Here is a 115,343-nt window from a genome sequence, read left to right on the forward strand (position 1 = left end):
TTATTTATCAGCCTGCTGGCAGCTGCACCGGTTATATACTCAGGATGCAAAGGCCCGCGACAACCGGCACAGGAGACGCCTGGCGATAGTACCACTGTTGCACTTCCTGTAGATTCCGTATTCAACATTGTCCAGGAACATACCTTCCAGTATTTCAGGGATGGCGCTGAACCTAACAGTGGCATGGCAAGGGAACGTTATCATGTGGATGGCGATTACCCGGAAAATGACATGAATGTTGTGACAACCGGCGGAAGCGGTTTTGGCGTGATGGCTATCCTTGCAGGTATTGAACGCGGTTATATTACCCGCAGGCAGGGATTTGAACAGTTGCAGCGCATTGTACAGTTCCTGGAAAAGGCAGACCGCTTCCATGGCGCATGGCCTCACTGGATCTATGGCGACAATGGAAAGGTGAAACCCTTTGGCCAGAAAGACAATGGGGGGGACCTTGTGGAAACAGCATTCATGGTCCAGGGCCTGCTTTGCGTAAGACAGTATTTTGCCAATGGGAATGAAGAAGAAAAACAACTGGCCGCACAGATCAACAAACTATGGAAAGAAGTAGACTGGAGCTGGTACAGGAATGGCAAGAATGTGTTGTACTGGCATTGGTCCCCCGAATATGAATGGGAAATGAACTTCGCTGTAACGGGTTACAACGAATGCCTCATCATGTATATACTGGCTGCCTCCTCTCCTACACACGGCATACCGGCTGAAGTATATCATGAAGGATGGGCGCGTAACGGGCAGATAAAAGGTAATATCACAGCGTACGGCTACACCCTGACATTGTCCCACAACTTTGCACAACAGTACGGCGGGCCATTATTCTGGTCTCATTATTCATTCCTGGGGCTTGATCCTCATGAATTGAAAGACCGCTATGCTGATTACTGGACGCATAATACCAATCATACCCTGATCAACAGGGCCTGGTGTGTGGAAAATCCTAAAGGGTATAAAGGTTATGGCGCCAACAGCTGGGGATTGACGGCCAGCTATTCTGTGAACGGGTATGCTGCGCATGCTCCGGGAGAACAGACTGATCTGGGAGTGATCTCTCCTACTGCTGCTATCTCCTCCATGCCTTATACGCCTGAATATTCAAAACAGGCAATGATACACTGGTACAATGATATGGGCAGTAAGGTATTTGGTAAATACGGTTTTTATGATGCTTTCAGTGAGAGCAACAACTGGTATCCGCAGCGCTACCTGGCAATAGATCAGGGCCCGGCTGTGGTAATGATGGAAAACTACCGCAGCGGGTTGTTATGGAAATTGTTTATGAGTTGTCCTGAAGTGCAGGCAGGATTGAAAAAACTGGGATTTACAAGTCCGTATATTAAGAATTAGGCTTTTCACTGTAATAATAAAAGCGCCGTCTGCAGTTGCAGACGGCGCTTTTATTTACACGGCATATAATTTGATTTTATATTGTCAGACTCAAAACTTATGACATGAAACCGCTCAGATTTATACCTGTGGTGCTGGGAATGTTGTTGCTTGGAGCAAGTTGCGTCCCTCCCCGTCATGGACCTCCACGGCCGCCTAAACCACCGCGTCCGCCTCATGGCGCAATACAGTTCAGAGTACCTGAAAGCTCATTCCATCAACAGGTGATAGCGTTCAACCGCTGACAGGTAAATTGTATCAGGACTTTTTATATTTACGCTTCTGTAGCTTTTTCAGTATTGCATCCAGCTTAGCAGGATCATTCATATATGGCTCCAGGTTAAACAGTTCTACTCTTCTGAAATCTACGGGGTGACTTTCACTCTGCAGGGAGATACTGCCTTCTTTTAACGGGCGTCCCTCCTGCAGCAATGTATTGTCAGCATTTGTGACATTGCCTCCTCCTACCTGTGGTTTGTTGTATACCAGTACAGTATCCTTAAACACGATGTGTTTGATCACAGAATCACCCAGTACCAACGCAGCAGCTCTTACCCATTGTTCTCCATGATATGTTTTGGAGGTAGAGGTAATACAATGCTCTGTAATGAGTTTATTATTCATTACCACGTTGGTGCCTGGAGTACAAAGGTTAGCCGTTGACCGCGGGTCTGTGCCATTTCCTCCCAGCAGCTGTTCTTCCAGGGAAATGGGGAAATCCTGGTCTTTTCCCATGCTGGCGGCAGATTGCCCATGAAGCATCACTCCGCTGTTACGCAGCGCCCATCCTGGTCCGCCGGCTACCTGGCTGCCCGTAAAGCGGTATTCCACTACAATGAGATAGGCGGAAAAGTTCTGTTTATAGAAGATATGACCGTACTGTTCATCGAAGTTGGTGTACTGATCATAGCGTACTTTCAGCAGGCCGTCTTCTACCCTGAAAGTATTGCCATAGTTATTATTCAGATCATGTCCTTTTATCTTAATATCCCATCCGGTAAGGTCTTTACCATTAAAGAGCCGGATCCAGCCTTTTCCCGGTTTCATTTGCGCAAAGCCGGCCAGAGAAAGCAGTAACAATGTGCCGGTAAACAGTTTTTTCATACGTTGTCATTTTGAAGAGCTTAAGATAGGCAGTATATGGAATTATTTTTCAGGAAATTTTTCTGCAACAGATGTGAATTTTTATACGCAATTCCACAATATAAAAATAAACAATTTCATGATTTTCAATGTTTTATAATTCAAGCAGGATTTTAGCTTTATTATTTTTCTTAAAAAAATGCTGTCATGAACACATATCAAAGTTTAAACGGACATGGAGAACCCCGTGCAACGCCTCTTTATGAAAGCTCCAATGTCCTGAATGTCAGTAAACAGGGTCGTATTGCCTCTATTGTGAGCGGGGCCCTGCTCACCACATCCGGTATTAATAATGTTACCAGACATCCTATCCGTAGCTTATTCCGGCTTGTAGCCGGTGGTTATCTTCTATACCGGGGCATTTCGGGCAATTGCCCTCTATCTGCCTATGCCGGCAGGAAACTGGCGGAGCGGCATACGCGCACTATCAATATCAGGCAGCAACTGATCATAGATAAGCCCAGGACGGAAGTTTATAATTTCTGGCGACTGTTAAGCAATCTGCCTTTGTTTATGCGTCATCTGGCGGCTGTTACTGAAATAGACAGCTATCATTCCCATTGGGTAGCTAAGGGGCCTGCTGGTGTAGGAACAATAGAATGGGAGGCGGAGATCATCAAAGATGAGCCTGGTTCTCTTATAGGCTGGCGGTCTGCCCCCGGTTCAGATATAGTGACTGCCGGTAAGGTAACATTTGAAGATACTGTGAACGGCGGAACACAGATGAACGTAATTATAGCATACCGTCCGCCGGCAGGTTATGTAGGTACAGGACTGGCCTGGCTGCTGAACAGTACGTTTGAGAGAATGGTGGAAAAGGATATACAGCGCTTCAGACATTTTGTGGAAATAGGAGAAATGACAGCGTAACTGGCCCAATATTTGAAAATCAGGATATTAGTATTTGTTACACCTTAAAAAATAATTCATTATGAGCACTGTAAAAATTCTATGCGGAGCGTTGGTGGGCGTTGCTGCGGGATTAGCGATCGGTATTCTGACCGCTCCCGAAAGCGGGGAAGATACAAGAAAAAGGATCAGACTTGGCGCACATCAGTTACAAAACCGGTTCAGGCGCTTATTGGGGAAAGGTGCGGATGGATTAAGTGAGTTAAAATATATTTTTGAGAATGAGGCTACCGGGTTGAAAAGCGATGTAAAAGAAAGGATAATGAAACTGATTGACGAAAGCGCGGAAACATACGACAGGTTTAAGAGAGAAGCCTTATAATCTGTTTACAACGGATGACCAGCAATAAATGGAAATGGCGGTGCAGCTGTAGCTGCTCACCGCCATTTTTATTATGATATCTTAGTTTATATTATTCTGATTCAGCCAACAGGTCATCTATCAGTTTATTGAAATCCTGTTTGAATGTTTCATAATGCTCACCTGTGCCAGGGCCGGAAAACCCGGTATGTACTTCACGTACATTCCCTTTTTTATCTACAAAGATGGTAGTGGGAAAGCCTTTTATCTTCGTTAACTGCGGTAAGGTTTTTTCTGTGCGTTGTGCGTCTCCTGATGTTACACCTGTGATCAATACAGGATATTGCACATCAAATCTTCTCAGGAAACCTTCCAGGCTCTTTTTGGATTTATCGAAATCGGTGGTACGTTCATATGCCAGTCCTATCACTTCTACTCCACGTGTTTTATTGCTCTTATACCAGTCTGACAGGAATCCTGTTTCATCCATACAGTTAGGGCACCAGGAGCCCATGATGGTGATCACTACAACTTTGTTCTGGAAACGTTTATCCGCAATGCCTATTTTTTTGTTATTGATGTCGGGGAAAGAAAAATCCAGCTTGCTGTTAGCTTCTTTTACAGTGGTAAGAGTTTTCTCATCCTGCAGTGCAGCTTTATCGTCCCTTTTGGCGGTCCATATCTCTTTACCGCTGCCTATACCGGCGTAGAACACACCATTTTCCAGTGTTGTTCCATTAACCCGGGCAGTAAAGTAATAAGCATGAGAACCATCAAAAGTAGAGAGTTTCAATGTATCTCCATCCAGGATACCATCCAGGAAACGATAATCTCCTGTAGAGGTCAGAAAAGTACCATAGACAGTATTTCCCTGCTGTTTAAACTCTCCTATTGCATAAGAAGAGTCTTTGCCTTCCGGAGAAGTGAACCAGGTGGCCCAGCGGCCGGTTACGTTCCCTTTTGCCGGTGTATGCTGTTCAAAACGTTGTTTTACATTGTGTACTGCGGTAAAGGGAATACTAACATCTCTGTCTGCCAGATGGCGTACCCAGATACCGGATAATTGTCCGCTTTTGTTAAAAGCAGCTTTGAATTCGGAGTCGAAAAAAGGCATTTTAATAAAAACCGAATCGCCCTGAAGCTTCACATCGTCTACCAGCAGCCGGTCCTGTGCATTTAGCACATAAATGATCTTCTTGCGGGCACTGTCTTTCACTTCAAAGTTGAAAACTATATCAGCACCGTCCTGTCTGTGCAGGCGGGCCTGCCATGTGCCTTGCTGCAGGTCCCATTTTTCCAGTTGTGTACCGTAAATAAAAGCCGGCAAACATAATAAAAGCCAAAGTCTATGCATAAGTCTTTTTAAGTCTATAAACCTAGTAGAGTATGTAAAGATAAAAAATTTTGCCAGGTTTCAATGTCTTGTTATTATCTGAACAGAATTTTAACTGTTTGTTGGGGTGATATTCCGGGTGTTTAAATGCTCGTATTTTTCTTGGAGGGAATAATCCGTATTGCTGCTCTGCAGCAGATATTCGTCCAGGCGAACTTCATCCTCTGCCTGACGCCGCAGGGACAACTGTTTCAGTGTGCTGAAAACATGATTCCGTGTAATAGTGAACAGATAGGCAGTAAAGTGTTCGAGCTCAGAAAGACGTTCTCTCTTCAGCCATACTTTCAGGAAAACGTCCAGCAGTATCTCTTCCGATAGCGGCGCTGATTCCGTCAGTTTATATGCAATGGTGTAGATCCGGTTGCGGTAATGATTGAATAACAGGCTGAATGCCTCCTCATCTCCAGCTGCAATACGTGTCAATACATCCTTTTCATCATATATGTGTCTGATATCCAATACACCAGTCTGTTTGGTGTAAAAATAGCAAATGATGTTAAAAAATTATAGCCCCCTTTCTGGCGAAAGGAGGCTATAATTATCTATTGTCACCGTTTTCTACACCGCATCTCCCACCATAGGGCCATTGGGCGAGAGTTCGCTTCCCTCCTTCCTGGATTTAAAGACGGGCCACAGGAACTGGGCATACCATTCTTCCTGCTTATAATGTTTAATACCATATCCGCTGGGATACTGACGTGTAATGATACCAGTTCCAAAAATAATATCCCAGATGAAGAACATATTTCCAAAATTACCTTTATAGTAACCTACTCCATCATCTGTAGTATCTGCATGGTGCGCATGATGCGTGGCCGGTGTGGATATAACTCTTTCCATTATCCAGCCAACAGGCTTCAGCCACCTGATGGTATAGAAAGGCTTATCCCATTTAATGCTGGAATGTGCGGCAGTAGTGATCAATGACTTGATGCCTGATACAAAAAGTGCAGGATACCCCAGCCCCAGGTATACCAGTGTAGTAGTCAGGTATATCTGCGAAAAGAAAATGGTATAGATAATATTCTGCCTGCTGGCCATTGCCATTCCCATATACGATGCGGAATGGTGTGTGCGGTGAAAACGCCACAACCAGGGCAGCTGGTGATGCAGACGGTGATACCAGTATTGTGTAAGATCATCTGCTACCGCTATAATAGCAAAACCCCACCAGAAAGGGACCCATGAAAAGATGCCTTTTGAGCCAGGCAGAAGAAATGGCAGCAACAACAGACCTGTATATGCTATCAGCGGTCTTACCACTATTTTCGGCACTATAAAACAAACGATATCCAGGATACGCTCGTTTTTTGTCCACCGGCTTTCATAGAGGCCATAGGCAAATTCAACAATGCCGACAATCACCATAATAACCGGCAATCCCCAGCTGCTGAGGTTTTTAAAAAGCAATTCAAGATATTGTATCATAAGAAATAGTTTTAAGTGATTACCTGGACCTGTTTATTGTTGTATTATTCGCATTCTTCCAGGGCCGTTGTCCTGTCAGCCGGAATGAGAGCAGCATAAGAATAACCGGCAATGTATACAGCAGGACGCTGATCAGTATATCCCGGAAAATCTTTTGCAGAGTGATCTTATCTGTTTTCATGACACCGTTTTTATGTTAACAATATGTTCTGCACCAGCCACAATGCGCCGGCTATCAGAATAAGTGGCACAAGGAAAATGATAATACCTAAAATGATCTTCCTGGCCAGGAGAATGAAGTCCTGAAGTATCATATTATTTTTGTTTGGGTACCGGAATAGTTGACTTCTGAGAATTTCTGAGCCTTCTCTGGAAAACATCCTCCCAGTCTATGAACGGATAGATATTGTATTTCTTAGCGTCTTCTTCGAACAGATGTTTCAGCTCTGCCAGCTTTTGCGGATACTTATCTGCCAGGTTGATGCGTTCGTTAAAGTCTTCATTCAGATTATACAGTTCCCATACCTCTTTATCAAAGTCCCTTACTACAGCAGGACGGGAAGGATCAGCATAGTCATTCAGGTCAAGGTAATTGGGGCGATGGGACACGCCGGCCTTCCAGCCATCTTTATAGATAGCTCTTGTACCGAAAATATAATAGTACTGTTGTGTATGACGTGAGGGAGCAGCAGCATTATCAAATGAGTATACCAGTGAAGTTCCCTGCAGGCTATCCTGTTTGATCCCTTTAATGGAGTCAGGGAAAGGAATGCCGGTAAATTCAAGTGTAGTAGGCAGCAGATCTATAACATGTCCATACTGTGTACGGATGCCTCCTTTATCTTTTATGCCTTTCGGATAGAAAACGATAAGCGGGTTCCTGGTACCACCTTCTGTATTGGCATCCTGTTTCCAGTACCTGAAAGGTGTGTTGGCAGCCTGCGCCCATCCCAGGGGATAGTTGGCGTCAGCCTGAGGAGTGCCTATCTCATCGAGATGCGCTTCATTGAATTTTGCCGCATCCTCACGTGTAATGTTCCTGTTCCTTCTTGGAGAGTTGCTGTATTCTACTATACCTTCCTGTGTTCCTTCTTTACTGGCCCCATTATCACCTATCACTACAAAGATCAGGGTATTATCCAGCTGGTTGATCTCCCTGAGATAATTGATAACACGGCTTACCTGGTAATCAGTGTAAGTAAGATAACCGGCATATACTTCAAAGAAGCGGGCATATAATTTCTTCTGTCCGGGAGTAAGGGTATTCCATGCTTTTATGATAGCGTTGCGTTCCGGCAGTTTTGCATCGGCTGGTATAATGCCCAGCTTTTTCTGGTTGGCAAATACCTTTTCCCTGTAAACATCCCATCCTTCATCAAACTTTCCTTTGTACTTATCACTCCACTCTTTTGCTACCTGGTGAGGCGCATGTGTAGCACCGGGAGCATAGTACAGGAAGAAAGGCTTGTCCGGCGCAGCCTTTTTCTGACGGGCAATATAGCTGATAGCCTTGTCTGTGATCTGTTCACTCAGATGCCTGCCATCAGGTTTGATATTGACATTATCTTCTACCAGCGCAGGTCTGTACTGATCTGTTTCAGAGCCCAGGAAACCGAAGAAGTGCTCAAAACCTTTACCGGAAGGCCAGCGGTCAAATGGCCCCGCATCAGAAGTATCTTCATCGGGAGTAATGCCATATTTGCCTACGGCAAAGGTGTTATAACCACTCTCCTTCAGTATCTCAGCAACGGTGCCTTTGGAGGATGGTATCCTGCCGTCATAACCGGGGAATCCTGCAGATGAGAAATAATGCGCAAAGCCGCCCATGTGCACGGAATGATGGTTACGTCCTGTCAGCAGTGCAGCACGGGTTGGCGCACAGATAGCTGCTGTGTGGAAGTTAGTATAGCGCAGACCGTTATTGGCCAGGCTGTCAAAGGTAGGCGTGCTGATAAGGCCCCCAAAAGTGCTTGAAGCGCCAAACCCTACATCGTCCAGCAATATCCAGACAATATTGGGTGCGCCTTTCGGCGCCTTCACCGGTTCCGGCCACCATTCCTTAGATTCTGCCAATGTTCTGCCTACTACGCCCTGATATGGCTGCTGCGCCATGGATACCAGGCTGCCTGCAAGTAAAAAGCTAATAAGGATCGTCTTTTTCATTGTGATGTTTGGCTATCACCAGCCAGGATTATTAGTGAGTAAATTATTGATGTCTATTTCTGATTGCGGAATCGGGTATAACGTGTCTTTCAATGCCGCGCCTGTTTTGGCAGGCAGCTTTTTCAACGCATCATACAGGTAACTGCCTCCTCTCCGTGAAAGGTCAAACCAGCGCATACCTTCCTGTATAAATTCCTTCCTTCTCTCCAGGAATACAGAATCGCGGAAATCATCCTGGTTGAGTCCCGGCGTCAGGTCTGCTATCTTTGCACGGCTCCTCACGCGGTTGATAGCTGCATAGGCCTCTGCAGTAGGGCCATTCCGCTCATTCAACACCTCTGCCTGCAACAACAGGATATCTGCATAACGGATCACAGGGAAGTTAATGCCGCTCTGTGCCTGGTTGGTAAGAGGAGAAATGGAATAGTCAATGAATTTGGCAAACCTGGCAGGCGTGAATGTTACATATTGCCCTGTGGCAGCATTGTAAAGGCGGGTAAAAAAAGTAACGTCCCTGCGGGTGTCATTGGCTGAAAATAACTGGTAGAGAGTAGAATCTGCCGGCTGATCTCCCGGGTATACAGCAGTGTTGAATGAAGAGAAGTTACCACTGCTCAGGGATTGGGTACTGTTCTTTGCACCCAGGTTTGTTCCGAACTGAACGGAGAAGATATGCTCCTTTCCGTTCTTGGTAGCCTGCTGAAAAGCGTCCAGGAAGTTTGCAAAAAGATCATATCCATAACCGCCGTTAATAACAGTATTAAGCTCCACCTGCGCATTAGGCCAATCCCTCCTCGTCACATATACCTTTGCCAGCAGCGCATGTGCAGCCCCGCTGGTGGCCCGGCCAATGTCAGACCCGGTATATGTTTTCGGTAAATTAGCAGCGTCCGTCAGATCAGCTATTATCTGCAGATAGATACTGTCTTTCGATGTTCTTTTCACTTTCTGTGCATTAACATCAATACTGACAGGATCATGCAGAATAAGCGGCGCATCACCCCATAAACGGACTACATTGAAGTACAACAATGCCCTGATGAATTTCGCTTCGCGGATAAGGCGGGCACGCAGCGTAGTATCAAAGTCGATAGATGGAATATTATCTATCGCCACATTAGCACGACTGATACCAAAATAGATCTGCTGCCAGTTCTTCTTGATCCTGTCATTAGCCGGCACATAAGTAGCTGTGCCTAATGCCCTCACATCTGTATTCGTGTTGGAAGGACTAAAGATCTGGTCATCACTGCCGTTGCCGGTCAGCAGGTTCAGATTCCTTCCATACAACGGAAAATCTCCCGCCGCGTCTGTGTTCAGTGTGCTGTAAATGGCTGCTACGCTGGAAATAGCGTCTGCTCTCGTTTTATAGAACTCGGATGCTGTAACAATAGAATCAGGATTTTCATCCAGTTTATTGCAGGACAGGAACAAACCTGTTGCCAGCAGAAAAAGTATAATTGAATATTTCATTGCGCTCGTAATTAGAATGTAACATTTAAACCTGCCAGGAAAGCCTTGGTACTGGGATAAGCCCCGTAATCTATACCTTGCTTGGTATTGTCATTATCATAGAAATTCACTTCGGGGTCCAGACCAGTATAGCTGGTCCATGTCAGGATATTCTGGGCTGTTACATAGAACCGTAATTGCTTTGCATGCAGCCGTTCCACAATACCCTTTGAAAAACTATAGCCAAGAGAAAGGTTCTTCAGTTTTACATAAGAGCCGCTTTCTACATACCTGTCTGTTACCTGTGCTACAGGAGCGTTGGTAGCACGGGCCACTTTCCCGTTGGGATTACTGTCACTATACCTGTCCAGTAATGTCGCTGAAGCGTTGAGCGACAATGTAGGGATCTCCATTTTCTGTTGCAGGAAGTTGAAGATCTTATTACCATATGAACCCTGGAAAAGGAAAGAAAGATCAAAACCTTTATAACTGAGTGTATTGGAAAGTCCAAAGGTGAATTTAGGTTGTGCTGTGCCAAGGTAGTGCTTGTCTGTAGTAGTAATGCTTCCATCCCCGTTGGTATCCACATACTTTGTATCTCCCACCTGTTGCGGAGCGCCGGCCAGCAAGGGTACTCCCTTGGAGAGGTCTTCTGCCGTCAGCAGGCCATTGGTATTATATCCCCAGAAGCTGCCTACCGGCAATCCTACTTTTACGATTACCGGAGAAACATATCCTGTTGGCGCCAGCGGGAAGTAATAACCTACTCCTGAGCCCAGGCTCAATATCTTATTCCTGTTGGCAGCCACTACCAGTGTGGTTTTCCAGGTCAGCTCCTTTCCCTTTATGTTGTCTGAAGTAATGCTGAGTTCCAGTCCTTTGTTCTCCACACTGCCTACGTTCTGCAATACGCTTGCATAACCTGTGTACAGGGGAAAGGGTACATTGAGCAGCAGGTCTGTCGTTTTCTTGTAATAGGCGTCAAAGGTTATATTCAGCCTGTTGTTGATCAGCCCTACATCTATGCCCGCGTTATATTGTGTAGTGGTCTCCCATTTAAGATCAGGGTTAGCCACCTGTGTGGGAGCGATACCTGTTACCAGGGTGTTATTGAAATAATAGTTGGATGGAGAAAGCGCTGCCAGTGAACTGTATGGAGGTACTTCAGAGTTGCCTGTCCTTCCGGCTGACAAACGTACCTTCAGGTCATTCACAACAGGCTCCCATCTCCTGGCAAATTCTTCATTACCTGCATTCCAGGAAACGCCTACAGAAGGGAAATACCCCCAGCGGTTGTTAGCTCCCAGTTTTGAAGAACCATCAGCTCTGAGTGAAAGGGTCACATTATACTTATGCCGGTAGGAGTAATTAGCTCTTGCCAGGTAAGAGTTGAGTGACGACTCATGCGCGTCAGACAGGGAAAGTACTGCTGTACCGGCATAGTTCAGGTTATTGAAAGAGGTAAGGTCATTCGGGAACTTCTGTGCGCTGGCTACTGCAGATTCATCTTTCTGATGCTGCATAGTATATCCTGCCAGTACATTCAGAAAATGTTTGTTGCTGAAAGCATGATCATACGTAAGCGTATTCTCATTGATCCAGGTAGTAGCGGTAAGATTACCTACAGAAGCATATCCCTGTGAGCCGTAACCTGTGGAGCTTCCACCCGGAGAACCTGCATAGCTGGGAGAATAGTAATTCTGTTTTGTATTTATAAAGTCTGCTCCTCCTGTGATCTTGAGGGTAAGGTCGCGGGTAAGTTTATAATCTGCCGAGGCATTGCCCAGTACACGTCTCAGGTAAGTACGGTTGATAGTTGCTACTATATCCTGTATAGGATTTGTAGGATTGGCGGAGTAAGGGCTTGTTGTATTATAGCTCCCGTCATCATTACGGATCTTTGCCACCGGCGATACCTGTAACAGGTTGGCAAAGGCAGTGCTCTGGAAGTTAAGGCTGTTATATGCGTTACCGTAAAGCTTATCTTCTATAGACTGACTGCCAAATATATTGGTGGCTATTTTCAGCTTTTCTGAAACATTCCTTTCATAATTAGCGCGGGCTGAATATCTTTTAAAGCCGGTGTTGAGAATAATGCCCTGCTGATCAAAATAATTTCCGGAAACCAGGTATCTTGATTTCTCGTCCCCTCCGGAAAAAGACAGCTCATGATTCTGGAGGCTTCCTTTCCTGAGCGCTGCATTCTGCCAGTCAGAGCCTTTTCCCAATGCGGCAAGGTCTGATTCTGTATATGTAAGCGGACTATTAGTGCTCTTGTTTATATCATTGACCAGGGCACCCCATTGTGAAGCATCCAGGAGGGGCAGCGTTTTGCGTACTTCCTGCTGTCCTGCATAAACATGATAATTGACCTCATCCCGTCCTCTCTTACCCCGTTTGGTAGTTATAATGATCACGCCGTTGGCCCCGCGGGAACCATAGATAGCAGTGGCAGAGGCATCTTTCAGGACTTCTATGGATTCAATATCACTAGGATTGATGGTGGATAGTGCATTTACACTGCTACCGTTGGAAGCACCGGTATTAGCATAGTCATTATTATTATAGATGATAAATCCGTCTATCACATATAATGGTGCATTACCAAAGCTGATGGAGTTACCGCCGCGCACGCGGATGGTAGCTGTGCTTCCTGGCTGACCGGAGCTTTGGGTAACAGCAATGCCTGGTGCGGCTCCCTGCAGCAGGTTATCGAACGAGGCGGCCGGCTGGGAAAGCACAGCTTTTGAAATACTGGTTACAGAGCCTGTGAGATCGCTTTTACGTTGTGTACCATAACCCACTACTACTACCTCGTTCAGCTGGCTTTCTGTTTCCTGCAGCACGATCTGTAAGGGAGAGCTTTGCGCCTCTATTTCCTGTTTCTTATAGCCTATAAAGGCAGCTTCTACTATAAATGGTAATTTCTGGCCTGTCCTGAAGTTGAATTTTCCTTTTGCGTCCGTGAGTACCTGGTTGGTAGTGCCTTTGATTCTGACCAGGGCCCCGATAATAGGGCTTAATGTTTTACTGTCAACAACTGTTCCGGAAAGAGTAGCATTAATTACAGGATCAGTGGCGGATTGCGCCCAAAGTGTTACAGGTGCTATTCCTGAAAGCCAGGATACTAGCAAGAGAACTTTTTTCATTAATTTTGTAGTTATCGATTAGACAATAAGATACCCTCCAGCGATTCTGTCGCTGAATTGTATTTCCAAAGCTTTGTTTAGTCCGGCCGGAAACTGTTGCCGCAGTTCCGGCCATTCTTTTTAATGTACCTCCACGCTACACGGGATGTTACGGTCGTTTTTCTTTTTTAATGACATAAATATGATTTTGAATTGGCAGAGAAAGGTGGGCTGTGCAGCCAGGGAAAAGAATTAGTATATCAACAACAACAACTGTCTGCCATATTGCTATAGCAGCATTGTTTAAGAATTATGGTTGATCCCTTTTTAGTCATATTGAATCCAAAAATAGAAAGTATTTATTAGTCTACCAAACTAATAGGTTATTAAATGTTAAAAAAGTTTTCCCTGCGCTGGATGCTACTTTTATTAGTACCCCGGAAATTTTTTTTAAAACCCTGTCACGTTTTTTAATTCTCTACTGTCATTCTGGTATAACAAACATTTACTGACAAATTTAAACTTATAGCAATGACACCAAGAATTAATATCCAGGACATACCTAAAGGAATGATGGATTGCCTGATGAAAACCGGCGCTTATATCAGAAGCACTAACCTTGACAAGAAGCTGACCACACTTATTGAATACCGTGTGTCACAAATCAACAGCTGCGCCTTTTGCCTGGACATGCATCATAAAGAAGCTATTCATATGGGAGAAAGTGAGTCACGCCTGCACGGGCTGGCTGCATGGAGGGAGTTTGATTACTATACTGATAAAGAAAGAGCAGCGCTTGCATTTGCAGAAGTACTGACCAATGCCAATCACCAGGATGTGGATGATCAGACATATGCTGCATTGGAAGCTGTGTTTACGAAAGAAGAGATCATTCATCTTACATTGGAAATAACGATGATCAATACCTGGAACAGGCTGAATAAAACATTTAAGACCAAACCGGGATATTATAAAGTAGGACAGTACTAAATATTATAAATACCGGGGGCGGCGCCCCCGGTATTTATAATATTCCTTTTAATATCCTGACTGCCTGCTCCAGCTCTTTTTCGTTCAATGATGCAAAACCTAATCTTGCCGCATTGTATTGAACAGCCGGAGAATTATGTTTAGTCCCATCACTCATAATCAGGCCTTTCTTTGCAGCTTTCACTGCCACCTCCGGTAAATTGGCTGTCATGAACTTTGTCCATACTGACATACCACCATCCGGCACCCTGAAAGAAATATGTTCTCCCAGTTCATTATGTAACAAACTGCAGAAATGATCTCTCCGTTCTTTATATATTTTGACAGAGCGTTTGATATAGCGGGAGATTGTGCCATCACTGTAAAGCTGTGCAATGGCATTTTCCATCAGGCTATCGCCCTGAGTATCTATATGCTTACGGAGATAGGTGGCAGTCCTGATAAAATTTTCAGGAGCTACTATAAACCCTATCCTGATAGCCGGAGCAAGTGTTTTGGTCAGTGTGCCGATGTACACTACACTTCCGTTGCCGTCAAGACTGGCCATAGGCATCATGGGCTTGCTGCTGTAATGGAAGTCATAATCATAATCATCTTCAATAATGGCAAACTTATATTTAGCTGCCAGCTGCAGCAGGCGTAATCTCCTTTCCGGAGTAAGCATTACTGTAGTGGGGTTATGATGATGAGGTATAACGTAGACCAGTCTTATCTTCTTCTTTTTGCAGAGCTTTTCCACCGCCTCTATATTCATTCCTTCCTCATCTACCGGTACGGCATTTATCCTGGCTCCTACCTGCTGAAAAGTAAGATTACCGCTGAAATATCCCGGAGTACCAACAATGATATCTTCACCGGGACTGACTATAATGGAAGCTGCCAGATAGATACCCATTTGCGCTCCCCGGGTAATGAGAATATTGTTTTTAGTAACCGGCAGGCCACGTGTATCTGCCAGAAACGCCGCCAGCTTTTCTCTCAATGCTTCCGTTCCCTGTGCCCCGCCATACATCAGGTATTTCCTGTTGGCCGGTAAACGGGACAGGCTTCTCATAGTTCTCATCAGCTCATCAATTGGCATCAACCGGGGATCCGGAAAACCATCATTCAGAACCAGCGCTCCCGATGGCAGAAAATCATGTAGTGGCGCCGGCACTATTCTCTTTTCATCATATGAAAAGGCGGTTCCGGAAGGCAACGTGGCAATCCGGCTTTCTCCGGATATTTTTGCAGGCGTTAACAGGGGCAGATCAGACCGCACAAAAGTTCCTTTCCGGGGAAGCATTTCAATCCACCCCTGGGCATCCAGCTCCTGGTAGGCTGCTACCATCGTCATCCTGTTAATACCCAGCAGTTCTGCCGCCTCCCGCGAACCGGGAAGTTTCAGTCCTTTCCTTAAACGGCCTTTGCGTATATTCTGTATGAAAGCATTCGTGATCTGCAGATATACCGGTGTATCTGAATGATGATCCACTGTTACCAGCTCTTTTATCAACTGCATACCTGGATTAGTTTAAAACTAAAAACTGGATGATATACATCATCCAGCAAAGATATAATTTTGTGCCATAAACAGCAGGAATCAGAACCTGGAAGAGAATGTAAAAGAAATACTTCAGCAATCTATGGCCCGTTATGGGGTCTGAAAAATTTTCCGGAAAAAGTTGTCACGTTTTCCACCTTCCGTTTGTCATTCTGTTATAGAAACAAAAAAATACTATGCAGTCTGACTTTGGGATTAGCCGCCAGCTAAAATCTGATCACAAAAATTGCTTTCGCCTCAGGGCGAAGCAATTTTTTGCATTATTCTACTTTCCGAAATTATCTACTATGAAAAAATGGATCTTTATGAGTACTATAGCAGCTTTGACAGCCACCAACAGTAATGCGCAACAGATCAGCAATCCACCGGGGCTTTTTGACCCAACTCCTTATGGGTTCTCTCATGTGGCAACGGTACCCGCCGGTAGTAAACTGATATTTGTAGCCGGGCAGGGTGGAGAAGAAAATACGGAAGGAAAGTTAAGCAAAGACTTTGCTATGCAGGTAGAGCATGCGCTGAATAATATAAAAACAGCCTTAACTTCGCAGGGCGTGGAAATGAAAGCTGTGGTGAAAGTAACCACCCTGGTAGTAGACCATGACCAGGAAAAGCTGAAAGCGATCATTGCTGCATTCGAAAAGGTATGGCCGGACAAAAAATTCCCTGTCAATACATTGATCCCCGTACCAAGGCTGGCATTGGATAATATGCTGGTTGAAATTGATGCAGTAGCTGTAACCCGTTAAACTATATTCAATGAAAGACTATCAACAGGTATTATTCCCTTACGCATATAACATTCTCGGATCGGCAGAAGATGCCAGAGACGCGGTGCAGGATGTGCTATCCAATTATTTTTCGGCAGACCGGCAAGGTATCGAGAATGAAACAGGCTATCTCGTAAAAAGCGTTATCCATCAGTCTATCAATATCAAGAATAAAAAGAAAGCCGTTCCATACGATCCTGTATGGTTACCGGAACCTATAGCTACTGAAGAGGCTGATCAGGACATGCACCTGCGGGACATAGGTTCTTATTCAATGCTGATATTGCTGGAACAACTCAATCCGAAAGAAAGGGCGGTATTTATCCTGAAAGAAGGTTTTGGGTATTCTCATGAAGAAATAGCAAGTGTTATTTCCGGTACAGTGGAAATGTCCAGGAAGTTGTTAAGCAGGGCTAAAGCCAAGCTGGAACAATCCCGTCAGCCCATGAAGCTACTGAACAGTAAAAATGCAGCTGCCAGGCTGCTGGACCAATACCTGAACGCTATCAGGGGAGGTGATGTAAAAACGTTGGAAGGGCTCTTGTCTAAAGACATAAAATTTGTTGCAGATGGTGGTCCTCACCTGAATGTTGTGAAGAAGCTCTGTACCGGTACACAGGAAGTGGCAGATCTGCTGGTTTTTGTATACAACAAATATCAATCTAAGTCTACTGTTGTTGAAGCCACTATCAATCATCAGCCGGCGTTACTGTATTACAATGCCGGTGTGTTATACGCCTGCCAGGTGTTCACAATAGCGGAAGATAACAGCATTCTCCAGATAAGTACTGTACTGGACCCGGAAAAACTGAAACATATACATCTGAATTAATACGATAGGAGATGCCTGTTCTAGTAGCAGGTATCTCCTTCCAGTTTCATCTGCTTCTCTCCCCAGACACGGAGGTGATTAATAAAAGGCAGCAGCTCCTTCCCGGTTTCTGTCAGCGAATATTCTACCCTGGGCGGTACCTCATGATGTACCGTACGCAATACCAGCCCGTCTTCCTCCAGCTCACGCAGGGTCTGCGTCAGCATCTTGGGTGTAATACCCTGCACTATTCTTCTTAATTCCCCGTAGCGAAGAATATTATTATCATTCAGATACCATATAATGCGCCCTTTATATTTACCGCCAATGCGCTGAAAAGCGTAGTCTACTGCACAACTGGCCGGGTTAAGTTTTTTGTTCATGATGAAAATTTTTTCTCCCTGATTATCAACATTAGTATACAATTGGTGACCTGGATACTAAAAAGTGCATACTTGCTGTAAAGATAAGATGCAGGTATTTTCGTCACAAATACTAAATCAATGAACAGAAGAGATGTGATACGTACCGCTGCACTGGCAGGACTGGCTGCGGCGCTGCCGGGTATTGCCCTTTCAAAGGCAAAGACAGGAGTTATAAAAAAGAATGCAGGATACTACAGGTTCAACCTTGGAGAACTTGAACTGGTATCTGTAACGGATGGGCATATACCGGTAAAACCATTACAACCGGTTATTGCACCGGGAATACCGGCAGAACTTGTTAACAAAGAACTGGAGACTGATTTTCTACCTGCAGGAGAATCTGACTTTGCCATCAATGTACTGGTAATAAAACAAAACAACAGGGTAATACTGATAGACGCAGGCAGTGGATCAGTGATGGGCGATATTGCCGGCCGCTTCGTGGAGAACCTTACTGCCGCCGGTATAAAGACCACAGATGTAACAGATATAGTGATCACGCATATGCATGGAGACCATATCGGCGGGCTGCTAAGTGCAGATGGCAGCCATGTTTTTCCCCGGGCCGCATATTACCTGCCTGCAAAAGAACATGCCTTCTGGAGTACGGCTCATCCGGATTTTTCCAGGCGTAAAAGCCCTCATCCTGATTGGGATAAAGGAGGCCTGGCCACAGCGCAGAAAACGCTGGAAGCCTTAAAAGAGAAAGTGTACCTGTACCAGGATGGGGATATATTGCTGGATTGCCTTGAACCCCGTACTGTGCCCGGGCATACGCCGGGACATAGTATCATCACTATCCGGTCCGGGGGAGAAACACTGGTGCATATTGCAGATACGGTCCATTCTCCGTTGTTACTGGCACATCCTGAATGGGGAACAGAATGGGATACTGATTTTGAACAGGGCATTACATCCCGTAAAAGTGTTTTAAAGGAGCTGGCAGAGAAAAGACTGACCATATACGGTTATCATCTCCCCTGGCCTGGAATAGGACATATACGCAGCAGAAATGACGGATTTGAATGGGTACCCCGGCCAGTGTTCACCCCCTGATCAATACCTGGCGCCAAAGAGCATACTGCCTATACGCACCATAGTACTGCCTTCTTCGAGAGCAATGGGATAGTCGCCGCTCATGCCTGTTGAAAGTTCTTTAAAATCGTCTGTGCCGGGGAAGAAGCATGCTTTCAGGCTTTTACGCAGTTCATTCAGATGGCGGAACTCATTCCTTACCTGCTGCAGATCATCTGTATTGCTGGCCATGCCCATCAGCCCTGCAATACGGATATTGGACAGGCTGCCCGCCTGTTCCTTATACTGGTCCAGCAGTTGTTCCAGCTCTTTTTCACTAAGGCCGAATTTTGTTTCTTCGACAGCAATATGCACCTGCAGCAGGCAACTGATAACACGTTGGTGCTTTGCTGCCTGTTTATTGATCTCCTGTAGCAGCTTGAAGCTGTCTACGGCATGGATCATAGATACAAAAGGCGCTATATATTTTACTTTGTTGGATTGCAGGTGACCTATGAAGTGCCATTCTATATCAGCAGGCAGTACTGCTTGTTTTTCCTGGAGCTCCTGTACATAGTTCTCTCCGAAAATGCGCTGTCCGGCATTGTATAATGCCTGGATATCAGCTGGCGGCTTTATTTTGGAAACGGCTACCAGTTTTGCATGATAAGGTTTCAGCTGGTCTGTGATCTGTTGAAAAGCAGGTAAATTGACTGACATGCCACAAAAATATAAAAAATTGCTTTCGCCTCCGGTGAAAGCAATTTTCCCTAAGAATATACCTGATTAACGCCTCCTTTCAAGTATGGTTCAAGTATCTTTCAAGCATGTCTTAAGCATGTTTAAAGCATGTTTAATGTATGTATTGCGGTACCACTTTTGCACCACAGTACTTTCTCTATGCAGCTTATCCCAATATGGCACGCCCTATTACAATACGTTGTACTTCACTGGTACCTTCATAGATCTGTGTGATCTTGGCATCTCTCATCAGGCGTTCTACATGGTACTCTTTCACATAACCATACCCGCCATGTACCTGTACAGCTTCCGTAGTAACCCACATAGCAGTTTCTGACGCAAATACCTTCGCCATAGAACCGCTGAGGGTATAATCCAGGTGCTGGTCTTTTTCCCTTGCTGCTTTCAGGCATAAAAGGCGGGAAGCCTCTATGCGGGTAGCCATATCTGCCAGTTTAAACTGTATAGCCTGATGCTGACTGATCTCCTTACCAAATGCCTTACGCTGTTTGGCGTATTTTACTGCCAGTTCATAAGCTCCGCTGGCAATACCCAGCGCCTGGGAAGCGATACCAATCCTTCCGCCGGCCAGTGTTTTCATGGCAAATTTAAACCCAAAGCCATCCTCTCCTATCCTGTTCTTCTTAGGAACTTTTACATCCTGGAACATGATGCTGTGCGTATCACTTCCACGGATACCCAGTTTATTCTCTTTAGCTCCCACAACAATGCCGGGGCTGTTCTTTTCTACGATAAGCGCATTGATACCTTTGCTGCCTTTGTCTGCATGGGTCTGGGCAATAAGCAGGTATACACTGGCTGTATTGCCGTTGGTGATCCAGTTCTTGGTACCGTTCACCAGGTAATAATCTCCTTTATCTTCTGCGGTAGTACGCTGGGAAGTGGCATCGGACCCGGCTTCCGGCTCGCTGAGCAGGAAAGCGCCTGTGATCTCACCTTTTGCCAGCGGTACCAGGTATTGTTGTTTCTGTTCTTCTGTGCCGAAAGTTTCCAGTCCCCAGCAAACCAGGGAATTGTTCACACTCATGCAAACAGAGGTAGAAGCATCTATTTTGGAGATCTCTTCCATTGCAAGTACATAAGATACTGTATCCAGTCCTGCGCCCCCGTATTTAGGGTCTACCATCATACCGAGGAAGCCCAGTTCTCCCAGTTTTTTGATCTGTTCTGCGGGGTACTGTTGTTTTTCATCTCTTTCAATAACACCGGGTAAAAGTTCGCTGACAGCAAAATCTCTGGCTGCCTTTTGTATCATGAGGTGTTCTTCCGTTAATTGAAAATCCATGGAATTTGGTTTATTCTGTTCCAAATCTATTTTTTAATGCCCATGTAAAAAAATACAAGGTTCAAAATTGATCTTTATCCATCATTCCACAGAAAATATTAAAGATTATTTGAAGATACAGCGTCCTTATTGCAATAGTTTTATCGTTTACCGCAAGTGAATATACGCCTCAACAATAGGGTGCGCCGGCAATTCTGTTAAAATCCTGTAGCTTGCTGATGGACAACTACCTTTTATGAAAAATATAAAGATCATTGAGGTTAAATCGGAAATAGGGGCAGGCACCCGTGGCGCCAGCCTGGGTGTGGAAGCAATCAAGATCGCTGCATTGGATTTCATGAGCAACTTTTTTGTACATTTCCCTACAGAAGCGATAGAAACAGAGAATAAACTGCTGTTCGAACCTATAGAATCCCCATACGCCAAACGTATTAAAGGAACCCTGACCCTCTATGACAGGATCAGCAAAAGCGTATGTGAGACTGTAAAAGCCAATTGGTTCCCTGTAGTATTATCCGGCGATCACAGTACTGCCGGCGCCACGATTGCGGGGCTGAAAATGGCCCGTCCCAATGCAAAGCTGGGGGCTATCTGGATAGATGCGCATGCAGACCTGCATACGCCATATACTACTCCTTCCGGCAATATGCACGGTATGCCGGTAGCCATTTCCATTGCTGAAGATAATATTGACTGTAAGGTGCATGAAGTGGACGATAATACTATAAAAAGCTGGGAGGCGCTGAAGAACGTAGGGAATATCGCACCTAAAATATTACCTGAGGATATTGTTTTCATCTCCCTGCGGGACTATGAAAAAGAAGAAGAGCACCTGATCAAGAGCTATGGGATGAAAGTGATCACTACTAATGAAGTGAGAAGAAAAGGGCCGGAACAGATTGCCAGGTCCGTATTCCGCTATCTGAGTGATTGCGAGTATATCTATGTATCATTTGATGTGGACAGCCTGGACGCCTCTATATCCAAAGGTACCGGTACTCCGGTCACCAATGGATTAAGAGAACGTGAAGCAGAAGATCTTATCGCCAAATTTATGCAGCACCGTAAGATCTGCTGCTTCGAGATAACAGAGGTAAATCCCACGCTGGATAAAGAAAACCTGATGGCTGAAATAGCCTTCAATATCCTTCAGCGAAGTGTGAACGTACTGTTGCTTAATTAACAATATTCCCTGCCAGCTGTCTTATCCAGGTAGCATTGCAATTAAAGGGCTGGTTGATCTTCTTCATCATAATATCATGGATTATTCTTCATCTTGATCAGGTTGGCAATAAGACCGGTCCATCCTGTCTGGTGAGAAGCTCCCAGCCCTTTACCATTATCACCATGAAAATATTCATGGAATAGGACCAGGTCTTTAAAATGAGGATCTGTCTGCATCTTTTCATTGAAACCGGCTACAGGTCTTCTGCCGTTTTCATCTTTCAGGAAGATCTTCAGTAACCTGCCGGCCAGCGCGGTTCCCACTTCTTTCAATGAAAGGTAATTGCCACTGCCTGTAGGATATTCTATCCTGAAATCATCAGAATAGAAATAGTGGAATTTGCGCAGGCTTTCTATCATAACAAAGTTCATCTGCACCCATACAGGGCCCCGCCAGTTGGAGTTGCCGCCGTATGTATAGGTATTGCTTTCTCCGGGTGTGTAACCTACTGTTAACTCCACGCCTCCTTCCTTCACACAGTAGGGATTATCCTGATATTCTTTGGATAATGATCTTACGCCATAGTCACTGAGAAATTCCTTTTCATTCAGCATACGTTTCAGCAGGCGTTTCATACGGTGACCACGCAGCAAACTAAGCAGGTGTTTATTTTCCTTTCCTTCCTCATACCAGCGTGACACCAGTCTGGCCAGATCCGGCCGATGGCGCAGGAACCAGGACATGTGTTTTTCAAATTCGGGGTTATTGTCCAGTGTATCCTTGTTGATGACCTCTACGGCAAAAAGGGGGATCAGTCCCACCATACTGTTTATCTTCAGTTTGATGATACGGTTATCTACAGTGCGGATCTGGTCATAATAAAACTCTTCCTCTTCATCCCACAGTCCACCCTGTCCTTCTCCCATGCTGGCCATAGCACCGGCAATGTAAAGGAAGTGCTCGAAGAATTTAGTGGCCATGCTGGTGTATACCTTATTGAAAGTGGCCAGTTCCAGGGAGATGTGCAGCATATTCAGCGCGTACATAGCCATCCAGCTGGTAGCATCTGCCTGTTCTTCCCTTGCTCCGCCGGGTAATGGTTTACCCCGGTCATATGCACCTATATTATCCAGGCCCAGGAAACCGCCTTCAAAGATGTTGCTGCCGTTGCTGTCCTTGCGGTTCACCCACCATGTAAAGTTGATCAGCAGCTTATGGAAGATCATTTCCAGGAAAGCATAATCCTTTTTGCCTTTCAGGGCCGCATCCTGCTTAAATACACGATAGGCTGCACCGGCATGCACCGGAGGGTTGACATCACCTAACGCCCATTCATATGCGGGGAATTCACCTGAAGGATTCATATACCATTCTTCTGTCAGCATCATGAGCTGTTGCTTGGCAAAGTCCGGGTCTATCATGGCAATGGTCACACAGTGAAAGGCGAGGTCCCATGCCGCATACCAGGGGAACTCCCATTTATCCGGTACGGAGATGATATCTTCATTATACAACTGTTTCCAGTTCTTATTGCGGCCGTTCCAGCGTTCTCCCGGTGGTGGCGGACCGGCAGGATCGCCATCCAGCCATTGCTGTACTTTATAGGAATAGAACTGTTTACACCATAGCATGCCGGCAAATGCCTGCCGTTGTACAAGTCTTTCGTCCTCGTTACTGATATCTTTCTGAATGTCTCTGTAAAATTCATTTGCACAATCCACCTGTGCATTAAAGAGCTGGTCAAAGCCTTCCAGCGGGTTTTCAAGTTGCCGGTCAGACAGGCGCAGCTGTAACGTGCAGGATCCCTGCGCTGGTACTGTCAGGTTATAATGTACAGCAGCTTTGGTGCCTTTCTTTTCCGGGTTGACAGTAGGAGCGCCATGAATGATATGATCGTTGATGCCATCCTTTGCATAAGGAGTAACGCCGGGATAATTATATAACCGTTGGTTGTTGCTTTCATTCTCACAGAACATTGTCTCTCCTTTCCCGTCATGATAGAGATATTGTACGGCCATTTTGTTATGGTCCAGCCGGATGGCGCCGGCGCCGGCATCCCACAGGGATGGTTTATAGTCCCAGCGCCCCCAGGCCCAGGTATTCCTGAACCATACGGTAGGCAGTACATGCAGGGGGGCATCCTGTTTGCCGCGGTTATGTATGGTGATCTTTACGAGGATATCTTCGGGAGATGCTTTTGCGTATTCTACAAATACATCGAAGTATTCATCATTATTGAATATACCTGTGTCTATGATCTCAAATTCTTCCTGTTCTTTAGACCTGCGGCCATTCTCACCTACCAGCCACTGGTAGGGGTATTCCTGCTGCGGGTACTTATAGAGCATTTTCATATAGGAATGCGTGGGTGTGGCATCCAGGTAATAATACAGTTCCTTTACGTCTTCACCATGATTCCCCTGATCGTTTGAAAGGCCGAAAAAGCGTTCTTTCAGGATAGGATCTTTCCTGTTCCAGAGGGCGAGTGAGAAGCAGAGCAGCTGTTTTTCATCACAAATACCGGCAATACCTTCTTCTCCCCAGCGCCATGCCTTACTGCGCGCCATGTCATGAGTGGTAAAATTCCAGGCATCACCGTTTGTGCTGTAGTCTTCGCGGACAGTGCCCCATTGCCTGTCGCTCACATAAGATCCCCATTTCTTCCATCCTGGCTGTTGTAATCTTTCTTGTTCTTTGTTCATTATTATCTGATCTTGAAGTAAGCAATAAGCCATCCTACTACTTCGCTGTAGCTACGGATGCCCATTTCCTGTTTATTTGCCTTGAGATACTGGTCATAGATCATAGCGGTATAGTTATCTACCGGACCGCGGTATTGTTCATAAAATTCCCTGAGCTGGCGCACATCGGCTTTAATTCCCGGAACTGCCCTACGCCAGAGCTGTCCTGCCAGGGTAGTATCCTGCCTGCGCAGCTGACGCACGCTGTACATGAACATTTCAAAGTTAGCTGCATAGCGGAAGCGGGGACTGGTGTCATTCACCGCTACCAGGTACCCTACAAAGTTGGCTTCTTCTTCCGGTGCGTAACCTAACTGATGAGCCATTTCATGACAAATGGTGAAAGGATGCAGGAAACCGGGGGTGGTGACATTCACCTGGGCTTCGCCGGTAAAGGGGTTAAGATACCCCCCTACTCCCATATAATTGAGCCAGTGGCTATATAACGATGGTTTGATACAGGGATTACGATATTGAAGCGAGGGCCATTCCTGTCCGGCTTTTTCATATGCAAGTATGGCCTGTTGGAACATCCGGGCACTATCGGCGCCGGGATGGATGGCGTTCATTGTATCTCCCAGGGCGTACCTGTCTGCATTTACCTGTTGCAGCAAAGTATCGGTAAGCCGGTAAAGTTGTTCTTTACCATAGGAGGTTACTTCCAGCTGCAGGTCCTTTTCCAGGGAGCTACGATCATAATTGAATCCCCAGAGCAACAGGAAGGCCAGGTAAATGGTAAGAAGGGACTGAATACCACGGAGCAACTGTAATCCCAGCAAATTCCATTTCCTTTTTACAATCTTATAACATAATTTTAACAAATAAATGCCTGCTGTTATAATCCAGGCGCCATAAATTACGTCGCCGATGCTGAAAGGTACTTTCCCCAGTACCTGACGAAGGAATGAACTTATCGAATTGAATAACCTATGAAAATAAAATTCAGCGAACCTATGGCTGAAAGCAAGCAAAATGTTGAACGTCAATATACACAATACGGTTATCAGTATACGTACTCCTGTGTGCCTTATCTTTATTTTAGTATCCATATAACCTGTGCAAAAGATGACCGATGATATTTTATTGGGTGAACTGACCACTGCTCTTTCCTGCCAGTCAGGAATGAAAATACACATTAATTATGCAGAAAAGATGCCCGGTGGAGATATAAATGAAACTTTCAAGCTGACAACGGAAAGCGGGTTATTATTCCTGAAGATGAATGATGCGAAGCAATATCCCGGCATTTTTGAAAGGGAGGCCAGCGGGCTGGAATTGCTGCGTGATACTCATACCTTAACGGTACCCCGTCCGCTTGCTACGGGCAAGACTGGTAATAAGGCATTTCTTATTACGGAGTTCATGGAAAAAGGCGGCGCCAATCCTGATTTCTGGGAGAATTTTGCTGCCGGGCTTTCAAGGATGCACCGGCATACGCAGCCTTTGTTCGGGTTACCTGAAACAAACTACATAGGGACTATCAAACAATATAATACCCCTTACAGCAGCTGGTCTGTATTCTATGCTTTTAACCGGTTACAGCCGCTGACGCGGGAGGCGTATAACCGTCATATCCTGGACAAGCAGATGGTGGAGAAGATGGAGCATTTGTGGAAGAAGCTGCCGCAGATCTTCCCGGAAGAACCGCCTGCATTACTGCATGGCGACCTGTGGTCCGGCAATTTTATGGTAGGCGCTGACGGGCGGGCATGTGTGTATGACCCGGCAGCGTATTATGGCCACCGGGAAATGGACCTGGCCATGGCCAGGTTGTTCGGAGGCTTTGATACACGTTTCTTTTTTACATACCAGTCTATGTACCCGCTGGCCAATGAATGGCAGCAGCGTATAGGCATATGCCAGTTATACCCGTTGATGGTACATCTGCTGTTGTTTGGCGGTAGTTACTATAATAGTGTTAAGGAAGTCCTGGACACATTCTGAGCATGGTTTACTGAAGATCCTTCATCCGGTCATATTCGCCGGCAATAATAGGATAGAATTTATCGAGATCGTGAGAGATAGCGGTAAATACAGCTTTTATTTCTTCTACAGGCGGCAGGGTATCGCTGTTGAGTGCATTTTCCAGCTGCTGCATGCTGCTGGTGATCCAGGTAAGTCCTACCATTGCGAAGTTGGGCTTTAATTTATGTACCTGGAACCTGAGCTGTTCCCAGTCTGACTCATCTACAAGCCTCCGGATCCTGACCATTTCATCCCTGATGGTTTTCAGGAAGATCTCGAACAGGTCTGCGGCATAGGAAATATTGTTCTCGTACAAAGCGTTCAGGTACTTTACATCAAGTTCCTTATGGAACTCAAATCCGGATAAATTGGTTGCTTCTTCCATTATAAATTCTGTTTCTTCATCGTTCAGGTATTTATTCAATACCTGCAATAACTGATCGGGCGTATAAGGTTTGGTCAGTATATCTGTGATCCCGGCCTGCCGTGCCTGGGTAAAGGTACTTTCCATAGCCAGGGCGGTGGTAGCTACCAGTGGGGTAGCCACATTAGGTTTATCTTCATCCTGCCTGATATCTGCAGCCAGTTCCAGTCCGTTCAGCCCGGGGATGCGTATATCAAGAAGAATGAGGTCATATTGTCTTGAATTAAGAAAATAAAGTGCATCCGGGCCATTGGTGGCCAGCTGATGCTGAACATTGTATTTTTCCAGCAGGCTGATGATGTACCTGAGATTCATCGGATTATCCTCTATCACCAGCACTTTTGCACCTGCAAAGTTAGGTTGCCTGCTTTTATTTCCGGTCATTGCGTTGGTTATTGCCGGTTTACGGGTATCAATGAAGGGCAGGTTAAAGGAGAAGCAGGTACTGAAACCAGGCATATGTTCTACATGGATGCTGCCTCCCTGGAGCTCCACCAGTTGTTTGGATATGGCCAGGCCAAGGCCGGTGCCACCATATTTATCCCGGATCTCCTGTTCCGCCTGTTTATAGTTCTGAAAGATAAGCTCTAATTTATCATTCTGGATCCCGATACCGGTATCGCATACCTGAAAGCGTACCCATCTTTTGTCTTCCTGCCAGGATTCCAGCGTTACCCTGATTGAAATTTCACCTTCACTGGTAAACTTCTCTGCATTACCTAACAAGTTCATAAGTATTTGGTTCAGCAGCATATCATCACCTACCAGCCGGTTTTGCAGCTGAGGGTCAATAAAGGCGGAGATCCTGACCGGGCGGTGGCCCATTTTAAGCTCAAAGGTATGACGGAGGGAATGTACCAGCTCTACCAGGTTAAATTCCCGTTGGTTTACCTGTAATTCGCCTGCTTCTATCCTGGAAATATCGAGAATATCGGAGATAAGTCCAAGGAGAATACCGGAAGAATGCTTCAATATCTTAATATAATCCTGCTGCGTGGCGTCCAGGGCGGTTTCTTCAAGGAGGTGTGTCATGCCGATGATGACGTTGAGCGGGGTCCTGATCTCATGGCTCATACTGGCCAGGAACTCTTTCTGGGCCTTTCTGGCCTGTTCTGCCTGCTCACGGGCCTGTTCCATGTCAGAACGTTTCATTTTATGCCGGGAAACGTCCAGTATCTGCCAGACACTGCCTGTAAAAACCCCATTGTCTATCAAAGGGATGTAACTGATCTCATAAAGATGCCCGTCGTTCAACGCGAGTTCCCAGCCGAAATAAGGTTTTATATTACGGCGCAGGTCTTCCATTTTCTCGATAAAAGCTTCCGGACCTGCCAGTAAGCCACTGAAATGGTTTATAACGTCCCGGAAAGGCATTCCCACAATGTGGTCGGCTACGGACCCCGCATTATCGGCAAATACGTGGTTTATCCAGATAACCCTGTGTTGTTCATCTGTGAGCAGCACGCCTGCATTGCTGTTTTTCAGCAAAATACTGAGAGGAAGTGAGAATATGGCATGGGGAGCCTCAGATAAACTGCGGTCCGTGGGATGTTTTCTCTTATCTTTGATCCGGGCTTTAGCCATTTGTTAAAAAAATAGAGATGGGGCACTGGCCACTCTTTGACAAATTAAGTTGGCCATTCCAGAAATACAACATACAAAATATAAATATAATATTGGCAATCAACAAAAATAGGAAATTTTTGCTTTTGCAAATATTTGGTTACCTTTGCATCCCTCTAAAAGTGAGGATTTTAATATGAAAGCACTCCGTCAATTTGATATTGCCTTTGTGGGACTGAAGCCCGGGGTGCATACATTTCAGTACCAAATTACGGATAGTTTCTTTGAAAACTACGGCCCACAGGACTTCAGTAACTGTAATGCAACAGTAAAATTACTGCTCGACAAGAAAAGTAATTTCTTCCTGCTGAAATTTGAAATCGGGGGTACCGTTACCGTAAATTGTGACCGTTGCGGACAACCATTTGAGCTACAGCTCTGGGACGATTTTGACCAGGTAGTGAAAATGGTGGATAACCCGGACGAGTTAAACGATGATGAGGACCCGGATGTATCTTACATCTCCAAAACGGAATCTCATCTGAATGTAGCTGAATGGATCTATGAGTTCATCAATCTCAGCATTCCCATGCAGCGCATTCACCCGGAAAAGGACGGGAAAAGCGGTTGTGATCCGAAAGTACTGGAAATGTTGGACAAGATGAACCAGCAATCAGGCGAAAAAGACAATCCGATCTGGAAAGACCTGGATAAATTCCGCCAGAACTAGGGTTCAGCACAAGTGAAGGCGAGATCATAAATTACTTATTAAACATTAAACACGGACAATTAAAACTTAAATAAAATGCCAAATCCGAAACGCAGACATTCTCAGCAAAGATCAGCTAAGAGAAGGACGCATTACAAGGCCTTTGCGGATACTTTAAGCACAGATAGCGCAACTGGTGAAGTGCACCTGAGACATCGTGCTCACTGGGTAGAGAACAAACTGTACTACAGAGGAAAAGTAGTATTGGAAAAACAAAGCAGCACTAAATAATTTATTACTATTTTTACCCCCGACCAAACAGACAAACCTAAACGTTCATGAGAATCGGGCTAGATATGATGGGCGGCGATTTTGCCCCCATTGAAGCAGTAAAAGGAGTAAAATTATTTTTAGACACTGTTGCTACGGATGCGCACCTGGTGCTGATTGGTGATGAGGCGGCTCTTGCCCCCCTGTTGTCAGATGCGCAGTTAGACCAATCAAAATATTCAGTTGTTCATTCATCCCAGGTAATAGGGATGAATGAACATCCTACCAAAGCACTGAAGGAAAAACCGCAGTCTTCTATTGGTATCGGCTTTCACCTTCTGCAGAATGGCAAAGTGGACGCCTTTATCAGTGCCGGTAACACCGGAGCCATGATGGTTGGTACATTCTACTCTATCAAGGCTATAGAAGGCATACAGCGGCCCACTATCTCCACTCCCGTCCCCCGGGAAGACGGCTCATTCGGGCTGTTACTGGACGTTGGTATCAATGCGGACTGTAAAGCAGAAAACCTGGTACAGTTTGCCGTCCTCGGTTCCCTTTATTCAAAACATATCCTGCAGAACAGCAATCCTACCGTAGGCCTGCTGAATATAGGTGAAGAAGAAGGTAAAGGAAATCTGCTGGCGCAGGCTACATACCCGCTGCTGAAAGAGCATCCGCAACTGAACTTCATTGGTAACGTTGAAGGACGGGATATTTTCACTAACAAAGCAGACGTGATCGTGTGTGAAGGCTTTACCGGTAACGTAGTTCTGAAAATGGCGGAATCTATCCATGATATTGCAGTAAGACGCAACATTAACGATGATTACATGCATAAATTCGACTTCGAGACCTATGGTGGTACACCTGTACTGGGTGTTTCACAGCCGGTGATCATTGGTCATGGTATCTCTAAAGGCATCGCCTTTAAGAACATGCTCACCCTGGCACAACAGATGATCGAATCAAAACTCCTGGATAAGATCCGTGAGAGTTTTGTGAAATAATTTACATCCTATCGAAAATGAAAGGTATTGATACCGGTCTGTAAACAGACCGGTATTTTTTATTTTAAAAAGACGGCGGTGGTTCAATTGGTAGTCTCACATAAAAAGTAGTACCCACTGTCAATTGTGTTTCAAACCATATCTCTCCTCTTGCCTGTTCCACAATATTCTTACACATTGCCAATCCTAAGCCTGTACCTGAATTTTTGGTAGTAAAATTAGGCACGAATATCTTTGACTGGATCTCAGGCGGAATACCATCTCCATTATCAGCAATACTCACCACTACCCATCCATCTTCTACTTCGTCCATGCTGATACTTACTTCCCCTGCCCTGCCTTCAGGAATAGCCTGTACAGCATTCTGCAAAAGATTGGTAAACAACCTGTTCATCTGCGTCTTATCTGCAAACACATAATATGCCTTACCGGGAGGATTGAAATGTATATAACAATGCTCATGGCTCTGGTAAAGGTCCTTCAGGGAATAGAGTACTTCATTCAGCAGCAGCACCTCGCTGTTAGCTTCATCTATACGGGAAAAAGCAGAGAAGTCAGAAGCAATATTGGCCAGGTGCTCTATCTGTTCTACCAACGTACGCGCTACATTATGGGATAGCTGCTTTACGTTAGGTGCATCATTATCAATAGCACGCTGCAGGTATTGTATGCTCAGCTTCATAGGCGTAAGCGGGTTCTTGATCTCATGCGCCACCTGCCGTGCCATTTCACGCCAGGCGCCTTCCCTCTCGCTCTTGGCCAGTCTTGCGGCACTGACCTCCAGCTTACGCACCATCTTGTTGTATTCCTTTACCAGTGCACCTATCTCGTCTTCTTTCTCCCATTCTATCTCATCATTCTGCTGCCCCAGGTTCACGTGACGCAGTTTCTCCGTAACAAGAGAGAAGGACTTGGTAATGGAGTTGGTGATCAGCAATGCCAGTAAACCGGCTATCAGGAAGATGAATGCATTGAAATTGATCAGCGCTACAAGGAAATTGGATATCTGCTGATTCAGCTCCGTCTGTGTGGCAAAATAAGGCACATTCAGATAGGCAAATATCTCTCCGTTGCTGCGCAATGGGGTATAACCGGAAAGGAATTTCATGGAACCTATCTTCTCTTTCTGTATCCATTGGATCTTCGGATCACGGTATAACTGCAGGAAAGCATCCGGGTTGATCTTCCTGGATAACAGTCCCTTTTCAGTAATAAGCGGTTGTGTAGTGACCTGCAGATTGCCATCCCTGTCATATATGTTGATATCCAGCGCACGGTCGTCCGCGATCTCTCCTATAGAAGCCGAAAGGCTGGCCTGGAAGATAGGATCGTAAAGATCATCCAGGTCGTCAAACATCCGCTGGTTGGCAAATACTTTCTCTACATCATGAGATACCTCATTGATAGTACGGCTGAGCTTTTCCTTATTCTGTCTTTCAGAGCGGCCTATGAAGAAAAGGATGGTGGTCAGACCGAGTATAACGAATGCAAATACAACGATGAAAATGATTGTGCCATGTACCTTTTTCCGGATGTTGATGTTGATCAGCGATTTCATATTACTGATACGCATACGTGCTTTTACCAGCAGGTCCAGCATCCTGTAGATCACAATGATAAGCAGGAACAGGCAGAACATGTAGGCAAAGAGGGTGATAAACTCAACAAAGTTCCTGCTGTCTTTCACTACTATCACTACTTTATCCTTCGAGGCCCTGTAGGTAAGAGAAGAATATCCTTTGTCGGATGTAACGGTGATCTCTTCTTTAGGCGTTTCCGCCAGTCTTACGGGGAATGCAAAATCGTTGTTGTGGATCACCAGCTGCCCTTTGTCGTAAATGGCATAGGAATAGGCAACAGAAGACTCTTTTTCCGGATCGTACAGGTCCCCATCTACCAGGAGCTCAGGGTAAAGCCGTTGAGTGTTGAGTACTGCGGGAGTTAACTCATACACCAGGTATCCTGAAGGCACCCCGTTACGGAAGAAATCTTTCCGGCCTATGTAACTGTAATCGTTAAAACTGCGCTCGTTATAATACAGCTCATTACCTATCAGTTCCGACTCGACGAGCATACGCCTGCTCAGCACTGAGAAACTGGAAGTATCCCCCCCATATATGGATTCACCGTATTCATTGAAAGGATAGAAGGTTACATTGAAGCGGCTCAGATACCCTTTGAAGTACTTCTGTTTCAGTTCGTTTTCCAACACTGAACGGGGCATATTATTGCCATTGCTCTGCAGGAAGAAAAGTTGTAACAGTTCATCTTCCTCCATCTTGCGGGTAACGTCTGTGAGCAGCATTTCCAGGTAAGGGTCCTTTTGTTTGGAAAGCTCTACCGCCATGCGTTCCCGCAGACTGATCTCCTTCTGATCATTGTAGTAAACGATAACCGCAGAAGTGGTGATAGTAAGGATGAACAACCAGAACAGGAAAGGTACGGTAGCCAGGCTGTTCTCAAAACGCATAGCCAGTACATCCAGCAGCACCACGTAGATGATCAGCCAGATAACCAGTGCTAAAGAATAGTATATTTCCGGGTTCTGTAAACGGAACATCAGCCATACGACCCCGACCACGGCCAGGAATATGTATTTGGAACGGTGCCTGAAGTTTGTCAGTTCATTCAGCAGGTAGTTGATGATCTGTGAAAAGAAGAGGAAACTGAAAGCTATAAATCCCAGTATGATAAATCCTATAATGCTGTAAGTGATGCTGTCACTGTTAAGGCTTACGAAGTTGGTAACGTCAAAAGATATCCTGGAATCTATTACAAGGCTCTGGATCAGTTCGGAGAGGAACTGTCCTACCACATACATGATAAAGCTGCTGAGAATGATCACTATCCTTTGCTGCCAGCTTTTTTTCACCAGCGGCGCCCGGATGGTCTTTACGTGTTCCCGGAAGAACAACAGCAGCCAGAATCCCAGTAATACGTTCAGGAGCAGGTCTCCCAGGGAGCGGAAAACCTCGTCCTTTGCATAAATAAGGGGGGTAAAGATATAAAGCGATCGCAGGTTGAATGGGAAAGGATAAAGGTAGCTGAGGGTACGGAACAGGATGATAACGCTGAACAGGAAGAGGAAGCCGTACAGGGGATTCTTCTGTCTTGCCAGCATAGCGGCAAAGAGGTTGATAAAGATCAGTACGCAGATACATCCCAGCACCCGCAATATAACGCTGAGCATGTTAGGTGGGCTGGTATCCATGGCCCTGTCGTAGTGCAGGTAGAAGAGGATAAGGTCCTGTCCATTCAGCACAGGAATGCCGGGGGGCTTGAGATGGATCGTATATTCTTTTCCGAGAGCCGGTTTATCGTAAAAGTGATCTACCAGGTAGGTGTTGCTGATGTTGTATTGCATCATCACAGGAATGGCAGCTACAAGAAAGCGGTCATGCTCTTTCTCTGTGCTTTCCACCTTTTTACAGATCACCTCATAATAGCCGTTCCTGAGTTTGAGGAAACGCATACCGGGTACAAGGGGCACCTGCCACTCTTCCGGTAGTACCAGGTTGGTGCTCCAGTACACCAGCCAGCGGCCGGCAGCACTGCTGTCATATGCAAAAAGATAGAAGTCCTGGTTACTGAGCCATTTCTCCTGGCGTTCGTTATAGTCACGTACAAACAGGCGGGACAACAATGCAGTATCCTGTGAGAGCTCTTCAAATGCTTTTTCTCTCTGACGGATGCTTTTCTCCAGGCTACGTTTCACTCCCTGGGGAGAAGAATAATATGACCAGTAATTGCTGAAGAGGAAAGAAAATGTGAACAACCAGGCAGCAATGATCAACAGGTATCCGTGGCGGATAAAAAACAGTCTTATTTCTTTGATATCCAGCAAGTCGTTTATTTTTCAGATTTTTTCACTTCGTTCCAGATGCCATCCATTTCTGTAAGCGACATTTCGTCGAGCGTCTTACCCTGTGCTGCAGCTATCTTTTCCATCTGCTGAAAACGGCGTATGAATTTCTTATTGGTACGTTCAAGGGCATTCTCTGCGTCTACTTTCAGGAAACGGGAATAGTTGACAAGGGAGAAGAGCACATCTCCGAATTCATCTTCTATATCTTCCTGTACGCCGCTTTGCACTACTTCATGCAGCTCGTCCATTTCTTCTTTTACCTTATCCCATACCTGGTCTGCATTATCCCATTCAAAACCAACCTGTTTTGCTTTGGATTGCAGGCGCATTGCCTTTACCAGCGCCGGAAGTGCTACGGGCACGCCACTGAGTACGGAGGTCTTTCCTTCCTTCAGTTTAAGCTTTTCCCAGTTCTGTTTTACCTGTTCTTCATTTTCCACTTTCACATCGCCATAGATGTGCGGATGGCGGGATATCAGTTTTTCACAGATACCGTTGATCACTTCTTCCATGGTGAACTGTTGCTGCTCGCGGGCTATCCTGGCATAAAAAACGATATGCAGCAGCAGGTCTCCCAGCTCTTCCTTCATGGATTTCCAGTCCTGGTCAGTGATAGCATCTGCCAGTTCATACAATTCCTCAATAGTTTGCTGACGGAGTGACTGAATGGTTTGTTTTTTGTCCCAGGGGCATTTCTCCCTCAAATCATCCATGATACCGAGCAACCGGTTAAAAGCTGCGTTATTTTCCATTTGTCAAATATAAAAAATTCCTGCAGGGGGTAAAGCACTGTAAGGGGAGCTGTTATGTTAATTTCTTTTTGTTGCCGGGAAAGCCAATTTATTTACATTTGCCGCTGGTTTTGGTTAACCATAAAACGGACTAATTTTTAATTCATGAATAGCAAACACATTGCGCTAATTTCAGCGGAGCTGGGGATCGCAGCGCGACAAGCGGAGAACACCATGAATTTGCTGGCGGAAGGATCTACAGTACCCTTTATCAGTCGCTACAGAAAGGAAGTGACCGGTAGCCTGGACGAGGTTCAGATAGGCAGGATCGAGGACCTGCAGAAACGCTACAAGGAAGTGGATGAACGCCGCGCTTTCATCATCAAAACCATTACTGACCAGGAGAAAATGACGCCGGAGCTACAGGAGAAACTGGAAAACACCTGGGCGCTTACTGAACTTGAAGATATCTATCTGCCTTATAAACCGAAGCGTAAGACCAGGGCTACCGTGGCTATTGAAAAAGGCCTGGAACCGCTGGCAAAACTGTTGTTTGAGCAGCAGGAAACCGCGCCGCAAACTGTTGCAGAGCAGTACCTTAATGAACAGGTAGCATCTACGGATGAAGCACTGAAGGGCGCCCGTGACATTATGGCGGAATGGATCAACGAAAACGCTGAGCTGCGTGACAAACTGCGTAAGCTTTTCACCCATACTTCCGTGCTGACTTCCAAAGTGATAGAGGGCAAGGAAGAAGAAGGCAACAAATACAAGGATTATTTTGATTTCAGCGAGGAGCTGAATGCCATTCCTTCCCATCGGGTACTGGCTATTCTGCGTGGTGAAGCTGAAGGCTTCCTGTACGGGACCATTACTCCTGTGGAAGAAGAGGCTATTGAGATCATACAGAAACAGTTCGTTACCGGCAATAATGCCAGCAGCGAACAAGTGAACAAGGCCATCGCTGATTCCTATAAACGTCTTCTGCGCCCATCCCTGGAAAATGAGTTCAGGGCGGTAGCTAAGGAAAGGGCTGATGCTGAAGCCATTGAAGTATTTGCAGAAAACCTCCGTCAGTTGCTGCTGGCTGCTCCCCTGGGACCAAAGGCTGTTATAGCAATTGACCCGGGTTACAGAACAGGCTGTAAAATAGTAGCGCTTGACAACCAGGGCAATATGCTGGACCATGACGTGATCTTCCCCCTGGAAAAGAACTATAAAAGAGATGATGCGGAGGCCCTGCTGAAAAGATGGGCCCAACAATATGATTCCTCTGCTATTGCTGTAGGTAATGGTACCGCCGGCCGTGAAACGGAAGAGTTCGTAAAGAAGATAGATTTCGGCAAAAAGATCAATGTGTTCATGGTAAATGAAAGCGGTGCTTCCGTTTACTCTGCATCTGAAGTAGCAAGGGAGGAGTTCCCTGACTACGATGTAACTGTACGTGGCGCAGTATCTATAGGCCGCAGGCTGATAGACCCGCTGGCTGAACTGGTGAAAATAGATCCAAAAGCAATAGGCGTAGGTCAGTATCAGCATGACGTGAACCAGTCCAGCCTGAAACAGAGCCTTGACAGGGTGGTTGTAAGCTGTGTGAACAATGTTGGCGTAAACCTGAACACGGCCTCCAAGCATCTGCTGGCATATGTATCCGGCCTGGGCCCTTCACTGGCAGATAACATTGTGAAATACCGCAAAGAGAACGGTGCTTTCAGCAACCGTTTACAGTTGAAAAAAGTAACCCGCCTGGGAGATAAAGCATTTGAACAATGCGCAGGTTTCCTTCGTATTGAGAACGGAGATAACCCGCTGGATAATTCTGCGGTACACCCTGAGCGTTACAAGCTGATACAAGAAATGGCCAGCAAGCAGCAGTGCTCTGTACAGGACCTGATGAGCAAGGAAGAACTGCGTAAAAAGATCAATCCCAAAGAATATGTAAGCGAAGAAGTGGGGCTGCTTACCCTGGAAGATATCCTGAAAGAACTGGATAAACCCAGCCGTGACCCGCGCGATGAGATCGCTATCTTCGAATATGCAGAAGGCATCAAAACCATGGAAGATCTGAAAGTAGGTATGACACTGCCGGGTGTGGTGACCAACATTACCAACTTCGGTGCTTTTGTGGATGTAGGTGTTAAACAGGATGGTCTGGTGCATATTTCCCATCTGAGCAACAAATTTATCAGCAACCCGAATGAGGCAGTGAAACTGAATCAGAAAGTAATGGTTACTGTGCTGGAAGTAGATCCTTCCCGTAAAAGGATCTCCTTATCCATGAAGGATAACGAAGCTCCTGCAGCGAGTGGCGGACAACGAAGGGAAAGGAAGGAAGGCAAACCGGGAGGTAAGCCGTCTGCAGCTCCCCTGAATGATTTCCAGGCAAAGCTGATGGAACTGAAGAAAAAGTTCAATTAACAAATAAAAAAGCCATCTGCGAGGATGGCTTTTTTATTGGAATATCTAATTCAGCGAGGGAAATTTCAATTTCCACCGTAGCAGCTTTTCGGGATAAGAATGATCGTTCTTCTCACTATAAAGCTTTACCCTTCCGTTCACTGCAATACCTACATAAACGATATCACGGCGCATATCTACTGCTATAGCCGCCTCGTCCACTCCGCAATAATGACGGCGGCAGCCCTGGTTATAGAGAATATCACTGTCTACTTCTACGGGAGGTGTTACGTCGAACCGCTTGATAAATGTCTCATTCTCCTGCCGCAAAAGATGGCTTATGCGTGCTTTAAGCGGTTCTGCTTCCAGCATTCCTGTTTCAAGAGCATATTTACCATCAAATTGCTCAAACGATCGCCATGAAGCTACCTGCTGAGGTTCTATCGTATCTGAAATGGTCATCATTGTGTCTGTTTCCGGGGGAACAGCTCCCCCTTTCTTTTCGCCTTTTGCGTCCGGCGCCGGTTCCTTACAGCCTAAAATGCAGGCAGCCATTACATACATTGCTGCCAGGTGTTTGTTCATTGTCATGGTTTCTATTACGGGTTGGTGTTATTGTACATGACCGGGCAGGGTCTTTACCCTGTCACGCACAATTCATTTTCCTTTAAATACGGGTGTCCTCTTTTCTATAAAAGCCTGCATGCCTTCTTTCTGATCTTCAGAGGCAAAAAGCAGGTAAAAATTCTTTCTTTCGAAGTGCAGTCCTTCCTCCAGTGAACTGTCAAACGCTTTCAGCACGGCCTCTTTTGCCATTTTTACTGCCAGTGGGCTTTGTGCCGCAATTTCCTCTGCCAGTTTAATAGCTTCCTGCAAAAAAAGTTCTACAGGTACTATCCGGTTAATAAGTCCTGCCTGAAGTGCTTCTACGGCGGTAATGAAACGGCCTGTCAGCACCATTTCCATTGCCATGGCCTTCCCTACGGCCCTTGTGAGTCGCTGGGTACCTCCAGCACCTGGCATTACTCCCAGTTTGATCTCAGGTTGCCCAAACCGGGCTGTTTCACTGGCAACTATCATGTCACAAAGCATGGCCAGTTCGCAGCCGCCGCCAAGGGCAAAGCCGCTCACTGCTGCAATCAACGGCTTCTTTGTTTTCTTTATTGTATCCCAGGTGCTGAACTGGTCGATAGTATACATATCCATGGCCGTTCTTCCTGCCATTTGTTTAATGTCCGCCCCTGCCGCAAAGGCCTTTTCATTGCCACTTATAATGATCACGCGTACGCTCTCGTCTGCATCAAGGACTTTCAGAGCTTCCTTTATTTCTGTCATCAGCCCAAGGTTGAGAGCGTTCAGTTCTTTGGGGCGGTTTAACTGGATATGAGCCACATAGGGGGCTACCTGCTGGTGTATGATTATATATTCCGGTTGCATAACCTAATATACGTAATTAAATGCTTATCAGGACGTATACTCCCAGATAGGTAATACCTAATGCTATCAGGTGTAAGAGAACCAGCAGTAAGCCTTTTACCACTGACTTACGGGTAGATTGCCCGTAGATGCGTTTCAATGCCATTACCAGGTATACGAGCAGTCCCACATTACCTATTACTGTAAACCAGTCTACATGGAAAAGGGCATCCAGTGCTGTACAGAACAGATATAAGATAAAAAAGAACGTATGAAGATGCACCGAAAAAATGGCATGGTCTGCATAGTACCATTTCTTTTTATCGTACATCCATCTCAGGAAAAGTGCAAAAAGCGGTAACAGCACAAACATCATTTTCGGGATATTATGATGTAACCGTTCTATCCTGGCTTCCTGTTTATGATCATCTTTCTGCAGGGAATTGAAATAAAAGCTTACAGCCTGGCGCTGCATACGGCCATCCCTATATTCTTTAGGAAGGGTATGCTGCATGGAATCATACTGATGCCTGTCATGGAAGAACGTCAGTCTTTCCCACCATTGTGCGGTGGTCAGCGTATTGGCCCTCAGGGAGTCCGGCAGCACAACCGTTGCTTCTGTATGTTGCGGATGATCGTCATCAATATCCAATACATTCATCTTAGCATGGTCCGCTGTAAGGGCGAAATACAAAAGGAAGAATACAAAGGAGGTAAAAATGTACAACTTGATAGGGTTCACATAACTAGCCCTTTTGCCGGCAATGTATTCCTGGGTAAGGAAGCCGGGTCTGAAAAGGAGGTACTTTACAGTGAGCAGTGTTTTGGAATCATAGTGCACCACATCGGCAATAAAATGTTTTACGAGGTGACCAAATGTTTCGTGAGGAACGGTGTTTTCCTGTCCGCAGTTAGTGCAATACCTGCCAGGCACTTCTGTTCCGCAGTTGAGACAGTTTGTTTCTTTACGTAGAGGCTGTGTTTTCAATGACGTTATAGGTTATAGAAGGTAAATATAAAAATTTAAGTATCGAGCTAATAATTTCTAATTATCATTCTTTAAATTTAATGCAAGAACACTCTGAAATGGCCCTTACTAAACTCATTCCTAAAATATTCTATGCAGATATTGCTGTTGGACTCAAGTTCTTTACCGAAGGACTTGGCTTTGAGCAGACTTACAATGATGAAAGTCTTTATATCGTAGAACGAGACGAGATACTGCTTCTTTTGGTAATTGATGAAGAACTGGGTAAAGCAGACCGCCCGGAAATCAGGATTGAAACAGATGATATCCAGGCTATCTACCAGGAAATTAAGACCAACCACCCGGAATTACTGCATCCCAATCTGAATTACATCAAAAATCAACCCTGGGGATTGAGAGAATTTGCAGTGCTGGACCCTACAACGGTTTGTGTCATTTTTCAGCAGACAATAGATTAACTGACAGTATGGCCTGGTGGCTGATACTGAAATATTCCCTATTTACCGAGCCCGGCAGGACAAATATAATTGATAATTGCAACAATAATCCTCTACGAAATACGTTGCAATTCAAACTGTTACATTTTTTTGCAAATTTAAGGGTAACTTTTCTCCGGGATACTCTTGAATCATTATTTTTGCATATATGTACACGAGAAAAACAACCACCACAATTCTGCTGACAGCAATGCTGTTATTAAGCAGGAATGCCATTGCTCAGTTCTACTACCAGGATATTATCAGTACACAACGTACAGAGCAGAATATGGCACTTTTAAAGGAGAATAAGATCACGGTACAGGTTGTGCAAAGTTTTGATGCCAACCAGGATACTGACAATGACTTTAAATGTCAGCGTGAGGTACAGAACGAATATCGTCAACTGCGTTCTATGACCAATTCACGGTCTACAGGCTTTTCTGTGATGACCTCTTACTTTTCTGCTTCAGGTAAGCTGACCAAAACGGTAGACAGTACCCGCAGCATTATTACTACTGTCATCTACATGCGTAACAATAATGATCCAAGCGGAAAGCTCCAGGAGGTGTATCTTACGAGCCAGGAACCTAAAAATAAGTATAAGTATACTGAAACCCGCCGTTACACGTATGACGCTGCCGGCAAGCCTACCAGGATGATCCATTTCCATGGAGATGTGATAGGAGATTCTACTGTAGTGCTCTTTAAACTGGATTCAGTAGGCCAGGTGGCTGAAGAAACACATGTAGGCAGAGGTGCAAAAAGCCAGCATATTTACTATAAGTATAATGACCAGGGACTGCTGACCGATATTTACCGTTACTCTCCTTCCCGCCAGAAGATGCTGCCTGATTATATCTTCGATTATGATTCCAAGAACAGGATCGGCGCTATGACAACCGTAAATGGTGAAACTTCAGATTATACTATCTGGCGTTATACCTATGATGATAACGGGCTGCCATTACAGGAGGAATGTTACGGCAAGAGAAGAGAGCTGCTGGGTACTGTACGTTACCGTTACAAAAAATGAGGTTAGTTACTGTAACAGTATGTACAGTATCTGCTAACCCCGGAATATTGTAACAACAGGGACAAATCTTTCTAGCGGGAGCTATATTCCCTTATCATAATACAAGTTGTTCGTGTAAGCGCACCAGTGCTTTCTGTGGATCTGCACAAAATCCCGGATGCACCCTGGATGTCTGTACTACAGTACTACGGGTAGCTGTAAGCCAGCGGAAACGGGAAGCAAGGTCCAGCTTTGCGATGGGTCCGCCATCCTTTGCCCCAAGGCTGATCTGTTCAAAAGCATGCAGGTATTGCTTCAGTTCTTCTATATCCAGCTGGGAACAAAAGGTACGGATACGTTCTTCATTCACCGTATAAAGTACCTGCAGGAATTTCTGTTGACGGCAATAGAGAACCACCCCTACATTGAGGAACTCTTCACGTTCAACCTTCGGTACAACGCGAATTACAGCGTACTCAAATAAGTGATTTTCTTGCATCTTGCGCTTCTTTTACAAAAATTCTGGATACTGCGATCCGGGATACTAAAAATTGTGTGTATACCTGTCTGATCTCTTCCGGAGTGCCATGTTGTGCTATTATTGTCAGCCAGTCGTCCGGCACAACGGATACAATAGCCCTGATCCGTTCAGGGGTAAAAAGCGTCCGGAATTCAGCATCTACGCTTTCGAGCTCAGATGCCTGTGGCAGCAGTACGTGATCTTTTACCTGTATAAATGGACGTTTGGCCTGCTCTTCCCAGTTCTGCCAGGAATGATGGAAATACAGGGAGGCCCCATGGTCTATCAGCCACAGTTCTCTGTGCCACATCAGCATATTGGTATTACGTGCGGTACGGTCTACATTGGTGAGCAGGCAGTCCAGCCATACTATTTTAGAAGCCAGCAAAGGATCTATTACCTTAACAGTTGGATCGTAGGTAATGGCCCCTGAAAGGTAGTGTACACCAAGGTTCAGCCCTACACTAGCCTTCAGCAGGTCCTGTATTTCCTCGTCCGGCTCTGTACGGCCAAAGGCGGTATCCAGGTTGGCAAACACGATCTCAGGCATTCTAAGGCCAGCTGCGCGGGCTATCTCTCCTCCTATCAGTTCTGCTATCAGTGCTTTGATACCCTGGCCTGCGCCACGGAATTTAAGTACATACAGGAAGCCATCGTCTGCTTCCGCGATAGCCGGCAGAGAGCCGCCTTCGCGTAAGGGTGTGACGTAGCGGGTCACATTGACTGTCCTTAGTTCAGGTGTAATATGGTTCATAAGTTGGCGTGAAATTAAAGTAAAAAAAGCATGCCCGGAAGAATGATTGACATTCCTCCGGGCATTCTGCTTATATGGATGTAATTACAATGTAATACCTGCTACTATAGAAATCCTGTTGAATTTATACTCGTATGAAGTATATCCCAGTAAAACCGGCTGGGGCCATATGGCTACACTTTCATACTTCAGCTTCATGGCAGCGCGGGAATATCCTACCGCTATATGAAAGTCATTTTTACCAGTTCTGATCTTATACCCGATACCTGCATGGCCATAAAAACCAGGAACTGTTTTATCCGGATGCTTACCGTAATATCCCGGGAACTGGTTGCTGGTGATCCAGGGGAAAGATATGCCCGCCCCGCCATAAGCAAAAAAAGTATTCTTTGTACCATTGAGATCATACCTGGCATCTCCGAAAAGAGGAACAGAACGGAGGGTATAATCATCCAGCCCTACGCCCACACCGGCCTGTAAATGACTGTTAAAGCGATAACCTCCTATTGCTCTCAGCACGAGCCCTTTCTTATCAGAGAATTGTATACCTACTTCGTCGATATTATAAAAGCCGCCTGTCTTCTTTTTCTGTTGTGCAATAACAACTCCTGTAAACAATATTACGGGCAACAGGCACCAGAAACGTTTCAGTATCTGCATGTCTTCATTGTTTAACAGTAATACTTATTTTACTGAGCCGCTTTGGTGATTCCATATCTGTGATATCATACTGATAAAGGCCATCTTTAGCTGTTACCAGTAGTAATTTGTCACTTTCGGGGATCACATCGTATGCTTTAACATCTGAGAATACCTGTAATGTTTTAGCTGCTACAGGGTTCCGGGCGTCTACAAAACGGAGGCCGTTATCACCTTCGCCTACAAACACGTACCCATTAATAACACCCAGACCATAAGGGCTCTTCATATCATAGCTCCTGAGCGGCTCCGGCTGGGCGGGGTTTCTTACATCCAGTACAGTCAGCTGATTAACAGCTCCTGCATTGCATGCAGTGCCTCCACGTACGGTTACATAGGCCCGGTCATTTTCAACCACTACAGGATCGCAGGAGCGGATATGTGAGTAAATTCCTTTTTGCGCAGGCGTTTCAGGCGTTACAACATTATAGATGAACATACCTGTTGTTGTACCCAGGAAGAGATACTCTTTGTAGGGGAAGATCGTTTCCACCGTAGCGGGTACCATGACCGTATTTTTCTTAACGGGTTGCGTAAGCTGGTCTATATTAAAAGAAGTGATAGAATAGTTATTTACTGTATACAGGTAATTGTTCAGCAAGCCAAACCGTGCAGTAGAGCCGGCCTTACCTACAGAAGGCACGCTGCTTTTAGAAGTGTTTGAAAAAATGGCGACATTCGAGACAGCATCGTAATAATACTCTCCGTTCCAACCTGGATTATTGCAGACCTGGGTCAGTACTGTATCTTTCCTGATATAATCAACGATGACTCCTAACCTAGCCGTGTCGGTACTATAACCATAGGCATATATTAAACCCGGGTAGGCAGATTTCACTCTGCTCACTTCTTTTACATGATAAGGGTCTGTAATATCAAGCGCTACGAGGTCAAGGTAACTGTCTGCATACATAATATTTCCTTTTACGGCCATGTCAACATTTCCGGGAATATTAACGAATGCGATCTTTTTCGGAGAAGAGGGATTATTGTTGTCAATAACATGGATTCCCTTTCCGGGTTCATTCAGGAAAATGTATTTCCCATACAGGTAGATCTTTCCTGTTTCCTCAATATTTTTCGGAGCCTCGCTTTTAACGGAGCTCCTCAGCTCGTCAAGCGTGAGGTAAACGGGTGTAAAAATTGTGGAGGGTATCCTGACATCACAGCTATCTTTCAGACAGCCGGAGGCAAGCAGCATGAGTACAACGAATACTACAGCTGTTCTTAGCTTGTACAGATAGAACATAGGGGTGAGGTTTTATTGTCAAACGGGCAGAAAAGCCAAAAGTTACAGTTATAGTTACAGATAGTATAAAAATTTCTGTTTACATGGATGGACGATAGTCGTAATTTATTTCATTTTGTATCACACTCATGACAATTTCCTTTTTCAGCAAATAGTTTTCCTGATCACGATATTCCCTTACATTAATCCGGCATAATTTTGTGCTTTAATGAAATCCTGTTTTTATACCATAACTTTAAAACATGAACAAACTGATCTTACTATTCATTCTGCTTCTGGGAACCCTTACGTCCCAGGCACAGCCACCTAAAGGACCTGCCAATCCGGGCTCTGTGTATGGGGCAGGAACTACGGCTGCCGGTGCAATAGCAGCATCGGAACTACCTTCATTGCTTAAGAGCGATACAGCTACGATGCCTGTGAAAGTTAAAGCGCAGGTTTTGGCCGTATGTTCTAAAAAGGGCTGCTGGATGCGCCTGCAGGTAAATGATAGTACTACTGCCTTTGTGAAAATGAAAAACTATGGATTTTTTGTTCCTACAGACATTAAAGGCAGGACAGTAATACTGGAAGGGCTGGCATATAACCATGTTACTTCAGTTGCAGAGCTGCGGCATTATGCGGAAGATGCAAAGAAGCCGCAAGCTGAGATTGATGCCATTACACAACCCAAGCGTGAAATACGATTTACAGCCAATGGCATACTGGTTTTAGAATAGAGGAACGCCGGAATACCGGCGTTCTCATTTACCTATCCAAACTTTGCGGAGATGATCTATTATTTCAGAACAGAGCAATTCCTGCCTACAGATATAGAAACAGCCTGGCAATTCTTCGCTTCCGCCAAAAACCTGGCGGTGATCACTCCACCGGAACTGGATTTTAAGGTCCTGACCCGGCTGGATGATAAAGAGATATATGAGGGCATGCTGATAGACTATAAGCTAAGGCCTCTCTGGGGTATTCCCCTTCGCTGGCAAACAGAGATATCCCGGGTAAAAAGAGGAGTCAGTTTTACAGACAGGCAGTCAAAAGGCCCTTATAGCATATGGGAGCACACCCATACCTTTATGCCGCAGAAGGATGGTGTGCTGATGAAAGATGAAGTAAAATACAAGATCCCTTTCGGCTTCATCGGCAGTATGATGCATACCCTCATAATAAGCAGGAAAGTAGCAGGTATTTTCTCTTACAGGAGAGATATTTTAAAGAAAATGTTTGTCAGAAAATAAGAACCCGCACCCATCTTATAAAATAATTTTACAATTCATTATCAACAGAATAAGTGTGCCTTCAGCCTGGAATAACACCTCCGGATAAAAACCGGCGCGCTTCTTGCTTTATTGTATCCAAATGTTTAGGAAGCATTGTTTTTCAGAGCACCATAAACATTAATTTTTATTATAAATCACACTTTTTATGAAACCATATTCTTTAGTCATCCTGATTATGATTGCCGCCATTATCATATTAGTAGGATGTGTGCATACTCATTCAACTCACCCTACTTCCCTACCTCCGGGACAGGCCAAAAAACTGACAGGCAGCAAATCAGCGAAACCATTTGCTCCGGGACAACAGAAAAAAAAGTATTAAGAATGATCACCTGCTCACTGGCAGCCACACACTCATATCGCTCCTGCCCCTGTTGGCCCAGGAGTAATAGGGTATCCATTTAACTCTTACAGGTACAGATGTAGTATTGAGCTCCCTATACAGTGTATTCTTCCAGTTATTGTGTTGTAGCAACTTCACTTCACCTTCCAGGGCAATTACATTACTGTTATCGATCTTCATAGCAACCGGACGTAATGAAGCTGATGCCGGAACAATGATATCAGCCAGGTTTTGTCCCTGCTTCAGATCTGCAGATTCAATACAATATACAAGCGGTCCTCTTTTTACGGCGACCTGGTTACGGTTCTCTTCCACGAGAGGATTAGCCTCTATCAGTGTGGCAGGCATCTCTAATGTAAGAGATATCCTGTCTCCTGTTTTCCATTGTCTTTTCAACTTTGTGTATGTACCGGATATCAGTTCTCCTTTTACTGGTTCTCCGTTCACAGACAGAGTGGCTTTTTTACACCAGCCAGGGATGCGGAGGAAAATAGTTGTTTCTTTTGCCGGTGCTTTCTTTAAAAGCAGAGAGATATTCCCGCTCCAGGGATAGTCTGTCTGCTGATCCAGCTGAACAGGCGTTCCATCTTTTAATGTGGTGCTCAAGACATTGCCTCCGTACATATCAACGTACAGGCCGTCTTCTGCTATACTGTACATATAACTGCTTACTTCAGCAATAGTCCTGACTGTATTTGGCGGACAACAATTGGATAAAGCAATATACTTTTGCCTGCCACCAGACCAGCGCAATTCATAGGGATAATCTGCTGATGCAGCCAGCGGATTGGTATAGAAGAATTTATCGCCATCCATACTGATGCCGCTGAGCACACTATTATACAACGCCAGCTCCACTATATCAGCGTACCTGGCATCTCCTGTTACTTCCAGCATCCGCCGGTTCCAGAGCACATTACCAATATTGGCGCATGTTTCATTGTGGGCAGACAGGTTGGGTAACTGGTAATTCTTCCCATATGCCTGGTGTATTTTCTGTACTGTATCGGGGTTATATGAAATGCCATCGACAGATACGCCATCATATAATGCTCCGCAGCCGCCGGTTATATACATCTTACGCATTATCACGTCATCCCACATACGATTCAATGAGCTAAGCAAGCTGGTATCTCCCGTTTCTGCATACACATCAGCAACTCCTGCAAAAAGGTAATTGGCCCTTACTGCATGCCCTACTACTCTCTTCATATCCCTGAAAGGTACGCGGTCAGAGTTGTCGTCAGTGCCTTCTGTTTTTCCGCGTATGTTGATCAGCTTTTGTGCGAGAGAGAGATAAGAACTGTTGCCTGTGGTTCTGTACAGTTCAATCATACCCATATAATGTGAGGGGCAGATAGCGTTACGCGCCTGTTCCGGGGTGGCTGTATTATAAAACCCAGCGAGGAACTGTGCAGCTCGTTCTGCAACCATAAGCAGGCTTTTCTTCCCTGTGGCACGGTAATGCACACAGGCAGCTGTCATCAGGTGACCGAAATTATATGCTTCAAAGCTTAGCTTATCATCAAACATCTTCCGCCTGCCTGTTTGCTGTTGTTCAATGATGGATTTGGTGTACACATATCCATCGGATCTCTGGGCTTTGGCTATTACCGCTATTGCCCTGTCCATTTCTTTATCCAGTTGCGGGTCTTTAGTGGAAGCATAAAGCGCTGCCATTGCTTCCAGTGTTTTATAGAAATCACCATCATGGAATGAAGGCCCTTTGAAAGAGCCTGTATCCAGGCCGGCTGCTATTTCAAAATTCTTGAAAGAATGGCAGAGGTCTGCATCCATATAAGTTGTCCATAAATGAGGCACCATAGCTGTTTTACATACCTCAAAACGTTCTGCCCAGAATCCGTTTGTCCATTGTACATCTCCTAATCCTACGCTATTCAGCCGGGCATATGGGCTGTTGGAGGAGTTAATAAGCCCTTTCTGAGCAGTAGCTTGCAGGCTCAGTAAAAGGCATATGGCTATAAGTCTGTTCATCTAAATCTATTTAACTGCGCGATAGTTCACAACATATGTTTTACCTGGCTGTAATGTGAGCTCGTAAGTATTGCCGCCTTTACTTTCTGCAATGGCCTGTGCACAGGTGGGTTTTATTGTGCTTTGCAGCCGCAATGTTCCTGTACCGGATATAGTGGTGATCTTTATTTCCTTTTTGCTGCAATACATCTTAATATCTCCTTCAGGAACAGGTACAGTGCCTTCCATCCATTCCAGTCCTCCCAATACCGGCTGTACTGTATATGTTTTATATCCCGGTGATTCCGGTTTTACTCCGAGGTAGTATTTACCGAGCAGGTAAAGCGGGCTTGCTCCCCAGGCATGACAGAGGCTTTTCCCGAATGGTCTGCCATACATGGCATAATGGGCAGGTCCTGAAACAGAGGGATCGTATAACTCCCAGAAACTGGTGGCTCCCAGCTTCAGCATACCTCCCCAGTAGCTCTTCATTTCCTTCAGTACGTAGGCCTGCTCTCCCATGGCGCATAGCGCTTCCAGTTCATAAAAGCGCATATAGGGAGTGGTGATCTTCTGAATGTTGTCGTTCAGTAACACAGACTTCTTCACAGCACTTTTCTGCTGCTGGTCAAAATACTCAAAGAAGATAGCGAACATATTGGCGTAACGTGTTACGTTACTGGTCTGCATACCGTTTACACGGCTATGTACAAGCGCCTGTTTACTGTCACTCCAGTATAATGGGAACAGTCTGGCTCTCAGCTCAGCAGCGTATTGTCTGTATGTCTCTGCATCTTTCTTTTCTCCTGCAATATCTGCGCAAAGGGTCATTGTTTCCAGGCTGCGGCAAAATAACAACTGTTCAAAACTCAGCTCTCCCTTTTTGCTTAATCCGTCAGCCCAGTCAATGAATACCCAGTCGCCCGACATACCTTCCACCAGGCCATTCTTATTTCTTCTTCCCAGGCAGTATTCCATTAATGTTTTCATGCGTGGGTAGAACTGTTTTATGAATGTTTCATCTCCTGTATAGAGATAGTAATCATAGATGCCCATAAACCAATAGAAGGTATAATCCAGTATAGTATTGATATGACTGGTAACCGGATCTTTTCCTCTTAATGCCAGTATTGTTCTCTGTACTGTTTCATTATCGTAGAACAGGTAGTAGTTCATAAGATAGCTCTGATAAGCATCTCCACTCCAGACCCACCTGTCGCGTTTGATCCCGTCTATAAAGAATTCCCGTGTAGCTAAGCGGAAGGTATATTTCGCTACGTCATAGATGCTATTCAGTTCTTCATCTGAGCATCTGAAGTTTCCTCGTTCCTTCACACCGGCATATTCGTATAACATGGAGATACTGTCTACCTGTACTTCATTATCAGTCTCAACATTTACATAACGGAAAGCCTTGGAGAGCGACAATACCGTATCTCTTTTCTCACTCTGATGAAAAGACAATCTATCCAGTGTTTCGGCATGTTGTATGTCCAGGGCTTCTTCCCTGCTTTCTCCGTAATAGAGATTCACTTTACCAGAGCCATTTACACCATGCAGTTTTATAAAGCCAAAGGTTTCCTTTCCAAAATCCACTATTCTTCCCTTGCTGTGGGATGATACGCTGACAGCGCTTGCCGGGGATACGGGCAGTCTGAAAGCAGAAGGCGGTGTTTCCGGTTTATTGAAGTTCCAGCTGCCAGAATGCAGCCATTTAGTAGCAGAGATGTCTGATGCCTTTCCTGTTTCATCTATCCATTCTTTATCTTCAGGCGTTACGAGCCAGGTGTTGTCGGAGAAAACAGTTCTGCCGGAGATGTACACAGCAGGAACAAATGCCTGGTTGAAGATCTTGATATTGATCCAATGTTTGCCGGCTGGTATTGTGATCTTTGATGGTGCACCTTCAAATGCCTTTCCATCTATTCTGACATTATAGCGGCCTTCTACATAGATGCTGACTTCTTCCGGTGCTGTCAGATCCACTTCCTTATGAAAATCCACTAACGGATAATGGCTATCCATTTTCCAGAAAACGGGATAGAAGGTTTCTCTTTCTGTACGGCGGTTCTGCATATCATTTCCAAGCCAGATCTCAAAATCGCCCGGATACCAGATCCAGGTTGCCTGTTGCGCAGTGGCTGTAATGCTGCATATGAGCATCAACAATAACGATAAGATGTGTTTCATACTATTAATGGGTAAGAGCTGATTTCCAGGTTGCCTCAAGTTGTTCAAATCCATGTATGGCATGAGCGGGTAACAACTCTCCTTTATCTCCGAAAACATACATTGCATTTTCCTTTTCGATGGTTACTTTGGATTCATCTATACTTCCTGTATTAAGTTTCAGGTATTTTGCCATGAATTGATACACTGCGTTTCTTTTATTAATTCCAAAGTCGTGTCCTTCTGCCGGCAGGTGTATGTTCTCTATATTACCGGTCTTATCATAATACCCATATATCTTCTGCAAATATGGAAAATCATGTTCAGGTGTTTTGTCTGTCCAGTCGCCGCCATCACTTACCAACAGTTGTGGCCTTGGGGCTGCCATAGCGGCTATCTCTACATTGTCTGTCCTGTTGGCACAGGCATGTATGGGCATACCGCTTTCACAGGGGCAACCTCCATAGAAGTAAGAACTGATAGCTACTACAGGTGCGCTTACCTTTATACGGTCATCAAGGGCTGTCATCAGTACAGTATGACTTCCGGCGCCGGAACCGCCGGTAATGCCTACTCTGCCGGTATCTGCATCTTTCAGGGATAAGAGATAATCCAGGATACGGACAGATCCCAATGCCTGTATGCTCATTGCCAGGCTTCTGCGATGGTCTTTCTCTTCAAACTGCAACAGTGATTCTCCCCAGGCAAACAGGTCGTAGCTGAAAGCCATTGCGCCCATGCGGGCCAGCGTAGCGCAGCGGTACTGACAGTCAGGACGGTAGCGCTGATGCTGCCAGTGACCATCAGGATTGAGTATTACCGGTATCTTCCCTTTGTATTGAGCGGGTTTATATAATGAACCGTTGATGTAAAGTCCCGGAAGGATTTCAATGGCTATATTACGTACAGTATATCCGTCAAATTTCCTTTCGGCTGTAATAATGGGTTTGGAAGCAGGAGCTGCGGGTAAATGGGATAGTTGTAAGGCTTGCAGCAGGCAGGGGCTTAATGCCTGTTTCCTGGTTTCCCATTGCGATTGATCATTATACTGAGCGGCGATGCGGTCCAATTCTTCCCAACCTTCCTGTACCGGCCAGCGGTAGTATTCGTAAGCACTCAGCTTGTAACTGTTTTCTTTTTCCTTCTTCACTTTCATATCAAGGGGCGTCAGGATATTACTGAGTGTAGCATCAATATCGGGCCTGTAGCGCCAGTCAGCATAAGTCACCCATTTATCGGTTACCTGGGCATCTGTATATTTAATCTTTACGTTATACTTTTTCTGTACATGCTCAAGTACTTCTTTCAGTGGCCGTTTGTATGCACTGTCAGATGTTTGCTGTGCAGATGTGGTGAAGGAAAATAACAGGCATATGTATCCTGTCAGCCGGGTTATCAGTTGCGCTTTTTTCATACGGGAATTAACTGTAAGATATACAATAAAAATAAAAAAGTGAGGGTTTTGTTGATTACTCAAAAGATCGCTTTTGCCTTCGGCAAAAGCGATCTTTTGAGAGAGGGGCCTGCGGCCGGCTAAGGAGTTTTTAAGGGGGATTTGCAACAGCTGGCTATAAGTTTTTCAGTGATGACGGCCTCCGGCTGAAATTAAGCTATGCAGGCGGCAATGATCATAATTTCAAGGGATGACGGCCTCCGGTTGAAATTAAACTATGCAGGTAGCAAAGATTATAATTTCAGTGCTATTTTTTTACCAGACTTAGCAGCTTCATAAATAGCATCCATGACTTTCAGATCTCTCACACCTTCTTCCCCATCTACGGGTACTACCGGCTGTTTACCTTCCAGTATAATACCTGCCATTTCTTCCATCTGCAGGGTCTGATGGACTACTATGGGTTGTTTCAGCTCTCCTTTATTAGTCCTTCCTTTAATGGGGCCATACCCGGTTGAAGGCTGCATCTCGGCAAATCCTTTTTCACCATTGAGGAAAAACTTATCAAGATTGTTCATACTGTAGGTAGAAAGACATGAGGCCACTGCGCCGCCAGGGAAGCCAAGCTGGAACTGTATAGTTTCATCTACACCTTCTTTGAATTTCTGATGGTCTGTTTTCGTTTCCTGCGCCGTTACCCATACAGGATCTTCACCTATCATATAACGGGCCCCATTCAGCGCGTAGATACCTATATCCATCAGAGACCCGCCTCCTGCCAGTTGCCTGTTTAACCGCCACTGAGTGGGATCACCTATTCTGAAGCCGCACAGCCCCTGGAAGAAGAGTATCTTTCCAAATTCACCGGCATTTCTCATACGTATCACTTCCAGCGTGTGTGGTTCAAAGTGCATGCGGTAACCTACCAGCAATTTTACGTTAGCTTTTTTGCAGGCACCAACCATCTCCTGTCCTTCTTTTGCATTCAACGCCATTGGTTTCTCACAGATCACGTGTTTACCCGCCTTTGCTACCCTGATCACCTGTGGATGATGTAAGGCATTGGGGGTTATCACATATACAGCATCAATATCCGGGTTATCTTTTATTTTGTCAAAGTTTTCGTAATTGTAGCAGTTCTTCTCCGGGATATTATACTTCTGCTGCCAGTCTTTTATTTTGGATGGCGTACCACTGATCACACCAACGAGCTTAGCCTTTTTACAGGACTGCATGGCCTCTGCCACCCGGGTTCCGTAACTACCCAGTCCCATAATGGCTACTCTTAATACGGGCCCATCATATGGGCGTTCAGTGGCTTCCTTTCCGGCAACGCCGGTATGGGGAAATACAGTAAATGCTATAGCGGAAGCTGTGATCTTTTGCAGGAAATCTCGGCGTGAGTTCATAACGAAGGGTTTTTATAAAGATAAAAATTTTACAATTTTTATACCGGGATTATTCTCTATCTATCCCAGGGTGTATTCAGAACAGAGTGAGTAGTAACTGCGTATTTCCCATGACTAACAACGAGGTATAAACGGTATAATTCAGGGTCTTCCGGAATAATTATGTCAATGTCCGGTCCGCTTCCTGCGAGCCTCATGTAGAAGGCATTTCCCCATCTGTCAGTTTTATAGAGGAACCATTTAAAATACAGCTGGTTATATACTGCTGACTTCAGTTTCCATTGACCCTGTTCATATATCATAGCGTGATAGGATAAGGTAGTGCCTGGTTCAGTTATCTGAACAGGCCGGAGGATCTTCACTACAGGCATTGGATAGCTGGCAATATCTTTATTCCAATAGTGCGCCAGCTGAAAATATTCCGGTTTGAACAGCCACTTATGTGTAAGTAAACCGTTAAAAGAAACGGCGTTCTTTGTTTGTTCATCCTGCCAGGCACTGATGAATACAGGTTTTGTACTGTTCATGGTAATATACCTGTCAGCATTAATACCACTGATAAAACAGGGCATATTTCCGGATGGTATTACAGGCGTGTGTTTCTTCTCCGGTACTGTAAGTCCGAAGGCTGCAATGCCAGGCACAGCATTTTCAAAGGTTTTTATGGTTACATTCACCTGGCTGTCTGCCGGGATGTCTAATGTAACCGGTCTTCCGGGATCAATTGACCTGATATGCTGTACAAGGTCTTTCAGCCATAGCAGGTATTCATCCTGATGAAGTAACAGGGCGGGTTTTACATATCGTTGTTTAAGCTTACTCCAGCAATTGTTACCCAGATGCCAGCCAATGATCTTTTTGTTATGCTGTTTCTTTTCTATAGCAGCAGTTACTATAGCTTTAAATCGGTGCGCTGTTTCAGGTGTGATACTGTCAGGCATCCAGAAACCATACTGAACATTTATGTTCAATTCTTCTGCTGCTGAAAGTATATTATGATCATATATTCCCGGGCCATATCTCCTGATAGTATTAATCCCTAATTCCTTCATGGCATTGAAATCTTTCAGCACTTCCTTCCTTGTTAAGGTATGCGAATTCCTGAACCAGGGAATTCCTTTGGAATAAATACTTCCCCTGAGCGTATCGGGAAATACAGGATACTCCCTGGTTGGTGTTGGATGAAGGAAGGTGCTGAGCATCCTGTTAACCGGTTCTTTACTGTTCTGCATGCTGTCAAACGCTGATAGCAGTGCTGCTGGTTGTTGTAATTTCCAGTCCAATGATTGCCTGTCCGGGTTGTTCCTGTCAAATGCGCTGTTGAAAAGCACAGCTGCTTTTACTTCTTTAAATGTATGCTCTATATCATGAAAAGCTTCCTTTAGCCAAAGCTCCTGGTTACCTTCTGTTGCAAGAGAGCCTGTCTCCGCTACCATAACGGGTATACCAGAACGGAAAAGGGACAGATCATGAAAAGGGGTATAAAGCTGTCTGAAGCTATACCATTCGCCACCGGGATATGTATGTCCATAGTTCAATATTGTTACGGCCAGCCAGTCTACATAATCCCTGCCGGGGAAATAGCCTGCTGCTGTTTCAGGCTTCCAGGGATTCCATACCCATATTACGTTGTGCGCACCAGTATTATCGAAGAAATCATGTACATATCTCCATGCCTGGACGTATGCTGCCATATTATTTTCCGGAGCTGCCCAGGGATAAACAGGGTTGCCTGGTTCGTGTGCAAACCGCAGAAATACAGGCCGGTCCAGCGCCTTCAATTGCCGGGCAAATTTCCCAAGATATCCGTCAAACCGGCCGAGTATGACATCCTGCAGTAGGTTCTGAGATGTTCTGCCTTTGAATAAGGTAGTCCAGGGCTCCCAGGTAATCATGGGAATAGCGCCGGTCTCATATATTGTTTTCATCAGGGAATCAGGCAGGGAACACTGTGGTGCGTCTCCCCATGGGATGTAGCAGGAGATGATATTAAACCGGCTACCCATCATCCTGTTATAGCTATTCACCTGTAGCATGGAAGTGAGCCCGGAGGTATCCGGCGGACTGAATATACCGGTATAAAACACTTTTTCCGCCACAATGGGACGCCGCAGAGGAACTACGGGAGGTTTAGCTTCTTCATGAAGGAACCAGGCAGCAACGGCACAGATGATAAGCGTCAGGGGCATGGCCATTTTCCTTACCACCACATACAGGTTGTGACGTAGTTTCCATAACCATATTTTGAAAGCAAAATAGTAAGAGAAAAATGTAGCCTTCGTGGTTCCTGGCTGCAGGGTTTCCCTGGGTTCTCTTATATTGCCGGCAAGCAGGTTGAAGAGCATGATCAGGCAATTGACTGCTGCAATACCGGCCATTACCCATGAATATGGATTCCAGTCAAACCATAGCCCGTAAATGATTGCCGCCAGAGTGATACAGAACACCAGCGCGTTAGGCAGGAACAGTTTCCAGCCGGGCTTATCTCCATCACCTTTAGGTGTAGGTATATAAGGCACTTTCTTCCGGATAATGGTGTATACCAGTGCCAGTATATAGATCCACCAGGTGCCTATCAGCAGTAATCCACCTACCACATGAAAGCCGCTCTCTTCTTCTGCCATCACCCATCTCTGTACAAAATGACGGGCAAGAATAATAATGCTTACAAAGGGTAATCCCGTTATAGTAAAAGTAACCAGGTCATAACGGAAAGGTATAATGTCAAGGAACAACGAGAGTGCCGGTACCAGGAAATTGATCAGGTATATAACACCTGAAAAGTAATGGAAAGGAAGGGTGCCATAATGCAGTTTCTGTCTCCATGTAAACTTTCTGAACAGGCGGGGGAAAGTAGTGACCAGCAGCTCAAAGGTGCCTCTGGCCCATTTCAGCTGCTGTTTATAATATGCAGGAAGTGTGGAAGGTACCAGTCCCAGCGTCAGTACAACAGGCACATAAACGGACTTCCATCCCTTTGCATGTAGTTTCATGGCGGTATGCATATCTTCTGCAAGCCCAGGTGCATGTCCGCCGATAGTATCCAGCGCGCTTCTGCGAAAAGTGCAGTTGGCCCCGATAGCCTGTACTGTGCCATAGCTGTGCATTGTCATCATCATAGGGCCATAGAACTGAAAGGTTTGCTGAGCGGCTCCTTTGGCTATTATACTATCCCCGATATTACTGTATGCCTGTACTACCTGTACAAATCCTACCTGCGGGTCCGCAAAATAAGGTACTACTGTGTCCAGGAATTCAGGGAAAGGAACATGGTCCGGGTCAAGTACGACACAAAGCTCTCCCGTGGCATACTGTAGGGCATTATTAATATTTCCGGCTTTTGCATCTATGCGGTTATCCCTCGTAATATGCCTTACACCCAGTTGCCGGCATATTTCCTTCAGATAGGGATCGTCAGCTTCATCGCATAGCCATGTAGTATGAGGATATGTAATTGCCTGAATGGCGGTAAGTGTTTCCACTACCATTTCATATGGTTCGCCCGGGAAAAAAGTGGTCAGTATATCTACTGTGGGTTTAGATAGGTTCTCCGGAGCAGATGGAACTGAGATATAAAAATAGTGATACCATTCATGTAATACTTTCAGGCAATAAAAGATAACAGCCGCCATCAGCAACCAGTAAAGCGCAGCATTGCCGATATTAGCCGGGTCGAAGAGACGATACAGGAATACCGCCATGCTGGTAATACCAGCAGTGATAATAAAACGGAGTATAAACAACTCAGTTCTTTTGGGCGGAGAGACGCGTGTTTTTATTTTCGTTTGGTATCTCAACTACGTAAAAAGGTATATTGGCGGTCGATATGTTTCCATGTTCATCATGTACCCAGACATATACCCGGTAGGGACCTTCCTTCTGAGGCGCCCTGAAGGTAATCCTTGTATTACTCTCTGGAATAATACCGACCTCCTGCCGGCGTGGTCTTACTGTACTTTGGGGATCCAGTTCTTCTTTCAGCACTTCCCAGTTAAACCTGAATCCTGCGGATATAGTATCCTTCATTTTAAGTTCTACTGTTAATTCCCTGCCTGGTTCCGTCAGGATATCGGAGGCGGCTCCTATTCCATTGAGGAGCAGATATTCCAGTGCAGGGGGATGGTGAGCCGGGGTTATCCCCGTCCATAATCTCTGCATTTCTCCTACTATACCGGTAGTAGCGCCGCTACTGTCAAAGAGGCTATACCAGGTTGGTGTTACTTCTTCTTTTTGTCCCCAGTAAAATGTCAATGCTCCCAGGCAACGCGGGTTATTAACAGGAAGGTATTTTGTGTGAAATTCACGATACTTATCTGCCTTCCAGGTGCTTGTTGGTTCTATTGGCGCTCCCCATGCTGTTCTATGGGTCTCCTGTGGAGAAGATATTCCCCATTCCGTTATCAGAAATGGTCCGTTCCATAACCAGCGGTAAGATCTCAGTTGCTCCTGTAAGACCTTGAGGGCGCCGAAGGTATTAAAGGAGATAACATCGATACCTCTCACCTTCATGCGTAAATTCAGGATATTTCGTGGCTGGAAGTTAACGATGGTAGTTGTGACAGGGTGATCAGGATCTTCCATGTGGATCATTTCTGTCAACTGATTGAAAGCATCATAGAATTTTTTATACCTGGGTCTATATGGAAAATCGACTTCATTGCCCAGGCACCACATTAACAAAGCCGGATGAGAGCGGTATTTCCTTATGATCGTTCTCAGGGCAGTATATTGCGCCTTTACTTTTTCAGTATCCTTGTAAAAATAGTCCAGATAGCGGCTCTCCGGTATGGGCAGGCCGGCAATTACTGCAAGGTTATTTGCCGCTGCCTGGTCCAGGATAATGCCCAGGCCGGTGGTATCCCAGGTACGGATGGTATTGCCGCCTATTGCTTTCAGTTTTTCCATGTGTGTGTACCCGGCTCCACCTCTTACGTGGAAAGGGATACCGTTGCGATATAGTATATAAGTGCCTTTTTCATGCGCTATGTAAACTTTACCCGGAAGCCTTTCTGGTTTATTGCAACTGCAGATAAACAGTAGGCTGTAAAGTAGTGCATGGTTCAATATTTTCAGTAGCTGACGCAAACATGCTGTTATTACTTAAATATACGCTATTTAATGAAATTAAAGTATTGACGTTCAGGTTATGATAGTGTGCGAGTTTAATTCTTTTTATGATACATGGTCTTGAAAATCCTCCCTGAGAAATTGCTTTTGCCTTCGGCAAAAGCAATTTTTGTAAGCAATTTAACTAGTGTATTAACGTTACTGCCCCAACTTTTGCAATAACTCCAGCACTTCATTATCATATAGTTCTGTATACTTATATTTCAATGCCAGCTGGAAATATTCTTTTGCCTTTATGATATTACCGGTCTCCATGTATATGATACCAAGGTTTTTATAGGCATATGGATTTCCCTTATCCAGCGTAAGGGAATGCTGAATGGCGGCTATGCCGTCCTCCTGTTTTCCGAGCCTGTATAATGCAAACCCGAGATTGTTATGAGCATATGCCAGGTCCGGATCAATGGCTATAGCTTTCTCCAGCCTTGGAACGGCGGCGGCAAAGTGTTGTTGTTTAGTGAGGGTATAACCTATGTTATTAAGGGTTAGTGCATTTTCAGGTTGTTCTTCCAACAGCTGTTCCAGTTGTGAAATCACCCAATCATGATTTTCCTTTCTCCCTTCAATATCCATACGTACCTGTATACACCATTCTTTCTCTGAAGGAAGCAGTTCAAGCTTCTTCAATAAAGGGAGTGCAATGTTATAATTTCTTTGCTGATAAGCGGCGTAAGCCAGCAGGCGTGTAAAATCCGGGTGACCAGGGCTGACGGTCAATGCGATGTTACACCGGTCTTTCATTTCTTTGTACATTCCATAATCAGCCAGTGTCAAAGCATGCCGGTATAAGCGCTCTATTTTCTCTTTCTTACTTTTATCAGATGTCAGCTTCCACCAGAACTTAGATATGGGTTCCGGTTCTTTTAAAGGTAAGGGGGGCCAGGTGTACTCTGTTCCGTAATGTTGTTCCAGTATATGTTCAAACAGCCAGCCGGCTTTTCTTAGTTCGTTCTTTATTGGGTTATCATATGCCAGCATAGCTAATAATACGTCCAGGCTGTTGGTAAGTTCTTCATTTCTTGAAAAGGCAAATGTGTCTGCATGTAAGACTACCCGTTCTGCATCGAGTGTTAGCGGCAGGCTGTCTGAAGGCGAGGGCTTATCGTCTGCAGGATGGTTTTCTTTAGTAATGCGCGCCCATTTTTCCTTGTCTATTGTACTGAGAAAGGGAGCTGCGATACAATTCCTCTGTAACATTGCCAGGAAGAAATGATCTGTATGTATGTACTGGTGACCGAAATTTATGGCTATTTTGCGGGAGGCTCTTATAACTGCCTGCAATTCGTCAGCAAAGGACTCATGGGACATAGGTGTAACAATTTTTCTGTATTATCCGTCAAATTAAAATAATCTCCATTCCAAGGCTTTACCGGTTGCCTTATCTATGTACATGCCGGTTGTCATCTTTGACTCTTTCACCAGCTCTGTTTTATATTTATCGCTGCTATCAATCTTTGCAATAAAGGATGATACATCCACAATACTATTCTCAGCACATTTCGTGCAATAATTCAGGGTCACTGCTATTACATCTGTTTCTGCTCCTGATACAGCTACCGGTTTCTTTATGTACGAAAATTCCGGCAGGAATCTATAATGGTGCTCCTCTCCTGCTGCTTCCCGTTGTATATAAAAACCGGTGGTATCTGTGATATATCCTTTCTTTTCTGTATAGTATTGCTGACAGTGCTCACAATAATAGTCCACTTTAGCGAGGAAATAGACAGGCGCCATAAAAACGATAAATTCAATAAAATAGAATAGTAAGAGCATACCACCATCAAAAGGGATGCCGCTACTACCCAGCCTGCCTACGGACATACTTGTGTTATCACAACGGTAAGAAATGATCTTCAGTACTTCATTGGGATTGATCAGGGCATTAAGGAAAGAAGTATGGGTATGGCGCTCACTGCTTCCGTATAAACTCCAGTGGGCGGCCCAGGCTGTGTAGCATATCAGTACCCCTATAATTATGTTGACTACAGTATTCCGGCTCTTACTGGCTGTTTTGATGAGTTGTGCGAAAAGCGCCAGTAGAAAGACCGCCCCCATCAGTACAAGGAAGTTCAGGTAGATGAGTGGATTGATAAAGGTAATAAGTGCATATAATGCACCAATACCTGTAGCAAGGGCCATACCGACAATAGTGCTGATGATTACGTTTTTCAGGTTGTACTGGCCCGAAGGCACATAAAATGAGCCGGGTTGTTCCATAGGTAGTTTGTTTGTGTTATAGTATTTCAGAGGCTTTTGAGGGAAGCACCTCTAATATATAAATAATTTTACTCATAATTATATTTTTGGTGTATTTCCCGTTAATCTGTTACTGAAGTTATCTCTCCATTACCAGTTTAATATAGAATAATTTGCTTGCGCCCTGATCGTTATCTGCTACCAGGTGCAGGTACCAACCATCGTTTCTGATAGCTGCCAGACAGATACCTTCCATTTTTTCACCTTTGAATGCGGGATCTACGTCTGACAGGTTAACAATACCATCTATAGATATATTATTCTGTTCATCCAGTTTCTGACTGATGTGATCTATCCAGCCGATGTAACTGTCGCCAATAACACCGTCATCGTAAGCGTTGCCGGTAGCTTCGCTTGAAAGGAGCACGAGCAAGACATCTTCCTGTTCCACATAACACAACTCTGAAACGCCTGCAAATGCCGGTAATGAGAAGGGAATAATAAGTTCAGAGACAGTGACAGGGGCATCTTCCTGGCGCTTCAGGAAGTCAGTTGTTGTGACTATAAGATGGTTAACAGGATTGTTTTCATTACCACGGTTGCTTAATATAAATCGGTTGCCGGCTACAGCGGCACCTTCAATATTAATTTCGGGGATATGCCGTAATCTCTTTATAAAAGAAGTATATTCCATGTGCTGAGGCCTGTTATCAGAAAGAGGCATCAATATCCCTCTTTCTCTTTCCTTTGTGGCTGCAGAACCCAATGCCAGTAAACTCTTCTGACCGTCAATATCCAGTATTACAGCTGTTTCCAGATCGGTCTTTTTTGTTTTAGGTATCCGCTTTTCTTCATAATCAAAAAAGCGTACTGTGCTTACTTCATTGTAATTAGTATCGAGCACCAGTAACTTTCCGGCATCGTCGCCAATGACGTAGAGATGATCGTTATAATAGTTGATAGATGATCCTGAAGGATAATCGCTCAACAACAGGAATTTCAGTAACGTTATAATTGCTCTCAAGATAGTGGGTATTTCAACGAAGATACAAAATGATAAGAGGGTAACATGTCACGCAAACGATATCGGCAACGATTGCGTAGAAAAAAGCAGTCATTTTCATTCATCGTGTACTTTCAACAATTAAATTACATCAGTATAGTTGAGAGACAAACGACCGGCCTTATCCAGATCTATTAACCACGAACTCCATTTATTCACGAAAAACCCGATTCCCGTATGAAAAAAAAACTCTGTGTGGTAGCGCTTGCTGCTACCGTTAATCTCTGCATGATATCCTGCAGCAAATCACTCCAGTCAGACCTTAAACAGACATCCGGCCAGGTGAACGGCGCCGTCAATGCACAGGATGTATCAGTTGCCTCTGTAGCTTTTGGTATTGCAGGCTTTGCAACACTTAATGGCGGTACCACTGGCGGACAAGGCGGAACAACGGTAACAGCCACTACCTTCGACCAGTTAAAAAGTTACCTGGAAAGCTCCACCACTTATATTGTCAGAGTAGACAGAAGGATCTATAATGGCACTAAAGGTGGCAGGATCAATGTGAATTCAAATAAGACCCTGCTTGGTGTTGGCTCTGCCGGTTTCCTGGATGGTGTTGGATTGAATATTTCCAGTAAAAGAAATATTATTATTCAGAACGTCAGGATCACCTTATCTTCTATCACCGACCGCAGCGATCCGGCTGTATATGATCCGGATGGAGATGAAGGGCTTCCCCAGATCATCGTAAATGGCGGCGACTGCATTTCTATTCAGGGCAGCAGTTCCAATGTATGGGTAGATCATTGTGAATTGTACAACGAAGATCCGGCAGTTCAAACTAATAAAGATCTGTACGACGGATTGATAGACATCAAAAACACCAGCCAATATGTTACTATTTCATGGAACTATTTCCACGACAATCATAAAACACATCTGATCGGGTCTTCTGATTCGGATAATTCTGACAGGAAGTTAACCTTCCACCACAACTATTACCGTAAGATCGTGTCCCGTTTGCCGTTGAACCGGTTTGGCGTAGCTCATTTGTATAATAACTATTATACACAAGTGACCGGTTCTGCTGTTGATTCCCGTATGGGAGCCTGTGTGCGTGTTGAAAATAACGTGTTTGAAACAGTGAAGAGCCCTATTATTGGCAGTGGAACAACTGTGGGTAAATATCATGTACTTGGCAACACATTCAGTGGTATTACAGGTACTGCTGCTCCTACGTCTTCTACATGCAGCTTTACACCGCCTTATTCTTATGCTATTGATCCGGCGAGTTCGGTAAAGGCAGATGTGACTTCCCGTGCAGGTGTAGGGAAAATATAATTAGTAGTGCGTAAAATTGCTAAAAAGGGTTCGCCTTCCGGCGGACCCTTTTTGGTAGAAGATAGTGGACTATGGCCAGTGAGAGATGCTGAAATCTTCCATTAATCCGTAAGGGAAGGTTTCATATTCTTCTCCCGGTGGATATGTGGGGATATTGCTCCAGCTATATGGTGTGGCAATACCAGCCGCCGGTTTTCTATGATGGGGCCCTAACAGGTTCTTCAGGCTTCCGGTAACTGTGACCTCTATGTGGTTCTCTCCTTTTTGGAGATAGGGGGTGATATTCAACCCCTGCTGTCCGGGAAGAAAGATACCTGCTTCACGGCCATTTACTTTTGCAGCAACTACTGTTCCCTCCCACTCACCGAGCCTGACTTCGTATTCACCCTGCTTTTCGGATAACGTCACTATCTTTTCATATGTGATACTATGGCCGTACATGGGCAGGCCCTGTTTATCCCAACGCCCGAACCTGAGTGGTTGCGGCGGTACTATCTTCCAACCATGATCTGCTGTGGTCAGGTTGAAATCACCAAGAATATAAATAGCCTCGATCTCTGCGTATATGCTCATGGGAGACATTGTCAGAGACAAAGTGTTCTTTCCTGTGTGCAGATGTTTTCCTATTGGCAGCACTCCGAAGGACCTGTCCAGCCACCATGCGTCTTTTACAGGCCTGATCTCATGACCGTTGATGGTGATGTGCGTCCACAGTCCTGGTTGTTCAATCACGGCGTTGTATGAAGAAAAACCGTCCGTTGCATCTATATCGAAGTTGTAAGATACCGTATAACCGCTACCAGTGGTAAAGGTATCCCGTGCAACGAAGCGATCCCGGAACTGTACCTGGTGATGCCAGGGATCCTTTTCAAAGCCGTGCCGGTTAAATACAACGCGACGGCCTTCTGAAACATGTACATCTTTCATTGATGTGTCTTTCACCTGCACATCACAGAAGTCGATCATAAGACTGTTCTGCGCCGGCCGCTTTACAGTGGCTGCCACAGTGGGCAGCGGCACTCCTTCAACAGGTGCGCGCCAGGTTTTGAAGCCTTTCATTTTTTTGCCGGCCACAAATAGTAAGAGACTACCGGCTGCGGGAATGCGGAAGGAGACGGATACCTGGTCCTGTAATACATCTTCAGGATAGTCTGATACAGAACCGGTAAATGGATCTAATAGCAGCACATCCTTTCCATCTACCAACAAGTTCCCTTTAACGGCATCTTTCATATCAGCGTTTGTAAGGAAGAGCAACTGCCCGTCCTGCAGTATTCTACGGTGATGGTAAAGATTGCCGCCATTAAAGTCGAAGCTGATGTCATTTGCTGTAAAATACCTGGCAATGGTTTCTTCATTCAGCTGCAGCACCTGTTCCTTTCCTTCTGTCACCTCTACCCCATCTATCCGTTGCAATCTTTCAAACCGTAATACTTTACCACCCTGCGCAATATACTTCCGGAGAAGACCGGAAGTGGTCTTATCCATATTCTCCATGCCGGGTGGTATTACTACCGTGGAATAGGCGCGGCTACCGATGATAAAACGCCCGTTTTCCACACGTCCGTGATCTTTGATAATGTTCTCAGAGCCGAGATCATATTCGGCCTGCGCTTTCTCCAACCTGGTCACAAATGCCTGGAAATGCCTGCCTATCGAATCTCTGCGATCGCTTGTCTTACCGTAAACCGAATACATCCATGCAGATGTTGTTGGCTCTATGATAAGGATATTGTTGCGTTGTTTTCCTGAGGAAAGTGCAAGGGAAAGACGGGCAAAGTAACGGTTGAGCGTACCATAGTGCTTCCACCATGGGCTGTGGTAGGAGAAGCTGGGTGGATAATCACTCTTCCGGGCGCCCGTTATTGTCATATATGAAAGATGCTGGTTCATGAAATTGACGCCCAGTACATATTCCCAGTCGCCCAGTCGTTTCAGGTCCTTGAAGGTGACGTCCCATCCTCCACCGCCGTACGTTTCACTTAGTGTACGTGTGCGGTCCAGCTGATTTGCAACGCTTGCCAGTTCCTTTACTGCACGGATGTTGCCGAACTGTGCATTCGGGCTGTTTTCATTGAACTGGTTGAACAGCATGTCTATGCCGGGTTGCTGGTGCCAGGCATACATGGCCATGTTGTCCGGCACATGCTGCGGGTCGGGCCATCCGTGTTCCCAGTAATGGCCTGTCCATTTCAGATGGTGTTTCGTTGTGTATTCCAGCATGGGTTTGGACCAGCGGTCGATGAATAGCTGCAATAATGTTTGCTGGTAGTTATGGCGGACTTTTTTCCAATCTCCCGCATCTTCAAATAATGAAGGCAGGTTGGGTTGAAGATCGTATCCCCATTTTGTACGGAAGGTAGTGAACAGATCGGGTGTCCAGCGGATGTTTCCGTGGCCTTGTACCGGGATGCTGGGCTCATCGGAGAAAAGGCCTGGTATTGTCTTTCCAAACTCCTGGCCGGCTACGCGCTCATACCCTTTCATGGTGATATCCAGGAATTTTTCGGTCACGCCTTTAACCATGAGGTCTACGTAAGGGAAGCCGGGTGGGCCTACCATGCTTCCCTGGTTGACGTAGTTCACTTTCTGAAAGAGGTAATAGGTCCCTGTCTTTCCTTTTTCCTGTTGTAATTGTGATGTAATATCACTGAACATGCCATTGTCATTCTTTATACAAATGAAAATGCTGTCTGTTTGTTCGGGGAGGATGGACATCTTTGTCATATGCAGCATCTGGCCCTGGTTGTACGATCCGGGCATCTGGTCGGGTACATAGCCACCGCCAAAGCCGCTGGGATAAGAGTTTTCATCGTAGATCCAGACATCCAGCCCAAGCGTCTTTCCTTTATTCACTGCATACCTGAACAATTCGTACCATTCGGCGCCGATGTATTCGGTGATGAGGCCGGGCCGGGCATGTACTATGACACCGCCGAAGTCCTGCTGTTTGTAGTCTGCCAGCATGGAATCGATAATGGCATGTGTAACCCTGGTATTCCATACCCAAAACGGTACGGTACCATATTGCCTGCCGGGCTTTGCGAACTGGCGGCTGAGCGTTGCAAAATCCTGTGCATGCAGGCCCTGACCGCAGAGTAGTGTGATGAACGACAGGACCAGAAAAAAATGTTTAACCATAACGCCGATTTATTGATAGTATGGGAGCCATACCCTTGCTTTATAAAAGCAGGCCCCGTTTACAGTACGTGTTGCTACAAGGGAACCGGAGATACCATCATACATTGAAACCGTAGTAGTGCTCCATGTATTAGAGCAACTGTTAGTGGAAGGTCTTGTTTCTATGATCTGTCCTGCCGGCTGATTACTGATGGCTTTTACCCCTACTCCGTTCGCAGAGCCTGGTGCAAGTATAAATTCTCCTGTTGTTTTATTGAATGTATACACTTTGCTGCCGGTGCTGACCCAGAGCAGGTTGGTATTGTAATAATAAGGCGAAAGATCGTGCCCACCGTTTGTGGGAAGAGAATAAGAGTGTACTTCCTTCAGGCTATCCGGAGAACTTAAGACGGCAAGCGCTTTCAGGTGTGTAGCGCCCAATACCCAGAGGAGGTTGGAAGCGGGGTCCCACAGTACTCCATGCGCATCGTCCAGTGTAAACTGGAAGTACTCGGAATTATATACTCCTTTTGAAGATTTATAGACCCTTACCCAGTCGCCGGCAGAGGCGGCAATTGCAACATTCCCGTCCGGCAACAGCTCTATTGCATGGGCGTTGGGGTTGGGACTGATCAGGCCAAGGTTGATGGCCCATTTTTTAGTATTGCCGGCAGGATATGGGATGATGGCACAAAAGCCACGTGAATCTGCAACTATCATCATTTGTCCGCCGAAAAACGTACTATTCCGCAATTTAACATCAGATGGCAGTCCCCAGCCTGCAGTAGGATTTGTGAACCCGTTTGAAGCGTTGGGCGCCCATGACCATTTCAGGGCCCCGGCTGTGTTCCAGTTTGCGAAGTTGACCGGGTCGTATACTTCTATGCGTGAAACGGCCTGGTTAGTGGCGGCGATCCAGTGATAGCTTTCTTCTGTTTTAGCCGTTGTATCTTCTGCCGGGAGGCGGCGTACGGGGGTTTCATCCCTGGAACAGGCAATGAGGCAACAGGCAATGAAGACCTGTACAAGACATATTTTTTTGATGTGTTTAGTTTTCATAACCTGGGTTTTGTCTGAGTTTGACATTTAACAATACTTCAGCATCAGGGATGGGAAAAACAAGGCGTTCTTTCGTTACGTTGTAGCTTGCCGGTAACAGGTAGCTATACTGTTGTTTTTGTTTAACACCAAAGGCATTCATGACAGGCAGTGCATTTCCTGTTCTTACAAGATCAAGCCAGCGCTTGTTCTCAAACGCCAGCTCTACCCTGCGTTCATGCAGGATGATAGCTGCCAGTGCATTTTTCTCTGTTTCAGTAGCTGCCTGCAATCCTGCCCGGCTGCGCACCTGGTTGAGATAGAGCAGGGCTTCGCCGCCTTTTCCCTGTTCGTTAAGGCTTTCTGCGAGCAGCAGCAGTACTTCTGCGTACCGGTATACCGGCCAGTTATCGTTAGTCTGGTTAGCGATAGTATGTGCATGCAGGAATTTGGTGGTAAAGGGCCTGCCTACTTTTCCCGGCGCGGGGGTGTAACCTGCAATGGGTTTTACGGCTGAGGCGGTGAAATCGTCGGTACCATTGAAAGTACCTTCTGCAACAGCCAGAGATCCGGCCAGGCGTTTATCGCCCGGTTCATAGCTATCCAGCAGGTCCTGTGCAGGAGTATTAAAGCCCCCAAGGTTGGTGATGGTATTCTGTCCCGGGCCTGTTATCACCGCGGAGTTGGCCATGCGGGGAATGAAATTGTAGATAAAGTTGCTGGCCTGTGGAGTGGGCAGGTTGGCATTGAACTGGATCTCAAAAACAGATTCGATGCCGTTCTTATTGTTGAGTGCAAAGACGTCCGGGTAATCAGGATACAGTCCGTATCCCATCTGTATTACCTGTTTGAGCAGCGGCTCTGCTTCCGGGAAGCGTCCGAGGGTTACGTATACGTCGCTAAGAAGAGTGAGTGCAGCTCCTTTCGTTACGCGGCCTGTTTGGGGGAAAGCTGCCGGTGCATCCAGCTGATCGACGGCTGCCTGTGTGTCGCTGATGATAAGTGCGTATACTTCTTCGGCGGTGGAACGCGCCAGATATGTTTCTTCACGGTTCTGGACTGCGTGTGTATAGACCGGTACTCCACCGTAATAGCGTACCAGTTCGAAGTAAGACAGGGCACGGAGGAACTGAGCTTCTCCCTTTATTCTTTTTTTCTCTGCAGCATCGAATGCTATAGCATCAATCTGGTCAAGGATGCCGTTTACCTTTGAGATGGCGGCGAAACAGGTATACCATTTTTCGGCGGTCTGTGTATTGAACCTGTCGTCTATAAAATCTGCGACGTCGTAACGTTGTACAACAGCAAGCGCCTGGTCGGAAGGTTTGTAATCGTAATGTGTATTGTCTGAACGCATTTCTCCCATGATCCATGCGCTCTTGGAATTGTAGATATCGCGCACGGTAGCATATGCGCCGTTTAATGCGAGGTTGAAATCTTCGGCGGTTTTATAGAAGTCGGATGTGCTTACGCCTGTACGTGGTCTTTCGTCCAGGAATTTTTTGCAGGAGGCAAGCATCAACAGTATGAGTATATAGTATATGTTCTTTTGCATGATGTTCTGCTTTGAGTGATCACAAAGAAAGGTTAAGCCCTACCACATAAGTCCTGGGTACGGGATAAGCACCCAGGTCCTGGCCCTGGCTTACGCCATTCAGTCCGCTGGAGCTTACTTCCGGATTGCCGGGGTAACTGGTAAATATATACGCGTTCTGAACGCTGCCATAAATGCGAAAGCTCTGAACATTCTTTATCTTTCTGAATGTATAGCCTAATGTGATGTTGTTGATGGTCAGATGTGATGCGTTGTAGATGAAGTAGCTGTTGTCTGAGCGGGCCAGCATTGTGCTTCCTGCTTTTGTGCGTTGTATGCGCCCGTTACCGGGATCGTCTTCGGAGCGCCATCTCTGCAACAATTCTTTAGGGCCGTTGAAAGCGCCATCAAGGTTGTACAGGCTTTCATCCATGCCGTTCTTGAGGTCATTGCCGTATGTGCCGGACATGGTGATACCCAGGTCGAATTCGCGGTATGAGAAGTTATTGGTGAACCCGAATATGAAATCAGGATTCGGATTGCCGATGAAGGTCTTATCGTCCGGTGTTACCTTGCCATCGCCATTCACATCTTTCATGCGTACTGTGCCTACATCAGACATCAGTACTCCGCTGGCGTTATAGTACTTTGGTCCTTTGTCAAATTCTGCCTGGTTCATGTATACGCCATCGAATACATATCCGTAAAACAATCCCAGTGGCATTCCCACTTGTGTACGCCAGTCGGTGAAGTCTGTAATTGTGGTTGATGGTTTATCTGCGATGGGAGCATTGTTGATGCCGAGGCGGGTAACCTTGTTACGGTTGAAGGCGATGTTAAAGCCTGTGTTCCATTTGAAATTGCCGGTAAGGTTGCGGGTGTTGATGGTCAGTTCGTGGCCCCAGAACTTAATATCACCTACGTTATCCTGTACGGTGGAGTACCCTGAGGCACGGGGAACGGCAACGGGATAGAGCAGGCCTTGCGTGAGCTTATGGTAGTAGTCGTACGAGATAGTCACCCGGTCGTTGAATAATCCTGCATCAATCCCTATATCCAACTGTGCGCTCTTTTCCCAGCTCAGCAGGTTGTTGCCGAGTGTTGTCTGTACTTTTCCGGGAGCCAGCGTAGAGCCGAAGACGTAGTTATTTGACCCTACGAGCGGGATAGCCGTATAGTTTCCATCCAGTTCGTTACTGCCTGTGAGGCCGTAGCTGCTGCGTATTTTACCGTAGCTAAGCCAGGTCAGCCCTTTCATGAAGGGTTCTTCGCTTACTATCCATCCAACGCCAACGGCGGGGAAGGTACCCCAGCGGTTATTTATGCCGAACCGGGAGGAACCGTCGCGGCGAAGTGAAGCCTGTAAGAGGTATTTGCCTTTGAAGTCGTAGTTGAGGCGAGCGAAGTAAGATACCAGGGCCCAGCCTTCGCTGGTGCTGTTACTCAGTGTGAACCGGGTGGCAGCGTTGAGGTACTCTACGGAGTTATCCGGGAAATCTCTGCCTGTGAGGTTGTTGCGATAGTCGCTGAACTGTTGTGTGCTTTGTCCCAGTAAAACTTTCACAGCATGTTTTCCGTTGAAGGTGTGCTGCCAGTTGAGGATATTCTCGTTTGTCCAGTTATAGCTGTAATTGAAATTGGATTCGCCGTAGGCTGATTTATCGCCCGGAGGGGCATTGGCAATTGGTACGTTGTTGAAGCCACCGACAGCTGTAGAAGGTACGAACTTCTTGCGGGCAAACAGGCCTATATCGTAATTAAAGGATGTATTAAAGGAGAAGTCTTTCAGGAATTTTATTTCTGTGTAGATGTTGCCCAGCAGGCGGGTGCGGGTGGCGTCGTCGTTTGTTTCCAGCAGTTGCCGGAGTGGGTTGGCCCAGGAAAACATTCCGGGGAAACCTTGTATACCCAGCGCGAGGGAGCCGTCTGTGTTATAAGGAGATCCCATAGAGGGGATCATGAGTGCGCTGGCCAGGATGGCACGTTGCCCGTCAACATTGAAGTTGGTGCCCTGGCGGTTGTTATGTTCCAGTTGGAGGGATGGTGCGAGATTGGCTCCAATCCTGATATGGTCGTTCAGGTTCATGTCGGCATTGATACGAAGGGAGTAGCGCTTGTAACCGCTGTTCTTCATAATGCCTTGCTGATTGAAGTATCCGCCAATCACGCTGAGTGTTGATCTTTCGTTGCCGGTGGAAAAGGAAAGGCTGTAGCTTTGTACCGGTGCGTCACGCATCAGGAGGCTGTACCAGTCTGTGCCTTCTCCATATTCCTCCGGGTTCTGATATGCTGCGGGTATGCCACCGGTATAGTTTTCGTAGCGGGCCTTGTCTTCATAGAAGCCTTTCATATAGGTTGCCAGCTCTGTTCCGTTCATTACGTCCGGTTTCAGCTCTTTCATCATGGTAGCCACCCCGTAGTAGGCGTTAAAGTCTATCCGGGATTTTCCTGCCTTTCCGCGTTTTGTTGTGATGATCACTACACCATTTGCTCCTCTTGAGCCATAGAGCGCTGTTGCGGAGGCATCTTTCAATAAGGAGAAGGTTTCAATTTCGTCAGGATTCACGTTGTTAATGGCATCATTCACACCCAGCATGGGGATACCGTCTATCACGACGAGGGGTTTGTTGCTGCCGCCAATAGATGCTGCACCGCGGATGCGCAGGTCCATGCCTTGTCCTGGTCTGCCGGACGCCTGAGCCATTTGCATGCCGGGCATTTTGCCCTGTAGTTTTTCGGCAAAGGTACCGACGGGCATATCGCGGATCTCAGGCGCCTGTACACCATCTATTGCACCTACGATGTCACGTTTGCGTTGTATGCCGTAGCTGACTACCACCAGGGTGTTCAATGCAGTAGAGCCTTCGGTCAGTTGTACGTTGATGACAGATTGCCCGTTTACCGGTACTTCTTTTGTGGCATGCCCGATGAAGGAGAACACCAGTATAACATTGTTATCAGGCACCTGGAGGCGGTACCTTCCATCTGCACCGGTACTGGCGCCGGTGGCTGTGCCTTTTACACGGACGCTCACACCAGGCATGGGTTGTCCTTTGTTGTTCGTTACCTGTCCGCCGATGGTGAGTTGTTGTTGTACAAGCGCTGTTATCTTCTTTTTTATAATGACGATGTTGCCGGTGACGGCATATGTCAGCGACCGGCCGGCCAGGCATTTGTCCATTACTTCTTCGAGTGAAGCAGACTTTACTTCAAGTGTTACATTCCCTGCTTCTTTCAGCATTTGTGGGTTGTATAAAAAATTGAAGCCTGTTTGTTTTTTGATCTTGCGAAAGATTTCCCTCAGCGAGGTTTGATGTTCCGACAAGGTGATCTGCTGTGCGAAGCCTGTAGCCCTGGCCTGTAGCATTGTGAAGATCAGTAGAACGGTGGCAAGTTTCATAACCAACAGGATTTTACAAGCAATACGACGTCCTGTCCTGTATTTACCAGGAGCATAAAATTTCATATCTTTAGTTTATGTAGGTTGAATATTGATTGATGTCTGTCTGATGTCTGTCGGGATTCTCCCACATATTATCCGGGAGCGCCGCAATCGCTTCCGGATTCCTTTTTTGTGGTAGTATATCAGTCCGAAATTTTTATTAACAGTAACCAGGATACTACCTTTTTAAGGGGTCCCAGGTTGTATAGTTCTATGTCATAACGATGATCCGCCTCCCGTCGGTTTTAAAGTGAACAAGGCCTGTCATTGATAATATTCTGAGTACTTCATCGATACGTTCGAAGCGAGAAATGGTTCCTTCAAAATCTTTTCCGTCCATATTTCCTCTGAATTCCACATCTACATCATACCAGCGGGCCAGCTTTTTCATTACGCTGCGAATGTTTTCGCCGTTGAACTGGAAATAGCCGTTTTTCCAGGCCAGTGCTTCTTCCACATCTACATTGCTGAGGAGGCGGAATGAGCCGTCTTTCCCCAGTTTTGACTGCTGCCCGGGCTGGAGCAGCTGTTCTGCGTGAATGGCATTGGCTATCACTTTTACACGGCCTTCCATTAAGGTGGTGCTGTTTTCCAGGTCGTCTTCATATGCGTTGACATTAAAATGTGTTCCCAGCACTTCTACTGTCATTCCTTTTGTCACTACGCGAAATGGCATTGAAGCCACTTTGGCCACTTCAAAGTAGGCTTCGCCACTAACTTCTACTTTCCGTTCCTGTCCGGCGAAAGCGGTGGGAAAGCGGATCGATGAAGCGGCATTCAGCCAGACCCTGCTGCCGTCGGGGAGTGTGAGTTTATATTGTCCTCCGCGGGGGGTAGCCAGGGTATTGAACACGAGGAGCGCGTTGTCCTGGTCCTGGCCTGCCACCTGGTAAGTTAGTTGTCCGCCGGCACTGTTTATTACTTTTGAGCCTCCCTGCTGCAGCACTTTGTTTGTGTTGCTATCCAACGTAATCACAGAGCCATCTGCCAATGTCAGCGAAGCTTTGTCGGTACCCGGTGTTACGCTTCCATTGTGTGTAAAAGCTTCTGTAGAGCGGGACCTGCCGGTTATTAGCCAGTAGCCTCCTGCGATGCTACAGAGTAACAAAATAGCAGCGGCGGCATACCAGTACCTCAGTAACGGTTTCTTCTGTATCGTTATCTTTTTCCGGATACCCGCCAGCATGCGGCGTTTGTGTTCTTCTTCTCCTTTTGCAAAATGTGCGGGTATGTGTACCGGTTCATCCTGCCCCTGGTTGTACCATTCTTCCAGGATGCGTTTTTCTTGGGGGGTAATGGTCCCATTCTGCCATTTTGCGGCCAGCTCACGATAATAAGCGTCTTGATGCTCCAAAATGAAAAGTGTTTATATACAGGTATGAAAAAAAGGGAGTACCCCCGATGCGGGGATCAATTTTTTTTTGGGGGACCTATCCGAGGAAGTAAACTAAGAGTGGGATGCCTGTCCACGATAAATGGAGGCCGGTGCGGATAACGCGTAATGCTTTGGTGATCTGGGATTCGACGGTCTTTTCGGAGATGTTGAGGGCTATGGCGATAGTTTTGTTTGACCAGCCTTCTTCCCTGCTCAGCTTGTAAACCAGCCGGCAGCGTTCAGGCAGGGAGGCTGCCAGGCCTGTAATATGTGTATGCAGTTCCTTTACGTGCAGGGCCTGTTCTACAGAGGGTTCCTGTGTTTCTGACCAGCTGCTTTCATTCACCTGTTCCCTGTGCCTGCGGGCCATACGGGAGAACACCTGGTTGCGTACTGCTGCTGCGAGAAATGATTTCAGGGAATGCTCTATCTGAATGTCCGCACGGCGGCGCCACAGGTCTGCAAATACATCCTGTATTACTTCTTCGGCGTCTGCGAGGTTGCCGAGTTTATTGGCGGCTACTGAGAACAGCAGTTTCCAGTATTGATGATAGATCTCCGTGAAAGCGGTGGGATCATCAGCAGACATGCGTATCAACAGTACTTTTTCGTATGACGGTGAAAGCGGCAAGATAAAGTATACTAGCTTTGGTTAGGTGGTGGTCAAATGTAAAACTTTCGTCCGTTAATTTATATCCTGTTCACGAAAAGTTAACCTTGCTTGTATCAAGCATTACTAAGCTATGAAAAAGTAGTGGTATGGAGAAATATCCCTTGTTTTATGTGGTGCAGAAGTGGTACCGCAATACATACACTAAACATGCTTATGACATGCTTCAAACATGCCTGAAAGATACCTGAAACAAGGGGTATCCGGGTAGCATTCAGCCATGTATCAGCACCGGTCATAGTACTATTTCAGGCAAAATTGGCATAAACGGCAAAAGCGGCAAGGTATTTTTTTCCTATGGCAAGAGTGTCGTAGTATTGATGAACTAAAAATTTCAATATGACAAGGCAAGCAGGTATTATACCTCTTAGAGGAACAATTGATAATATTATTTTTTACTATAGTAAAACGGGCGGTTATATAGCACGCAGGAAAGGTAATGTCGATGCTCAAAGGATTGCCAGTGATCCGGCGTTCAGGAGAACAAGGGAGAACAGTACAGAATTCGGGAGGGCTTCCAAAGCTGGCAGGCTGGTGAGGATGTGTTTCAGATCACTTATGCAAAATGCAAGTGACAGTATTGCTGCGGGCAGGCTGGTGCAGGTTTTTTCAAAGGTGATCAAGACGGATGTTATCAATGAACGTGGCCAGCGGAATGTGACTGACGGCGAGCTGGAATTACTGACCGGTTTTGAATTTAATGCAGACAGTAAATTAGAGCGTATGCTGTTAGCCTCGTATTCTACTGATATTGACCGGGCTGGTGGTACTATGACATTGCATGTACCAGCCTTCATTCCAAAAGAGATGATTGCTGCGCCGGCAGGGGCTACACATTTTGTGATTTCCTGCGGTGGTGCGGAGATTGATTTTGAAGCGGGTAATTATGTTAATGGTTTTGCATGGAGCAATGAGCTGCCGATAAACAGTGAGGCAACATCGGCTTTGCATCTTACGGTATCAGTTACGGCTGGTAGTATAAAGCCTTTATTTATGGTGATGGGCATCCGGTTTATTCAGCTGGTTAATGGAGTGTCTTATGATCTGAAGGATGGGGTTTGCAATGCACTTGCGGTTGCAGGGGTGTCCTGAACGCTCTTATAAAGGAAAAAGGACCAGAATAATCCGGCCCTTCCTCAACATGATAACAGAAAGCATGATTCATAATCCCTATCTTTTCTTTGTAGCTCCTGTTTTAATAAAAGTAGTATTCTTCTTTTAGTCATTCAAATATCATTCTGTTCAATCAGTGTATTTTGTTCAGTTTATTCATTGATAAACGGATATCTCCCGGACAAGTAGGGTGCCACGGGGTTCCAGGAAACGATGCGTTAATATTCAAGTCTCATTTACACAACTTTTTAATAAAGGCTTCTTCTTCTTTGCTGAATGGTGTTCCATCCTTCCTGTAAATGTCATGGAACCATAGCTGCGGTTCTTTTCCATCGGGAATGGGTGTGTCCCAGGCATAGATAGTATTGGTTTTCCCGCTTACAAATCCCCAGTTGATGGCACCCACATTCTCAGCTTTCAGCAATGGCATGATGAGCTGGAATAAACTGCCATTCCTCCTGGCCATATATTCTGTGCAGATGAGCGGTCTGTTATACTTTCTCAATGTATCGATAGTATGCCGGTGATCGTCTATGTAGACGTAATTGTGATAGGTGATCACATCGGAGCTCTCTAACTGAAACCTGTTAAGGTCTTTAAATTCAGGACCATTATTCCAGACACCTGATGACACAGGCTGTGATGGCCTTACTTCCCATGCCCATTGAAACACTTTTTGCAACAAAGGCATGCTTTTGCTGAACTGGTTGCTATTGCCGGGTTCATTGTAAAGGTCCCACAGCAATATGCGGTCGTCGTTCCGGAAAGTGGTCAACACATCTTTAACGTATGCCTCCAGCACTTTCATTGTATCAGGATGTGTGTGTATCATAGAACCGGGATCTCTTACCCAGCCGGAATTATGTACGCCTGTTTTTGGCTCCGGCTGCTTTCCCAGCCAGGCAGTATCATTCCAGCAATCGTCAAAAAATACGAACAGGGTCTTGATATGATGCCTGGAAGAAATGGCAAGGTAAGTATCCAGCCTCTTTTTAAATCCTGTTTTATCTGCCGCCCATAAAAGGTGATGCAGGTATACTCTCATCACGTTGAATCCCAGGTTTTCTGCCCACCCCAGCTCCCGGTTGATAGTAGCTGTGTCGAACGTTTCCTGTTGGAACATCTCCAGTTGATTAATGGCTGTGGATGGCTGGAAATTACTTCCTCTTAACCATCCCTGTCTGGCATACCATTCATTTGCCTTGCTGGCGGACCATTTGTTCTGCGCTGTGGCCATAGTGATAAATAACAGGCCGCAGGCCATCAGAATTGCTACTCTTTTCGTGAACATAGATTTAGTTTTTTTAACGGGAAAATAATAGGGTTTTTCACGCTGTAATTTTTGCGGCAAAAAAATAAGAAAATTATAGCAACAGGAATGAAAAAAAATGATAAGCGTATTTATGAGGAGCTCATCGGCAATCCGTACAGGTTAATCAGGTGATATAGTTCCTATAAGCGTTTCCGTAGCATGCTTAAAAATACCGGCGTAATACCCAGGTGGGCCGCAATATGTTTCTGTGCTATTCTTTGTTCAAGACCGGGATAACGTTTCTGAAACAGGGCGTAACGGTCTTCCGCCGGTTGTGACAACATGGCCGTCATACGACGTTGGTACATTACGACTGCGTTCTGGAGGAAGATGCGAAAGAAACGTTCAAATTTAGGGATCTCCTCGTACAGGATATCAACACTATCCTGCGTAAAATAAAATAGTTCTGTATCTTCCAGGGCATCTATTGAATAGAATGCCGGGCTGTGGGAATAAAAGCTGGATAGCTCGACAGCCCACCAGTTCTCAGGATAAAAAGATACAATATGCTCCCTCCCCTTATCGTCTACGTTAAGCATACGGAGGCAACCTTTTGTTACAAAATAAAAGTTCCTGCATATATCTCCGCTTTTCAGAATAACAGTATTCTTCTTTACTACCCGATGCTCCAACAGGGTTTTAACATATTCTGTTTCAGCAGGTGTCAATGAGATATGTTTTGCAAAGTTACTCAAGATAAGTTCGTACATTGATACAAGGTTTTTCCATAGCAGGTCACACCTGAACGCCGTTGGTGGCTATCAACCGCCAGTCCTCTAAAGCAGCCTTTCTGTGAGGTTCTACATCTGCAATATACTCTGCACTTTCTACAATCCGGCGGAAAACGTTATAGGAAGGATATTCGATAATTGCAATATCATCCCATTGCTCTTCTTCGGGGGTTACAATTCCGGCCCTGACATTGCCTAAAAATAAGACTTTCACTCCTTCGTTTGCAGCAATTTTGTTAAACTCCTTTACATACCTGTGAAAATAGACTTCTCTTCCGGAGCAGGGGGACTGTCCTGCTGCATTATTATAGTCTGCATATTCCCTATAGCGTAATAAATTTACCATGCATACAGGAGCATCGGCCGGGAATGATCCTGCTATCTTTGATACAGTCAATGCATTAATGTTAGTCGTTCTTGTCATTTTCTTAAAGATTGTTATGCAAAGGAATGCGATTAGCAGGAGAAAAAAATTAAAGTAGTTTTATAAAATAAAGAGTTGAACTTGCCAGGTTGAGTTTCTTTTTTTAACTTTTTTGATTAATTTTTGCCTTCTAAAAAGAAACCTTTGAAAAAGAAAATTGTACTGTTAGCTTGTAGCATTGCCCTGTTTGTTGCCTGTAAAAAAGACGACGAAGATCCACAGGTATTACAGATCACTCCTGAAATTGTAACCGGTTATCTTGGTAAGGACTATAGCGTTATAGAGCCGTCCCTGAAGAACAAAAAGGATTACCAGTATACAAAATTGAATAATGGTCAGGTGGAAGCTGCTATTAGTCTGCCAGCCATTGACCCTGCAGCGCCAGGGCAGCATTACAAGTTGTTACTTAATTTACAAAGTGGCAATAAGGTCAGCATTATTAACCTGGGTTGTACTGATACGCTGGATCCGGCCAGTGGTAATAAGAACTTCCTTTATTTTTATGAGCACACAGCTGCTAAGATGGGGGCTACAATAGTGCAGAGGCAGTGGGTTAATCCGCCGAATAATGAGGTGACGATGGTTACGCCGGATTCTCTGGTGGTTGCATTAAAGGCTGGTAAGGCGCCTCAGCCGAGTCTGAGCTGGCAAACTAACAGCCGAGCTTTGGATTTGGTTTATTTTAGTTCTGAACGTTCGTTTAATATGTATTTGTCGGGGTATTGATAGAGGGGAGAGTTAAGATACTGAATAGGGTGCTTCATAAATAAATGAGGCACCCTAATTTATTTGATTTAAATGAAAATGAGAAAGATGTGGCGACGGGGATGGTCATTAGGATGAGAATATTTTGCAGGAAAATATTACAGACTATAGAAATATATTTAAGTCATCATTTGATATTAACTCCATGTAAAACTATCAGCATACCATTTTTTTCTTTAGCTTAACTATTGGTTACTTATACGATAATCTAAATTGATTGCTATGTCTGTAAGAAATATAACCGGATTGCTCGGCGACAAAGCTGAATACCTTCTCAATCACCAATGTAAAACAATTTCCCAGGAACAGTTGCACCTGCCAGGCCCTGATTTTGTTGACCGTATCTGGATAAACAGCGACCGTAATCCGCAAGTGATGCGTAATTTGCAAGGGATGTATAGTAATGGCAGGTTAGCAAATACCGGCTACCTTTCTATTCTTCCTGTTGACCAGGGCATTGAACACAGCGCGGGCGCTTCTTTTGCTAAAAACCCGATCTATTTCGATCCTGAAAATATTATCAAACTTGCGATGGAAGGGGGTTGTAATGCAGTGGCTACCACTTATGGCGGTTTAGGTATCCTTGCAAGAAAATATGCGCATAAAATTCCTTTTATTGTCAAAGTGAACCATAACGAGTTTCTTACTTATCCTAATAAATTTGATCAGATCATGTTTGCTTCTATCAAAGCAGGCTGGAATCTGGGCGCTGCTGCTGTGGGTGCTACCATCTACTTTGGCAGCGAGGAATCAACAAGGCAGATACAGGAAGTGAGCAAGGCATTTGAAATGGCTCATGAACTAGGCATGGCGACTATCCTGTGGTGCTATCTACGTAATCCTGCATTCAAAACTAAAGAAAAAGATTTTCATGTGTCTGCCGATCTTACCGGGCAGGCCAATCACCTGGGGGTAACAATTGAAGCTGATATCATCAAACAAAAACTGCCGGAAAACAATGGCGGTTATCTGGCGCTGAATACAAAGGAATCTCCCTATGGCAAGAATGACAAGCGTATTTATGAGGAGCTTACCAGTGACCACCCGATTGATCTTTGCCGTTACCAGGTAGCGAATTGTTATATGGGTCGCGCGGGATTGATCAATAGTGGCGGCGCTTCATCAGGTGACAGTGATATGGCAGAAGCGGTTACAACAGCTATAGTGAATAAACGCGCCGGCGGTATGGGACTTATCAGCGGTCGTAAGGCATTTCAACGCCCGATGAAAGAAGGCGTGGAAATATTGAATGCGATACAGGATGTGTACCTGGATAAGGGGATTACAATAGCATAAACTGTATTTGCAAATCGTTGCGTATCTTTCAATCCGGTTGCCAGTAAAGCACTGCTATGTGTTCAAGGCATTTAAATGCAGGAATTATTCAATGAAATTATGACGCGCGACGAGATAATTGACTTTAAAGCCAGACTTAAAAAAGCCGGAGAGCTGCTCATTACTGAACGAATTGCAATGACAAAATCCGCTATTGATAGCGCCCAGGAAGCGGCTAATAGTGAAGGTAAGAGTTCGGCGGGGGATAAATACGAAACAGGAAGAGCAATGGGACACCTGGAAAAAGATATGTATGCGCGTCAACAGGCAGAAAATCTTAAAGAGCTTGACCTTTTACAGAAAGTAAATATAAATATCGTTCACACAACCGCTCAGGCAGGCGCTTTTGTAAAATGTTCAGATCATTCTTTTTTTATTGCAGCTGGATTGGGTAAGCAGATAGTAGATGATCTGCCGGTGTTTTTTCTTTCACCATATGCTCCGCTTGCGAAGTTATTGCTTCACAAAAAAGCAGGAGACCGCTTTCTCTTTAATAAGAGAGAGACGGAGATCCTGGAAGTATTTTGAATGCGTTGTTGGTAATGAGAGTTATTATTGCGCCATTGTATGTTCTTACTTCTATTTTGGTTCCATCATCAGATGACTTACATACCGCCCACCTCCTGAAGCAATATTCAGAAACTGTACTTTGGAGAGTTTCTGCAGTTTAAAAGCTGTTCTTTTGTCAAGAGGGAATTCCTCAGCTTAAAATGGCTAACCCTTGAAAGATCTTTAGCCATGGGCTATTTTTTTAAAATCTATTAACATAGAAGTGATACTTTTGCAGCCTAAATAAAGCAAAAGTACTTGGGAGACATTAGTGGAAGCAAGATTTCCTATTTTTTGGATGATTCGATAAATCAAATTGTATTACCTGAACGGTTTACCTTTCCATTTTATTACGAACCACATCCGTTAACAAAAATAGCCGCTGCCGGGCTGCAACATTACCTGGAAACACAGAATGACCTGGAGCACAACTTTGGACTGAATGCCAATAGCGAGGGAAATGCCATTGGAAAAATGTTTGGCGTCCTGGTAGTACAGGATACCGATGGGAAACTGGGCTATCTTTCGGCTTTTTCGGGCAAACTGGCAGGTTCAAATGATCATCCGAAATTTGTCCCTCCTGTTTTTGATATGCTGGTTGAAAATAGTTTCTTTCTCAAAGACCTGGAAATTATCACTACCATTAATACCCGGATCAAGGAAATATGCTCAGACGAAAATTATCAAAACCTTGATCAGCGCATTAAAGAATTATCAGCCGAATCCTTACTGGAAATCACCACTTTAAAGAAACAATTAAAGAGCAATAAAGAAAGCCGGAAGAAACTCCGTGAACAGCTGATGAATAGCCTGAGCCAGGAGGATTATGCTATTACTGAAGCAGATCTTGTTAAACAGAGTTTGTATGATAAGCATCAGCTTAAAACACTTACAAACAAATGGGAACGGATCCTGGAAGAAATGAGAGCAAGATCAGCTCAATTTGAGACTGATATCGAGAACTTAAAGAATGAACGCAAAGAGAAATCAGCCGCTTTACAGCAACAGCTTTTTGAGCAATATGCCTTCCTGAACAAAGATGGCAAAAGTAAAAGCTTACAGGAAATTTTCAGCCAGACGGCCCTTCGTAAACCTCCTTCGGCAGCAGGTGAATGTGCAATACCTAAATTACTCCAATTTGCATTTTTGAATGGCTATAAACCAATTGCCATGGGAGAATTCTGGTGGGGAGCTGCACCGAAATCTGAGATCAGAAAACATAAGCATTTTTATCCGGCATGTACTGGTAAATGCAAGCCAATACTGGAACATATGCTTGAAGGAATGCCTGTGGACGAAAATCCGCTTTTACGCGTCCCGGAAAAGGTTGGCCAGCTTGAAATAGTTTATAAGGATGACAGTTTTATTGTAGTTAATAAGCCTGCCGGATTACGTTCTGTGCCAGGAGTTAATATCGAGGATTCAGTTTATACGAGGCTGAAACATATATTTAAGGATACAGAGCCATTGATAGTTCACCGGCTGGATATGGATACCTCGGGATTGCTGGTAGTAGCTAAAACTCCCGAGGCGCATAAGCATATCCAAAGGCAATTTCTGAAACGCACAGTAAGTAAGCGTTATACAGCCCTGCTTTCTAAAGTGATCGATCAGTCAGAAGGCGAGATCGATCTTCCGTTGTGTGCTGATCTGCTTAACCGTCCAAGACAGCTGGTTTGCTTTACATCCGGGAAAAAGAGTGTCACCAAGTGGAAAGTGGTTAAAAGATATGAATCCATGACCAAGATCGATTTCTGGCCGCTCACGGGAAGAACGCATCAGTTGCGGATGCACTCAGCTCATGAGCTTGGGCTTAATGCACCGATTGTTGGGGATGATCTTTATGGCATGGCATCGGAAAGGATGTATCTGCATGCCGCTCATATTGAGTTTATACATCCGGGAAATAAGGAGAAAGTGAGTTTTGAAGTGGAAGGGGAGTTTTAAGGATGTGTTGTTCTTTTAAGCGGCTTCATTTGTTCAAGTAGTTGTTAATCTTATAAATGAATATAATTAGCCCGGAGCCTGGTCTAAAAATACGGGCAGGATAAATGCTGCCTTATTTGTTTATCTTGTAAATTATGAAAAATGAAAAAACATATGTGTTTGTTCCCGGAGGATGGCATGGTGGTTGGGCTTACGATCCAATAACTACCCAACTGGAGCAGTCAGGAAAAAAATGTATTTCATTAACCTTACCAGGTCTTGAAGTACAACCCGAGGTACAAAACAGGATCATAAATTTAGATACTCATATCCAGTTCGTAATAGACATTCTTGTAAAAGAAGATATCAATAATGTAATCTTATGCGGTCATAGTTATGCCGGATTAGTTATTACAGGCGTTGCAGATAAAATTCCGGAAAGGATACATGCACTTGTTTACATTGATGCCTATATTCCTAAAGATGGCGATTCCTGCTGGAGTCTTACGAGTGAAGTATACCGGCATCGTTTTGTAGCCGGAGCCGGCGATGATGGCTTTACTGTTGCCGTTCCGGCAGGATCAGATGATCGGAGAAGGCCACATCCTCTGGCAACATTCATGCAAACTTTACATTTGAATGGGAATTATGAACGAATTTCTAACCGTGCGTTTATTTATCTTAGTGGATGGGAACAAAGCCCTTTTGTGAAACAATATGAGGATTTAAAAGATTCCCGGGATTGGATTGTTGAAACAATACATTGCGGGCACAATGTGATGAGAGAATGTCCGGATAAATTGGTTGAGGTTTTGTGTAGGCTGGAAGTGTAAAAGTTACTGCTCTCACAAGAAAGCATGGCTGCCCATTACCATATCCATCATCTTTCTGTCGCGCTATCTTAACAGGCAGATCAACGCTGTATCCTGTTCATCAAGAAAATCCTGCGGTCTGCTTCCTGCTATATTGGGAGTAGTTTTGTCGGCCCCTGCCTCGATGAGCAGCCGGATACATTCAACCTGGTGATGCCTGTTTTCCAAACCTCCATGTTTGAATCCGTGGACGGCCCACAGGAGCGGGGTGCCTTTAAAGTCAATACATTGTTTATGAATGTCTGCCTTTTCCCGGATCAACCTTTCTACCAGCTTATCTCTTCCCACCCAGGCAGCCCAGTGCAAAGCAGTTCCTCCATGGCATCCTGCATGGTGAATAAAAGCTCCGTTTTCTATATACAAAATACCGACTTCTTCTGCATGCAGACTGGCTGCTGCAATAAGAGGTGTATCATATTTTTCGATTAATTCGTAGCCGTTAATGTTTGCTCCATATGCTAAAAATATCCGGGCCATTTCAACCGCTTCTTTATCAGTATAGGTATGGGCAAATACCCCATCACAAATTCGATGTAGCGGATGGGCTTTGGCAGTATTCTTTTCATCAAAAGGAATGCCCTCATTGGCAAGTGAGGGATTTTGAGCAAGCGCTTTTTTGATCCCTTCATAATCCTTATGATTGATCAGGTCTCTCATGATAACTTTATTTTAATACAAAATCTATCCTTTTCAAGTAAATGTAAGATCAATTTCCTATTAAGTTATAGCAATTTTCTTGTCAAATAGTGGCTATTTCAAGTTAAGAGAGCGTCACCATATGAAATCAAGTTGGCAGCGTAGATTGTTTGGGTACCAGCTTCCGGTTTCCAGGGCATCTTCGTTGCGTCGCAATCCGTTCATCGTCCATCTCAGGTAGCAGCGACCTTTTTTGCAGCCAGGGACGATCTTAGGCAACGAATTCCTAAAGGTTCAGGGTACTTATTACAATAATTTACAAAGTTTACATTTTAATTTACAATCCTTATCCATTCAAGCTGAAAGGATTAAAGTAGGTTCGCTGTATCAAATTTTAATAGGATATGAAAAATAAAGGAACCGTTTTGAACAGCCTGCTCATCTACTCACAGGACCTAATTCACTATCCCGCACAGGCTCAGCAGAAACCTGGCGCTAAGATGGTCGCTTTACCAACGCGATATCTAAAAAAGTATGCAGCAGATAGTTTAACAACAGAATCTATATAATTATTTAATTAACACACAAACATTATGAAAAAGGTAATTTATGCACTGATCTTATTGCTGGTTGTGGTAAGCGGACTAGTATTTGCTAATCGCGAAACTAAAAATGAAGCTCCTAAAAAGTCATCTCCAAAACCGCTTACTGATGCTGAAAGGAGGGCAGCAATGAAAATATGGGAGGCTACCCCCGAAGGTATAAAGTTCAAAAAATGGGAAGCGTCTCCCGAAGGAAAGAAAGTGTATGCCGGTGCTGCTAAAATAAGGAAGTACATTAAGGATTATACCAATATGGAGGCGGTTGTAACCTCTCTTTCTCTTCCGCCAGGCTCATTATTAGGTTTCGGAGTAATGGGCAGAATTAATGGTGACGATTATATTCTCAGGTTTGACGGTGAGCCTCAGCAGCTACGTAGTCTGAAGGTTAACGACAAAATAATTATAAAAAGCCATAGCGTATCGTACGCGCCCAAGTATGCCTATCCAATAGTATCGGGCGAATATGCAGAACGAGATGGTAAAGTAATTTATAAGCATCCCCCTCGCAAAGGTGGTTGCTAAGGATAGTTATATCAAAAAAGCTATCCAGAGAAGTTGAACTATTGAATCTTCAAACAAAAAAGGCACCGCTCTCGCGATGCCTTTTTTATCAACTATTTCGAAGCGCCAGCTTCAATGTACCCGGGATGGGAGTTGAACCCACACTCCCATTGCTGGGAACGGGATTTTAAGTCCCGCGTGTCTACCAATTCCACCACCCGGGTATCTATTTAAAACTTTACTCCCCAGGCTCCAGCACAGCTTTGCTCAACATCAGCAAAAAAGGTATAGCTGCGCTATAGTTTAGTATGTCATATTCGAGTCCAAGCAATCTGATATTACTGTAGTATTCCTGGTGATGCATGTAATAATATTTTTCAGATTGTACAAACCATGCTTTGGGTCCTAGCTGTTGTGCCAGAAACCATTTCTCCAGTAACCTGGCACTTCTGCCGTTGCCATCATTCCATGGGTGTATCTTCACAAAAACAAGGTGAATCATGCTGGAGAAATAAAAAATCTCCTGTATGTCCAAATTTTGTTTCATCAGGAATGCCATGTCACCGTATAGTTTTTCCATTTCAGCATTAACTATAAATGGTGAAGCTGCGACATACTCAATTCTTCCATCCTCTGTGGTGACATACATGTTCTGATTTCTGAAACGTCCCTGCCAATTGCTGGATAGAATATGTTTAGCTAGTATGCTATGCACCTTTGAGATATTCTCTTTAGTGGGTACATGATCTTTGGCAAATTGATACGCAAGATATAAGTCATCAATTTTCCTTGTATAATCTGGCTGAAATTCAATGCCAAACCGTTTATGCTTTATGTATGAATCTAACTCGACAGGCTCGCCTTCGATTTTACTGGAATATACTGAAGCGACCGATGTATAAAAACTGAAATTACCATTAGATAATTCGGCATCCTCTAATGCTGAAAAAGTAGTAGCAAGTGCTTTTGCATCAACCTTATCCTTGAATTGTTGCAATAAGCTTTCGTCTATTATTTGAAGCTGGTAACTACTCATACGAAGCAAAAGTGAATTATGAAAGGAAAAATCTACCAATAGAAATATAGCCAATCTTATACAAACAAAAAAGGCACCGCTCTCGCGATGCCTTTTTTATCAACTATTTCGAAGCGCCAGCTTCAATGTACCCGGGATGGGAGTTGAACCCACACTCCCATTGCTGGGAACGGGATTTTAAGTCCCGCGTGTCTACCAATTCCACCACCCGGGTATCCTGTAAACAAAAAATCCAAACTGCATCAGCAATTTGGAAGCTTTGTACTGAGCGGAAGACCGGGCTCGAACCGGCCACCCCGACCTTGGCAAGGTCGTGCTCTACCAAATGAGCTACTTCCGCTTATCATAAGAACTTACCCGCTAAAAGAACCGTTGTTTTTTCGTTGGGATTGCAAAGATAGGAATAGTTTTTAAATAACCAAAAATCTATACCCAATTTTTCAAATTTGTTTTAAATCGCAGATGTAGCGGAGCTATCTACAAGTTTTTAAAGCTATTGTCTGTCCTGCTTCTTGTGTCAATTTAAGGGAAATCTGTCAGGGTACCAGCTTTATTTTTTTTATAATGTAGAATACTCTCAAAAATGCTTTCGCCTTCGGCGAAAGCATTTTTGAGAGTATATTTTTGCGCTGCGCGCGGCTGAAAGTTTAAAAGCAGTTTTTGAAGAAAAGAAATCTGGTCGGTGGCAAAAGCATTTTTGAAGGGAAGAAACCAGCTCTGCTATGAAAGCATTTTGATGAGGATATTTGCGCTGCGTACAGATGAACGTTTAAAAGTATTTTGAGCGATCTTTTCGCCCTTCAGTCGGCAGCAAATAGCTTTTATCCAATTCTGAAAGCAGAGGGCGTCAGACTGGTCCTTTTCTTGAAAAAGTTGTTGAAGTGAGCAGGCTGATCGAACCCCAGGCAATAACTGATCTCCGCAATGTTCCAGTTAGTGTATTTTAACAGGGCCTTGGCTTCGGATATTTGTCGTTCGAAGATAAGTTCGGAGGTAGTTTTACCTGTGGTTTCTTTTATGACCCTGTTCAGGTGGTTGACATGAATATCCAGCTGCTGTGCAAAATCGTTGGCAGAGCGTAAAGAGAATCGTTGTGCGGGAGATTCTATGGGGAACTGCCGCTCTAACAGTTCAGAAAATATGGTAGTGATACGGGACCTGGCATCCGGATGTTGGTATAAAGCTTCTGCCGGTTCCATCTTCATCGCAAAGTGAATGATCTCCGTCACGTAATTCCTCAGCAGATCGTACTTGTACAGGTAGTCTGAGGAAATCTCTTCTATCATCTTCAGGAAAATATCACTTATTACACGGTCCTGCGCCTCATTAAGGAAATAGGCGGGCTTCCCTCCCATCCGGAACATTGGCAGGTCATTGATATGTCCCCTCATCTTTTCGGTGAAAAACGGGTCCTTAAAGATGCAGAAGAAACCCGTTTTATCGTCAGATAAAGATTCCCAGGTATATGGCACCTGCGGATTAAAGAACATCAGCGTAGTACCGGTGATCTCTATGCTTTTATCAGCATAATGATAACGGTTGCTGCCTCTTATGAGACTTATCTTATAAAAATCCTTCCGGCTGTATTTCACCGGTTTCGCTTTCGGTCCCTGCAAATCCTCCAGCCGGAATACATTAAAATGACCTATGTCCTGTTTCAGGTTATCTGGCAGCCAATTGAACTTCCTTTTATAAAATTCCTCCAGTGTCTCCGTATCTACCATAATATAATCATTATTGGATGCCTTATGGCATTCCTGTATTAGAAGGCTGTTGATACAGTTACCTGCTTCCAGGCTTCCAGATCACTCTTTGTTGCTTCTATCTTCTGATAAGCCAGATCATAGGCATCCTGTCCGAGGAACAGGTGCAGCGGCGGATTTTCATCTTCTGCTACCTTAATAAGAGCCAGTGCAGCTTTTTCAGGATCGCCCTGCTGATTTCCGTTAATCGGTCCTGTATGCGCATTCTGTATGTCGCGTATATTCTGGTACTCAGCTATCTGGTTTTTAGGAACTACCAGGGAATCTGATGCCAGGAAGTTAGTCCTGAAATATCCAGGGGCTACTTCTGTTGCATGGATGCCGAAAGGAGCCACCTCTGCACGCAATGATTCAGTAAGACCTGTCAGCGCAAACTTTGTTGCACAATAGATACCAAAGCCGGGGAAAGAACCTGTGAAACCAGCAATGGAAGAAATGTTAAAGATATGCCCTGAACTTTGTTTTCTCAGGTAAGGCAAAGACTGCCTGATCACATTCAATGCACCGAATACATTCACTTCAAAATTCTCCCGTGCTTCCTGGTCGGAAAGCTCTTCCAGACCACCTACCAGCCCGTAACCTGCATTATTCACGATCACGTCTACCCTGCCAAACTTCTGTACAGTAGCTGCAAGAGCATCGGCTACACTTTTTTCTGTTTTAAGATCGACAGTCAGTGGGAGGAAATTATCATTACTACCTACTGCATTGCTCAGATCTTCTACCTTTCTTGATGTTGCTGCTACCAGGTATCCCTGGGCAAGCAGCTGCTTTACTATTACCAGGCCCAATCCTTTGGAAGCGCCTGTAACGAACCATACTTTTTTCTGCTGTGTCATAGTGTTTTCGTTTTGATGTTACAAAGTTACTATGACACCTCTCCATAATCGTTGTACCTTTCAAACTGATAGTTGTCTCTTTCAAACATTAAAAAGACCTGTATGCTGATGGTGTCAGCGCTACCTGTTTTTTAAAGAACTTATTGAAGTGTGCAGGCTCCTCAAATCCAAGGCAATAGCTGATCTCAGAGATATTCCAGTCAGTATGCTTTAACAGACTCTTAGCTTCTGATGCCAGTCTTTCGAAGATGTGTTCTGTTGTAGTACGGCCGGTAGTTTCTTTAATAGCCCTGTTTAAATGATTAACATGTACAGCCAGTTGTTTGGCGAAATCATTGGCAGAACGCATTTCAAAACGCTGATCGGGAGATTCTATCGGGAACTGTCTTTCCAGTAACTCAGTAAATACAGATGTGATGCGTGATTTTGCATCTGCATGATGATATAATGTTTCTGAAGGATCCATCTTCAATGCATAATGTATTGCTTCTGTAACATAGTTAGTTAACAGATCGAACTTGTACTTATACTGTGAGCCTATCTCTTCCAGCATCTTCTCAAAGATGCCACTCACCTGTTTATCCTGTTCATCATTCAGGAAGTAAGCAGGTTTCCCACCGGGAGCAAACATGGGGAAGTCATTGATGCTTCCGCGCATTCTCTCTGTGAAGAAGCCTTCCCTGAAAATGCAGAAGTAACCGGTGGTATCTTCTGATAACGGCTGACAGGTATAGGGTACCTTTGGATTAAAGAATATCAGGGTAGTTCCGGATACTTCTATGCTTTTGTCTGCGTAATGAAAAATACTGTGCCCTCTTACCAGGCTGATCTTGTAAAAAGCCCGGCGGCTGTATTTGGGCGGGGCACTACGGTTTCCCCTGTTATTTTCCAGCCTGAATACGTTGAAATGGCCGTTGTCCTGCTGCAGATGCTCAGGCAGGGCCAGCTGTTTATTCCGGTAAAAATCTTCTAAGGTTTCTGTTGTCTCCATCTAGATAAAACGTTGATAACGTGATGAAATGATCTCCTACTTTCCTTGCTGAGGGGGTATGATTCATCTTTGTACAAAAATAAATGGAAGGGGAATCCAAAAATTATGATAAACAAACTAAAGATTGCAAAATTCAAACATTTTGTTGATTAAGGGCGAAGAGGCTGTTCAAAAAAATTGCTTTTACCATCCTTCAGCAAAAGCAATTTTTGAGAGAGATTTTGCGCTGCGCGCAGCCTAAAGGATTTAAAGAGAGATTCAAAGAAATCATCATGCACATTGCAGAATAATATTATATCTTAGACATATGCTGCAATTCATCAAGTTCCGTAAGAATTATGATAACCACCCGGTCCTGGCCATAGACGATATGACCATTGCACCGGGTATTTACTGGATAAAAGGCTCTAATGGTTCCGGAAAAAGCACTTTATTGAAAGTCCTGGCGGGAATACTTGATTTTGATGGCGATATCCGGTTAAACGACAATATCAGCCCGAAAAAGCAAACCATCGCCTACCGTGAGCGGGTAAATTTCGCAGAGGCGGAACCGGTATTCCCGGAGTTCCTTACAGGAAAGGAAATGATCGCATTATTTGCGGCATCCAAGAACGCACCTGCCAAACAGGAAGAATATTTTGTGGAAAGCATGCATATGCAGCCTTACCTGCATCGCCCGTTAGGTACCTATTCAAGCGGTATGTTAAAGAAACTCTCCCTGGTACTTGCCTTTATGGGCAACCCGGAACTGATATTGCTGGATGAACCGCTGATCACCATAGACCAGGAATCGCTCAGGATACTTTACGGCTGGATTGCCGAGAAACATCAGCAGGGAGTTAACTTTTTCCTTTCCTCCCATCAGTCCCTACAGCAAGATGGCTTGCCTGTAACAAAGGAAATACTGGTCGATGATAAAACCATTAAATTCATTTCCTGATGGCTGGTCCGCTGACAAAAGCACTGGTAAAAATATTCGGTAAGGGATTTTATCGCGCACATGCAGGCGCTTTACTGTTCCTGTTTGTAACAGTTATTAACTACTGCTTTTTTATTAAAACCGCCGGTACATTACCAACCGACGCTCTCACCTATTTCCAGCTGATCATCACCATAACACTGATCACCTCTCCTACTATCATGCTGCTTTTTTTTGCGCTGCTGATGATCTACACGGTGAAAAGCTGGCAGTTTGCTGCAGGACTGCTACTGATGGATGAACACCAATTTCTCTTTTACAGCAGCACTTCCCTGAACAGAGTAAAACAATTCAAAAGCTGGTTCTTTGTACAGCTGCTTATCAATATACCTGCTATTATCTATGCACTGTTTGCCCTGGTAATAGGCATCATCCATCAACATTATACCATACCCCTGATCATATTACTTTATATATTGTTCCTGACAATGCTCAGTGCAGCAGCATATGTTCTTATGGTGAACCGTTTCAGGGACGGGAAGCGCTTTTCTTTTATTATCAGATTATCGGGCAACAGGAATAAGCCTTTCTTTTCTCTTTTTCTTTATCATCTTTCGGATAAGGGAAAACTGGCTTACCTCATTACCAAACTGCTGTCCATATCTATTGCAGCTACCGGGTTATTCTATCTTTTTGAGGATATACGACTGGATGCGAGGGCCGCGGGTATTGTTATGCTGACAGTGATAATGACCCATGTGGTACTGATATACAAAGCACATTATTTTGAAGAGACCTTCCTGGGCTTTGCACGTAATATGCCTTATAGGCGGTACCGGTTATTTCTCAACTTCAGCATCACCTTCCTGGTATTATTAGTTCCGGAGATCATCTGGCTGTATATCCGTGTGGACTTCTTTACAGCTACGGGACTACTGTTATTCGGAACAGGTACTGCATTATTTTTCCGCGGTCTTTTATTCCTTTCAGGATTGAAGATGAACAAATTTCTTTTCCGTACTTTTCTGCTCTTCCTGGTGATGGTATGGCTGATCCTGTATGGTCTGATCTGGTGGTTAACACCTGTTGTAGTACTACTTGCGTTTACACTTTTTTATTATAAATATTACCGGCTGCAAGCCTCCGTGATACGATAAACATGAAACACATTCTTACCATTGCTTTACTGCTGGTTATCGGCCAGCTACATGCCCAGGTCGGTTATTTTCCTCCTAAAGGGGAATGGCAGCACCGGCCGGCCGTTACCCTGGGGCTGGATTCCGCCAAGCTGAACGCAGCTGTGCAATATGCGAAGAGCAATGAATCCAAAGCGCCCCGCGATATGGAGCTGGCGCAGGCGCTGGGTTTTGGGAAGGAACCTTTCAGTGAAGGCATAGGGCCTTTTACTACCCGGGGAGATGCCACGGGGCTGATCATTTACAAGGGATATGTAGTAGCTGAATGGGGAGAGCCCTACAGGGTAGATATGACGCATAGCGTTACCAAAAGCTTCCTGTCTGTAGTAGTAGGGCTGGCGGTAGACCGGAAGCTGATAGGTAGTGTATACGATACCGTAGCCGGGTATGTTCCGCCGGTAGAAATATATGATCCTGTGGGGGGCAATAGTCATGATCATCCTGGTCAGCCGGCATTGCTGTATCCTTTCAACAGTGAGCATAACCGTACCCTGACATGGGATGTGATGTTAAGGCAGACGAGTGACTGGGAAGGTACTTTATGGGGGAAGCCTGACTGGGCTGACAGGCCGGAAGGGAATGCGGCGGAATGGCGTACCCGTAAGCGGAATGTTGCGGGTACGGTATGGAAATACAATGATGTGAGGGTGAATGCCCTGGCGCTGGCTGCTACCAGTGTATGGCGTAAGCCATTGCCACAGGTGCTGAAAACTGCTATAATGGATGAAATAGGTGCGTCTGATACCTGGCGGTGGAATGGTTACCGTAACTCCTGGATAGTGCTGGATGGTGTTGCTGTGCAATCTGTCAGCGGGGGCGGTCACTGGGGAGGCGGTATGTTCATCAATGCCTATGATATGGCGAGGTTTGGATTGCTGACATTGCATAAGGGTAACTGGAACGGAAAACAGCTGATCTCCGCTCAATGGGTAAAACAATCCCTTACACCAACAGCTGCCAAACCTACATATGGTTATATGAACTGGTTCCTGAATACGGACAGGCAATTGCTGCCATCAGCTCCGGCGGGAGCATTTGTACATATAGGTAATGGTACCAATTTCATTTACGTAGATCCGCAGCATGACCTGGTGGCTGTAGTAAGATGGATAGAAAACAACGCTATGGACGAGATGGTAAAACATATCCTGGAAGCCGTAAAGGATTAGAGGATATCCTTCCGGGTCAGGCTTCCACGGCACGCATTGCCTGGTTGCGCAGGCAGATCAGGGCTACCCTGAAATTGCGCCACTGCCGGCTGTTGCAGTCCAGCGGTGAAATACGGCCTATTACTTCTTCCAATTTATTAAAATAACCTTTGCTGCCGCCGTTTACGTCTTTTACAGATGCAGCTATCACTGCTTCCACTTCTTTATCCTCCCTGGCTATCTTCAATTGCTCGATCACGAATTCTGCTAAATCTGAAGTCATCTGTTCTTGTTTTAATAAAACCAATCTTTTCTTTATCGTTTAATATACATTCTTAATAACATATCGTCAGAGGCGTCTACCAGCTGGTAAGCGGAAGGCACCTCATCTCCGAGGCTGTGATAAAATACTAACCTGGTTCCTGCAGGCCTTCTTTCCAGGGCATTGAACAGGTAACGGGAATAGTAAAGATACCGGCTGATAGAATAATCAAACTGGTTATCTATCGGGTCCCGTTCATCCAGATTTTCGAAAAAGGAATTGTAAAAATAGAAATTATCGTAAGAACTCAGGTCTGTTTGTGTTAAATTCCCGTGAAGAAACATCGCATTCTTAATATGTGTGGCTACCTGCGCGTCTACGGCATGGCGGTATAGCTCTTCGCGCTGCTCTATTCCATAAAATGAAACCAGAGGGAAAAAATGTGCTCCTATCAGGCAAAATTTCCCGACTCCGCTACCGATATCAAGTACTCTTTTTCCCGGGGCGTTTGCCAGGAAAGCAGCTGCTTTGCGGGCTACATCTATCGGTGTCCAGTGCCGGTCAGATAAACGTTGTATCCTTTCGGGATATAACTTGTCGAAGTCAGCATCACTATTGTACCATAAGAGGCTCGATGTATTCACCCTGCAAAGGTAATGTAAAATGTTTTTGAGTGGGAACAGGGGGAGGAACTGCGTTCAAAAATTGCTTTCGCCAAAGGCGGAAGCGATTTTTGAACGGTGACGCCTGCGGCGGCTTTTATGGAATTTTTTGCTGTACAAAGCTGAAAAGCCTGAAATGATATGGTTTGCGGGCGGGCTTTTTTATAGTGGTATCATTTTAAGATAGATTTTAATACGTCCAATTTGCCATCAATGGGTTCAGTGATATGCAGTCCTAACAACTGAGCTACCAGTGGGTAGACGTGTACGTTCTCAAAAGTACCTGTATGGGTATGTGGTTTGAATGCCGGTCCCCAGGCCATAAAAACGGCATGCATATCTGCGAGGTTATTGTCATAACCATGATGACCGGGATAGACTCTGCCTGTGCTATTCCAGAAGATATATCCGGGTTCAGCTACCAGCAGGATATCGCCTATGCGGTTGTACCTGTCTTCCTGGCCGTAATGCCATCTGGCGGGCATGTCATTTTTAAGGTATACGGTATAATGGTTACGATGCAGGTTGAGAGAATCGTATGCTTTCCTGATCTGTTGTTGATTACTGCCATACAACATGATCTTTTCACTGCCGGGGGCGACTGTAAGGTCCTGAATGAAAGCAGGCGGAATGGTGATCCTGTGTGTGATAGTTGTATCTGCCCAGGTCATTCCGTGGTCGGAAACAAGGATATAATTGACCGGCAGATGCAGTTTATCTACAGCCTTCACCAGTTTCCCGATGCTTTCATCTACAAATTTCACCATTTTGAGGGTGCTGTCGGTATCTGGTCCGGCCCAATGTCCGCTATGATCAACTTCGGGGAAATAGAATGTAATAAGGTGAGGCCTATCTGCTGCAGGTAATCTGAGCCAGTCTACCACGGTCTGTATGCGACTGTCTATATTTGTTTTTTCGTGATACTTATAGTAGTAGGCCGGGCGTATTCCTTTGATCTCTGCTTCAGAAGCTACCCAGAAATAGCTGGCGCTCACCATCTGCTGCTGTGCTGCCAGTACCCATAAAGGCGTACCTCCGTACCAGCTGCCGTCTGTTACGCTTTTTGAGCCTACCCTGTATTCCTCTTTCCGCTGACGGTCGTAGAATGTATTATCAACCAACCCGTGATGCGCCGGGTAAAGCCCGGTTACAAGGGAGTAATGATTGGGAAAGGTCAGTGATGGCCAGGAAGGTTGCATGGCTGTGGCTCTTACTCCCCCACCGGAGAGGCGCAGCAGGTTTGTTGCGTTGTACTTGTCGGCATAATCATACCGGAATCCATCTACGGAGATCATGATGACATATGGCTTGTCTTGTTGTGTCGTGCTGTTTTTAATGCCGCCAGCTATTTGTTGTGTTGTGTCCTGGGCTTTCAGTTGTGTGATCCAGAGGAGAATAGAAAAGAATAAGCAAAAACGTTTCATAGGGGGTAAAATTAGGGATTCTTCATGCAACCGATTTTCTGTTAATGTTATGGTAGTTTGAATTTTTGAGGAGGTTGCAGGTTTGCGGTTGTTGAGAAAGCTGAAAGTTTATAGGAGAAAGAATATATTAAAATAATTTATATTTGCTTGATACATTAATCATAAGCCTATGAAAACCTTTTATTTCCTGCCCGTTCTGTTTGTCAGCCTCTGGTGCAAAGCACAGAACGGTCTTTATCCTTATGCGGTGAAATCCCAATGGGGACTGACCAATAAGAACCGCGCCGTTCTCCTGGAACCACAGTTTGACAGCATACATCCTTTTGAGGGAGATTATGCCCGTGTGGAAAGCGGGAAGAAAGTAGGGTTGATCCACCGGACGGGGAAAGTAGTATTTTCCTGCTCTTTCAATGATATTCCTTATATCCTTTCAAACGGCACTGCTATTGGCAGGGTACCGGCAAAAGGTTATGTGCTGCTGGATGCCAAAGCGGGTAAGCAGCTAGGCTCTCTTGTATTTGAGGCATTTCCTCACCAGGCGCCTGTTTCTCCCGGAGAGAATTTCCTTGCTGTTAAAAAAGAAGGGAAAGTAGGTATAGTAAATACTGCCACCGGTGAATTGGCAGGTAAAAAATTTGCTTATGACGATGTTGAGTTTTTCTACGAAGCTGAGCTGAAAGATAAAATTATTGTAAGTGTAGAGGAAAAATACGGTGTTGCGGATGCAGCCACCGGCAATGAGATCCTGCCTGTTAAATACGATGAGGTAGAAGCCAGGTATACTGCCAAACATCCTTTTATCAGGGCTGTATCCGGCGAAACTATCTCTTACTTTGAGATATCCGGTAAACCGCTGGCCAAAGAATTCGAAAAGACAGCGCGCAGTGAAGATGAGGATTATACGGCGCCCAAAGCGTCTGTCTTCGAGAAAGAAACGGAAGGCAGGACACGTGACAGGGACGTTTACATTACCAAGCTGGGTAATGATAAATGGTTATTATCTCTCGAAAACCGTGGATTCCGGAAAGCCCAGGTACTGGACAGCACTGAAATAAAAGGATATACCGCTCTTGAATATTTATCCTATAACCCGGCGGAAAAGAAGTTTCCCACTAAGATCAAGGCGGTGAAAGATAATAAGGCCGGCATTATTGATCTGAAAGGGAAGGTGATAGTACCGCTGATCTACGATAATGTAAAGTACCGGGAAGATAATATTGGCCGTTATGCCTGTGTTGAAACTTTCCTGGGAGGCAAGGTTGGTGTGCTGAGAGCTGATGACCTTACTGAAATGAAAAAGCCAGTGCTGAAAGCTGTGCTTGATGAGGATAAGGCGAGGAACGCATTGCTGGTACAGGTGCAGAGTGGTGAGGTTGGTTATATGGATAAGACTACCGGGGAGATCTTTATTCCGGGGTATAAAGAATAGATTAGATATTTTAAACTGCTTAAAAAAAGAGGTTTCGCCTTCGGCGAAACCTCTTTTTTTAAGGGGGATTTGGCCTACGGCCGGTTAAAATTGGCGGGGTTTGCGGTCAACCCAATGCGTTTTATTCTGCCAGCAACGCTTTCACCAAAGCTTTCCATTGCAGTTTTGACACGCCTATTGCACCGGTAAGCCCTACCACGACATTCCGCACCTTATCTGCAATATCTTCCACTTCAGCGGCATTAGGCACTTCATTGCGTCCAAATACGGTAGCTGTAACTGTTTTATAGTCTCTCGACACCACAAAGGAGCTGGTAGCTTCTTCTTTCAGGAAATGGGCAGTACCTGCATTTTTCTGTGAGGGGTGGCCGGTAGGCCTGGCACGTATGAAAAACACTTCCTGGTGATCATTCAATACCACATGTTCCATCTGTTCTATCACTACCCAGTCGTACCCTTTACCTGCTCTTGTAGCTGGTCCGGGTATATCTATACGGATATATAAACCGGCATTCGCGGCTTCATCTGTTTCTTCACCGGTCTTATCTACCAGCTGGAATGATGAGGATAATGTGCCACAGATCTCGCCCCAGTTATTGACCTGTTGCAATCTGCGAACGGCCGACTGAAATAATGTTTTAGCGGCCTGTTCATTGGGCGCCTGCATTTCTTCTGATGTTTCCGTTTCCTCTCCGGTGTACTGTACCGGGATGAACGGAGCTGAGATAGCGTCTGGCATACAATTGATTTAATAATCTGTACCGGGAAAAATTTATGCCAGAACAAACCCTGCAGATATGGAGCAACAGACACCGTTCATACTCACCATTAATTGCGGCTCTTCCAGCCTCAAATTCGCTTTATTCAACCATGATGACCTCTCGCTCATCTCTTCGGGCAATATCCGCGATATAGGGCGGGAAAGCACCATTATATTGAAAGATCCTACGGGGCAGCTGGCAGAAGAGATACAGGAACCGGTTACAGATATCCGGGCTGCTATACAGTTCCTGCTGAAGCTTATACAGGAAAGCTTCACTCCTTACAGGCTGAAGGCTATAGGGCACCGTATAGTACAGGGCGGACAGGGACATTTTCTGCCGGAGAAAGTAACTTCTGCATTGCTGGCACACCTTGAAGAGCTGGTACCCCTGGCTCCTGAACATCTGCCTCCGGAGCTGATAGCTATCCGGGCTTTTGAAACAGCCTATCGGGATATTCCACAGGTACTTTGTTATGATACTGCCTTTCACCGGGACATGCCTTTTGCTGCCAAACATTTTGCCCTGCCCCGCTACCTATGGGACAGAGGCATTATCAGGTATGGTTTTCATGGATTATCCTATGAGTATATTTTTCAACAACTGAAGCAAAATGCGCCACAGGAAGCTGATGGGAAGATCATTATGGCGCATCTGGGCAATGGGGCCAGCATGGCAGTGATGCGGGATGGCAAAAGCCTGGATACGACGATGGGGCTGACGCCTGCCGGCGGGCTGGTCATGAGCACCCGTTCAGGGGATATTGATCCGGGTGTGATCCTTTACCTGCTGAAAGAAAAGCATTTTATCGGGGAAAGGGCGCTTAACGAGCTGCTGAACAAACAGGCCGGACTGAAAGGAATATCAGGCGGCGCTTCAGATATCAGAACATTGCTGGAACAGGAGAATACTGATCCCAAAGCGGCGGAAGCCATTTCCCTTTTCTGTTACCAGGCTAAAAAATATATTGGCGCCCTGGCTGCTGCGGCCGGTGGTATAGATACGCTTGTCTTTACAGGCGGGATAGGAGAACATGCTCCGGTTATAAGGGAAAGGATCTGTGATGGACTATCATTCTTAGGCATACAGCTGGATACAGCAGCAAACAAAAAGGCGTCAGATATCGTTTCACCTACAGGCAGTCCTGTTACTATCCGCATTATTCCTGCCAACGAAGAGATCATTATTGCGCAGCATACACAACATTGGCTGCATTCACATTAAAATCAGCACTTATGATGAGCATCACACAAGATCTGTTGAAAGATATGCACCACTACTGGCAGGCTTCCAACTACCTGGCTGCTGCACAGATCTACCTGCAGGATAATCCGCTGCTGAAGGAACCATTAAGACCGGAACATATTAAGCCACGCCTGCTGGGGCATTGGGGAACATCGCCTGGGCTGAACTTTATTTACGTGCACCTGAACCGTCTTATACGCAATACTGATGCTGACGTACTGTACATCTGCGGGCCGGGGCATGGGGCTCCGGCCATACTGGCCAATACATACCTGGAAGGTTCTTATTCGGAGATCTACCCGGATATAACACAGGATGAACGGGGGCTGCGTCTGTTCTTCCGGCAATTTTCCACTCCCGGGGGCATTCCCAGTCATGTGAGCGCTCATACACCCGGTTCTATTCATGAAGGCGGAGAGCTGGGATATTCCCTGGCCCATGCTACAGGAGCGGTATTTGATAATCCGGATCTGCTGGCAGTCTGTGTGATAGGCGATGGTGAAGCAGAGACCGGGCCGCTTGCAGGCAGCTGGAAGTTCCAGTGTTTTCTGAATCCTGCAAGGGATGGTGCGGTGCTGCCTATCCTGCATCTGAACGGGTATAAGATATCCAGTCCTACTGTCATGGGCAGAATGAATGATACATCCCTCACACAGCTTTTTAACGGTTATGGTTTTGAGGTTTTCTTTGTTGAATCTGACGATATGGAGACTGTTCACTGGGAGATGGCAGCAGCGCTGGATACTGCATATAGCCGTATACGTATGATACAGGAGCAGGCGAGGCATAATCATAAAAAGGGCAGGCAGGAGCAATGGCCTATGATCATATTGCGTAGTCCGAAGGGATGGACGGGCCCTACTATCTGGCAGGGCAGGAAAATTGAGGGGACTTTCCGGGCTCACCAGGTACCGCTGGCCGATGTGCGTCATGACCAGGACCAGCTGGCGCTGCTGGAACAATGGCTGTTAAGTTATGAACCGCAACGGTTATTCTCGCCCGAGGGCCGGTTACAATCTAACCTGGCAGCACTGGCCCCTGCAGGCAATAAACGGATGGGGACCCAGGCGTACAGCAATGGTGGGAATAACGTAGCTCCTCTGCGTGTTCCGGAATTTACTTCTTATGCGTTGCAGATCACGCATCCCGGTGTTACGACGGGGGAAAGTACCCGTGAGCTGGGTAAGATGCTGAGAGATATTTTCAGGCTGAACAAGGCAGCCGCCAACTTCCGGCTTTTCTGTCCGGATGAGACCAGTTCCAACCGGCTGAATGCTGTCTTTGATGCAACAGACCGTTGTTTTATGGAAAGAACGGAAGCGGGGGATGAACATATATCGCCCGAAGGCCGCGTGATGGAAGTTCTCAGTGAGCACCTCTGCCAGGGTTGGTTAGAAGGGTATCTTCTTACCGGCCGGCATGGTATTTTTCCCTGTTATGAAGCGTTTGTGACTATCATAGACTCCATGTTCAACCAGCACGCCAAATGGCTGAAAACATGCAGGGAAATACCGTGGCGGAAGGATCTGCCTTCACTGAACTACCTGCTGACTTCCCATAGCTGGAGGCAGGACCATAACGGGTATAGTCACCAGGGGCCGGGATTTATCGACACTGTTGTCAACAAGAAAAGTAATGTTATCCGTATCTATTTTCCACCGGATGCCAACTGTCTATTATCTGTCATGGACCATTGCCTGCGCAGTAAGAACTATGTGAACCTGGTAGTGGCAGGTAAACAGCCCGCTCTGCAATGGCTTAATATAGCGGATGCTGTTGAGCACTGTACCCAGGGGGCTTCTGTCTGGCAGTGGGCAAGTAATGATGGTAATAGCAAACCTGATATTGTGCTGGCCTGTGCGGGAGATGTGCCTACGCTGGAAACAGTGGCTGCAGCCTGGCTGTTGCGCCGGCAGTTGCCGGGATTGAAAGTAAGAGTGGTGAATGTAGTGGACCTGATGGCGCTTTCTCCGAAGGAATATCATCCACATGGGCTGGAAGACGGTCTGTTCAATGCTCTTTTTACGGAGGACGTTCCTGTGATCTTTGCATTTCATGGTTATGTACGGATCGTTCATGACCTGGTGCATGGCCGTCCTAACCCGGAGCGTTTTCATGTGAGGGGATTTATGGAAGAGGGTACTACCACAACTCCTTTCGATATGGTGGTGTTGAATAAGATCAGCCGTTTTCATCTGGCCATTGCGGCTATTCAACGGGCGGAAGGGAAGCAGGAAAACGGTGCTGCCATGATTGCGCACTTTGAAGATCAGTTAAGGGCGCATGCTATTTACATCAGGGAATGCCTGGAAGATATGCCTGATATCAGGGACTGGAAATGGAGTGATTAAAAAAGAACACCGGTACAGGAATGTGCCGGTGTGTTGCTTAAACCTACAACTGTTACAAATGTTTGCAACTAAATATTTTAACTGTACAAAAATACAGCAGTCACTCTTCCCGAAAACTGAACAAATACAGCCTTTTGTTGGACAAATCGCGGTTTTTTAGTGTAACCGGCCTCCGGCAGGTTAAAATGATCCGAAGTCTTCCTGGCATAGTTGTCCGTTACAGAAGCCCCCGGCTTTATGTCCGCCGGCAGCGGCCATAGAGACCTGGTGCATGCGGGGATGTGAGATATCTCCTGCGGCTAATACACCTGGTACAGTGGTTTCCTGGAACTCGCTTACCTTTACGGCACCTTCTTCATCCAGTTCACAGCCCAGCTGTACGGCCAGTTCGTTGTTGAATAAGAGTTTCAGTGGTCTGACATACGCCACACGTTTATAATGTTCCGTCCCGTCCGCCAGTACTATCCTTATTCCTTCTCCATCGTCTTTTACGGCTGTTACCGGGGTTTCGATGACCCGGATACTTTTTCGCTGTAATGGCTCGATGTCGGCAGTGCTTTTCCCGTTGGTGAAGATAGTCAGCTCCTTGTTCAGGTTCAGGATAAGCGGCGCCTGATGGGCAACAGCTGCGTCATTGCCGATAATGGCTGCCGGGCCGTCTTTTGTTTCCCAACCATGGCAGTATGGGCAATGAATGGCTTTATTGCCCCAGAGCTCACTGACGCCGGGAATTTCAGGCAGCAGGTCTTTCACACCAGTAGCTAATATTACTTTCCTTACCTCATACTCCTCTCCTTTTGCTGTCGTGAGCAGGAACCTGTCTCCCCCCTTTACGGCAGTTATTACCTTTTCCTTCCTGATCTCTACAGAAGGATATTTCTTTAGCTGCTCACGTGCAATGGACAGCAATTCCAATGGCGGGGTGCCATCCCGGGTGAACAGGTTCTGCGCGTGTGCGGCGGGTTTGTTCCGGGGATTGCCGGTATCGAAAATAACTGTTTTCCTTGCGGAACGGCCAAGGCTTAGTGCAGCGGACAGGCCGGCTGAGGCTCCGCCGATAATAGCTACTTCGAATAGTGTGTTCTTCATGGTATAAATGTAACGATGTTGCATTTATAAGAAAGGGAATTATTGAGGTTTTTATGGGACAAATCACGGATTTTGGGTTGATCTGTGGTGGGTTGAAAAGATTTTCTGAAGAAGATCTCTCACGCTGCGCGGCTGAAAATTAAGTACTATCTTGCCTTTATGGACCTGAGCACTTTTCTGAATAAGACCTCTATACTACCACCAGCGGCATGTGCGGCTTTAGATGAGGCCTTCAGACTTGAAAAGCTGTCTAAAGGTCACAGACTTTTCCTTCCTGACAGCTATCCCCAGAAGGTATATTTTATTGAAGAAGGGCTTATGCGTACCTATTACCTGAAAGAATCCAAAGATATTACCCATTACTTCTTCAAGGAGAATTCCTTCACTATGCCTATAGAATGCATCTTTTACAACAGACCTACACCGTTTGGTCTGGAGCTGTTGGAAAACAGTATTATCCGCAGTATTCCTTATCCTGAACTGGAAAAATACATTGATCTGCATCCTGCTATTGAGAAACTGATGCGTTTATTGCTGATAGATATTCTGAAATCATTTTCTGATATGATGAATGCGTTTCAGTTCCAGTCGGCGCAGGAACGTTATAAAGGTATGCTGGAGAAGCATCCTGATATTCTGTTGCGTGCTCCGCTTGGGCATATAGCTTCTTATTTGGGTATTACCCCTCAGACCCTTAGTGTGATCCGTGCACAGAAAAGCTAAGGCAACAATTATCCCGCCAACTTGTTTTAGATAAAACAAAAGGATACAATTTTTAATGTATCATAAAAATTAACCCGTTTCCATTTAGAACATTTGTAACTGTTTAAATTTTTCTTCGGGAGGATTCGGGCTGCCTGCGGCAGCCTGAATGAGAGGTGTTGAGATGCCTCCGGCAGCTTAATGAGATAGTAAAATTTGTATTGCTTAAACAATTATACATTATGAAATGTACTTACCCCTTATTGGCCGCAATACTGATATTCAGCAGCTGTGGGTCAAAGAACAGGAACAAGGAGACAACGGAAAGTGCTATTCCGGTCATTGCAGAAGAAGCCGGCCGTACTTCCACCGTCAGGGAGACGTCTGTCAGCGGAAATATTGAAGGCAGCCAGACGGTACACCTGGGCTTTATGGTAGGTGGAAAGGTCAACTTTATAGCCGCCAACGAAGGCCAACCCATAAAAGAGGGCCAGCTGCTGGCCAGCCTGGACGCTCAGAATTATAGCATAGCCAAAGAGATCTCTGACGTAAACGTAGGAAAGGCGCAGGATGAATTTAACCGCCTGAAGATCATGTATGAGCGCAAGAGCATCAGCGAAAGCGACTTTACCAAGATCACCCTTGGACTGCAGGAAGCTAAAGCACAGCAGAAACTACAGGCAAAGAACCTGGCAGATACCAGGCTCTACTCCCCCATCAGCGGGGTATTACTGAAAAAGAACACTGAAGTAGGCGAAATAACGGCAGCGGGCACACCCTTATTTGTTGTATCGGCCATCAACACTGTGAAAGTAAATGCATATATCCCCGAGAGTGAGTTAAGTAATGTAAAACTGGGGCAGGAAGCCACCGTGTTTGTAGGCGCCCTCAATGAAACGCTGACGGGAAAAGTAACCGAAGTAGGCGCCGCCGCCGACCCTGCCTCCCGGGCATTCATGGTGAAGATCAACCTCGGTAATCCCGGACTGCGTGTACGTCCCGGTATGATAGCAGAAATAAAGATAGCTTCCGGTCATACAAGCGAGATACTGGCATTGCCGGCAGAAGCTGTATTACATGACCTGGATAACCAGAGCTATGTATATGTCATAGACAAATCCAGGAACAAAGCTTTTAAACGTAAGGTCAGCGTGGGTCAGTTGTCAGGCAACCGGATAGAGATCACTTCCGGCGTTCTTCCCGGAGAACTGGTAGTAACCGGCGGACAACAGAAACTCAATGACGGCTCATCTGTCATCATCACTAAATAAGCGGGGCCATGAACTTTGTAGAAAAATCCTTGAAATATAAACAGGTCACCCTGTCTGTGCTCTTCCTCGTATTCCTGGTCGGTGTGAATTCACTGCTGAACATGCCGCGCAGGGAAGATCCCAGGATCACCATCAGGCAGGGACTTGTCATTGCCTACTTCCCCGGCGCCAATGCAGCACAGGTGGAAGACCAGGTGACTAAAAAGCTGGAGCAATACCTCTTCCAGTTTGAAGAGGTACGAAAGGATAAAACCTATTCCACCACACAGGATGGGATGGTAGTGGTGAATGTAGAACTGGAAGAGAGCATCAAAACCCCTGACGTATTCTGGAGTAAGCTGCGGCACCAGCTGCTGGTGGGCAAATCCATCGATTTTCCACAGGGAGTGAAGGGCCCTATCGTCAATTCTGACTTTGGTGATACAGAGGCGCTGGTAATAGGTATTGAAAGCGATAACGCCAGCTATGTACAACTGAAAGAATACGCACAGAAGCTGGAAGATCATCTGCGTACTATCAAGGCTGCCTCCAAGATCAAACGTATAGGAGAGCAGAAAGAACAGATCACTGTTACGTCCAACTCGGAAAAGCTTTCCCAATACGGGATCAATGTACAGCAGGTGATCAGGGTACTGCAGTCGCAGAATACCATCAGTCCGACGGGCGACATTAAAACCTCCAGCAGCAAAGCACCTTTATATACTTCAGGTTATTACAACACAGAAAATGAAATAGCCAACCAGATAGTGGGTACCACCAAGACCGGCGCTACTGTACGACTGGGAGATGTAGCTACCATCAAAAGAATATATACGGAACCTACCAGCAATATTACGGTGAACGGGCATAAAGCGCTTATCCTCACCGTGCAGATGCTGGAAGGCAATAACATCGTGAAATTCGGCGAAGAGGTAGAACGTAAGATCGACGAGGTGAGGCAGCTGCTGCCGGGGAATGTTCATATCAGTACTATTGTCAACCAGCCTGTACTGGTAGATGAAAATATCTCGCATTTTATCAGGGAATTCTTCCTGGCTATTGTTTCGGTAGTGATAGTAGTGATACTCTTATTACCACTGCGGATAGCGATGGTAGCAGCTATGGCCATACCTATGACCATAGCCGTCACTTTTGCCCTGATGCACTTCCTGGGTATTGAACTGCACCAGGTATCACTCGCGGCATTGATAGTTGTACTGGGGATGGTGGTAGATGATGCCATTGTGATAGCAGACAATTACGTGGAACTGCTGGATGAAGGTATTGACCGGTGGACGGCCGCATGGCGCAGTGCCAGTGATCTTGTGATACCGGTGCTGGCAGCCACTATTACTATCATCGCATCCTTTATGCCTATGGTGCTGATTACCGGCGCTGTGGGAGAGTTTATTGCGGCACTGCCTATCACCGTAGCCATTGCCCTGGCATCTTCTTTCATTGTGGCCATGGTGCTCACACCACTACTTTGCTATACTTTCATTAAAAAAGGTTTGCATAATCCAGATAATGCGAAGAAAAAGAAAGGGTCACTGCTGGACGGCATGCAAAATGGATATAATAAAGCGCTGGAATGGTGTGTCAAACATCCCGTACTTACAGTAGGCGGTACGCTGATAACCGTATTACTGGCAGGGCTGCTGTATACAAAAGGCATTAAGCAGAAATTCTTCCCGGCAGCAGAGAGGAACCAGTTTGTTGTGGAGTTGTGGATGCCTACAGGTACCAAGCTGGAGAAAACGCAACAGGCTATACGCAGAATAGAAGAGGTAGTAAAAAAAGATAAGCGGGTGACTTCTTATGCTACTTTTGCCGGCACCAGCGCTCCCCGTTTCTACTATAACTATTCCCCGGAAGTACCTGTTACCAACTACGCCCAGATACTTATCAATACTACCTCGGAGAAGACAACGGAAGAATTATCAGAGGAGCTGTCACGCAAGGTCAACATGTTATCGCCCGAAGGCACTCCGCAGGTAAAGCTGATGCAACAGGGCTCTACCCTGAAAGCGCCTGTAGAAGTACGTATAACCGGCGACGACATTAACCGCCTGAAGCAGATAGGCGCCCAGGTACAGCAGATCATACAACAAACTCCGGGCAGTGCGATAGTACGGAGCGATTTCCGGGAAGATTATTACGGCATAGGCATACAGCTGAAAGACGAGGCTAACCGGTTAGGCTTTGCTACTTCCAGCATTGCACAGTCAGTGTATATTGGTTTCAGCGGCGCACCTGTATCTACCATGTATGAAGGTAACAACCCTGTAGATATTGTGCTGCAGCTGGATGAAGAGAACCGCAGGAGCTTTGATGACCTCCTGAACCTGTATGTGGAATCTCCTGTTACCGGAGCACATATACCCTTGCGGCAGATAGCCACACTGAAGCCTGAATGGCAGACGGGCAGGATCATGCATCGTAACGGTGTAAGGACGCTCACCGTACAGAGTGAAACTACTCCTGATGTACTGCCGGCAGAGCTGCTGACCCGGATACAGCCGGATATAGCAAAGCTCTCCTTACCACCCGGATATCATATAGAATATGGCGGGGAACAGGCCAACAAAGAAGAGACCTTCAGCCAGATGATAGTAGTGCTGCTTATCAGCCTGGTGCTGATCTTCTTTATCCTGCTCTTCCAGTTCCGTAACCTGAAAGAGGCGGCTATTATCATGCTGACCATTCCACTCAGTCTTTTCGGCGCTATGCTGGGCCTGTTCATCACCCATAACAATTTTGGATTTACTGCTTTTGTAGGGTTGATCAGTTTGTCAGGGATAGTAGTACGTAATGCTATCATCCTGGTAGATCATACCAATGAGCTGATGCGGCATGGTATGGATATACGCACAGCATCTATAGAATCGGGCAAACGCCGTTTGCGGCCTATTTTCCTGACAGCTATGGCCGCCGCTATCGGAGTATTGCCTATGATCATATCCGGGTCTCCTATGTGGAGCCCACTGGCCAGTGTGATAGCAGTAGGTGTGATCTGGTCTATGATAGTAGCGCTGCTTACAGTACCCGTACTGTATATAGTGTGGATCAAACCGGCCGATAAAAAAGATATTGTTATAAAAAGTAAAACAGCACAGCATGTACATCAATAGATATACTGTCATGGCAGCTTTGCTGTTCGTGACCGGGACATTGTTTGCCCAGCAGCCGGGCAGGTTACAGCTGGAAGAAGCCATCGATATGGCGCTGCGCAATAATCATCCGCTGCAGATCAAACAACTTCAGACAGAAGAAAAGAAAGCTAAATTACAGGAAGACGGCATCAAACAATATCCTTCCGTTATTGTCAATTCTGCTTACCAATACAATCAGAACCTGGGGGAACTGGTTATTCCTGCAGGATCTTTCGGCTCATTACCGATAGGCGGCAGTAATGTTTCCCTGCCGGGAGAGGATAAAACCTTCGAGCTTGGCAAGCATCATAATTTTAATGCCGGCGTTACCGTATATCAGCCGATCACGCAGCTACGCAAGATAAAGGCAGGAATAGATGTAAGCAGAACAGATGTGCTGATATCTGAACAGGAAAGGATAAAGGCATCATTACAGGTGAAACAGGCTGTAGAACGCCTTTTCTATGGGTTGCTGATCAACCGTAAGCAGCAGGAAGAAGCGCGCGCCAAACTGGAACTGGCCAGGATAAGGCTCTATGATGTGGAAAGCGCCCTCCTTTCCGGGAAAACCGTCAATGTCAATAAAGCAGGCCTGCTGGCTAATATAGCTGATGAGGAACAGAACCTGCTTAAACTGGATATACAGGCAGATGATTATACGGCTGATCTGAAGCAGCTGACCGGTATTACGGCTGATAGTATTATCCTGGAAATGCCAGGTGATATACACCCCGTTTCATCACCCGCGCCGGCAGATACCTTTAACAATGTAGATCTGAAAATAGCTACCCTGGGCAAGCTGAAAACAGAACAGGCTATCCGCGCTACCAAAGCAGGCTATCTGCCGGACGTAGGTCTTATAGCAGGATATACCTACCAGACGGGCAATATTCTCTATCCAACCAGCAATCCTTATGCGGGAGCTTCCCTGAGATGGAATATACAGGACCTTTTCTCCAATAAACAGGTGCTGAAGCAACGGCAGTTCCTTTTGCAACAGGCGGAGACCAACATTACCAATACACGGGAGCAGGTCACCAATGATATTGCAAGGACTCAGCGCCGTATAAACCAGGCTGCAGCGCTGATAGCAGTGGCGCAGAAGGCTGTTACTTACCGGGAAGAAGAAATGAAATTACAGGAGGATAAGAGTGATGCCGGCCTGAATATTGCAGCAGATATATTACAAACAAAATCGCAATTAGCCAAGGCAGAGGCAGATCTGCTGGCTGCACAGCTGAGTTACAGGCTGGCACAGTCTGATCTGAAAATTTTGACTGGTGGAAATTAAATTATAAGCATATGAGCATGAAAAAAACAATCCTGCTGCTGACCATGATCCTTGCCACAGGCAGTCTGTTTGCCCAGAGCCAGGCGGATAAGATATTGGGGACATGGTTGAATGAAGAGAAAGATGGTAAGATAGAGATCTATAAGACGGGGGAGAAATACTTTGGGAAAATTGTGTGGGGGAAGGAACTTTATGAGCCTGATGGTAAGACGTCAAGGACGGATAGGAAGAATCCTGATCCGAAGCTGAGGAGCAGGAAGCTGGAAGGGTTGGTTATACTGACTAATTTCAGGTATGATGATGGTGAGTGGGAAGGTGGGAAGATATATGATCCTAAGAGTGGTAAGACTTATAGTTGTGTTATGCGGTTTAAGGGGAGTATATTGGTGATAAAGGGGTATGTGGGTGTGACGTGGTTGGGGAGGACTACTGTCTGGACGAGGGTGTGATTTATTATTATTAGTGCGGAGAAAATTGCTCAAAAAAGAATGCTTTCGCCTTCGGCGAAAGCATTCTTTTTTGAGAGAGGGGCGGGCCTGCGGCCCGCCCTAAAAAAGGTGAAAGCATTCTTTTGCTTATTTTTTAAAGCTGAAAGCGCGGGATACGTTGAATCCAAAGAAAATATCTCCTTTACCCCAGCTGCCGTTTGTTTTAGCCAGGTAATAAGGCGCTACCATGCCTGCAGAATTGGTGAATACCAGCTGGAACACGTGACCACCTGTTTCGATATCAATTCCAAGAGAAATGGAATTATATACTTTGGTAGACACGACCTGATCTGGCAGCAGGTAGTTATATTCTGCATTAAAGCTCATACGTTTAGTGAATTTCATACGGCCGCCAACACTTACTGCAAGGACATCGTTCTTGTCTGCCGTAGTGGGGACGAGGTTGAAATGTGTCCAGGAGGGTGCTACCTGCAGGGAAAGGTTACGGGAAAACTTCCTGGCTATGAGCAGCTGTGTTGTGTAACTGGTACGGTAACGTGCATCCAGGTAAGGTTTGTCTGTATAACGCTGTGTGTAATTTGAAACAAGGCCATATACACTTAATGAAATGGGCATTGACGTTGTGGTCTGCTGCAGTACTTTATACTTTATGGACCCGTCAAATGCTTTATCTACAGAGCTTCTGCCTACACCTACAGCAAGTCTGTCGGTGATGCCGTAATCCAGTCCGAAGCGGATAGAGGCATTATCAAGGCCAAACAGTTCATATGCACCTTCGTTGAGTTTGCCGAAGCGGTGCATGATCAGGAACTGCAGGCCTCTTTTACCGGGGGCTTCCACGGTAGGGACATTAATCAGTTGTGTGGCTTTGAAGGTACCTGTTACCAGTTCCTTCTGCGGACCGGTGGCCAGTGAATCGTCCAGCATCTTCATCAGTTTATCATCCTGCGCCATAACTAACTGCTGACTTCCAAATAAGAACAATATAATATAACAAGCTATCTTTTGCATAATCTGATTTATTTAAGTAGTGTATCAGTTCAAACTGAAAGTCTGAACTGATACACTAGCATATTTTAGGTGCTGACAAAGCTTTTCTTTTCCCGGTTATTTTGCCGGTGTACATGCTGCGAGCACCTTGATATTGATCTGCTCTGCAATTTTATCCTTCACCAGCGATGGTATCTTAATATTAAAATCTGATGGTTTTACAGCGAAGGCTGTTTTACCTGTCAGCTTACCGTCAGCGACTTCCAGTTCTGCCGGTATGCTTACCGGTTTGGTAACGCCATGCAGCGTAAGATTCCCTTCTACCTGTACTTTATAGGTACCGGGAGCAGTGCCGACATTACCGGTAAATGTACCACTGAATTGTGCTTTCGGATATTTATCGCTTTCCACATAATTCTCATTATAGTGGTCCTGCATCAGCTGTTTATTGAACAGGAAATTCTTCTGCAGCAAAGTGAAAGCAATTGTCTTTTTAGTCAGATCAATGGCTGCCAGCGCCTGTTTATTCTCTGCTTTGATATCTTCCAGAGGTGTTTTGGAATAAAAGCTAATGTTACCGTTGCGCGTCATGAAAGTCTGCGCACTTAACGGCAGATACAACAGGCTTCCCAATATGATACAGCAGATCGTCTTCATGCTCATAAGTTTTTTAATTGTTTAATGCCCCACGCGCTATCCACGCTTTAATTTTATTGATGTTACAATCTGACAGTTTAGATCCTCCCTGAGGCATAGCGGGATAACCGGAAGCATGTGTAATAACACCAACCAGGTTACCATTATCAGCCTGTGTTTTAACACCTGCATATGTGCTCAGCGTTACACCACCGGAAGGAGCGCTACCGCTATGACAACCGGTGCAGTTGGCAGAGAGGATAGGTGCTACATTCGCAGAATAGGTCATGTTCGCAGTATCACATGTGGTGCCACCACCTCCGTTTCCGCCGCCATTTCCACCACCAAGATTATCTTCACTGCTTTTTGAACAGGACACGACGATCAGGCTAAGCGCAATAACGATTGCGCTCAGCGGCAACAATACTTTTTTCATAAATGATACTTTTAGTTACTTGTTAATTATAATAGTTGCATCTGAAATACTTACATCCATTAATAAACCGGTGCAAACACCTTTTATACGCACCGCCTCTCCTACTTTAGGAAGGCTGGCATTCCCGCTGGTCACGCTGCAGTTCACACCACCGTCTTTATTTTCTCCTCCTGACAGCAGCACGGAGATCTCATTGCCATTCTGCTGTACTTCTTTTACTGTGCCTGTTACTTCCAGTATTTTGTTGACATAATCACTATCTGCCTGAGCTTCATTGCTTGCATATTCACTGTACAGTTGCTCTGCTGTTATTTGCCTGTCTGTCGATGCTTCATAAGCAGCTGCCCTGGGTTTATTATACAGGTAGTATCCTGTTCCGATCACAGCAAGGCAAAGGATTAGCCCTGCGAAAACTAATGTTCTTCTTCGCATCATGTACTATATTAAATTGTTCTTAAATCAGCGTACCCTTCTCGTCAGACCGATATTCAATCCTACGCTTGTTACTGGCAGGTCGCCAATACCAATACCGGAGACTGGTATCTTAACATAAGGTTCCACACGGATATTGCCCAATCGTCCTGCGGGGCGCTCAAAGCCTACGCCCAGATGTATAACAGAGAACCAGTTCTTTGTAGAGTTCTTATAATCGTAATCCATCTTCCCGTAGTAGCCGTTCCTGTAGTAATCATAATTATAAGCTTCTTTCTTCATAAGATATGAGGACATTCCTCCATTCACATACCAGCTGCCTTTTGTCCCGTTATGAAAATTATAGCGTACGTTTACAGGAATCTCGAACATATTACAGTAGCCGTCAACCACCAGGATCTTTGTATCAGAAGCTACAGGTATTTTTTTAGTACTGAAATACTTTCCATCTGAGTAGTAATATTTCCTTTCCCATAACAATCCTGTTTCAACGGCCAGGCGGTTGCTGATGCGATAACCTGCTATCACTCCCAGCTGGTAGCCTACTTTTGAGGTACGTTGCATTTTTACGGTGGTGATATCAGGGCTTAACAGTATCCCTGCATACAAACCCTTTTGAAAAGATGCAGTTCCTTTCGGTTTTGCCTTCGGGATCTGCACCTTTTCATTTAAAGACGGCAAAGGTTCCCGTATAGTGGTCCTTCTCAGAAGTGTTGTACCAGTTGCAGGCATGGTATATTCATACCGGATACCGTCAAGGTATTCAACGGGCAATGCTGAGCCGGACGTAACGGGCGTTTGGGCCACTGCTACGGGCTGTTGGTGTAAAAATGTGTTTTGATTCCTTAATGGCAGGACAGTACTGCCATTACTTATGCTATAATTGTTTCTGTTCACTGCTGGCTCGCGTATACCCTTTGCCGGCTTTAGCGGGTTTGCCGTTTGTCCAACTGTTAACTGTTCACTGTTCTGTTCTATTTCATTGTTCTTTGTCGTGTTTTTTTGCTGTCTTATTTCATTGTTCTGCGTTACGTTATTGTTTTGATTTATGTTGTTATTCTCTGCTATTACATTATTCTGTATCGTATTAATATCCGGTATAACGCTACCAGAGGTTTGTATATTGTCATCTCCCCTGTTAAATTCCTTTGTGGTATTTCCTGCATCATCAGCAATATTTTGTTGTACAAACCGTTCTTTACCGGTGCGGGGAATCTTACCCGTGTTTAATGGCGGTGTATAAACAATAAAAAAAATGGTAGTCAGCAAAAGCAGTATTACCAGCTTTAACAGCATATTATCAGCAGTACCACTCATACCTCCTCCCTGCGGCCGGCTGCCTGCCTGCTGCAATTTACTCCTTAACGCTTCCCAATCGGCACCTCCTGTTTTCAGGGGGTAATCCGAAGCTGCGTTACGGAATAGTTCGTCCATATCGTCGTCTAGTAGCTGCATACGTCTATTTCAGGTATATCAGTATTCAATTTCTTTCTTAAATAAGCCCTTGCTTTTGCCAGATTCGACTTAGAAGCCCCGATACTGATATTCAGTTTATCCGCTATCTCCTGGTGAGAGAATCCATCAATTACATACATGTTGAATGCGATCTGGTATGATGGCGGTAATTCTTTGATCAGTACGATCAGTTCCTTATAATATATCTTTTGTTCTGCTGATTGACCAACATCCGGCACTTCCCATACTTCTTCCGGGATGCCTCCTATTTCAGGGATCATATTCCTCCGGCGGAGTTCATCTATGGCGGTATTGACCATGATCTTTCTGATCCACCCCATTAAAATCTTCTCTATATCCTCCGATTCTTCATAACTGAACTTGTCAAAACGCATGAATACCTTTACAAATCCGTCGTTGACTACGTCTACGGCGTTTTCATATCTGTAAATATACCGGAATACGATCTTAAATGCATAGCCGTAGTACCGCTCATATATAAGCTTCTGGCACCTGGGCTGATGAGACATGCACCCCTGTATTATGGTAGTCAGTTGTTCCAAATCGAATTTTAACAGGTAGCTGTTGTTACAGTCTTACACTAACATAATACGGATATGGAGGGAAAAGGGTTGCCTGCGTTGCAACAAATTTTTTAAAAAAATATCAATGTATTATTAATCAATATTTTAGAAGTAAATAAATTTATATTTATTGGGATTAATAATAATATTAACAAGGGAAAATTGCCGAAAAATTGGTTTCGCCTTCGGCAAAACCAATTTTTCGAGAAGATTTTGCGCTGCGCGCGGCTTTGAGAGGGATTTTTTTGAGAGGAGTGGTTGAACAGGGTTATGAGGGAGATTTTTGAGAGAGGCCTTTATTTCTTCCAGGACATAATCTCCTTCACATCTGCAGGTTCTATTTGCAGGGTTTTCCGGGAAGAAATGATGGCCTGCTGTCCGGCAGTCACAGCTTTTGTAGTACTGTCATAACTTACTGTTGCACCGGAATGCCCCAGGGGGATGATCTGTACGTTCCCAGTACCGGTACGGACGTCAAAGTAGGTACCCTGTACTATCAGCTGCAGAGAATCTGCTTCAATATAAAAAGGCAGGGTAGTATCTTTTGTGGCCTGAAAGCAGGCCTCCCCTTCCACTGTCAGGTTCCTGGCAGTGGCACTGAAATCATCATCCCAGCTTACGGTAGCTCCTTCATTCAGCCAGACCTTTGTCTGATCGGGCAACAATTCCGCCCTTCTGCTGTTAGCCCTCATTATCAGTAAGTAAATGCCGGGGCCAAGGAGAAGGAAGATCAGGGCTGCAAGAGCATACCAGGTATTGAGTCTCCTGGAGTATACCTTACGCACCACGGGCGAGCTATCTGCCGGCGTTGGCCTGTCTACCGCCATAGCTCTTGATGCCAGGGGCAGCCAGCGTTCATTGAAAACAGCCGGTACAGGAGGATGCTCTTCCAGTTCTTTTACTCCCGCCGCCACCCATTGATGCTGTGCAGAAGATTCATCATGTATGGCCAGTTCCCTTACACATTGCCTGACAGATTGCTGTACGGCATGAATAGCGCTATGCACAGCGTCGTCAGAAAGACCCAGGGACTTTCCTATGTCAGCTATCTTCATACCCTGCAGGCGATGCATTTCGTAAATGAGTCTACGTTGCGGGGGCAGGGAAATTATTACTTCATGGATCAGCGCCTGGTATTCCTGGTAATGATGCCGGGGGATAAAGTCTTCATCTTCATGATGCACCGGTAAAGGTTCACGGGGAGCTGTTTCATACAGATACAGGTAGGCCTCTTTCAACGCTACAGTCCTTATATGTGTATCCGGTTGCTTAATATGGGGTAATTTATCCCTGTAGAGCCACAACTTCACATAGGTTTCCTGTAAAGCTTCCATAACAGCGGCCTTGTCCTGCTGCATAACGATCATGAGATCTGCATAGATGACAGGCGAGGTTGTTCTGAAGAATTGGATAAAGGCAGCTTCTTCTCCATCTGCAATACGCTGTAACAGGGTTATATCGCTGTAATGTATTTCGTGCATACGTGGGGTATCTTTATAAAAATAAACAATATATTTTTTAATTTCCCGCAGGCCCGGCTGAAAATAGTGTATTAGTCTGAGTTTTTTTCAGGAGTAGTCCGGCCCTGCGGGCCAAACAGAGGCGCTGCCCTGCTGAAAATTCAAGAGATGTTCAATCAAGCACATGAAAAAATTATTCCAAAGACCCATCATATGGCTCTCCCAACTGATATCTTCGAATCCTGACAGGAAACTCGTCTTCAATTCTTTATCACAGTTATATAAACAGATCAGCACCGGTAAGGTTGAAAAAGGCATAGTCCTGCCCTGCGATCCTGAAAA

Annotated in this window: 98 protein-coding genes and 3 tRNA genes (2 of these 101 cut by a window edge); 38 read left to right on the forward strand and 63 right to left on the reverse strand. The window is 45.4% G+C overall.

Annotated elements, in window-relative coordinates; translation table 11 throughout:
* Nucleotides 1-1,362, forward strand: partial view of a glucoamylase family protein gene (locus GO493_RS19620; protein WP_157307935.1) — the 3' portion only. The gene continues 12 nt to the left of window position 1, outside the view; the window shows 1,362 of its 1,374 coding nt (coding positions 13-1,374); the start codon falls outside the window, past its left edge; it ends in the stop codon at nucleotides 1,360-1,362.
* 104 nt (nucleotides 1,363-1,466) lie between these two features.
* Entirely contained in the window at nucleotides 1,467-1,646 is a 180-nt protein-coding gene (locus tag GO493_RS19625) for a hypothetical protein (RefSeq protein WP_157307936.1), read from the forward strand.
* 13 nt (nucleotides 1,647-1,659) lie between these two features.
* Here the strand turns inward: GO493_RS19625 and GO493_RS19630 are convergent, their stop codons facing one another.
* Nucleotides 1,660-2,505 carry a 3-keto-disaccharide hydrolase gene (locus GO493_RS19630; protein WP_157307937.1) on the reverse strand — a complete coding sequence of 282 codons (846 nt, stop codon included), beginning with the start codon at nucleotides 2,503-2,505 and terminating at the stop codon, nucleotides 1,660-1,662.
* 186 nt (nucleotides 2,506-2,691) lie between these two features.
* On the opposite strand from GO493_RS19630, the gene GO493_RS19635 reads away from it, so the two are divergent.
* Both GO493_RS19635 and GO493_RS19640 read left to right on the forward strand, forming a co-directional pair.
* Nucleotides 2,692-3,414 (forward strand): SRPBCC family protein, encoded by a 723-nt coding sequence (locus GO493_RS19635; protein WP_157307938.1) that lies wholly within the window; start codon nucleotides 2,692-2,694, stop codon nucleotides 3,412-3,414.
* A 61-nt stretch (nucleotides 3,415-3,475) separates the two neighbouring features.
* Nucleotides 3,476-3,775, forward strand: a complete 300-nt coding sequence (locus GO493_RS19640; RefSeq protein ID WP_157307939.1) for a YtxH domain-containing protein — start codon at nucleotides 3,476-3,478, stop codon at nucleotides 3,773-3,775.
* Between the two features lie 91 nt (nucleotides 3,776-3,866).
* Here the strand turns inward: GO493_RS19640 and GO493_RS19645 are convergent, their stop codons facing one another.
* The 8 genes from GO493_RS19645 to GO493_RS19670 all read right to left on the reverse strand — a co-directional run bounded on the left by GO493_RS19645 (nucleotide 3,867) and on the right by GO493_RS19670 (nucleotide 13,339).
* Nucleotides 3,867-5,108: a TlpA disulfide reductase family protein gene (locus GO493_RS19645; RefSeq protein WP_157307940.1), complete on the reverse strand. Its 1,242-nt coding sequence runs from the start codon at nucleotides 5,106-5,108 to the stop codon at nucleotides 3,867-3,869.
* 90 nt (nucleotides 5,109-5,198) lie between these two features.
* Nucleotides 5,199-5,606 (reverse strand): RNA polymerase sigma factor, encoded by a 408-nt coding sequence (locus GO493_RS19650; RefSeq protein WP_157307941.1) that lies wholly within the window; start codon nucleotides 5,604-5,606, stop codon nucleotides 5,199-5,201.
* A gap of 99 nt (nucleotides 5,607-5,705) precedes the next feature.
* Entirely contained in the window at nucleotides 5,706-6,575 is an 870-nt protein-coding gene (locus GO493_RS19655) for a sterol desaturase family protein (protein ID WP_157307942.1), read from the reverse strand.
* Between the two features lie 19 nt (nucleotides 6,576-6,594).
* The gene (locus GO493_RS30895; RefSeq protein WP_198315775.1) at nucleotides 6,595-6,756 is read right to left on the reverse strand and encodes a hypothetical protein; all 162 of its coding nucleotides are present in this window, start codon (nucleotides 6,754-6,756) and stop codon (nucleotides 6,595-6,597) included.
* 10 nt (nucleotides 6,757-6,766) lie between these two features.
* The gene (locus GO493_RS31285; protein WP_262885976.1) at nucleotides 6,767-6,889 is read right to left on the reverse strand and encodes a hypothetical protein; all 123 of its coding nucleotides are present in this window, start codon (nucleotides 6,887-6,889) and stop codon (nucleotides 6,767-6,769) included.
* Between the two features lies 1 nt (nucleotide 6,890).
* A complete protein-coding gene (locus GO493_RS19660; protein WP_157307943.1) occupies nucleotides 6,891-8,738 on the reverse strand; it encodes a sulfatase-like hydrolase/transferase in 1,848 nt (615 codons plus the stop codon).
* 15 nt (nucleotides 8,739-8,753) lie between these two features.
* Nucleotides 8,754-10,211: a RagB/SusD family nutrient uptake outer membrane protein gene (locus GO493_RS19665; protein WP_157307944.1), complete on the reverse strand. Its 1,458-nt coding sequence runs from the start codon at nucleotides 10,209-10,211 to the stop codon at nucleotides 8,754-8,756.
* 11 nt (nucleotides 10,212-10,222) lie between these two features.
* Entirely contained in the window at nucleotides 10,223-13,339 is a 3,117-nt protein-coding gene (locus GO493_RS19670) for a SusC/RagA family TonB-linked outer membrane protein (RefSeq protein WP_157307945.1), read from the reverse strand.
* Nucleotides 13,340-13,849: 510 nt separating this feature from the next.
* Between GO493_RS19670 and GO493_RS19675 the strand changes: the two genes are divergently transcribed.
* The gene (locus GO493_RS19675; RefSeq protein WP_157307946.1) at nucleotides 13,850-14,308 is read left to right on the forward strand and encodes a carboxymuconolactone decarboxylase family protein; all 459 of its coding nucleotides are present in this window, start codon (nucleotides 13,850-13,852) and stop codon (nucleotides 14,306-14,308) included.
* 34 nt (nucleotides 14,309-14,342) lie between these two features.
* On the opposite strand, the gene pdxR is transcribed toward GO493_RS19675, so the two are convergent.
* Nucleotides 14,343-15,809, reverse strand: a complete 1,467-nt coding sequence (gene pdxR, locus GO493_RS19680) for a MocR-like pyridoxine biosynthesis transcription factor PdxR (RefSeq protein WP_157307947.1) — start codon at nucleotides 15,807-15,809, stop codon at nucleotides 14,343-14,345.
* 347 nt (nucleotides 15,810-16,156) lie between these two features.
* Here pdxR and GO493_RS19685 point away from each other — a divergent pair, with 347 nt between their 5' ends.
* Together GO493_RS19685 and GO493_RS19690 are read left to right on the forward strand one after the other, a co-directional pair.
* On the forward strand, nucleotides 16,157-16,597 hold the full coding sequence (locus tag GO493_RS19685) for a RidA family protein (RefSeq protein ID WP_157307948.1): 441 nt from the start codon (nucleotides 16,157-16,159) through the stop codon (nucleotides 16,595-16,597).
* Nucleotides 16,598-16,607: 10 nt separating this feature from the next.
* Nucleotides 16,608-17,450 (forward strand): sigma factor-like helix-turn-helix DNA-binding protein, encoded by an 843-nt coding sequence (locus GO493_RS19690; RefSeq protein WP_157307949.1) that lies wholly within the window; start codon nucleotides 16,608-16,610, stop codon nucleotides 17,448-17,450.
* A 20-nt stretch (nucleotides 17,451-17,470) separates the two neighbouring features.
* On the opposite strand, the gene GO493_RS19695 is transcribed toward GO493_RS19690, so the two are convergent.
* Entirely contained in the window at nucleotides 17,471-17,812 is a 342-nt protein-coding gene (locus GO493_RS19695) for a winged helix-turn-helix transcriptional regulator (protein ID WP_157307950.1), read from the reverse strand.
* A 120-nt stretch (nucleotides 17,813-17,932) separates the two neighbouring features.
* Here GO493_RS19695 and GO493_RS19700 point away from each other — a divergent pair, with 120 nt between their 5' ends.
* The gene (locus GO493_RS19700) at nucleotides 17,933-18,910 is read left to right on the forward strand and encodes an MBL fold metallo-hydrolase (protein ID WP_157307951.1); all 978 of its coding nucleotides are present in this window, start codon (nucleotides 17,933-17,935) and stop codon (nucleotides 18,908-18,910) included.
* On the opposite strand, the gene GO493_RS19705 is transcribed toward GO493_RS19700, so the two are convergent.
* Both GO493_RS19705 and GO493_RS19710 read right to left on the reverse strand, forming a co-directional pair.
* Nucleotides 18,911-19,588 carry a YggS family pyridoxal phosphate-dependent enzyme gene (locus GO493_RS19705; RefSeq protein ID WP_157307952.1) on the reverse strand — a complete coding sequence of 226 codons (678 nt, stop codon included), beginning with the start codon at nucleotides 19,586-19,588 and terminating at the stop codon, nucleotides 18,911-18,913. It abuts the gene before it with no gap.
* Between the two features lie 187 nt (nucleotides 19,589-19,775).
* The gene (locus tag GO493_RS19710) at nucleotides 19,776-20,915 is read right to left on the reverse strand and encodes an acyl-CoA dehydrogenase (protein WP_157307953.1); all 1,140 of its coding nucleotides are present in this window, start codon (nucleotides 20,913-20,915) and stop codon (nucleotides 19,776-19,778) included.
* Nucleotides 20,916-21,150: 235 nt separating this feature from the next.
* On the opposite strand from GO493_RS19710, the gene GO493_RS19715 reads away from it, so the two are divergent.
* Nucleotides 21,151-22,098: an arginase gene (locus tag GO493_RS19715; protein ID WP_157307954.1), complete on the forward strand. Its 948-nt coding sequence runs from the start codon at nucleotides 21,151-21,153 to the stop codon at nucleotides 22,096-22,098.
* Nucleotides 22,099-22,172: 74 nt separating this feature from the next.
* On the opposite strand, the gene GO493_RS19720 is transcribed toward GO493_RS19715, so the two are convergent.
* Nucleotides 22,173-24,782, reverse strand: coding sequence for an MGH1-like glycoside hydrolase domain-containing protein (locus tag GO493_RS19720; protein ID WP_157307955.1), 2,610 nt, complete (start codon nucleotides 24,780-24,782; stop codon nucleotides 22,173-22,175).
* A gap of 2 nt (nucleotides 24,783-24,784) precedes the next feature.
* Nucleotides 24,785-25,957 carry a DUF3810 domain-containing protein gene (locus tag GO493_RS19725; protein WP_317165446.1) on the reverse strand — a complete coding sequence of 391 codons (1,173 nt, stop codon included), beginning with the start codon at nucleotides 25,955-25,957 and terminating at the stop codon, nucleotides 24,785-24,787.
* Between GO493_RS19725 and GO493_RS19730 the strand changes: the two genes are divergently transcribed.
* Nucleotides 25,887-26,765, forward strand: coding sequence for a fructosamine kinase family protein (locus GO493_RS19730; RefSeq protein ID WP_157307957.1), 879 nt, complete (start codon nucleotides 25,887-25,889; stop codon nucleotides 26,763-26,765). The two genes, GO493_RS19725 and GO493_RS19730, sit on opposite strands and share 71 nt — an antisense overlap.
* 7 nt (nucleotides 26,766-26,772) lie before the next feature.
* Here the strand turns inward: GO493_RS19730 and GO493_RS19735 are convergent, their stop codons facing one another.
* Entirely contained in the window at nucleotides 26,773-28,794 is a 2,022-nt protein-coding gene (locus tag GO493_RS19735) for a PAS domain-containing hybrid sensor histidine kinase/response regulator (RefSeq protein WP_157307958.1), read from the reverse strand.
* A 175-nt stretch (nucleotides 28,795-28,969) separates the two neighbouring features.
* Here GO493_RS19735 and GO493_RS19740 point away from each other — a divergent pair, with 175 nt between their 5' ends.
* The 3 genes from GO493_RS19740 to plsX all read left to right on the forward strand — a co-directional run bounded on the left by GO493_RS19740 (nucleotide 28,970) and on the right by plsX (nucleotide 30,762).
* Entirely contained in the window at nucleotides 28,970-29,503 is a 534-nt protein-coding gene (locus GO493_RS19740) for a YceD family protein (RefSeq protein ID WP_157307959.1), read from the forward strand.
* Between the two features lie 75 nt (nucleotides 29,504-29,578).
* Nucleotides 29,579-29,773 (forward strand): 50S ribosomal protein L32, encoded by a 195-nt coding sequence (rpmF, locus tag GO493_RS19745; protein ID WP_012793868.1) that lies wholly within the window; start codon nucleotides 29,579-29,581, stop codon nucleotides 29,771-29,773.
* Between the two features lie 47 nt (nucleotides 29,774-29,820).
* Nucleotides 29,821-30,762, forward strand: coding sequence for a phosphate acyltransferase PlsX (plsX, locus tag GO493_RS19750; protein WP_157307960.1), 942 nt, complete (start codon nucleotides 29,821-29,823; stop codon nucleotides 30,760-30,762).
* Between the two features lie 64 nt (nucleotides 30,763-30,826).
* Here plsX and GO493_RS19755 read toward each other — a convergent pair whose 3' ends face one another.
* The gene (locus tag GO493_RS19755) at nucleotides 30,827-34,606 is read right to left on the reverse strand and encodes a sensor histidine kinase (protein ID WP_157307961.1); all 3,780 of its coding nucleotides are present in this window, start codon (nucleotides 34,604-34,606) and stop codon (nucleotides 30,827-30,829) included.
* A gap of 5 nt (nucleotides 34,607-34,611) precedes the next feature.
* Entirely contained in the window at nucleotides 34,612-35,379 is a 768-nt protein-coding gene (mazG, locus tag GO493_RS19760; RefSeq protein WP_157307962.1) for a nucleoside triphosphate pyrophosphohydrolase, read from the reverse strand.
* 144 nt (nucleotides 35,380-35,523) lie between these two features.
* On the opposite strand from mazG, the gene GO493_RS19765 reads away from it, so the two are divergent.
* Nucleotides 35,524-37,776: a Tex family protein gene (locus tag GO493_RS19765; RefSeq protein ID WP_157307963.1), complete on the forward strand. Its 2,253-nt coding sequence runs from the start codon at nucleotides 35,524-35,526 to the stop codon at nucleotides 37,774-37,776.
* Nucleotides 37,777-37,821: 45 nt separating this feature from the next.
* Here the strand turns inward: GO493_RS19765 and GO493_RS19770 are convergent, their stop codons facing one another.
* The 3 genes from GO493_RS19770 to GO493_RS19780 all read right to left on the reverse strand — a co-directional run bounded on the left by GO493_RS19770 (nucleotide 37,822) and on the right by GO493_RS19780 (nucleotide 40,159).
* Nucleotides 37,822-38,340, reverse strand: a complete 519-nt coding sequence (locus tag GO493_RS19770; protein WP_157307964.1) for a hypothetical protein — start codon at nucleotides 38,338-38,340, stop codon at nucleotides 37,822-37,824.
* A 72-nt stretch (nucleotides 38,341-38,412) separates the two neighbouring features.
* On the reverse strand, nucleotides 38,413-39,192 hold the full coding sequence (locus GO493_RS19775) for an enoyl-CoA hydratase-related protein (protein ID WP_157307965.1): 780 nt from the start codon (nucleotides 39,190-39,192) through the stop codon (nucleotides 38,413-38,415).
* 16 nt (nucleotides 39,193-39,208) lie between these two features.
* Nucleotides 39,209-40,159, reverse strand: a complete 951-nt coding sequence (locus tag GO493_RS19780; RefSeq protein WP_157307966.1) for a DUF3667 domain-containing protein — start codon at nucleotides 40,157-40,159, stop codon at nucleotides 39,209-39,211.
* Between the two features lie 80 nt (nucleotides 40,160-40,239).
* On the opposite strand from GO493_RS19780, the gene GO493_RS19785 reads away from it, so the two are divergent.
* Entirely contained in the window at nucleotides 40,240-40,617 is a 378-nt protein-coding gene (locus GO493_RS19785) for a VOC family protein (protein WP_198315776.1), read from the forward strand.
* A gap of 187 nt (nucleotides 40,618-40,804) precedes the next feature.
* A complete protein-coding gene (locus GO493_RS19790) occupies nucleotides 40,805-41,671 on the forward strand; it encodes a hypothetical protein (RefSeq protein WP_157307967.1) in 867 nt (288 codons plus the stop codon).
* Between the two features lie 94 nt (nucleotides 41,672-41,765).
* Here GO493_RS19790 and GO493_RS19795 read toward each other — a convergent pair whose 3' ends face one another.
* From GO493_RS19795 to GO493_RS19810, 4 genes are all read right to left on the reverse strand, one after another.
* The gene (locus GO493_RS19795; protein WP_157307968.1) at nucleotides 41,766-42,149 is read right to left on the reverse strand and encodes a DUF3037 domain-containing protein; all 384 of its coding nucleotides are present in this window, start codon (nucleotides 42,147-42,149) and stop codon (nucleotides 41,766-41,768) included.
* Nucleotides 42,127-42,924: a HipA family kinase gene (locus tag GO493_RS19800; RefSeq protein ID WP_157307969.1), complete on the reverse strand. Its 798-nt coding sequence runs from the start codon at nucleotides 42,922-42,924 to the stop codon at nucleotides 42,127-42,129. The genes GO493_RS19795 and GO493_RS19800 overlap by 23 nt, the downstream gene beginning before the upstream one ends.
* Before the next feature lie 84 nt (nucleotides 42,925-43,008).
* The gene (locus tag GO493_RS19805) at nucleotides 43,009-43,584 is read right to left on the reverse strand and encodes a hypothetical protein (protein WP_157307970.1); all 576 of its coding nucleotides are present in this window, start codon (nucleotides 43,582-43,584) and stop codon (nucleotides 43,009-43,011) included.
* A 4-nt stretch (nucleotides 43,585-43,588) separates the two neighbouring features.
* Complete coding sequence (locus GO493_RS19810) at nucleotides 43,589-44,872, reverse strand: LVIVD repeat-containing protein (protein ID WP_157307971.1); 1,284 nt, start codon at nucleotides 44,870-44,872, stop codon at nucleotides 43,589-43,591.
* 242 nt (nucleotides 44,873-45,114) lie between these two features.
* Between GO493_RS19810 and GO493_RS19815 the strand changes: the two genes are divergently transcribed.
* A complete protein-coding gene (locus GO493_RS19815; RefSeq protein ID WP_157307972.1) occupies nucleotides 45,115-45,591 on the forward strand; it encodes a DUF4920 domain-containing protein in 477 nt (158 codons plus the stop codon).
* Between the two features lie 51 nt (nucleotides 45,592-45,642).
* Complete coding sequence (locus GO493_RS19820; RefSeq protein ID WP_157307973.1) at nucleotides 45,643-46,104, forward strand: SRPBCC family protein; 462 nt, start codon at nucleotides 45,643-45,645, stop codon at nucleotides 46,102-46,104.
* A 370-nt stretch (nucleotides 46,105-46,474) separates the two neighbouring features.
* On the opposite strand, the gene GO493_RS19825 is transcribed toward GO493_RS19820, so the two are convergent.
* From GO493_RS19825 to GO493_RS19865, 9 genes are all read right to left on the reverse strand, one after another.
* Nucleotides 46,475-48,484 (reverse strand): aceric acid hydrolase, encoded by a 2,010-nt coding sequence (locus GO493_RS19825; protein ID WP_157307974.1) that lies wholly within the window; start codon nucleotides 48,482-48,484, stop codon nucleotides 46,475-46,477.
* 6 nt (nucleotides 48,485-48,490) lie between these two features.
* A complete protein-coding gene (locus tag GO493_RS19830) occupies nucleotides 48,491-50,653 on the reverse strand; it encodes an alpha-L-rhamnosidase-related protein (protein ID WP_157307975.1) in 2,163 nt (720 codons plus the stop codon).
* 4 nt (nucleotides 50,654-50,657) lie between these two features.
* Nucleotides 50,658-52,046: an alpha/beta hydrolase family protein gene (locus GO493_RS19835; RefSeq protein WP_157307976.1), complete on the reverse strand. Its 1,389-nt coding sequence runs from the start codon at nucleotides 52,044-52,046 to the stop codon at nucleotides 50,658-50,660.
* A gap of 272 nt (nucleotides 52,047-52,318) precedes the next feature.
* Entirely contained in the window at nucleotides 52,319-53,434 is a 1,116-nt protein-coding gene (locus GO493_RS19840) for a Gfo/Idh/MocA family protein (RefSeq protein ID WP_157307977.1), read from the reverse strand.
* 56 nt (nucleotides 53,435-53,490) lie between these two features.
* Nucleotides 53,491-57,177: a glycosyltransferase gene (locus tag GO493_RS19845; RefSeq protein ID WP_198315777.1), complete on the reverse strand. Its 3,687-nt coding sequence runs from the start codon at nucleotides 57,175-57,177 to the stop codon at nucleotides 53,491-53,493.
* 1 nt (nucleotide 57,178) lies between these two features.
* On the reverse strand, nucleotides 57,179-58,519 hold the full coding sequence (locus GO493_RS19850) for a glycoside hydrolase family 2 TIM barrel-domain containing protein (RefSeq protein ID WP_232538898.1): 1,341 nt from the start codon (nucleotides 58,517-58,519) through the stop codon (nucleotides 57,179-57,181).
* Between the two features lie 180 nt (nucleotides 58,520-58,699).
* Complete coding sequence (locus tag GO493_RS19855; RefSeq protein ID WP_157307979.1) at nucleotides 58,700-59,869, reverse strand: tetratricopeptide repeat protein; 1,170 nt, start codon at nucleotides 59,867-59,869, stop codon at nucleotides 58,700-58,702.
* A 33-nt stretch (nucleotides 59,870-59,902) separates the two neighbouring features.
* Entirely contained in the window at nucleotides 59,903-60,778 is an 876-nt protein-coding gene (locus GO493_RS19860; RefSeq protein WP_157307980.1) for a hypothetical protein, read from the reverse strand.
* A gap of 118 nt (nucleotides 60,779-60,896) precedes the next feature.
* Complete coding sequence (locus GO493_RS19865) at nucleotides 60,897-61,781, reverse strand: DUF6929 family protein (protein ID WP_157307981.1); 885 nt, start codon at nucleotides 61,779-61,781, stop codon at nucleotides 60,897-60,899.
* Nucleotides 61,782-61,997: 216 nt separating this feature from the next.
* On the opposite strand from GO493_RS19865, the gene GO493_RS19870 reads away from it, so the two are divergent.
* A complete protein-coding gene (locus tag GO493_RS19870; protein WP_157307982.1) occupies nucleotides 61,998-63,104 on the forward strand; it encodes a pectate lyase family protein in 1,107 nt (368 codons plus the stop codon).
* Between the two features lie 69 nt (nucleotides 63,105-63,173).
* On the opposite strand, the gene GO493_RS19875 is transcribed toward GO493_RS19870, so the two are convergent.
* The 6 genes from GO493_RS19875 to GO493_RS19900 all read right to left on the reverse strand — a co-directional run bounded on the left by GO493_RS19875 (nucleotide 63,174) and on the right by GO493_RS19900 (nucleotide 74,202).
* Entirely contained in the window at nucleotides 63,174-66,245 is a 3,072-nt protein-coding gene (locus GO493_RS19875; RefSeq protein ID WP_157307983.1) for a glycosyl hydrolase, read from the reverse strand.
* A 9-nt stretch (nucleotides 66,246-66,254) separates the two neighbouring features.
* Complete coding sequence (locus GO493_RS19880; RefSeq protein WP_157307984.1) at nucleotides 66,255-67,283, reverse strand: DUF6528 family protein; 1,029 nt, start codon at nucleotides 67,281-67,283, stop codon at nucleotides 66,255-66,257.
* The gene (locus tag GO493_RS19885; protein ID WP_157307985.1) at nucleotides 67,273-68,817 is read right to left on the reverse strand and encodes a RagB/SusD family nutrient uptake outer membrane protein; all 1,545 of its coding nucleotides are present in this window, start codon (nucleotides 68,815-68,817) and stop codon (nucleotides 67,273-67,275) included. Before GO493_RS19885 ends, GO493_RS19880 begins: the two co-directional genes overlap by 11 nt.
* Before the next feature lie 19 nt (nucleotides 68,818-68,836).
* The gene (locus GO493_RS19890) at nucleotides 68,837-72,196 is read right to left on the reverse strand and encodes a TonB-dependent receptor (protein ID WP_198315778.1); all 3,360 of its coding nucleotides are present in this window, start codon (nucleotides 72,194-72,196) and stop codon (nucleotides 68,837-68,839) included.
* Nucleotides 72,197-72,449: 253 nt separating this feature from the next.
* Complete coding sequence (locus GO493_RS19895; RefSeq protein ID WP_157307987.1) at nucleotides 72,450-73,592, reverse strand: FecR family protein; 1,143 nt, start codon at nucleotides 73,590-73,592, stop codon at nucleotides 72,450-72,452.
* 76 nt (nucleotides 73,593-73,668) lie between these two features.
* Nucleotides 73,669-74,202: an RNA polymerase sigma-70 factor gene (locus GO493_RS19900; RefSeq protein ID WP_157307988.1), complete on the reverse strand. Its 534-nt coding sequence runs from the start codon at nucleotides 74,200-74,202 to the stop codon at nucleotides 73,669-73,671.
* A gap of 420 nt (nucleotides 74,203-74,622) precedes the next feature.
* Here GO493_RS19900 and GO493_RS19905 point away from each other — a divergent pair, with 420 nt between their 5' ends.
* A complete protein-coding gene (locus tag GO493_RS19905) occupies nucleotides 74,623-75,375 on the forward strand; it encodes a hypothetical protein (protein ID WP_157307989.1) in 753 nt (250 codons plus the stop codon).
* Nucleotides 75,376-75,628: 253 nt separating this feature from the next.
* Here the strand turns inward: GO493_RS19905 and GO493_RS19910 are convergent, their stop codons facing one another.
* From GO493_RS19910 to GO493_RS19920, 3 genes are all read right to left on the reverse strand, one after another.
* Nucleotides 75,629-76,687 (reverse strand): glycoside hydrolase family 2 TIM barrel-domain containing protein, encoded by a 1,059-nt coding sequence (locus GO493_RS19910; RefSeq protein ID WP_157307990.1) that lies wholly within the window; start codon nucleotides 76,685-76,687, stop codon nucleotides 75,629-75,631.
* Between the two features lie 161 nt (nucleotides 76,688-76,848).
* On the reverse strand, nucleotides 76,849-77,418 hold the full coding sequence (locus GO493_RS19915; RefSeq protein ID WP_157307991.1) for a Crp/Fnr family transcriptional regulator: 570 nt from the start codon (nucleotides 77,416-77,418) through the stop codon (nucleotides 76,849-76,851).
* Between the two features lie 25 nt (nucleotides 77,419-77,443).
* The gene (locus tag GO493_RS19920) at nucleotides 77,444-77,863 is read right to left on the reverse strand and encodes a DUF1330 domain-containing protein (protein ID WP_157307992.1); all 420 of its coding nucleotides are present in this window, start codon (nucleotides 77,861-77,863) and stop codon (nucleotides 77,444-77,446) included.
* 144 nt (nucleotides 77,864-78,007) lie between these two features.
* Between GO493_RS19920 and GO493_RS19925 the strand changes: the two genes are divergently transcribed.
* From GO493_RS19925 to GO493_RS19945, 5 genes are all read left to right on the forward strand, one after another.
* On the forward strand, nucleotides 78,008-78,589 hold the full coding sequence (locus GO493_RS19925) for a hypothetical protein (RefSeq protein ID WP_157307993.1): 582 nt from the start codon (nucleotides 78,008-78,010) through the stop codon (nucleotides 78,587-78,589).
* Nucleotides 78,590-78,850: 261 nt separating this feature from the next.
* Complete coding sequence (locus GO493_RS19930) at nucleotides 78,851-79,924, forward strand: class I fructose-bisphosphate aldolase (protein ID WP_157307994.1); 1,074 nt, start codon at nucleotides 78,851-78,853, stop codon at nucleotides 79,922-79,924.
* A 75-nt stretch (nucleotides 79,925-79,999) separates the two neighbouring features.
* On the forward strand, nucleotides 80,000-80,491 hold the full coding sequence (locus GO493_RS19935; RefSeq protein ID WP_232538899.1) for a hypothetical protein: 492 nt from the start codon (nucleotides 80,000-80,002) through the stop codon (nucleotides 80,489-80,491).
* Nucleotides 80,492-80,806: 315 nt separating this feature from the next.
* Nucleotides 80,807-82,459, forward strand: coding sequence for an RluA family pseudouridine synthase (locus GO493_RS19940; RefSeq protein WP_232538900.1), 1,653 nt, complete (start codon nucleotides 80,807-80,809; stop codon nucleotides 82,457-82,459).
* Nucleotides 82,460-82,593: 134 nt separating this feature from the next.
* Nucleotides 82,594-83,271, forward strand: coding sequence for an alpha/beta fold hydrolase (locus GO493_RS19945; protein ID WP_157307996.1), 678 nt, complete (start codon nucleotides 82,594-82,596; stop codon nucleotides 83,269-83,271).
* A gap of 63 nt (nucleotides 83,272-83,334) precedes the next feature.
* On the opposite strand, the gene GO493_RS19950 is transcribed toward GO493_RS19945, so the two are convergent.
* A complete protein-coding gene (locus GO493_RS19950) occupies nucleotides 83,335-83,967 on the reverse strand; it encodes an ankyrin repeat domain-containing protein (protein WP_157307997.1) in 633 nt (210 codons plus the stop codon).
* A 572-nt stretch (nucleotides 83,968-84,539) separates the two neighbouring features.
* On the opposite strand from GO493_RS19950, the gene GO493_RS19955 reads away from it, so the two are divergent.
* Nucleotides 84,540-85,070: a hypothetical protein gene (locus GO493_RS19955; protein WP_157307998.1), complete on the forward strand. Its 531-nt coding sequence runs from the start codon at nucleotides 84,540-84,542 to the stop codon at nucleotides 85,068-85,070.
* A 117-nt stretch (nucleotides 85,071-85,187) separates the two neighbouring features.
* Here the strand turns inward: GO493_RS19955 and GO493_RS19960 are convergent.
* From GO493_RS19960 to GO493_RS19990, 7 genes are all read right to left on the reverse strand, one after another.
* Nucleotides 85,188-85,273 (reverse strand) — tRNA-Leu (locus GO493_RS19960).
* A 14-nt stretch (nucleotides 85,274-85,287) separates the two neighbouring features.
* Nucleotides 85,288-86,085: a Fic family protein gene (locus tag GO493_RS19965; RefSeq protein ID WP_157307999.1), complete on the reverse strand. Its 798-nt coding sequence runs from the start codon at nucleotides 86,083-86,085 to the stop codon at nucleotides 85,288-85,290.
* Nucleotides 86,086-86,213: 128 nt separating this feature from the next.
* A tRNA-Leu gene (locus tag GO493_RS19970) sits at nucleotides 86,214-86,299 on the reverse strand.
* 53 nt (nucleotides 86,300-86,352) lie between these two features.
* Nucleotides 86,353-86,425, reverse strand: a tRNA-Gly gene (locus GO493_RS19975).
* 481 nt (nucleotides 86,426-86,906) lie between these two features.
* Complete coding sequence (locus GO493_RS19980) at nucleotides 86,907-87,809, reverse strand: helix-turn-helix domain-containing protein (protein ID WP_157308000.1); 903 nt, start codon at nucleotides 87,807-87,809, stop codon at nucleotides 86,907-86,909.
* A 38-nt stretch (nucleotides 87,810-87,847) separates the two neighbouring features.
* Nucleotides 87,848-88,687: an oxidoreductase gene (locus tag GO493_RS19985; RefSeq protein ID WP_157308001.1), complete on the reverse strand. Its 840-nt coding sequence runs from the start codon at nucleotides 88,685-88,687 to the stop codon at nucleotides 87,848-87,850.
* Between the two features lie 88 nt (nucleotides 88,688-88,775).
* The gene (locus GO493_RS19990; protein ID WP_157308002.1) at nucleotides 88,776-89,678 is read right to left on the reverse strand and encodes an AraC family transcriptional regulator; all 903 of its coding nucleotides are present in this window, start codon (nucleotides 89,676-89,678) and stop codon (nucleotides 88,776-88,778) included.
* A gap of 307 nt (nucleotides 89,679-89,985) precedes the next feature.
* Here GO493_RS19990 and GO493_RS19995 point away from each other — a divergent pair, with 307 nt between their 5' ends.
* Genes GO493_RS19995 through GO493_RS20005 form a run of 3 tightly spaced genes read left to right on the forward strand, consistent with a single transcriptional unit; the run spans nucleotide 89,986 to nucleotide 92,962 of the window.
* Complete coding sequence (locus GO493_RS19995) at nucleotides 89,986-90,618, forward strand: ABC transporter ATP-binding protein (RefSeq protein ID WP_157308003.1); 633 nt, start codon at nucleotides 89,986-89,988, stop codon at nucleotides 90,616-90,618.
* Nucleotides 90,618-91,754 carry a hypothetical protein gene (locus tag GO493_RS20000; RefSeq protein WP_157308004.1) on the forward strand — a complete coding sequence of 379 codons (1,137 nt, stop codon included), beginning with the start codon at nucleotides 90,618-90,620 and terminating at the stop codon, nucleotides 91,752-91,754. The genes GO493_RS19995 and GO493_RS20000 overlap by 1 nt, the downstream gene beginning before the upstream one ends.
* Before the next feature lie 2 nt (nucleotides 91,755-91,756).
* Complete coding sequence (locus tag GO493_RS20005) at nucleotides 91,757-92,962, forward strand: serine hydrolase domain-containing protein (protein ID WP_157308005.1); 1,206 nt, start codon at nucleotides 91,757-91,759, stop codon at nucleotides 92,960-92,962.
* Nucleotides 92,963-92,978: 16 nt separating this feature from the next.
* On the opposite strand, the gene GO493_RS20010 is transcribed toward GO493_RS20005, so the two are convergent.
* From GO493_RS20010 to GO493_RS20020, 3 genes are all read right to left on the reverse strand, one after another.
* Nucleotides 92,979-93,224 (reverse strand): hypothetical protein, encoded by a 246-nt coding sequence (locus GO493_RS20010; protein WP_157308006.1) that lies wholly within the window; start codon nucleotides 93,222-93,224, stop codon nucleotides 92,979-92,981.
* 32 nt (nucleotides 93,225-93,256) lie between these two features.
* Nucleotides 93,257-93,847: a class I SAM-dependent methyltransferase gene (locus tag GO493_RS20015; protein ID WP_157308007.1), complete on the reverse strand. Its 591-nt coding sequence runs from the start codon at nucleotides 93,845-93,847 to the stop codon at nucleotides 93,257-93,259.
* A gap of 191 nt (nucleotides 93,848-94,038) precedes the next feature.
* Nucleotides 94,039-95,289 (reverse strand): alkaline phosphatase family protein, encoded by a 1,251-nt coding sequence (locus GO493_RS20020; protein WP_157308008.1) that lies wholly within the window; start codon nucleotides 95,287-95,289, stop codon nucleotides 94,039-94,041.
* Between the two features lie 169 nt (nucleotides 95,290-95,458).
* Between GO493_RS20020 and GO493_RS20025 the strand changes: the two genes are divergently transcribed.
* On the forward strand, nucleotides 95,459-96,718 hold the full coding sequence (locus GO493_RS20025) for a WG repeat-containing protein (protein ID WP_157308009.1): 1,260 nt from the start codon (nucleotides 95,459-95,461) through the stop codon (nucleotides 96,716-96,718).
* Between the two features lie 121 nt (nucleotides 96,719-96,839).
* Here GO493_RS20025 and GO493_RS20030 read toward each other — a convergent pair whose 3' ends face one another.
* On the reverse strand, nucleotides 96,840-97,457 hold the full coding sequence (locus GO493_RS20030; protein WP_157308010.1) for a hypothetical protein: 618 nt from the start codon (nucleotides 97,455-97,457) through the stop codon (nucleotides 96,840-96,842).
* A 58-nt stretch (nucleotides 97,458-97,515) separates the two neighbouring features.
* Here GO493_RS20030 and GO493_RS20035 point away from each other — a divergent pair, with 58 nt between their 5' ends.
* Together GO493_RS20035 and GO493_RS20040 are read left to right on the forward strand one after the other, a co-directional pair.
* On the forward strand, nucleotides 97,516-98,703 hold the full coding sequence (locus tag GO493_RS20035; RefSeq protein ID WP_157308011.1) for an acetate/propionate family kinase: 1,188 nt from the start codon (nucleotides 97,516-97,518) through the stop codon (nucleotides 98,701-98,703).
* A gap of 14 nt (nucleotides 98,704-98,717) precedes the next feature.
* Entirely contained in the window at nucleotides 98,718-101,075 is a 2,358-nt protein-coding gene (locus tag GO493_RS20040; RefSeq protein ID WP_232538901.1) for a phosphoketolase family protein, read from the forward strand.
* A gap of 180 nt (nucleotides 101,076-101,255) precedes the next feature.
* Here GO493_RS20040 and GO493_RS20045 read toward each other — a convergent pair whose 3' ends face one another.
* Nucleotides 101,256-102,164 carry an NAD(P)/FAD-dependent oxidoreductase gene (locus GO493_RS20045; RefSeq protein ID WP_157308013.1) on the reverse strand — a complete coding sequence of 303 codons (909 nt, stop codon included), beginning with the start codon at nucleotides 102,162-102,164 and terminating at the stop codon, nucleotides 101,256-101,258.
* Between the two features lie 159 nt (nucleotides 102,165-102,323).
* On the opposite strand from GO493_RS20045, the gene GO493_RS20050 reads away from it, so the two are divergent.
* The 5 genes from GO493_RS20050 (at nucleotide 102,324) to GO493_RS20070 (ending at nucleotide 109,008) form a co-directional block, all read left to right on the forward strand.
* Nucleotides 102,324-102,887, forward strand: a complete 564-nt coding sequence (locus GO493_RS20050; protein ID WP_157308014.1) for a Crp/Fnr family transcriptional regulator — start codon at nucleotides 102,324-102,326, stop codon at nucleotides 102,885-102,887.
* A 221-nt stretch (nucleotides 102,888-103,108) separates the two neighbouring features.
* Nucleotides 103,109-104,137 carry an efflux RND transporter periplasmic adaptor subunit gene (locus GO493_RS20055; RefSeq protein WP_157308015.1) on the forward strand — a complete coding sequence of 343 codons (1,029 nt, stop codon included), beginning with the start codon at nucleotides 103,109-103,111 and terminating at the stop codon, nucleotides 104,135-104,137.
* Nucleotides 104,138-104,145: 8 nt separating this feature from the next.
* Complete coding sequence (locus tag GO493_RS20060; protein ID WP_157308016.1) at nucleotides 104,146-107,247, forward strand: efflux RND transporter permease subunit; 3,102 nt, start codon at nucleotides 104,146-104,148, stop codon at nucleotides 107,245-107,247.
* Nucleotides 107,234-108,559: a TolC family protein gene (locus tag GO493_RS20065; protein WP_157308017.1), complete on the forward strand. Its 1,326-nt coding sequence runs from the start codon at nucleotides 107,234-107,236 to the stop codon at nucleotides 108,557-108,559. Before GO493_RS20060 ends, GO493_RS20065 begins: the two co-directional genes overlap by 14 nt.
* Before the next feature lie 17 nt (nucleotides 108,560-108,576).
* Nucleotides 108,577-109,008: a DUF2147 domain-containing protein gene (locus GO493_RS20070; protein WP_157308018.1), complete on the forward strand. Its 432-nt coding sequence runs from the start codon at nucleotides 108,577-108,579 to the stop codon at nucleotides 109,006-109,008.
* A 126-nt stretch (nucleotides 109,009-109,134) separates the two neighbouring features.
* On the opposite strand, the gene GO493_RS20075 is transcribed toward GO493_RS20070, so the two are convergent.
* The 7 genes from GO493_RS20075 to GO493_RS20105 form a co-directional block, all read right to left on the reverse strand.
* Nucleotides 109,135-110,019: a DUF5777 family beta-barrel protein gene (locus GO493_RS20075; protein WP_157308019.1), complete on the reverse strand. Its 885-nt coding sequence runs from the start codon at nucleotides 110,017-110,019 to the stop codon at nucleotides 109,135-109,137.
* A gap of 96 nt (nucleotides 110,020-110,115) precedes the next feature.
* A complete protein-coding gene (locus tag GO493_RS20080; RefSeq protein ID WP_157308020.1) occupies nucleotides 110,116-110,655 on the reverse strand; it encodes a YceI family protein in 540 nt (179 codons plus the stop codon).
* Between the two features lie 13 nt (nucleotides 110,656-110,668).
* A complete protein-coding gene (locus GO493_RS20085) occupies nucleotides 110,669-111,070 on the reverse strand; it encodes a c-type cytochrome (RefSeq protein WP_157308021.1) in 402 nt (133 codons plus the stop codon).
* Between the two features lie 15 nt (nucleotides 111,071-111,085).
* Complete coding sequence (locus GO493_RS20090) at nucleotides 111,086-111,505, reverse strand: OB-fold protein (RefSeq protein WP_157308022.1); 420 nt, start codon at nucleotides 111,503-111,505, stop codon at nucleotides 111,086-111,088.
* Nucleotides 111,506-111,529: 24 nt separating this feature from the next.
* A complete protein-coding gene (locus GO493_RS20095; protein WP_157308023.1) occupies nucleotides 111,530-112,957 on the reverse strand; it encodes an outer membrane beta-barrel protein in 1,428 nt (475 codons plus the stop codon).
* On the reverse strand, nucleotides 112,945-113,487 hold the full coding sequence (locus GO493_RS20100; RefSeq protein WP_232538902.1) for an RNA polymerase sigma factor: 543 nt from the start codon (nucleotides 113,485-113,487) through the stop codon (nucleotides 112,945-112,947). The genes GO493_RS20095 and GO493_RS20100 overlap by 13 nt, the downstream gene beginning before the upstream one ends.
* 350 nt (nucleotides 113,488-113,837) lie before the next feature.
* Nucleotides 113,838-115,022 (reverse strand): sigma factor-like helix-turn-helix DNA-binding protein, encoded by a 1,185-nt coding sequence (locus GO493_RS20105; protein ID WP_157308025.1) that lies wholly within the window; start codon nucleotides 115,020-115,022, stop codon nucleotides 113,838-113,840.
* Between the two features lie 163 nt (nucleotides 115,023-115,185).
* On the opposite strand from GO493_RS20105, the gene GO493_RS20110 reads away from it, so the two are divergent.
* Nucleotides 115,186-115,343, forward strand: partial view of a metallophosphoesterase gene (locus GO493_RS20110; RefSeq protein ID WP_157308026.1) — the 5' portion only. The gene runs 943 nt beyond the window's last position; only the first 158 of its 1,101 coding nucleotides appear in the window; the start codon lies at nucleotides 115,186-115,188; its stop codon lies beyond the right edge, outside the window.

Origin of the sequence: Chitinophaga tropicalis (assembly GCF_009758205.1) — a bacterium.
Lineage (GTDB): Bacteria > Bacteroidota > Bacteroidia > Chitinophagales > Chitinophagaceae > Chitinophaga > Chitinophaga tropicalis.

Coding starts and splice junctions, on each gene's coding strand:
- GO493_RS19625 (WP_157307936.1), top strand. CDS start 1,467: ATGAAACCGCTCAGATTTATACCTGTGGTGCTGGGAATGTTGTTGCTT.
- GO493_RS19630 (WP_157307937.1), bottom strand. CDS start 2,505: ATGAAAAAACTGTTTACCGGCACATTGTTACTGCTTTCTCTGGCCGGC.
- GO493_RS19635 (WP_157307938.1), top strand. CDS start 2,692: ATGAACACATATCAAAGTTTAAACGGACATGGAGAACCCCGTGCAACG.
- GO493_RS19640 (WP_157307939.1), top strand. CDS start 3,476: ATGAGCACTGTAAAAATTCTATGCGGAGCGTTGGTGGGCGTTGCTGCG.
- GO493_RS19645 (WP_157307940.1), bottom strand. CDS start 5,108: ATGCATAGACTTTGGCTTTTATTATGTTTGCCGGCTTTTATTTACGGT.
- GO493_RS19655 (WP_157307942.1), bottom strand. CDS start 6,575: ATGATACAATATCTTGAATTGCTTTTTAAAAACCTCAGCAGCTGGGGA.
- GO493_RS30895 (WP_198315775.1), bottom strand. CDS start 6,756: ATGAAAACAGATAAGATCACTCTGCAAAAGATTTTCCGGGATATACTG.
- GO493_RS31285 (WP_262885976.1), bottom strand. CDS start 6,889: ATGATACTTCAGGACTTCATTCTCCTGGCCAGGAAGATCATTTTAGGT.
- GO493_RS19660 (WP_157307943.1), bottom strand. CDS start 8,738: ATGAAAAAGACGATCCTTATTAGCTTTTTACTTGCAGGCAGCCTGGTA.
- GO493_RS19665 (WP_157307944.1), bottom strand. CDS start 10,211: ATGAAATATTCAATTATACTTTTTCTGCTGGCAACAGGTTTGTTCCTG.
- GO493_RS19670 (WP_157307945.1), bottom strand. CDS start 13,339: ATGAAAAAAGTTCTCTTGCTAGTATCCTGGCTTTCAGGAATAGCACCT.
- GO493_RS19675 (WP_157307946.1), top strand. CDS start 13,850: ATGACACCAAGAATTAATATCCAGGACATACCTAAAGGAATGATGGAT.
- pdxR (WP_157307947.1), bottom strand. CDS start 15,809: ATGCAGTTGATAAAAGAGCTGGTAACAGTGGATCATCATTCAGATACA.
- GO493_RS19685 (WP_157307948.1), top strand. CDS start 16,157: ATGAGTACTATAGCAGCTTTGACAGCCACCAACAGTAATGCGCAACAG.
- GO493_RS19690 (WP_157307949.1), top strand. CDS start 16,608: ATGAAAGACTATCAACAGGTATTATTCCCTTACGCATATAACATTCTC.
- GO493_RS19695 (WP_157307950.1), bottom strand. CDS start 17,812: ATGAACAAAAAACTTAACCCGGCCAGTTGTGCAGTAGACTACGCTTTT.
- GO493_RS19700 (WP_157307951.1), top strand. CDS start 17,933: ATGAACAGAAGAGATGTGATACGTACCGCTGCACTGGCAGGACTGGCT.
- GO493_RS19705 (WP_157307952.1), bottom strand. CDS start 19,588: ATGTCAGTCAATTTACCTGCTTTTCAACAGATCACAGACCAGCTGAAA.
- GO493_RS19710 (WP_157307953.1), bottom strand. CDS start 20,915: ATGGATTTTCAATTAACGGAAGAACACCTCATGATACAAAAGGCAGCC.
- GO493_RS19715 (WP_157307954.1), top strand. CDS start 21,151: ATGAAAAATATAAAGATCATTGAGGTTAAATCGGAAATAGGGGCAGGC.
- GO493_RS19720 (WP_157307955.1), bottom strand. CDS start 24,782: ATGAACAAAGAACAAGAAAGATTACAACAGCCAGGATGGAAGAAATGG.
- GO493_RS19730 (WP_157307957.1), top strand. CDS start 25,887: ATGACCGATGATATTTTATTGGGTGAACTGACCACTGCTCTTTCCTGC.
- GO493_RS19725 (WP_317165446.1), bottom strand. CDS start 25,957: ATGTGTATTTTCATTCCTGACTGGCAGGAAAGAGCAGTGGTCAGTTCA.
- GO493_RS19735 (WP_157307958.1), bottom strand. CDS start 28,794: ATGGCTAAAGCCCGGATCAAAGATAAGAGAAAACATCCCACGGACCGC.
- GO493_RS19740 (WP_157307959.1), top strand. CDS start 28,970: ATGAAAGCACTCCGTCAATTTGATATTGCCTTTGTGGGACTGAAGCCC.
- rpmF (WP_012793868.1), top strand. CDS start 29,579: ATGCCAAATCCGAAACGCAGACATTCTCAGCAAAGATCAGCTAAGAGA.
- plsX (WP_157307960.1), top strand. CDS start 29,821: ATGAGAATCGGGCTAGATATGATGGGCGGCGATTTTGCCCCCATTGAA.
- mazG (WP_157307962.1), bottom strand. CDS start 35,379: ATGGAAAATAACGCAGCTTTTAACCGGTTGCTCGGTATCATGGATGAT.
- GO493_RS19765 (WP_157307963.1), top strand. CDS start 35,524: ATGAATAGCAAACACATTGCGCTAATTTCAGCGGAGCTGGGGATCGCA.
- GO493_RS19770 (WP_157307964.1), bottom strand. CDS start 38,340: ATGAACAAACACCTGGCAGCAATGTATGTAATGGCTGCCTGCATTTTA.
- GO493_RS19775 (WP_157307965.1), bottom strand. CDS start 39,192: ATGCAACCGGAATATATAATCATACACCAGCAGGTAGCCCCCTATGTG.
- GO493_RS19785 (WP_198315776.1), top strand. CDS start 40,240: ATGCAAGAACACTCTGAAATGGCCCTTACTAAACTCATTCCTAAAATA.
- GO493_RS19790 (WP_157307967.1), top strand. CDS start 40,805: ATGTACACGAGAAAAACAACCACCACAATTCTGCTGACAGCAATGCTG.
- GO493_RS19795 (WP_157307968.1), bottom strand. CDS start 42,149: ATGCAAGAAAATCACTTATTTGAGTACGCTGTAATTCGCGTTGTACCG.
- GO493_RS19800 (WP_157307969.1), bottom strand. CDS start 42,924: ATGAACCATATTACACCTGAACTAAGGACAGTCAATGTGACCCGCTAC.
- GO493_RS19805 (WP_157307970.1), bottom strand. CDS start 43,584: ATGCAGATACTGAAACGTTTCTGGTGCCTGTTGCCCGTAATATTGTTT.
- GO493_RS19810 (WP_157307971.1), bottom strand. CDS start 44,872: ATGTTCTATCTGTACAAGCTAAGAACAGCTGTAGTATTCGTTGTACTC.
- GO493_RS19815 (WP_157307972.1), top strand. CDS start 45,115: ATGAACAAACTGATCTTACTATTCATTCTGCTTCTGGGAACCCTTACG.
- GO493_RS19820 (WP_157307973.1), top strand. CDS start 45,643: ATGATCTATTATTTCAGAACAGAGCAATTCCTGCCTACAGATATAGAA.
- GO493_RS19825 (WP_157307974.1), bottom strand. CDS start 48,484: ATGAACAGACTTATAGCCATATGCCTTTTACTGAGCCTGCAAGCTACT.
- GO493_RS19830 (WP_157307975.1), bottom strand. CDS start 50,653: ATGAAACACATCTTATCGTTATTGTTGATGCTCATATGCAGCATTACA.
- GO493_RS19835 (WP_157307976.1), bottom strand. CDS start 52,046: ATGAAAAAAGCGCAACTGATAACCCGGCTGACAGGATACATATGCCTG.
- GO493_RS19840 (WP_157307977.1), bottom strand. CDS start 53,434: ATGAACTCACGCCGAGATTTCCTGCAAAAGATCACAGCTTCCGCTATA.
- GO493_RS19855 (WP_157307979.1), bottom strand. CDS start 59,869: ATGTCCCATGAGTCCTTTGCTGACGAATTGCAGGCAGTTATAAGAGCC.
- GO493_RS19860 (WP_157307980.1), bottom strand. CDS start 60,778: ATGGAACAACCCGGCTCATTTTATGTGCCTTCGGGCCAGTACAACCTG.
- GO493_RS19870 (WP_157307982.1), top strand. CDS start 61,998: ATGAAAAAAAAACTCTGTGTGGTAGCGCTTGCTGCTACCGTTAATCTC.
- GO493_RS19875 (WP_157307983.1), bottom strand. CDS start 66,245: ATGGTTAAACATTTTTTTCTGGTCCTGTCGTTCATCACACTACTCTGC.
- GO493_RS19880 (WP_157307984.1), bottom strand. CDS start 67,283: ATGAAAACTAAACACATCAAAAAAATATGTCTTGTACAGGTCTTCATT.
- GO493_RS19885 (WP_157307985.1), bottom strand. CDS start 68,817: ATGCAAAAGAACATATACTATATACTCATACTGTTGATGCTTGCCTCC.
- GO493_RS19890 (WP_198315778.1), bottom strand. CDS start 72,196: ATGAAACTTGCCACCGTTCTACTGATCTTCACAATGCTACAGGCCAGG.
- GO493_RS19900 (WP_157307988.1), bottom strand. CDS start 74,202: ATGTCTGCTGATGATCCCACCGCTTTCACGGAGATCTATCATCAATAC.
- GO493_RS19905 (WP_157307989.1), top strand. CDS start 74,623: ATGACAAGGCAAGCAGGTATTATACCTCTTAGAGGAACAATTGATAAT.
- GO493_RS19910 (WP_157307990.1), bottom strand. CDS start 76,687: ATGTTCACGAAAAGAGTAGCAATTCTGATGGCCTGCGGCCTGTTATTT.
- GO493_RS19915 (WP_157307991.1), bottom strand. CDS start 77,418: ATGTACGAACTTATCTTGAGTAACTTTGCAAAACATATCTCATTGACA.
- GO493_RS19920 (WP_157307992.1), bottom strand. CDS start 77,863: ATGACAAGAACGACTAACATTAATGCATTGACTGTATCAAAGATAGCA.
- GO493_RS19930 (WP_157307994.1), top strand. CDS start 78,851: ATGTCTGTAAGAAATATAACCGGATTGCTCGGCGACAAAGCTGAATAC.
- GO493_RS19935 (WP_232538899.1), top strand. CDS start 80,000: ATGCAGGAATTATTCAATGAAATTATGACGCGCGACGAGATAATTGAC.
- GO493_RS19945 (WP_157307996.1), top strand. CDS start 82,594: ATGAAAAATGAAAAAACATATGTGTTTGTTCCCGGAGGATGGCATGGT.
- GO493_RS19950 (WP_157307997.1), bottom strand. CDS start 83,967: ATGAGAGACCTGATCAATCATAAGGATTATGAAGGGATCAAAAAAGCG.
- GO493_RS19955 (WP_157307998.1), top strand. CDS start 84,540: ATGAAAAAGGTAATTTATGCACTGATCTTATTGCTGGTTGTGGTAAGC.
- GO493_RS19965 (WP_157307999.1), bottom strand. CDS start 86,085: ATGAGTAGTTACCAGCTTCAAATAATAGACGAAAGCTTATTGCAACAA.
- GO493_RS19980 (WP_157308000.1), bottom strand. CDS start 87,809: ATGGTAGATACGGAGACACTGGAGGAATTTTATAAAAGGAAGTTCAAT.
- GO493_RS19985 (WP_157308001.1), bottom strand. CDS start 88,687: ATGACACAGCAGAAAAAAGTATGGTTCGTTACAGGCGCTTCCAAAGGA.
- GO493_RS19990 (WP_157308002.1), bottom strand. CDS start 89,678: ATGGAGACAACAGAAACCTTAGAAGATTTTTACCGGAATAAACAGCTG.
- GO493_RS19995 (WP_157308003.1), top strand. CDS start 89,986: ATGCTGCAATTCATCAAGTTCCGTAAGAATTATGATAACCACCCGGTC.
- GO493_RS20000 (WP_157308004.1), top strand. CDS start 90,618: ATGGCTGGTCCGCTGACAAAAGCACTGGTAAAAATATTCGGTAAGGGA.
- GO493_RS20005 (WP_157308005.1), top strand. CDS start 91,757: ATGAAACACATTCTTACCATTGCTTTACTGCTGGTTATCGGCCAGCTA.
- GO493_RS20010 (WP_157308006.1), bottom strand. CDS start 93,224: ATGACTTCAGATTTAGCAGAATTCGTGATCGAGCAATTGAAGATAGCC.
- GO493_RS20020 (WP_157308008.1), bottom strand. CDS start 95,289: ATGAAACGTTTTTGCTTATTCTTTTCTATTCTCCTCTGGATCACACAA.
- GO493_RS20025 (WP_157308009.1), top strand. CDS start 95,459: ATGAAAACCTTTTATTTCCTGCCCGTTCTGTTTGTCAGCCTCTGGTGC.
- GO493_RS20030 (WP_157308010.1), bottom strand. CDS start 97,457: ATGCCAGACGCTATCTCAGCTCCGTTCATCCCGGTACAGTACACCGGA.
- GO493_RS20035 (WP_157308011.1), top strand. CDS start 97,516: ATGGAGCAACAGACACCGTTCATACTCACCATTAATTGCGGCTCTTCC.
- GO493_RS20040 (WP_232538901.1), top strand. CDS start 98,718: ATGAGCATCACACAAGATCTGTTGAAAGATATGCACCACTACTGGCAG.
- GO493_RS20045 (WP_157308013.1), bottom strand. CDS start 102,164: ATGAAGAACACACTATTCGAAGTAGCTATTATCGGCGGAGCCTCAGCC.
- GO493_RS20050 (WP_157308014.1), top strand. CDS start 102,324: ATGGACCTGAGCACTTTTCTGAATAAGACCTCTATACTACCACCAGCG.
- GO493_RS20055 (WP_157308015.1), top strand. CDS start 103,109: ATGAAATGTACTTACCCCTTATTGGCCGCAATACTGATATTCAGCAGC.
- GO493_RS20060 (WP_157308016.1), top strand. CDS start 104,146: ATGAACTTTGTAGAAAAATCCTTGAAATATAAACAGGTCACCCTGTCT.
- GO493_RS20065 (WP_157308017.1), top strand. CDS start 107,234: ATGTACATCAATAGATATACTGTCATGGCAGCTTTGCTGTTCGTGACC.
- GO493_RS20070 (WP_157308018.1), top strand. CDS start 108,577: ATGAAAAAAACAATCCTGCTGCTGACCATGATCCTTGCCACAGGCAGT.
- GO493_RS20075 (WP_157308019.1), bottom strand. CDS start 110,019: ATGCAAAAGATAGCTTGTTATATTATATTGTTCTTATTTGGAAGTCAG.
- GO493_RS20080 (WP_157308020.1), bottom strand. CDS start 110,655: ATGAAGACGATCTGCTGTATCATATTGGGAAGCCTGTTGTATCTGCCG.
- GO493_RS20085 (WP_157308021.1), bottom strand. CDS start 111,070: ATGAAAAAAGTATTGTTGCCGCTGAGCGCAATCGTTATTGCGCTTAGC.
- GO493_RS20090 (WP_157308022.1), bottom strand. CDS start 111,505: ATGATGCGAAGAAGAACATTAGTTTTCGCAGGGCTAATCCTTTGCCTT.
- GO493_RS20095 (WP_157308023.1), bottom strand. CDS start 112,957: ATGCAGCTACTAGACGACGATATGGACGAACTATTCCGTAACGCAGCT.
- GO493_RS20100 (WP_232538902.1), bottom strand. CDS start 113,487: ATGTCTCATCAGCCCAGGTGCCAGAAGCTTATATATGAGCGGTACTAC.
- GO493_RS20105 (WP_157308025.1), bottom strand. CDS start 115,022: ATGCACGAAATACATTACAGCGATATAACCCTGTTACAGCGTATTGCA.